The sequence below is a fragment of the Streptomyces sp. NRRL WC-3742 genome (genome assembly GCF_000720635.1).
Taxonomy (GTDB): Bacteria; Actinomycetota; Actinomycetes; order Streptomycetales; family Streptomycetaceae; genus Kitasatospora.
Window position 1 is genome coordinate 1 of record NZ_JOCF01000037.1, and the last position, 113,610, is coordinate 113,610.

Annotated in this window: 106 protein-coding genes and 3 pseudogenes (1 of these 109 only partly in view); 29 read left to right on the forward strand and 80 right to left on the reverse strand. The window is 72.4% G+C overall.

The genetic code is table 11. The features are described from left to right. Positions 1-240 precede the first annotated feature (240 nt). The 9 genes from IH61_RS0120890 to IH61_RS0120930 form a co-directional block, all read right to left on the reverse strand. A complete protein-coding gene (locus IH61_RS0120890; RefSeq protein WP_031071994.1) occupies positions 241-1,764 on the reverse strand; it encodes a CoA-acylating methylmalonate-semialdehyde dehydrogenase in 1,524 nt (507 codons plus the stop codon). Between the two features lie 216 nt (positions 1,765-1,980). Then, positions 1,981-2,763 (reverse strand): nucleotidyl transferase AbiEii/AbiGii toxin family protein, encoded by a 783-nt coding sequence (locus IH61_RS0120895; RefSeq protein ID WP_051837580.1) that lies wholly within the window; start codon positions 2,761-2,763, stop codon positions 1,981-1,983. Positions 2,764-2,837: 74 nt separating this feature from the next. Then, complete coding sequence (locus IH61_RS0120900; protein ID WP_031071997.1) at positions 2,838-3,323, reverse strand: hypothetical protein; 486 nt, start codon at positions 3,321-3,323, stop codon at positions 2,838-2,840. Between the two features lie 110 nt (positions 3,324-3,433). Continuing rightward, entirely contained in the window at positions 3,434-4,828 is a 1,395-nt protein-coding gene (locus IH61_RS0120905; RefSeq protein WP_031071999.1) for an NAD(P)/FAD-dependent oxidoreductase, read from the reverse strand. 103 nt (positions 4,829-4,931) lie between these two features. Further along, entirely contained in the window at positions 4,932-5,735 is an 804-nt protein-coding gene (locus IH61_RS0120910; RefSeq protein ID WP_031072000.1) for an ABC transporter permease, read from the reverse strand. Continuing rightward, a complete protein-coding gene (locus IH61_RS0120915; protein ID WP_031072002.1) occupies positions 5,735-6,664 on the reverse strand; it encodes an ABC transporter permease in 930 nt (309 codons plus the stop codon). The genes IH61_RS0120910 and IH61_RS0120915 overlap by 1 nt, the downstream gene beginning before the upstream one ends. Continuing rightward, positions 6,661-7,800: an ABC transporter ATP-binding protein gene (locus IH61_RS0120920; RefSeq protein ID WP_031072004.1), complete on the reverse strand. Its 1,140-nt coding sequence runs from the start codon at positions 7,798-7,800 to the stop codon at positions 6,661-6,663. Before IH61_RS0120920 ends, IH61_RS0120915 begins: the two co-directional genes overlap by 4 nt. Before the next feature lie 38 nt (positions 7,801-7,838). Continuing rightward, positions 7,839-9,089, reverse strand: coding sequence for a polyamine ABC transporter substrate-binding protein (locus tag IH61_RS0120925; protein ID WP_051837581.1), 1,251 nt, complete (start codon positions 9,087-9,089; stop codon positions 7,839-7,841). Positions 9,090-9,140: 51 nt separating this feature from the next. After that, entirely contained in the window at positions 9,141-10,652 is a 1,512-nt protein-coding gene (locus IH61_RS0120930) for a gamma-aminobutyraldehyde dehydrogenase (protein ID WP_031072009.1), read from the reverse strand. A 232-nt stretch (positions 10,653-10,884) separates the two neighbouring features. Here IH61_RS0120930 and IH61_RS0120935 point away from each other — a divergent pair, with 232 nt between their 5' ends. Further along, a complete protein-coding gene (locus IH61_RS0120935) occupies positions 10,885-12,543 on the forward strand; it encodes a PucR family transcriptional regulator (RefSeq protein ID WP_031072011.1) in 1,659 nt (552 codons plus the stop codon). 48 nt (positions 12,544-12,591) lie between these two features. Here the strand turns inward: IH61_RS0120935 and IH61_RS0120940 are convergent, their stop codons facing one another. Continuing rightward, positions 12,592-13,950: an aspartate aminotransferase family protein gene (locus tag IH61_RS0120940; RefSeq protein WP_031072013.1), complete on the reverse strand. Its 1,359-nt coding sequence runs from the start codon at positions 13,948-13,950 to the stop codon at positions 12,592-12,594. Between the two features lie 155 nt (positions 13,951-14,105). After that, positions 14,106-15,551, reverse strand: a complete 1,446-nt coding sequence (locus IH61_RS0120945) for a gamma-aminobutyraldehyde dehydrogenase (protein ID WP_031072015.1) — start codon at positions 15,549-15,551, stop codon at positions 14,106-14,108. Between the two features lie 299 nt (positions 15,552-15,850). Between IH61_RS0120945 and IH61_RS0120950 the strand changes: the two genes are divergently transcribed. The 4 genes from IH61_RS0120950 (at position 15,851) to IH61_RS0120965 (ending at position 19,850) form a co-directional block, all read left to right on the forward strand. Then, entirely contained in the window at positions 15,851-16,324 is a 474-nt protein-coding gene (locus tag IH61_RS0120950) for an Lrp/AsnC family transcriptional regulator (RefSeq protein ID WP_030243538.1), read from the forward strand. Next, positions 16,321-17,715, forward strand: coding sequence for an aspartate aminotransferase family protein (locus tag IH61_RS0120955; protein ID WP_031072017.1), 1,395 nt, complete (start codon positions 16,321-16,323; stop codon positions 17,713-17,715). Before IH61_RS0120950 ends, IH61_RS0120955 begins: the two co-directional genes overlap by 4 nt. A gap of 241 nt (positions 17,716-17,956) precedes the next feature. After that, positions 17,957-18,688 (forward strand): ABC transporter ATP-binding protein, encoded by a 732-nt coding sequence (locus IH61_RS0120960; protein WP_037973167.1) that lies wholly within the window; start codon positions 17,957-17,959, stop codon positions 18,686-18,688. 10 nt (positions 18,689-18,698) lie between these two features. After that, positions 18,699-19,850 carry a hypothetical protein gene (locus IH61_RS0120965; RefSeq protein WP_031072022.1) on the forward strand — a complete coding sequence of 384 codons (1,152 nt, stop codon included), beginning with the start codon at positions 18,699-18,701 and terminating at the stop codon, positions 19,848-19,850. Positions 19,851-19,874: 24 nt separating this feature from the next. Here IH61_RS0120965 and rlmN read toward each other — a convergent pair whose 3' ends face one another. The 6 genes from rlmN to rpsB all read right to left on the reverse strand — a co-directional run bounded on the left by rlmN (position 19,875) and on the right by rpsB (position 26,024). Next, positions 19,875-20,975, reverse strand: coding sequence for a 23S rRNA (adenine(2503)-C(2))-methyltransferase RlmN (gene rlmN, locus IH61_RS0120970; protein WP_031072023.1), 1,101 nt, complete (start codon positions 20,973-20,975; stop codon positions 19,875-19,877). A gap of 90 nt (positions 20,976-21,065) precedes the next feature. Further along, positions 21,066-22,493 (reverse strand): phosphatidate cytidylyltransferase, encoded by a 1,428-nt coding sequence (locus IH61_RS41170; RefSeq protein WP_037973168.1) that lies wholly within the window; start codon positions 22,491-22,493, stop codon positions 21,066-21,068. Continuing rightward, positions 22,493-23,050, reverse strand: a complete 558-nt coding sequence (gene frr / locus IH61_RS46090) for a ribosome recycling factor (protein ID WP_031072027.1) — start codon at positions 23,048-23,050, stop codon at positions 22,493-22,495. Before frr ends, IH61_RS41170 begins: the two co-directional genes overlap by 1 nt. Before the next feature lie 81 nt (positions 23,051-23,131). Beyond that, positions 23,132-23,896: a UMP kinase gene (gene pyrH / locus IH61_RS46095; RefSeq protein WP_031072029.1), complete on the reverse strand. Its 765-nt coding sequence runs from the start codon at positions 23,894-23,896 to the stop codon at positions 23,132-23,134. Positions 23,897-24,158: 262 nt separating this feature from the next. Then, positions 24,159-24,998, reverse strand: a complete 840-nt coding sequence (gene tsf, locus IH61_RS0120990) for a translation elongation factor Ts (protein WP_031072030.1) — start codon at positions 24,996-24,998, stop codon at positions 24,159-24,161. Positions 24,999-25,127: 129 nt separating this feature from the next. Beyond that, the gene (gene rpsB / locus IH61_RS0120995; RefSeq protein ID WP_031072031.1) at positions 25,128-26,024 is read right to left on the reverse strand and encodes a 30S ribosomal protein S2; all 897 of its coding nucleotides are present in this window, start codon (positions 26,022-26,024) and stop codon (positions 25,128-25,130) included. Positions 26,025-26,579: 555 nt separating this feature from the next. Here rpsB and IH61_RS49615 point away from each other — a divergent pair. Continuing rightward, positions 26,580-27,086 (forward strand): annotated as a pseudogene (locus IH61_RS49615) (M23 family metallopeptidase); the annotation flags it as partial. A gap of 57 nt (positions 27,087-27,143) precedes the next feature. On the opposite strand, the gene IH61_RS0121000 reads toward IH61_RS49615, so the two are convergent. The 4 genes and pseudogenes from IH61_RS0121000 to IH61_RS0121015 form a co-directional block, all read right to left on the reverse strand. Further along, positions 27,144-27,728 (reverse strand): TetR/AcrR family transcriptional regulator, encoded by a 585-nt coding sequence (locus IH61_RS0121000; RefSeq protein WP_031072034.1) that lies wholly within the window; start codon positions 27,726-27,728, stop codon positions 27,144-27,146. A 109-nt stretch (positions 27,729-27,837) separates the two neighbouring features. Beyond that, complete coding sequence (gene whiG / locus IH61_RS0121005; protein WP_234327273.1) at positions 27,838-28,842, reverse strand: RNA polymerase sigma factor WhiG; 1,005 nt, start codon at positions 28,840-28,842, stop codon at positions 27,838-27,840. 294 nt (positions 28,843-29,136) lie between these two features. Continuing rightward, positions 29,137-30,315, reverse strand: a complete 1,179-nt coding sequence (gene dprA, locus IH61_RS0121010; protein ID WP_051837584.1) for a DNA-processing protein DprA — start codon at positions 30,313-30,315, stop codon at positions 29,137-29,139. Beyond that, positions 30,312-30,881 (reverse strand): annotated as a pseudogene (locus IH61_RS0121015) (ATP-binding protein); the annotation flags it as partial. The gene dprA and the pseudogene IH61_RS0121015, both read right to left, overlap by 4 nt. Before the next feature lie 284 nt (positions 30,882-31,165). On the opposite strand from IH61_RS0121015, the gene IH61_RS0121020 reads away from it, so the two are divergent. Further along, a complete protein-coding gene (locus IH61_RS0121020; RefSeq protein ID WP_031072042.1) occupies positions 31,166-31,897 on the forward strand; it encodes a hypothetical protein in 732 nt (243 codons plus the stop codon). 107 nt (positions 31,898-32,004) lie between these two features. On the opposite strand, the gene IH61_RS47055 is transcribed toward IH61_RS0121020, so the two are convergent. The 4 genes from IH61_RS47055 to IH61_RS0121040 form a co-directional block, all read right to left on the reverse strand. Then, on the reverse strand, positions 32,005-32,295 hold the full coding sequence (locus IH61_RS47055; protein ID WP_158845127.1) for a hypothetical protein: 291 nt from the start codon (positions 32,293-32,295) through the stop codon (positions 32,005-32,007). Positions 32,296-32,545: 250 nt separating this feature from the next. Further along, positions 32,546-32,977, reverse strand: coding sequence for a hypothetical protein (locus IH61_RS0121030; RefSeq protein WP_158845130.1), 432 nt, complete (start codon positions 32,975-32,977; stop codon positions 32,546-32,548). A gap of 355 nt (positions 32,978-33,332) precedes the next feature. After that, positions 33,333-33,563, reverse strand: a complete 231-nt coding sequence (locus IH61_RS0121035; protein ID WP_031072049.1) for a DUF397 domain-containing protein — start codon at positions 33,561-33,563, stop codon at positions 33,333-33,335. 32 nt (positions 33,564-33,595) lie between these two features. After that, positions 33,596-34,492: a helix-turn-helix domain-containing protein gene (locus IH61_RS0121040; protein WP_078911282.1), complete on the reverse strand. Its 897-nt coding sequence runs from the start codon at positions 34,490-34,492 to the stop codon at positions 33,596-33,598. Positions 34,493-34,661: 169 nt separating this feature from the next. Here IH61_RS0121040 and IH61_RS46100 point away from each other — a divergent pair, with 169 nt between their 5' ends. From IH61_RS46100 to IH61_RS0121075, 7 genes are all read left to right on the forward strand, one after another. After that, a complete protein-coding gene (locus IH61_RS46100) occupies positions 34,662-35,147 on the forward strand; it encodes an ATP-binding protein (protein ID WP_158845133.1) in 486 nt (161 codons plus the stop codon). Beyond that, positions 35,141-35,530: a hypothetical protein gene (locus tag IH61_RS0121050; RefSeq protein ID WP_031072055.1), complete on the forward strand. Its 390-nt coding sequence runs from the start codon at positions 35,141-35,143 to the stop codon at positions 35,528-35,530. Before IH61_RS46100 ends, IH61_RS0121050 begins: the two co-directional genes overlap by 7 nt. Continuing rightward, positions 35,527-35,934: a hypothetical protein gene (locus tag IH61_RS0121055; RefSeq protein ID WP_031072057.1), complete on the forward strand. Its 408-nt coding sequence runs from the start codon at positions 35,527-35,529 to the stop codon at positions 35,932-35,934. Before IH61_RS0121050 ends, IH61_RS0121055 begins: the two co-directional genes overlap by 4 nt. A 97-nt stretch (positions 35,935-36,031) precedes the next feature. Then, entirely contained in the window at positions 36,032-36,670 is a 639-nt protein-coding gene (locus tag IH61_RS0121060) for a hypothetical protein (RefSeq protein WP_031072060.1), read from the forward strand. Then, complete coding sequence (locus IH61_RS0121065) at positions 36,667-38,163, forward strand: hypothetical protein (RefSeq protein ID WP_031072062.1); 1,497 nt, start codon at positions 36,667-36,669, stop codon at positions 38,161-38,163. The genes IH61_RS0121060 and IH61_RS0121065 overlap by 4 nt, the downstream gene beginning before the upstream one ends. Further along, the gene (locus IH61_RS0121070) at positions 38,160-39,824 is read left to right on the forward strand and encodes a hypothetical protein (RefSeq protein ID WP_031072064.1); all 1,665 of its coding nucleotides are present in this window, start codon (positions 38,160-38,162) and stop codon (positions 39,822-39,824) included. Before IH61_RS0121065 ends, IH61_RS0121070 begins: the two co-directional genes overlap by 4 nt. Before the next feature lie 95 nt (positions 39,825-39,919). Then, complete coding sequence (locus IH61_RS0121075) at positions 39,920-40,456, forward strand: NUDIX hydrolase (protein WP_031072066.1); 537 nt, start codon at positions 39,920-39,922, stop codon at positions 40,454-40,456. A 68-nt stretch (positions 40,457-40,524) separates the two neighbouring features. On the opposite strand, the gene IH61_RS44720 is transcribed toward IH61_RS0121075, so the two are convergent. From IH61_RS44720 to IH61_RS0121130, 11 genes are all read right to left on the reverse strand, one after another. Further along, positions 40,525-41,295: a hypothetical protein gene (locus IH61_RS44720; protein WP_051837591.1), complete on the reverse strand. Its 771-nt coding sequence runs from the start codon at positions 41,293-41,295 to the stop codon at positions 40,525-40,527. Between the two features lie 351 nt (positions 41,296-41,646). Continuing rightward, positions 41,647-41,958, reverse strand: a complete 312-nt coding sequence (locus IH61_RS0121085; RefSeq protein WP_031072070.1) for a hypothetical protein — start codon at positions 41,956-41,958, stop codon at positions 41,647-41,649. Between the two features lie 142 nt (positions 41,959-42,100). Next, the gene (locus IH61_RS0121090; RefSeq protein ID WP_031072071.1) at positions 42,101-42,535 is read right to left on the reverse strand and encodes a MarR family transcriptional regulator; all 435 of its coding nucleotides are present in this window, start codon (positions 42,533-42,535) and stop codon (positions 42,101-42,103) included. A 138-nt stretch (positions 42,536-42,673) separates the two neighbouring features. Continuing rightward, on the reverse strand, positions 42,674-44,974 hold the full coding sequence (locus IH61_RS0121095; RefSeq protein ID WP_031072073.1) for a DUF3631 domain-containing protein: 2,301 nt from the start codon (positions 44,972-44,974) through the stop codon (positions 42,674-42,676). Between the two features lie 92 nt (positions 44,975-45,066). Further along, on the reverse strand, positions 45,067-45,573 hold the full coding sequence (locus IH61_RS0121100) for a hypothetical protein (RefSeq protein ID WP_031072074.1): 507 nt from the start codon (positions 45,571-45,573) through the stop codon (positions 45,067-45,069). A 2-nt stretch (positions 45,574-45,575) separates the two neighbouring features. After that, entirely contained in the window at positions 45,576-46,298 is a 723-nt protein-coding gene (locus IH61_RS0121105) for a hypothetical protein (protein WP_031072076.1), read from the reverse strand. Then, complete coding sequence (locus IH61_RS0121110) at positions 46,295-46,519, reverse strand: hypothetical protein (RefSeq protein WP_158845136.1); 225 nt, start codon at positions 46,517-46,519, stop codon at positions 46,295-46,297. The genes IH61_RS0121105 and IH61_RS0121110 overlap by 4 nt, the downstream gene beginning before the upstream one ends. A gap of 122 nt (positions 46,520-46,641) precedes the next feature. Next, entirely contained in the window at positions 46,642-48,399 is a 1,758-nt protein-coding gene (locus tag IH61_RS0121115; protein WP_031072081.1) for a hypothetical protein, read from the reverse strand. Beyond that, a complete protein-coding gene (locus tag IH61_RS47060) occupies positions 48,396-48,569 on the reverse strand; it encodes a hypothetical protein (protein WP_158845138.1) in 174 nt (57 codons plus the stop codon). The genes IH61_RS0121115 and IH61_RS47060 overlap by 4 nt, the downstream gene beginning before the upstream one ends. 5 nt (positions 48,570-48,574) lie before the next feature. Then, positions 48,575-48,775, reverse strand: coding sequence for a hypothetical protein (locus IH61_RS0121125; protein WP_031072082.1), 201 nt, complete (start codon positions 48,773-48,775; stop codon positions 48,575-48,577). Further along, a complete protein-coding gene (locus IH61_RS0121130) occupies positions 48,775-49,338 on the reverse strand; it encodes a hypothetical protein (RefSeq protein ID WP_031072084.1) in 564 nt (187 codons plus the stop codon). Before IH61_RS0121130 ends, IH61_RS0121125 begins: the two co-directional genes overlap by 1 nt. Before the next feature lie 224 nt (positions 49,339-49,562). Between IH61_RS0121130 and IH61_RS0121135 the strand changes: the two genes are divergently transcribed. From IH61_RS0121135 to IH61_RS46105, 9 genes are all read left to right on the forward strand, one after another. Further along, complete coding sequence (locus tag IH61_RS0121135) at positions 49,563-50,387, forward strand: GntR family transcriptional regulator (protein ID WP_031072086.1); 825 nt, start codon at positions 49,563-49,565, stop codon at positions 50,385-50,387. 141 nt (positions 50,388-50,528) lie between these two features. Continuing rightward, positions 50,529-51,080, forward strand: coding sequence for a UTRA domain-containing protein (locus IH61_RS0121140; RefSeq protein ID WP_031072087.1), 552 nt, complete (start codon positions 50,529-50,531; stop codon positions 51,078-51,080). A gap of 358 nt (positions 51,081-51,438) precedes the next feature. Then, positions 51,439-52,401: a hypothetical protein gene (locus IH61_RS43075; RefSeq protein WP_051837593.1), complete on the forward strand. Its 963-nt coding sequence runs from the start codon at positions 51,439-51,441 to the stop codon at positions 52,399-52,401. Positions 52,402-52,434: 33 nt separating this feature from the next. Continuing rightward, positions 52,435-53,832: a replicative DNA helicase gene (gene dnaB / locus IH61_RS0121150; RefSeq protein ID WP_420713991.1), complete on the forward strand. Its 1,398-nt coding sequence runs from the start codon at positions 52,435-52,437 to the stop codon at positions 53,830-53,832. A 208-nt stretch (positions 53,833-54,040) separates the two neighbouring features. Beyond that, the gene (locus tag IH61_RS0121155) at positions 54,041-55,030 is read left to right on the forward strand and encodes a hypothetical protein (protein ID WP_031072093.1); all 990 of its coding nucleotides are present in this window, start codon (positions 54,041-54,043) and stop codon (positions 55,028-55,030) included. A 64-nt stretch (positions 55,031-55,094) separates the two neighbouring features. Next, complete coding sequence (locus IH61_RS0121160) at positions 55,095-56,480, forward strand: site-specific integrase (RefSeq protein ID WP_051837598.1); 1,386 nt, start codon at positions 55,095-55,097, stop codon at positions 56,478-56,480. Next, positions 56,477-59,299 (forward strand): hypothetical protein, encoded by a 2,823-nt coding sequence (locus IH61_RS0121165; RefSeq protein ID WP_031072096.1) that lies wholly within the window; start codon positions 56,477-56,479, stop codon positions 59,297-59,299. Before IH61_RS0121160 ends, IH61_RS0121165 begins: the two co-directional genes overlap by 4 nt. After that, entirely contained in the window at positions 59,296-61,419 is a 2,124-nt protein-coding gene (locus IH61_RS0121170; RefSeq protein ID WP_031072098.1) for a hypothetical protein, read from the forward strand. Before IH61_RS0121165 ends, IH61_RS0121170 begins: the two co-directional genes overlap by 4 nt. Next, positions 61,416-61,826 carry a hypothetical protein gene (locus IH61_RS46105; protein ID WP_107057196.1) on the forward strand — a complete coding sequence of 137 codons (411 nt, stop codon included), beginning with the start codon at positions 61,416-61,418 and terminating at the stop codon, positions 61,824-61,826. Before IH61_RS0121170 ends, IH61_RS46105 begins: the two co-directional genes overlap by 4 nt. 30 nt (positions 61,827-61,856) lie before the next feature. Here the strand turns inward: IH61_RS46105 and IH61_RS41175 are convergent. The 15 genes and pseudogenes from IH61_RS41175 to proS form a co-directional block, all read right to left on the reverse strand. After that, positions 61,857-62,957, reverse strand: a pseudogene (locus IH61_RS41175) (YifB family Mg chelatase-like AAA ATPase); the annotation flags it as partial. Between the two features lies 1 nt (position 62,958). Further along, positions 62,959-63,456 carry a YraN family protein gene (locus IH61_RS0121185; RefSeq protein WP_420713989.1) on the reverse strand — a complete coding sequence of 166 codons (498 nt, stop codon included), beginning with the start codon at positions 63,454-63,456 and terminating at the stop codon, positions 62,959-62,961. 177 nt (positions 63,457-63,633) lie between these two features. Then, the gene (locus tag IH61_RS0121190; protein ID WP_030056781.1) at positions 63,634-63,960 is read right to left on the reverse strand and encodes a DUF2469 domain-containing protein; all 327 of its coding nucleotides are present in this window, start codon (positions 63,958-63,960) and stop codon (positions 63,634-63,636) included. Between the two features lie 56 nt (positions 63,961-64,016). Continuing rightward, positions 64,017-64,490 (reverse strand): NUDIX hydrolase, encoded by a 474-nt coding sequence (locus IH61_RS0121195; protein ID WP_031072103.1) that lies wholly within the window; start codon positions 64,488-64,490, stop codon positions 64,017-64,019. A 154-nt stretch (positions 64,491-64,644) separates the two neighbouring features. Next, positions 64,645-65,397: a signal peptidase I gene (gene lepB / locus IH61_RS0121200; RefSeq protein ID WP_234327274.1), complete on the reverse strand. Its 753-nt coding sequence runs from the start codon at positions 65,395-65,397 to the stop codon at positions 64,645-64,647. Positions 65,398-65,551: 154 nt separating this feature from the next. Further along, entirely contained in the window at positions 65,552-66,595 is a 1,044-nt protein-coding gene (gene lepB / locus IH61_RS0121205) for a signal peptidase I (protein WP_031072107.1), read from the reverse strand. A gap of 239 nt (positions 66,596-66,834) precedes the next feature. After that, a complete protein-coding gene (lepB, locus tag IH61_RS0121210; RefSeq protein WP_078911284.1) occupies positions 66,835-67,785 on the reverse strand; it encodes a signal peptidase I in 951 nt (316 codons plus the stop codon). Then, complete coding sequence (lepB, locus tag IH61_RS0121215; RefSeq protein WP_234327275.1) at positions 67,769-68,485, reverse strand: signal peptidase I; 717 nt, start codon at positions 68,483-68,485, stop codon at positions 67,769-67,771. The genes lepB (IH61_RS0121210) and lepB (IH61_RS0121215) overlap by 17 nt, the downstream gene beginning before the upstream one ends. Before the next feature lie 266 nt (positions 68,486-68,751). Further along, the gene (gene rplS, locus IH61_RS0121220) at positions 68,752-69,102 is read right to left on the reverse strand and encodes a 50S ribosomal protein L19 (RefSeq protein WP_031072113.1); all 351 of its coding nucleotides are present in this window, start codon (positions 69,100-69,102) and stop codon (positions 68,752-68,754) included. Positions 69,103-69,256: 154 nt separating this feature from the next. Further along, positions 69,257-70,075: a tRNA (guanosine(37)-N1)-methyltransferase TrmD gene (gene trmD, locus IH61_RS0121225; protein ID WP_031072116.1), complete on the reverse strand. Its 819-nt coding sequence runs from the start codon at positions 70,073-70,075 to the stop codon at positions 69,257-69,259. A gap of 50 nt (positions 70,076-70,125) precedes the next feature. Continuing rightward, positions 70,126-70,728 carry a ribosome maturation factor RimM gene (rimM, locus tag IH61_RS0121230; protein ID WP_031072117.1) on the reverse strand — a complete coding sequence of 201 codons (603 nt, stop codon included), beginning with the start codon at positions 70,726-70,728 and terminating at the stop codon, positions 70,126-70,128. Between the two features lie 162 nt (positions 70,729-70,890). After that, positions 70,891-71,130 (reverse strand): RNA-binding protein, encoded by a 240-nt coding sequence (locus IH61_RS0121235; protein WP_031072120.1) that lies wholly within the window; start codon positions 71,128-71,130, stop codon positions 70,891-70,893. 2 nt (positions 71,131-71,132) lie between these two features. Then, a complete protein-coding gene (rpsP, locus tag IH61_RS0121240) occupies positions 71,133-71,561 on the reverse strand; it encodes a 30S ribosomal protein S16 (RefSeq protein ID WP_031072123.1) in 429 nt (142 codons plus the stop codon). A 338-nt stretch (positions 71,562-71,899) separates the two neighbouring features. Further along, positions 71,900-72,478, reverse strand: a complete 579-nt coding sequence (locus tag IH61_RS0121245; RefSeq protein WP_031072125.1) for a hypothetical protein — start codon at positions 72,476-72,478, stop codon at positions 71,900-71,902. 397 nt (positions 72,479-72,875) lie between these two features. Further along, positions 72,876-74,288 carry a proline--tRNA ligase gene (proS, locus tag IH61_RS0121250; RefSeq protein ID WP_031072127.1) on the reverse strand — a complete coding sequence of 471 codons (1,413 nt, stop codon included), beginning with the start codon at positions 74,286-74,288 and terminating at the stop codon, positions 72,876-72,878. Between the two features lie 187 nt (positions 74,289-74,475). Between proS and IH61_RS0121255 the strand changes: the two genes are divergently transcribed. After that, complete coding sequence (locus tag IH61_RS0121255) at positions 74,476-75,336, forward strand: class I SAM-dependent methyltransferase (protein WP_078911285.1); 861 nt, start codon at positions 74,476-74,478, stop codon at positions 75,334-75,336. 70 nt (positions 75,337-75,406) lie between these two features. On the opposite strand, the gene ftsH is transcribed toward IH61_RS0121255, so the two are convergent. The 7 genes from ftsH to IH61_RS0121290 form a co-directional block, all read right to left on the reverse strand. Beyond that, positions 75,407-77,338: an ATP-dependent zinc metalloprotease FtsH gene (gene ftsH, locus IH61_RS0121260; RefSeq protein WP_031072131.1), complete on the reverse strand. Its 1,932-nt coding sequence runs from the start codon at positions 77,336-77,338 to the stop codon at positions 75,407-75,409. Between the two features lie 104 nt (positions 77,339-77,442). After that, a complete protein-coding gene (locus IH61_RS0121265) occupies positions 77,443-77,985 on the reverse strand; it encodes a GNAT family N-acetyltransferase (RefSeq protein WP_031072133.1) in 543 nt (180 codons plus the stop codon). An 83-nt stretch (positions 77,986-78,068) separates the two neighbouring features. Then, positions 78,069-79,628, reverse strand: coding sequence for a signal recognition particle protein (ffh, locus tag IH61_RS0121270; RefSeq protein WP_031072135.1), 1,560 nt, complete (start codon positions 79,626-79,628; stop codon positions 78,069-78,071). Between the two features lie 102 nt (positions 79,629-79,730). Beyond that, positions 79,731-82,148, reverse strand: coding sequence for a [protein-PII] uridylyltransferase (locus tag IH61_RS0121275; protein ID WP_031072138.1), 2,418 nt, complete (start codon positions 82,146-82,148; stop codon positions 79,731-79,733). Between the two features lie 82 nt (positions 82,149-82,230). Continuing rightward, the gene (locus IH61_RS0121280) at positions 82,231-82,569 is read right to left on the reverse strand and encodes a P-II family nitrogen regulator (protein ID WP_031072140.1); all 339 of its coding nucleotides are present in this window, start codon (positions 82,567-82,569) and stop codon (positions 82,231-82,233) included. Further along, the gene (locus IH61_RS0121285; protein ID WP_031072142.1) at positions 82,569-83,933 is read right to left on the reverse strand and encodes an ammonium transporter; all 1,365 of its coding nucleotides are present in this window, start codon (positions 83,931-83,933) and stop codon (positions 82,569-82,571) included. The genes IH61_RS0121280 and IH61_RS0121285 overlap by 1 nt, the downstream gene beginning before the upstream one ends. 240 nt (positions 83,934-84,173) lie before the next feature. Further along, positions 84,174-85,628 (reverse strand): hypothetical protein, encoded by a 1,455-nt coding sequence (locus tag IH61_RS0121290; protein ID WP_031072145.1) that lies wholly within the window; start codon positions 85,626-85,628, stop codon positions 84,174-84,176. A 641-nt stretch (positions 85,629-86,269) separates the two neighbouring features. Between IH61_RS0121290 and IH61_RS0121295 the strand changes: the two genes are divergently transcribed. Continuing rightward, positions 86,270-86,941, forward strand: a complete 672-nt coding sequence (locus IH61_RS0121295; RefSeq protein ID WP_031072147.1) for a bifunctional DNA primase/polymerase — start codon at positions 86,270-86,272, stop codon at positions 86,939-86,941. 103 nt (positions 86,942-87,044) lie between these two features. On the opposite strand, the gene ftsY is transcribed toward IH61_RS0121295, so the two are convergent. The 6 genes from ftsY to IH61_RS0121325 all read right to left on the reverse strand — a co-directional run bounded on the left by ftsY (position 87,045) and on the right by IH61_RS0121325 (position 94,991). Further along, positions 87,045-88,268, reverse strand: coding sequence for a signal recognition particle-docking protein FtsY (gene ftsY, locus IH61_RS0121300; protein ID WP_031072148.1), 1,224 nt, complete (start codon positions 88,266-88,268; stop codon positions 87,045-87,047). A 66-nt stretch (positions 88,269-88,334) separates the two neighbouring features. After that, positions 88,335-91,904: a chromosome segregation protein SMC gene (gene smc / locus IH61_RS0121305; RefSeq protein ID WP_031072150.1), complete on the reverse strand. Its 3,570-nt coding sequence runs from the start codon at positions 91,902-91,904 to the stop codon at positions 88,335-88,337. Between the two features lie 182 nt (positions 91,905-92,086). Continuing rightward, positions 92,087-92,290 (reverse strand): hypothetical protein, encoded by a 204-nt coding sequence (locus tag IH61_RS0121310; protein ID WP_031072152.1) that lies wholly within the window; start codon positions 92,288-92,290, stop codon positions 92,087-92,089. 417 nt (positions 92,291-92,707) lie between these two features. Further along, positions 92,708-93,007, reverse strand: coding sequence for an acylphosphatase (locus IH61_RS0121315; RefSeq protein ID WP_031072154.1), 300 nt, complete (start codon positions 93,005-93,007; stop codon positions 92,708-92,710). Positions 93,008-93,025: 18 nt separating this feature from the next. Beyond that, the gene (locus tag IH61_RS0121320) at positions 93,026-93,523 is read right to left on the reverse strand and encodes a winged helix-turn-helix transcriptional regulator (RefSeq protein WP_031072156.1); all 498 of its coding nucleotides are present in this window, start codon (positions 93,521-93,523) and stop codon (positions 93,026-93,028) included. 112 nt (positions 93,524-93,635) lie between these two features. Beyond that, entirely contained in the window at positions 93,636-94,991 is a 1,356-nt protein-coding gene (locus IH61_RS0121325; RefSeq protein WP_031072158.1) for a hypothetical protein, read from the reverse strand. 304 nt (positions 94,992-95,295) lie between these two features. Here IH61_RS0121325 and IH61_RS0121330 point away from each other — a divergent pair, with 304 nt between their 5' ends. Next, entirely contained in the window at positions 95,296-96,216 is a 921-nt protein-coding gene (locus IH61_RS0121330) for a hypothetical protein (protein ID WP_031072160.1), read from the forward strand. Positions 96,217-96,235: 19 nt separating this feature from the next. Here IH61_RS0121330 and mutM read toward each other — a convergent pair whose 3' ends face one another. The 10 genes from mutM to IH61_RS0121380 all read right to left on the reverse strand — a co-directional run bounded on the left by mutM (position 96,236) and on the right by IH61_RS0121380 (position 106,323). Continuing rightward, the gene (gene mutM / locus IH61_RS0121335) at positions 96,236-97,105 is read right to left on the reverse strand and encodes a bifunctional DNA-formamidopyrimidine glycosylase/DNA-(apurinic or apyrimidinic site) lyase (RefSeq protein ID WP_031072162.1); all 870 of its coding nucleotides are present in this window, start codon (positions 97,103-97,105) and stop codon (positions 96,236-96,238) included. 58 nt (positions 97,106-97,163) lie between these two features. Continuing rightward, positions 97,164-97,952, reverse strand: coding sequence for a ribonuclease III (rnc, locus tag IH61_RS0121340; protein WP_078911286.1), 789 nt, complete (start codon positions 97,950-97,952; stop codon positions 97,164-97,166). A 19-nt stretch (positions 97,953-97,971) separates the two neighbouring features. After that, entirely contained in the window at positions 97,972-98,145 is a 174-nt protein-coding gene (rpmF, locus tag IH61_RS0121345; RefSeq protein ID WP_030056747.1) for a 50S ribosomal protein L32, read from the reverse strand. A 2-nt stretch (positions 98,146-98,147) separates the two neighbouring features. After that, a complete protein-coding gene (locus tag IH61_RS0121350) occupies positions 98,148-98,789 on the reverse strand; it encodes a YceD family protein (protein ID WP_031072166.1) in 642 nt (213 codons plus the stop codon). A gap of 160 nt (positions 98,790-98,949) precedes the next feature. Then, entirely contained in the window at positions 98,950-100,155 is a 1,206-nt protein-coding gene (locus tag IH61_RS0121355; RefSeq protein ID WP_031072168.1) for a hypothetical protein, read from the reverse strand. A 217-nt stretch (positions 100,156-100,372) separates the two neighbouring features. Then, positions 100,373-100,864 carry a pantetheine-phosphate adenylyltransferase gene (gene coaD / locus IH61_RS0121360; RefSeq protein WP_031072170.1) on the reverse strand — a complete coding sequence of 164 codons (492 nt, stop codon included), beginning with the start codon at positions 100,862-100,864 and terminating at the stop codon, positions 100,373-100,375. A 49-nt stretch (positions 100,865-100,913) separates the two neighbouring features. Further along, on the reverse strand, positions 100,914-101,498 hold the full coding sequence (rsmD, locus tag IH61_RS0121365; protein WP_031072172.1) for a 16S rRNA (guanine(966)-N(2))-methyltransferase RsmD: 585 nt from the start codon (positions 101,496-101,498) through the stop codon (positions 100,914-100,916). A gap of 225 nt (positions 101,499-101,723) precedes the next feature. Then, entirely contained in the window at positions 101,724-102,257 is a 534-nt protein-coding gene (locus tag IH61_RS0121370) for a hypothetical protein (protein ID WP_031072174.1), read from the reverse strand. Positions 102,258-102,362: 105 nt separating this feature from the next. Then, entirely contained in the window at positions 102,363-104,612 is a 2,250-nt protein-coding gene (gene recG, locus IH61_RS0121375; RefSeq protein WP_031072177.1) for an ATP-dependent DNA helicase RecG, read from the reverse strand. Between the two features lie 76 nt (positions 104,613-104,688). Further along, a complete protein-coding gene (locus IH61_RS0121380; protein ID WP_031072179.1) occupies positions 104,689-106,323 on the reverse strand; it encodes a DAK2 domain-containing protein in 1,635 nt (544 codons plus the stop codon). A gap of 301 nt (positions 106,324-106,624) precedes the next feature. Between IH61_RS0121380 and rpmB the strand changes: the two genes are divergently transcribed. Next, positions 106,625-106,810 (forward strand): 50S ribosomal protein L28, encoded by a 186-nt coding sequence (gene rpmB / locus IH61_RS44730; RefSeq protein WP_014138233.1) that lies wholly within the window; start codon positions 106,625-106,627, stop codon positions 106,808-106,810. Between the two features lie 184 nt (positions 106,811-106,994). Here the strand turns inward: rpmB and thiD are convergent, their stop codons facing one another. The 3 genes from thiD to IH61_RS0121395 all read right to left on the reverse strand — a co-directional run bounded on the left by thiD (position 106,995) and on the right by IH61_RS0121395 (position 109,930). Next, positions 106,995-107,789 (reverse strand): bifunctional hydroxymethylpyrimidine kinase/phosphomethylpyrimidine kinase, encoded by a 795-nt coding sequence (gene thiD, locus IH61_RS0121385; protein WP_031072181.1) that lies wholly within the window; start codon positions 107,787-107,789, stop codon positions 106,995-106,997. 29 nt (positions 107,790-107,818) lie between these two features. Beyond that, on the reverse strand, positions 107,819-108,844 hold the full coding sequence (locus IH61_RS0121390; RefSeq protein WP_031072184.1) for a 6-phosphofructokinase: 1,026 nt from the start codon (positions 108,842-108,844) through the stop codon (positions 107,819-107,821). A 120-nt stretch (positions 108,845-108,964) separates the two neighbouring features. Then, on the reverse strand, positions 108,965-109,930 hold the full coding sequence (locus tag IH61_RS0121395; protein WP_031072186.1) for a thiamine-phosphate kinase: 966 nt from the start codon (positions 109,928-109,930) through the stop codon (positions 108,965-108,967). A gap of 237 nt (positions 109,931-110,167) precedes the next feature. Between IH61_RS0121395 and IH61_RS0121400 the strand changes: the two genes are divergently transcribed. Then, positions 110,168-110,401, forward strand: a complete 234-nt coding sequence (locus tag IH61_RS0121400; protein ID WP_031072188.1) for an Lrp/AsnC family transcriptional regulator — start codon at positions 110,168-110,170, stop codon at positions 110,399-110,401. 40 nt (positions 110,402-110,441) lie between these two features. After that, positions 110,442-110,960 carry a DUF3515 domain-containing protein gene (locus IH61_RS41180; RefSeq protein WP_051837604.1) on the forward strand — a complete coding sequence of 173 codons (519 nt, stop codon included), beginning with the start codon at positions 110,442-110,444 and terminating at the stop codon, positions 110,958-110,960. 61 nt (positions 110,961-111,021) lie between these two features. Here the strand turns inward: IH61_RS41180 and IH61_RS0121410 are convergent, their stop codons facing one another. The 3 genes in view from IH61_RS0121410 to IH61_RS0121420 are tightly spaced (at most 39 nt apart) and all read right to left on the reverse strand, a layout consistent with a single transcriptional unit that may run on beyond the window. Continuing rightward, positions 111,022-112,167, reverse strand: coding sequence for a D-alanine--D-alanine ligase family protein (locus IH61_RS0121410; RefSeq protein WP_031072192.1), 1,146 nt, complete (start codon positions 112,165-112,167; stop codon positions 111,022-111,024). 39 nt (positions 112,168-112,206) lie between these two features. Next, positions 112,207-113,208: an NAD(P)H-dependent glycerol-3-phosphate dehydrogenase gene (locus IH61_RS0121415; protein WP_031072194.1), complete on the reverse strand. Its 1,002-nt coding sequence runs from the start codon at positions 113,206-113,208 to the stop codon at positions 112,207-112,209. Beyond that, positions 113,205-113,610: the end of a lysophospholipid acyltransferase family protein gene (locus IH61_RS0121420; protein ID WP_051837606.1), read on the reverse strand. The gene runs 452 nt beyond the window's last position; the window shows 406 of its 858 coding nt (coding positions 453-858); its start codon lies off the right edge, out of view; the stop codon is at positions 113,205-113,207. The genes IH61_RS0121415 and IH61_RS0121420 overlap by 4 nt, the downstream gene beginning before the upstream one ends.

A 113,610-nucleotide genomic window follows, 5' to 3' on the forward strand; every position in this document is an offset into this window, starting at 1 on the left:
AATAAGGCCCAAGCCGCGACCCGAAAAAACGAAGACGCGACCCAGCCCGAACTGGGAAGTGGTGTTTCGAAGGATTGGCCGCCCCGGGACCGTCCGCGCAGACGCGTGTCCGGTGCTCCCTGCCAGGCAGCTCGAAGAACTCTACGCGCCTCCACCCCCGGATGCAAACGCGGTGCAAAGAGCCGGCCGGGCCCCTGGCGATCCAGGGGCCCGGCCGGCTGCGACTCCGTGTGTACGGACTCAGCTGTTGGTCGGGAAGCCGAGGTTGATGCCGCCGTGCGACGGGTCCAGCCAGCGCTGGGTCACGGCCTTGCCCCGGGTGAAGAACTGCACGCCGTCCTGGCCGTACGCGTGGGCGTCGCCGAACAGGGACGCCTTCCAGCCGCCGAAGGAGTAGTAGGCGACGGGCACCGGGATCGGCACGTTGATGCCGACCATGCCGACCTCGACCTCGACCTGGAAGCGCCGGGCCGCGCCGCCGTCGTTGGTGAAGAGGGCGGTGCCGTTGCCGTACGGGTTGGCGTTGATCAGCGCCACGCCCTCCTCGTAGGAGGCGACGCGCACCACGGAGAGGACCGGCCCGAAGATCTCGTCGTTGTAGACGGACATGCCGGGCTTCACGTGGTCGAACAGGGTGGGGCCGAGCCAGAAGCCGTCGCCGGTCGGCGCGCCGTTGGCGTCCTCGGCGGTGACCGGGTGCTTCCGGCCGTCCACGGCCAGCTCGGCGCCGTCCGCGACACCGGACTCCACGTACGAGGTGACCTTGTCGCGGTGCTGGCCGGTGACCAGCGGGCCCATCTCGGAGTCGCCGTTGCAGCCGGGGCCGACCTTGAGGGTGGCGATGCGCTGCTTGATCTTCTCGACGAGCTCGTCGCCGATCGGGTCGACCGCGACCAGGACGGAGACGGCCATGCAGCGCTCCCCGGCCGCGCCGAAGCCCGCGTTGACGGCGGCGTCGGCGGCGAGGTCGAGGTCGGCGTCGGGCAGGACCAGCATGTGGTTCTTGGCGCCGCCGAGGGCCTGCACGCGCTTGCCGTAGCGGGTGCCGGTCTCGTAGACGTAGCGGGCGATCGGGGTGGAGCCGACGAAGCTGACGGACTTGACGTCCGGGTGCTCCAGCAGGCGGTCGACGGCGACCTTGTCGCCGTGCACGACGTTGAAGACGCCGTCCGGCAGGCCCGCCTCCTTCCACAGCTCGGCGAGGAAGTTGGCCGCGGACGGGTCCTTCTCCGAGGGCTTCACCACGACGGTGTTGCCGGCCGCGATGGCGATCGGGAAGAACCACATCGGCACCATGGCCGGGAAGTTGAACGGCGAGATGATCGCCACGGGGCCGAGCGGCTGGCGGATCGAGTAGACGTCGATGCCGGTGGACGCCTGCTCGGTGTAGCCGCCCTTGATCAGCTGCGGGATGCCGCAGGCGTACTCGACGACCTCCAGGCCGCGGGCGATCTCGCCGAGGGCGTCGGCGTGCACCTTGCCGTGCTCGGAGACGATGATCGACGCCAGCTCCTCGCGGCGGGCGTTCAGCAGCTCGCGGAAGGCGAAGAGCACCGTGGTCCGCCGGGCGATCGACGCGGTGCGCCAGTCGGCGAAGGCCGAGGCGGCGGCGGCCACGGCCTGGTCGACCTCCGCGATCCCGGCGAAGTCGACCTGTCCGGCGACCTGGCCGGTGGCCGGGTCGAAGACGTCGCCGCGGCGGGGCGCGGCACCGGCGGTGGCGACGGGCTTGCCGCCGATCCAGTGAATGATGTGCTTGCTCAAGGTCCGTCTGCCTCCGAAGTCCCGGGCGGCGTGCTGCCGCCGGTACGGTCCGGCGCCGCCGGACCGAGGGGCCGGGCGACGGGTTTCACGGGGCTACCGCGTTCGTCTCCCAGTCTGGTGGCCGCCAGGCCCCCGGCTCAACGAACAGGCTGACGGGTATCGCAGATTCAGCCTTACAGGTCGTTCAGCGCGGTCCTTCCCGGACGCGAGCCGCCCTCAGGCGTTCCCGCCCTCGTCCTCGTCCTCATCCTCCAGATACGGGTCGTGCAGCCCGTCCGGCGCCTCCTGCGTCTCCAGCAGGTCGAGCCGCAGATCCTGCGCCCAGGCGAGCGCCCACCGCTTGAGCCCGTCCACGTCCTCCGCCGGAAGGCCCCGGGCACGGAACCGTCCGTCGGCGGCCTCGGCCAGGGTCTCCAGCCGGTCGGCGAGTGCGGAGGGCTGGAAGTCGGCGTCCAACTCCCCTGCCAGCGCGATCAGTTCACCCTCGCGGTAGCCGCCGATGAGGGCGTGCACGTCGATCAGGTCCCGCGGCATGCCCCGGTCGACGAGCAGCGCGGTGGTGAGCGCCGCCGCGTCTTCCAGGGCGACGACGGGCAGGGTCACCGGGGGCTCCTCCGGCCCGGGGGCGCCGAGCTCGAGCCGGACGGGCCGGTGGCCGAGCGGCTCCTTGCGCAGCTCCACCGAGTGCGAGCGCCCGCCGAGCGCGAGGCGCACCGTGAGCTGTTCCAGCCGCGGCGTGCCGGGCCGCTCGAGGGCCTCGCCGCCCTCCGCCCGGTAGGCCCCGGCGAGGGCGGCGGCCACGGCGGCCAGGTCGGCGCCGCCGGTGGCCAGGGTGAGCCCGTCCTGCGCGCAGGCCGTCACGCCGTGGGCGCGCAGCGCGTGCCCGCCGGCCAGCGCCAGCCCGTACCGCTCGCAGACGGGCGCGGCCACGGCGGCGAGGCGCAGCTGGGCGGGGCCCGGGCGCAGGGAGGGGTCGACGGTGTGCGGGGCGGTGGTCACGCCTCCAGTCTGACCCGCCGCCCGTACGCCCGCCGCCCCGCGAGCCGGCGCCGTGCAGGAGCCGACGGCGTCCCTCACCAGTCGGTGAGCCCCGCCGCCGCCTCGTGGAGGGCCAGCTCCAGCAACACCGGGTCGTTGAGCCGCCCGGAGCCGTCGGGTGGCACCAGCCACCGCACCCCCCGGCTGCGGCGCCCGGGGTGCGGGACCGCGATCCAGGTGCCCTCGCCCGCACTGCGCACCCCGGTGCCGATCCACCGCGCGGCGGTGCCCACCGGCACGAGGAAGCCGACGTACCCGCCCCTGACGTCCCCGGAACCCCGGGAGCCTCGGGAATCCCTGGAACCCCTGGAACCCCCGGAGTCCGCGAGCACGGGCCCGCACGTCCCGGCGGCCAGGACGTCGAGGGCCGGGCGCCCGAGGCGGCCGGGGACGGAGAGGACGTCCCAGCGGCGCCCGGCGGGCAGCAGCATCACTCCCAGCCCGGTGCGTTCCCAGTGGGCCCGGAACGCCTCCGGGTTCGGCATCACCTGGGCGAGCCAGTGCAGTCCGGTGCTCTCCATGTCGTCTGTCCCCGCTTCTCGCACGCGTTCGTTCGCTGCGGCGGGTGCTGCGGGACCCGCCGTCACCAAGGAGAGGCGGACGGCGGGTCCCTCTTACACAGGTAGCGGGCTCAGCTGTCGAAGCCGAGCCCCAGCCGGTCGAGCGTGCGGAGCCACAGGTTGCGGTGGCCGCCGTTGCGGTCGGCCGCCTCCAGGGAGCGGGTGGTGATCCCGATGCCCGCCCAGCGCACCGGTTCGGGCGGGAACGGCATCGGCTTGCTGCGGACCATATCCAGTTCGGTCCGCTCGGTGCGCTCCCCGGCGAGCAGGTCGAGCATCACCTCGGCGCCGAAGCGGGTCGCGCCGACGCCGAGCCCGGTGTAGCCGACCGCGTAGGCGACCTTTCCCCGGTACGCGGTGTCGAAGAAGGCCGAGAAGCGGCTGCAGGTGTCGATGGCGCCGCCCCAGGCGTTGGTGAAGCGCAGCCCCTCCAGCTGGGGGAAGCAGCGGAAGAAGTGGCGGGCGAGGGTGCGGAAGGTCTCCGGCCGCTGGTCGTACTCGTGCCGGACGTGGCCGCCGTAGTGGTAGACCGCGTCGTAGCCGCCCCAGAGGATGCGGTCGTCGGCGGTGAGCCGGAAGTAGTGGAACTTGTTGGCGCTGTCGCCGAGCCCCTGCCGCCCGCGCCAGCCGATCGCGGCGCGCTGCTCCTCGCTGAGTGGCTCGGTCATCAGCGCGTAGTCGTACACCGGAACGACGTACGGACGCACGCGCCTGAGCAGGGACGGGAACACGTTGGTGCCGAGCGCGACGCGGCGGGCGAGGACCCGGCCGTACGGGGTGCGGGCGGCCATGCCGGCGCCGTGCTCGCGCAGCTCGGTGGCCCGGGTGCGCTCGTGGATCCGAACGCCCTGGGCGAGGCACGCCTCCTTGAGGCCCCAGGCGAGCTTGGCGGGATGGACCATGGCCACGCCCTCCTTGTCCCAGAGGCCGCCGAGGAAGGTCGGCGAGTCGACCTCGGCGCGCAGCTGGTCGGCGTCGAGGACGGTGAGGTCGAAGCCGTACCGCTGGACGGCCTCGGCGATCTCGTGGAGCTCCTCGAGCTGGTGGGGCTGGGTGGCGACGTCGATCTCGCCGGTGCGCTCCCATTCGGCGTCGATGCCGTAGCGCTTGATCGCGGCCTCGATGCCGTCGAGGTTGGCGGCGCCGAGGCGTTCGAGCCGTGCGAGTTCGGAGGGCCAGCGCTGGAGGCCGTTGCCGAAGCCGTGGGTGAGGCTGGCCGCGCAGAATCCGCCGTTACGCCCGGAGGCGGCCCACCCGACCTCGTTGCCCTCGAGGAGGACGACGTCCAGGGAGGGGTCGCGCTCCTTGGCGATGAGGGCGGTCCAGAGCCCGGAGTAGCCGCCGCCGACGACCAGCAGGTCGCAGCTGGTCTCGCCGACCAGGGCGGGCAGCGCCTCGGGCCGGCCGGGGTCCTCCAGCCAGAAGGGGGTGGGCCTGGCGTCACTGAGCGCGCGGGCGGAGTCCATACATGATCAGCCACTTTCCATGGAGAGGTGAGAACACGAACCACCGCCGCCGACCGTACGTCGGACCGTGGCCTCGGGCGGTGTCACGCGGTATCAGGCCGTGTCAGGCCGTGGCCTTGCGCCGGTTGCCGATCCACTGGCCGACGACGGTCAGCGCGACGGCGGCGAGGAACATCGCGGTGCCGATGACGTTCACCTGCACCGGGATGCCGCGCTGCGAGGCGCCCCAGACGAACATCGGGAAGGTGACCGTGGCCGGGCCCGAGTTGAACTGGGTGATGATGAAGTCGTCGAAGGAGAGCGCGAAGCTGAGCAGCGCGCCCGCCGCGATACCGGGGGCGGCCAGCGGGAGGGTCACGCGCAGGAAGGTCTGGACGGGCGTCGCGTAGAGGTCCTGGGCGGCCTGTTCGAGCCTCGGGTCCATGCTCATCACGCGGGCCTTGACGGCCGTCACCACGAAGCTGAGGCAGAACATGATGTGCGCGATGAGGATGGTGGTGAAGCCGAACGGGATGCGCATGTTGAGGAACAGCGTCCCGAGGGAGGCGGCCATGACCACCTCGGGCATGGCCATCGGCAGGAAGATCATCGCCGTGGTGGCCGAGCGGCCGCGGAAGCGGTACCGGGCCAGCGCGAAGGCGACCATGGTGCCGAGGACGGTGGCGCCGATCGTGGCGAGCACCGCGACCTGGAGGCTGAGCGAGAGCGACTGGCACATGTCGGCCACACCGCAGGGGTCGGTCCAGGCGTCGGTGGAGAACTCGTTCCACTCGTAGTTGAACTTGCCGGCCGGCCTGTTGAAGGAGAAGGCCAGCACGACCAGGTTGGGCAGCACGAGGTAGGCGAGGGCCAGCAGGCCGGCCAGCACCACCAGGTGGGCGCGGATCCAGGTGAGGATGCGGGACATCAGACGAGTTCCTCCGTCCCGGCCTTGCGCATGTAGACCGTCACCATGCCCAGGATCAGGGCCATCAGGATGAAGCTCAGCGCGGCCGCCGTGGGGTAGTCGAGCACGTTCAGGAACTGCTTCTGGATGCCGTTGCCGACCATCTGCTCGCTGGGCGAGCCCAGCAGCTGGGCGTTGATGTAGTCGCCGGAGGCCGGGATGAAGGTCAGCAGGGTGCCGGCGACGACGCCGGGCAGCGAGATCGGGAAGGTGACCTTGCGGAAGGTGGTGAACGGCCGGGCGTACAGGTCCGAGGCCGCCTCGTGCAGCCGGGGGTCGATCCGCTCCAGCGAGGTGTACAGCGGCAGGATCATGAACGGCAGGAAGTTGTAGGTGAGGCCGCAGACCACGGCCAGCGGGGTGGCGAGCACCCGGTCGCCGGAGGTGAGGCCCACCGCCTCGGTGACGTCCAGGAGGTGCAGCGCGTTGAGGGCGCCGACCACCGGGCCGCCGTCGGAGAGGATCGTCTTCCAGGCCAGGGTGCGGATCAGGAAGCTGGTGAAGAACGGCGCGATGACCAGGATCAGGATGACGTTGCGCCAGCGCCGGCTCGCCTTGAAGGCGATGGTGTACGCGAGCGGGTAGCCGATGGCCAGGCAGAGCACGGTGGCGGTGGCCGCGTAGGAGAACGAGCGGACGAAGTGCCACCTGTACTCGACGAAGGCGTCCCAGTACGTCGAGAAGTGCCAGGTGACCTGGAAGCCCTCCTCTAGGGAGCCGGTCTGCAGCGAGGTCGACGCCTGGTAGACCATCGGGACGGCGAAGAAGACGACCAGCCAGGCGATGCCGGGCAGCAGCAGCCAGTACGGGGTGAGCCTGCGCCTCGGCTTCCGGGTTCCCTCGGTGAGCGGTACGACCTGCGGCGGCGCGGCCGGGGCGGTGGCGGTCACGAAGCCTCCTCGGCGGTGCCCGCGTCGATCGCCTGCGCGGCGTCGAGGGCGAAGGAGTGCGCCGGGTTCCAGTGCAGCAGCACGGGGGCGCCGGGGACGATCCGGGCGTCGCGCTCCATGTTCTGCTCGAAGACGGTGACCTCCTGGCCGCCGTCGGTGCGCACCACGTACTGGGTGGAGACGCCGATGAAGCTGGAGTCGACGACCGTGCCGCCGAGCCGGTTGCGGCCCTCGGCGACCTCCCCGGTGGCGTGGGCGATGGTGATCTTCTCGGGCCGCACGCCCAGGTGGACGCGCTTGGCCCCGGTGGCGCAGCGGGCCCGGGGCACGGCGAGGCGAGCGCCGTCGACGGTGAGCAGCAGGTCCTCGCCCGCGCCGCCGGAGACCTCGGCGGGCAGCAGGTTGGACTGGCCGAGGAAGTTGGCGACGAAGGTGGTGCCGGGGTTCTCGTACAGGTCGGCGGGGGCGCCCAGTTGCTCGACCCGGCCGCCGTTCATCACCGCGATGGTGTCGGCCATGGTCATGGCCTCCTCCTGGTCGTGGGTGACGTGGACGAAGGTGATGCCGACCTCGGTCTGGATGCGCTTGAGCTCCAGCTGCATCTGGCGGCGCAGTTTGAGGTCGAGGGCGCCGAGCGGCTCGTCGAGGAGCAGCACCTGGGGCTGGTTGATCAGGGCGCGGGCGACGGCGACGCGCTGTTGCTGGCCGCCGGAGAGCTGGTGCGGCTTGCGCCGGGCGTACGGGCCGAGCTCGACGAGTTCGAGCATCTCCTCGACCTGCCGGCGGACGTCCTTCCTGCCGCGGCGGCGCAGGCCGAAGGCGACGTTCTCGAATATGTCGAGGTGGGGGAAGAGGGCGTAGCTCTGGAAGACGGTGTTGACCGGGCGCTTGTACGGGGGCAGGGCGGTGACGTCCTGGCCGCCGATCAGGACGGTGCCGCTGGTGGGCTCCTCGAGGCCGGCGATCATGCGCAGGGTGGTGGTCTTGCCGCAGCCGGAGGCGCCGAGGAGGGCGAAGAAGGAGCCCTGGGGGACGGTGAGGTCGAGCGGGTGGACGGCGGTGAAGGCGCCGTAGGTCTTGCCGATGCCGGTGAGTCGGACGTCGCCGCCGGCCGCGTCGCGCTGCTGGTCTGTCATGGGGGTGTCTTCCTGGTGGTCTGGGCCGTGGGCGGAGGTCACGCGCCGATGAGCTTGGAGAACTTCTGCTCGAAGTCGCTCTCCTCGCTCTCGGTGAGGGTGCGGAAGACGTGGGCCTTGGTCGCCATCTCGGGGGTGGGGACGACCAGCGGGTTGGCGGCGCTGTCGGGGGCGAGGGTGGCGAGTTCGTCCTTCATGCCGGTGACGGCGGAGACGAAGCCGATGCCCGCGACGAGCTGCGCCGCGATCTTCGGCCGGTAGTAGAAGTCGATCAGCTTCTCGGCGTTGGTCTTGTGCCGGGCCTTGGCCGGGACGAGCAGGTTGTCGGTCGAGACGATGTAGCCCTTCTCGGGGACGGCGAACTCGATGTCCGGGTTGTCGGCGCGCAGTTGGATGAGGTCCCCGCCCCAGGCGATGCAGGCGGCGATGTCGCCGGAGGACAGCTCCTGGCCGTAGTCGTTGCCGGTGAAGCGGCGGATCTGCTTGTTGTCGACGGCCTTCTGGAGCCTCGCGACGGCGGCCGCGTAGTCGTCGGCGGTGAACTTGGCCGGGTCCTTGCCCATGTCCAGCAGGACCATCCCGATGCTGTCGCGCATCTCGGACAGGAAGGTGACCCGGCCCTTCAGCTCGGGGTCGTCCAGCAGTTGGGAGACGCTGGTGACCTCCCGGCCCTTGGTGGCCTTCTTGTTGTAGGCGACGACGGCCTGGATGCCGGCCCACGGATAGGAGTAGAGCCGCCCCGGGTCCCAGTCGGGGGCGCGGAAGCGGGCCTCGACGTTGGTGATGGCGGTGGTGACGTTGGCCGGGTTGAGCTTCTGCGCCCAGCCGAGGCGGATCAGCCGGGCGGCCATCCAGTCGGTGAGGACCATCAGGTCGCGGCCGGTGTCCTGCCCGGCGGCGAGCTGCGGCTTGACCTTGCCGAAGAACTCGACGTTGTCGTTGACGTCCTCGGTGTACTTGACCTTGATGCCGGTGTCGGAGGTGAAGGCGTCCAGGGTGCCGTGCTTCTGCTTGTCCTTCTCGTCGGTGTCCACGTACAGCGGCCAGTTGGAGAACACGACCTCCTTCTCGCTCTCCGAGAGGTCCTTGGCAGCGCCCGCCGTCGAGTCGCCGCTGACGCGGGGTGCGGCGGGGATGCCGCAGGCGGTCAGGGCGCCCGCCCCGGCGGCCAGCGCCCCGGCCCGCAGCAGGGCGCGCCGGCCGACCGCGGCCCGGCCGCTGGTCAGGCTGCGTTCCCAGGCCCTGCGGACCGGTTCGGGCAGACCGTCGGCGAGCTCGTTGAACACCATGGAACGGGCCTCCTGGAGGGGATGGGGGGTTGTGGGGGCACCCCGGCGGGGTCATCTGTCGCCGAAGACGGTGCGGTGCCAGTCCTTGCGGGCCACCGCCGTGGTGTCGAACATGACGTGCTTGACCTGGGTGTACTCGTCCAGCGAGTACTGGGACATGTCCTTGCCGTAGCCGGACGCCTTGTAACCGCCGTGCGGCATCTCGCTGATGATCGGGATGTGGTCGTTGACCCAGACGCACCCGGCGGCGATCTCCCGGGTGGCGCGCAGCGAGCGGTGCACGTTCGTCGTCCAGGCGGAGGCGGCCAGGCCGTACGGGGTGTCGTTGGCCAGCCGCAGGCCCTCGTCGTCGCCGTCGAAGGGCAGCACGACCAGGACCGGGCCGAAGATCTCGCCCTGGACGACCTCGCTGTCCTGCGCCGCGCCGGTGATCAGGGTGGGGGCGTAGTAGGCGCCGCGGGTGAGGTCGGTGCCGTCGTGGCCCTTCTCGGGTGCGGAGCCGCCGGTGAGGACGGTGGCGTACGAGCGGGCGCGCTCGACGAAGCCGGCCACCCGGTCGCGGTGGGTGTACGAGACCAGCGGGCCGAGGTCGGTGTGCGGGTCGAGCGGGTCGCCGAGGCGGATCGCCGCGAACAGTTCGGCCACCCCGGCCACGAAGGCGTCGTACAGCGGGCGTTCGACGTAGGCGCGGGTGGCGGCGGTGCAGTCCTGGCCGCCGTTGATCAGCGAGGCGGCGACGGCTCCGTGCACGGCGGCGTCGAGGTCGGCGTCGTCGAAGACCACGAAGGGGGCCTTGCCGCCGAGTTCGAGGTGGGTGCGCTTGACGGTGGCGGTGGCGAGTTCGGCGACGCGGCGGCCGACGGCGGTGGAGCCGGTGAAGGAGACCATCGCGACGTCGGGGTGGGAGACCAGTTGCTCGCCGGCGGTGCATCCGGCGCCGGTGACCACGTTGACGACGCCGTCGGGGATGCCCGCCTCGGTGCAGGCCCGGGCGAACATCAGGGAGGTCAGCGGGGTCAGCTCGGCGGGCTTGAGGACGATGGTGTTGCCGGCCGCGATCGCCGGGAGGATCTTCCAGGCGGCCATCTGCAACGGGTAGTTCCACGGGGAGATCGAGCCGACCACGCCGATCGCCTCGCGCCGGACGTAGGAGGTGTGGTCGCCGGAGTACTCGCCTGCGGCCCTGCCCTCCAGGTTGCGGGCGGCGCCGGCGAAGAAGGCGGCGTTGTCGACCGTGCCGGGCACGTCGAACTCGGTGGCCAGCTTGATCGGTTTGCCGGTCTGGGAGGTCTCCACCCGGGCCAGGTCGTCGGCGGCGTCGGCGAGGACGGCGGCGAGCCGGGTGAGCGCCTCGGCCCGGGTGCCCGGGGTGGCCCGGGACCAGCCGGGCAGGGCGGCCTTCGCCGCGCGGACGGCGGCGTCGACGTCCTCGGCGCCGGCCAGGGTGATCTCCTCGACCACCGTGCCGTCCGCCGGGTTGACGACCTGGAAGGGCTCGCCGCTCCCCCGGGCCTGACGGCCCGCGAGGTACTGCGCGCCCGCGCCGAAGTCGGTCAGGTCCATCCGAATGCCTCCTGGTGCCGTGGTTCGACCGCTGCGGGATCACGTGTCCGCGGTGGGGGTCTGCGGTCCCGCCGACCTTGCCCGGTGCGGGCCGAGGGTGACAAGGGTCACTCCGACAGTCTCGCCACGAAGGGCCTTACAGTGTGCAAGGCGCCTCACGGGGTGACAGGTCGTCGCCGCGGTGGATGATTCACCTGACACCCTGCATCCCCCACTTCCGCAGGAGGCCGCGATGCTCCCCACCGTCGCCCGTGTGCTCGACCTGGACGTGATGCGGCGCGGCCTGCCCCAGGTGGTGGCCGGCGCCGACCGCCTGGAACGGCCCGTCCGCTGGGTCCACGTCAGCGAGCTGCCCGACGTGGCCGGGATGCTCCGGGGCGGCGAGCTGGTGCTGACCACCGGCATCGCGCTGCCCGAGGACCGCGAGGGCCTGGCCCGCTACGTCCGCGAGCTGGACGAGGTCGGGGTGGCCGGGCTGGTCGTCGAGTTCGGCCGGCGCTACTTCGACACGCTCCCCCGCGCCCTGGTGCACGCCGCCGAGCAGCGCGGACTGCCGCTGGTCGCACTGCGCCGCGAGGTGCGCTTCGTCGCCGTCACCGAGGCCGTGCACGCCCTGGTGGTCAACGCCCAGCTGGAGCAGCTGCGCATCTCGGAGTCCGTGCACCAGGTGTTCAACGAGCTGGTGGTGGAGGGCGCCGAGCCGCCCGAGGTGATCCGCCAGGTCGCCCGGATGGCGGGCGCGCCGGTCGTCCTGGAGAACCTCGCCCACCAGGTGCTCGCCCACGACACCGCGGGGCGTCCGGAGGCCGAGGTGCTGGAGGACTGGGAGCGCCGCTCGCGCGGGGTCCGCCCGCCCGGGCGCACCGGCCACGACCCGCGCAGCGGCTGGCTGGTGACCACGGTCGGCGCCCGCGGCCAGGACTGGGGCCGCCTCGTCCTCGTCCAGGAGCCGGGCCCGGCGCTGCCGGAGGGCGAGGGCCACCCGCACACCATGCTGCTGGAGCGCGGCGCCTCCGCGCTGGCGCTCAACCGGCTGGTGGTGCGCGACCGGGAGAGCCTGGAGCGGCAGACCCACCGCACCCTGCTCTCCGGCATCCTCACCCATGCGCTGACCGTCTCCGAGGTCTCCCTGCGCGCCCAGGCGCTCGGCGTCCCGCTGGAGGGGCGGCGCCTGGTCGGCGTGGTGCTGCGGCGCCGGCGCGGGCCGATCCCGGCCGCGCTGGAGGCGCAGGCGAGGCTGCGCGACTTCACCGAGCTGGCCGCCGGCGCCGTCCGCGCCTGCCGCCTGTCCGCCCTGGTCGGCGCGCTGGACGACGAGGGCGTGGGCCTGCTGATCGCGCTCGGCGCCCAGCAGGACGAGCACGCCGCCCTCGACTCCTTCTCCGCGACCCTGCGCCGGATGTCCGCCGAGGCCGGGCAGGGCGGCACCGACCCCGCGGGGCCGGTGGTCGCGGTGGGCTCCTCGGTCGGCGCGGTCCGCGACGCCCGGCGCACCCTGCTGGAGGCCACCCAGGTCGCCGACGCCGCCCTGCACGACGCCCCCGGCGGAGCCAGGGCCGCCTCCTACTACCGACTGCCGGACGTGCGGCTGCGGGGCCTGCTCCACCTGCTGCGCGACGACGCCCGCCTCCAGACGTACGTGGAGCGGGAGTTGGGCCCGCTGCTGGCCCACGACGCCGAGCACAACGGCCAGTTGGTGCAGATGCTGCGGATCTACCTGGAGCAGGGCCGCAACAAGTCGGCGGCGGCCGACGCGGCGCACCTGTCCCGGCCGTCCTTCTACGACCGCCTGCACAAGGTCGAGCGCATCCTCGGCGTCGACCTCGACCAGGTCGAGTCCTGCCTGTCCCTGCACGTGGCGCTGCTCGCCCTGGACGCCGTGCGCCGATGACGACGGCCCCGGCCAATTCTCTTGACCGGGGCCATGGGTGACGGACCGTCAGGCGGTGTGCGCGTCCGCGACCGAGAGCGCCTCGTCGAGCACCGCGAGGCCGGCCTTGGCCTCCTCCTCGGTGACGGTGCACGGCGGGACGACGTGGAAGCGGTTCATGTTGACGAACGGCCACAGCCCGCGCCGCTTGCAGGCGGCGGCCAGCTCGGCCATCGGCGCGTTGTCGGCGCCGGCCGCGTTGTACGGCACCAGCGGCTCGCGGGTGGCCCGGTCCTTGACCAGGTCCAGCGCCCAGAACACGCCGAGGCCCCGCACCTCGCCGATCGAGGGGTGCCGCTCGGCCAGCTCGCGCAGGCCCGGGCCGAGGACGTTCTCGCCGATGTCCCTGGCGTTCTCGACGATGCCCTCCTCCGCCATGGCGTTGATGGTGGCCACGGCCGAGGCACAGGCCAGCGGGTGCCCGGAGTAGGTGAGCCCGCCCGGGAAGGGCCGCTCGGCGAAGGTCGCGGCGATCTCGGCGCTGATGGCGACGCCGCCCAGCGGCACGTAGCCGGAGTTGACGCCCTTGGCGAAGGTCAGCAGGTCCGGGGTGATCCCCCAGTGGTCGGCGGCGAACCACTCGCCGGTGCGCCCGAAGCCGGCCATCACCTCGTCGAGGATGAACACGATCCCGTACCTGTCGCAGATCTCGCGCACCCCGGCCAGGTAGCCGGGCGGCGGGACGAGGACGCCGGCGGTGCCGACCACCGTCTCCAGGATGATCGCCGCGACGGTGCCCGGGCCCTCGAAGGCGATGACCTGCTCGAGGTGCTCCAGCGCGCGCTCGCACTCCTGGGCCTCGTTCTCGGCGTGGAAGTTGGTGCGGTAGGCGTAGGGGCCCCAGAAGTGCACCACCCCGGAGACGCCGGTCTCGTTGGCCCAGCGGCGCGGGTCCCCGGTCAGGGCGATCGCGTTGGCGGTGGCGCCGTGGTACGAGCGGTAGGTGGAGAGCACCTTCTGCCGGCCGGTGTGCAGCCGGGCCATGCGGATGGCGTTCTCGTTGGCCTCGGCGCCGCCGTTGGTGAAGAAGATCTTGTCCAGGTCGCCGGGGGTGCGCTCGGCGATCAGCCGGGCGGCCTCGCTGCGCGGCTCGACGGCGAAGCCGGGGGCGAGGGTGCAGAGCTTCGCCGCCTGCTCCTGGATCGCGGCGACGACCCTGGGGTGCTGGTGGCCGATGTTGGTGTTGACCAGTTGGGAGGAGAAGTCGAGGTAGCGGTTGCCCTCGTAGTCCCAGAAGTACGAGCCCTCGGCGCCGGCCACCGCGAGGGGGTCGATCAGTGCCTGGGCGGACCACGAGTGGAAGACGTGCGCGCGGTCGGAAGCCTTGACGGCCTGGCCGGCGGCCGAGTCGGCGGTGGGGATGCTCATGCGGCAAGGCTAGGGAGTCCGGCCCGCGAAGGGCAGTTCCATCCTGTCAGCCTGTCGGGCGGTCCGCCGACAGGCTGCAAGGATGATGGGCCCGGGTCTGCGCGACCCGGGCCCATCATCACTTCCTCGTCACGTCCTATGACCAGATCGCGTGACTAGATCGCGGTCATCACGTGCTTCACACGGGTGTAGTCCTCGAAGCCGTAGGAGGAGAGGTCCTTGCCGTAGCCGGACTTCTTGAAGCCGCCGTGCGGCATCTCCGCGACCAGCGGGATGTGGGTGTTGATCCAGACGCAGCCGAAGTCCAGGCGGCGCGACATCCGCATGGCGCGCGCGTGGTCCTTGGTCCACACCGAGGAGGCCAGCGCGTACTCGACGCCGTTGGCGTAGTCGACGGCCTGGTCCTCGTCGGAGAACTTCTGCACGGTGATGACCGGGCCGAAGACCTCGTTCTGGATGATCTCGTCGTCCTGGTTCAGGCCGGAGACGACGGTCGGGGCGTAGAAGTAGCCCTGGTCGCCGACCCGGTGGCCACCGGCCTCGACCTTGGCGTGGGCGGGCAGGCGCTCGATGAAGCCGGAGACCTGCTTGAGCTGGTTGGCGTTGTTCAGCGGGCCGTACAGCACGTCCTCGTCGTCCACGCCGCCGGTCTTGGTCTCGGCCGCGGCCTTGGCCAGCGCCTCGACGAAGGCGTCGTGGATCGACTCGTGCACCAGCACGCGGGTGGCGGCCGTACAGTCCTGGCCGGCGTTGAAGAAGCCCGCCACCGAGATGCCCTCGACGGCCTCGGCGATGTCGGCGTCCTCGAAGACCACGACCGGGGCCTTGCCGCCCAGCTCCAGGTGGACGCGCTTGACGTCCTTGGAGGCGGACTCGGCGACCTGGATGCCGGCGCGGACGGAGCCGGTGATGGAGGCCATCGCCGGGGTCTTGTGCTCGACCATCAGCTTGCCGGTCTCGCGGTCGCCGCAGATCACGTTGAAGACGCCGGCCGGCAGGTCCAGCTCCTTGAGGATGCCGCCGATGATCTCGGCCAGCAGCACGGTGGAGGCCGGGGTGGTGTCCGAGGGCTTGAGCACGACGGCGTTGCCGGCGGCGATGGCCGGGGCGAACTTCCAGACCGCCATCATCATCGGGTAGTTCCACGGCGCGACCTGGGCGCAGACGCCGACCGGCTCGCGGCGGATGATCGAGGTCATGCCGTCCATGTACTCACCGGCGGCCTTGCCCTCCAGCAGGCGGGCGGCACCGGCGAAGAAGCGGATCTGGTCCACCATCGGGCCGATCTCCTCGGAGAGGGTCAGCGCGCGCGGCTTGCCGGTGTTGCGCACCTCGGCGTCGACGATCTCGTCGGCCCGGGCCTCGACCGCGTCGGCGATCTTCAGCAGCAGCTTCTGCCGGGTGCTCGGGGTGGCGTCGCGCCAGATCGGGAACGCGGCGGCGGCGGAGGCCATGGCGGCGTCCACGTCCGCGGCACCCGACAGCGGCGACGTCGCGTACACCTCGCCGGTGGTCGGGTCCACGATGTCGAGGGTGCGGCCGTCGGCCGCGTCGACGAACTCACCGTTGATGTAGTTGCGCAGCGTGCGAAGGTCGCTCACGGGGTCTCTCCTCGGTCTGGGCCTGCGGCATTGCAGAATCCGGCGCCATGGTACGTCGGCGGATCAGGCGGGCGAAGGGTGCCGAGTGGCCGTGCCCGGTGCGGCGCGATCCACTGGTGGCGGAATGCGCGCCTCCCTGCGGGGGCGCGCGCGTACGGTGCCAGGGTAGCCGCAAGACTGCCGTGATCGACAGGGCAATGGCGCGTCAGCGATGAAATCCGCATGCGTTGTCCGAGATCTCGACGAAATCAGCAGTTTCCACGCTTGCGAACAGAGGAACGATCAGGCACAGTGGCGGCGTGGCCAACCGCGACCGGAACGCGAGCGTTCCCCTCGATGCCGCCTCCAAGGCGATCATCGAGCAGCTGCAGGAGGACGGGCGCCGCCCGTACGCCGCCATCGGCAAGGCCGTCGGCCTGTCGGAGGCGGCCGTGCGACAGCGCGTCCAGAAGCTGCTCGACCAGGGCGTGATGCAGATCGTCGCCGTCACGGACCCGCTCACCGTCGGCTTCACCCGCCAGGCGATGGTCGGCATCCGCGTCGAGGGCGACATCGAACCCGTCGCCGACGCGCTGGCCGCCCTCGACGAGGTCGACTACGTCGTCTGCACCGCAGGCTCGTTCGACCTCCTGGCCGAACTGGTCTGCGAGGACGACGAGCACCTGCTCGAACTGATCAACAAGCGCATCCGCGCGCTTCCCGGCGTGCGGAGTACCGAGAGCTTCGTTTACCTGAAGCTCCGGAAACAGACCTACACCTGGGGCACCCGATGACAGCCGACCCGGCCCAGAAGGACCTTTCCAAGACCGCCTACGACCACCTGTGGATGCACTTCACCCGCATGTCGTCGTACGAGAACTCCCCCGTGCCCACCATCGTCAAGGGTGAGGGCACGTACATCTGGGACGACAAGGGCCGGAAGTACATCGACGGCCTCGCCGGCCTGTTCGTCGTGCAGGCCGGTCACGGCCGCACCGAGCTCGCCGAGGTCGCCGCCAAGCAGGCCAAGGAACTCGCGTTCTTCCCGATCTGGAGCTACGCGCACCCCAAGGCCGTCGAGCTGGCCGAGCGCCTGGCCAACTACGCCCCGGGCGACCTGAACAAGGTCTTCTTCTCCACCGGCGGCGGCGAGGCCGTCGAGACCGCCTGGAAGCTGGCCAAGCAGTACTTCAAGCTGACCGGCAAGCCGACCAAGTACAAGGTCATCTCCCGCGCCGTCGCCTACCACGGCACCCCCCAGGGCGCGCTGTCCATCACGGGCCTGCCGGGCCTGAAGGCCCCGTTCGAGCCGCTGGTGCCGGGCACCCACAAGGCCCCGAACACCAACATCTACCGCGCCCCGGCCTTCCTCGAGGGCCCGGACGGCACGGTCGACCCCGAGGCGTACGGCCGCTGGTGCGCCGACGAGATCGAGGTCGCCATCCTCAACGAGGGCGCCGACACCGTCGCCGCCGTCTTCGTGGAGCCGGTGCAGAACGCCGGCGGCTGCTTCCCGCCGCCGCCCGGCTACTTCCAGCGCCTGCGCGAGATCTGCGACCGCCACGACGTGCTGCTGGTCTCGGACGAGGTCATCTGCGCCTTCGGCCGCCTCGGCACCATGTTCGGCGCCGACAAGTTCGGCTACCAGCCCGACATGATCACCTGCGCCAAGGGCATGACCTCGGGCTACTCCCCGATCGGCGCCACGATCATCTCCGACCGCCTGGCCGAGCCGTTCTACAAGGGTGACAACACCTTCCTGCACGGCTACACCTTCGCCGGTCACCCGGTCTCCTCGGCCGTGGCACTCGCCAACCTCGACATCTTCGAGCGCGAGGGCCTCAACCAGAAGGTCCTCGACAACGAGGCCGCCTTCCTGGGCACCCTGAACAAGCTGCGCGACCTGCCGATCGTCGGCGACGTCCGCGGCAACGGGTACTTCTACGGCATCGAGCTCGTCAAGGACAAGGTCACCAAGGAGTCCTTCAACGACGACGAGGTCGAGCGCGTGCTCTACGGCTTCCTCTCGAAGGCCCTCTTCGACAACGGCCTGTACTGCCGCGCCGACGACCGTGGCGACCCGGTCATCCAGCTGGCCCCGCCGCTGATCTCCGACCAGTCGACCTTCGACGAGATCGAGCAGATCCTGCGGACCAGCCTCACCGACGCGTGGGCGAAGCTCTGATCCCCTGAGCCCTCCTCCCCACCCTCCGCCGAAGGGCGGCCCCGACTGCCTGGACTCCGGGCGCCGGGGCCGCCCTTCGGCGTTCACGCCATGATCACGTCCGCATCACGGTCGTACGACCAAACATGCCTGAATGCGGGTGATTTGCCCGTGATGGACCAGTGCGCCGCAACCGCGACCGTCCCCGGTCGTTCTAATCTGACGACTGTCATATCCCTGCGGCCACCCAGGATGGAACCCCATGCCAGCGGCACCGCCTGACAACGACGTGCTGTGGGCCCGAGGGATCGTCAAGTCCCACAACGGCACCCCCGCCCTGCGCGGCATCTCGATCGGCGTCCGCGAGGGCGAGGTGCTCGCCGTCACCGGCCCGCGCGGCTCCGGAAAGAGCACCCTGCTCGGCTGCCTCTCCGCCCAACTCCCCGTCGACGAGGGCGAGGTGTGGTTCAACAGCTCCCCCGTCCACACCCTCGGCCGGGCCGGCCGCGAACGGCTGCGCCGCGACCGCTTCGGCTTCGTCGGCTCCGAGCCGCACCTGGTGCCCGAGCTGACCGCCCGCGAGAACGTCGCCCTGCCGCTGCTGCTCGCCGGCGCCGGCAACAAGGCCGCCTACACCGCCGCCTCCGAATGGCTGGAGCGCCTCGACGTCGGCGACATCGCCAAGCAGCGCCCCGACCGGCTCCTCCAGAGCCAGCGCCAGCGCATCGCCGTCGCCCGCGCCCTCGCGCCGCTGCCGCCCGTCGTCTTCGCCGACGACCCCACCGCACCGCTGCACCGCGAAGCCGCCGACCAGGTCCTGCGGATACTGACCAGCGCGGCCCGCTCGCACCAGCTCACCCTCGTCCTGGCCACCCACGACCCCGAGCTCGTCCGGTTCGCGGACCGCGCCGTCGCCCTCGTCGACGGACGGCTCACCGCCCCCGCCGCCCCCGTCCCGCGCGGCGCCGCCGTCACGGCCACCCCGAGCCGCTGAAAGAGTCGCCGTGTTCTACCTCCGCCTGGCCCGGGGCTACCGGGTGCCCGACCTCGGCCGCTGGCTGCTCACCGCCCTGGCCGCCGCCGTCGTCGCCGCCTTCCTGCTGCGCTCCCTCGGCCGGGCCATGAGCGAGCCGCACGGCGCCGAGGACGCGCTCGTGCGCCTGCTCTGGTGCCTGCCCCCGCTGGCCGCCGTCGCCTGGTTCGCCGCCGTCGCCGCCCGCTCGGTGCCCGCCCGGCGGCCCGAACGCATCGCGGGCCTTACCGCCGCCGGGGCCGGCACCGGCCGCATCCGGGCCCTGATCGCCGGCGAGGTCGCGCTCGCCTGCGTCCTCGGCAGCCTGCTCGCCCTGCTGCTCTTCCTCGTCCTGCGCAACGACATCGCCGGGCCCTCGCTCGCCCCCGACCTCGGCATGGGCGTGCCGCTGCCCGCCGCCGCCCCGGTCACCCTGCTCGCCCTGGTGCCGCTCACCGCCGGGATCGCCGCCGCCTGCTCCGTCCCCGCCGCCGACGCCCTGCCCGGCGGCCGCACCTCGGCCCGTACGGGCTTCGGCCCCTGGCGCATCGCCCTGCCGACCGGGCTGGTGATCATCGGCGCCGCACTCGAACTCATCGCCCTGCGCCCCGGCGCCGCCGTGGACGGCCGCCCGATCCACCTGCCCGCCGGGCTCGGCTCCACCAGCACCGCCGCCCTCGGCGGCTGGGCCGCCGGCGCGATCGGCCTCGCCCTGCTCACCGGCCCCCTGCTCGGCTGGACCGGCCGCCTGCTCGCCCTCGGCCGGCCCACCCCGCTGCGACTGCTCGCCGGCCGCGGGCTCACCGCCCAGGCCCGCCGGCTCGGCCCGCCGCTGGCCGTACTCACCCTGGTCCTCGCGGTGGTGCTCACCACGATCCGCTACTGGATCGGCACCCCCGACCGGGCCGACGGCCTGCCCGCCGTCGAGGCCGGGCTCGTCCTCGGCTGCGCGATCGCCGCCGTCGTCGCCCGCCTCGCCGAGGTCCGCACCGACCGCCGGGGCGTCACCGAGGCGCTGCTGCGCCTGGGCACCTCGCCCCGGCTGCTCTTCGGCGCCATCGCCCTGCGCACCCTGGCGGTCGGCACCACCCTGCTGCTCACCGGCGGGGCGACCGCCGCACTGGCGGCCGCCGGGCTCCGGTAGCTGTCTTTTCCGCTGCCGCGGTGACTAGCCCGCCGCGGCGAGCTGGCCGCAGGCGCCGTCGATCTCCTGGCCGCGGGTGTCGCGGACGGTCGTCGGCACGCCGTGGGACTGGAGCCGGCGGACGAACTCGCGCTCGTCCTCGGGCCGCGAGGCCGTCCACTTGGAGCCGGGCGTCGGGTTCAGCGGGATCAGGTTCACGTGCACCCGCTTGCCCCGGATCAGGCGGCCGAGCAGGTCCGCGCGCCACGCCTGGTCGTTGATGTCCTTGATCAGCGCGTACTCGATGGAGATCCGGCGGCCGGACTTCTCCGCGTAGTTCCACGCGGCGTCCAGCACCTCGGCGACCTTCCACCGGGTGTTCACCGGCACCAGCTCGTCGCGCAGTTCGTCGTCCGGGGCGTGCAGCGACAGCGCCAGGCGGCAGCTGAGGCCCTCGTCGGCGAAGCGGTGCATCGCCGGGACGAGGCCGACGGTGGAGACGGTGATGCCGCGCTGGGACAGGCCGAAGCCGTCCGGTGCCGGGTCGGTGAGCCGGCGGATCGAGGCCAGCACCCGGTTGTAGTTGGCCAGCGGCTCGCCCATGCCCATGAAGACCACGTTCGACAGCCGCGTCTCACCGCCGGGGACCTCCCCGGTCTTGAGGGCGCGCATCCCGGCGGCGATCTGCTCGACGATCTCCGCCGTCGACAGGTTGCGGGTCAGCCCCGCCTGGCCGGTCGCGCAGAACGGGCAGTTCATGCCGCAGCCGGCCTGCGAGCTGATGCACATGGTGACGCGGTCCGGGTAGCGCATCAGCACCGACTCGACCAGCGTGCCGTCGAAGAGCCTCCACAGCGTCTTGCGGGTGGCGTCGTCGTCGCAGGAGACGTGCCGCACGACCTTCATCAGGTCCGGCAGCAGCGCCTCGGTCAGCTTCGCCCGGCTGGCGGCGGGGATGTCCGTCCAGCTCTCCGGGTCGTCCGACATCCGGCCGAAGTAGTGGTTGGAGAGCTGCTTGGCGCGGAAGCCCTGCTCGCCCAGCTCGGCGACGGCCTCCTTGCGCTCGGCGGGGCTCAGGTCGGCGAGGTGTCGCGGGGGCTTGGCGCCGCGCGGCGCGACAAACGTGAGTTCTCCGGGCTTAGGCATGGTTCATCCAGTGTCGCAGACGCGCGGAGGCCCCGGACGCGACAGGCGTCCGGGGCCCCTTCACCGCTTCACCGCGCCACCGCGGGCGGCTCAACTGCCGACGAAGGCCGCCAGCAGCAGCCAGACCACCGGGGCGGTCGGCAGGAGGGAGTCCAGGCGGTCCATGATGCCGCCGTGGCCGGGCAGCAGGGTGCCCATGTCCTTGATCCCGAGGTCGCGCTTGATCATCGACTCGCCCAGGTCGCCCAGGGTGGCGGTGACGGCCGCGCAGCCGCCCAGGATCAGGCCCTGCCACCAGCTGCCGTCGTCGATGATCAGCTGCATCAGCACGGCGCCCGCCAGCATCGACAGCGCGATGCCGCCGGCCAGGCCCTCCCGGGTCTTGCCGGGGCTGATCGTCGGGGCGAGCTTGGTCTTCCCGAACTTGTAGCCCACCGCGTAGGCGCCGGTGTCGCTGCAGATCGTGACGATCAGGAACAGCACGATCCGCTGCGGGCCGTCGTCGGCCGCCAGCATCATCGCGACGAAGGTGGCCAGGAACGGCACGTAGAACGCGGTGAACACGCCCGCCGTTATGTCGCGCAGGTAGTTCTCCGGCGGTTCGGCCATCCTCCAGACCATCACCGCCAGGCCCGTCAGCGCGAGCGAGGCCGCGGCCCACTGGATGCCGGCCCAGTAGCCGGTGGCGACCATGGCGACGCCGCCCACGACCAGCGGGACCAGCGGCGCCTTGATCTCCTTGCGCTCGGCGAGCCGACTGGTCAGCTCCCAGACGCCGACCGCGACGGCGGCCATGACGACGAACAGGAACAGCGCCTTCACCACGAACAGCGAGGCGATGATCACCGCGCCGAGGCCGACCCCCACGCCTATGGCGGCCTGGAGGTTGCGGCCACCGCGCTGCTTGCGCGGCTGCGGCTGCGGGGCGGGCTGGGCGGCCACGGGTGTCTCCTGCCCTGGATGGGACGACGGCGTGAACGGGGGCTGCCCGGCCGCCGGGTGGCTCGGCGGCGGCGCGGGAAGCACCGGAGCCCCCGGGAACGGCTGGGCGCCGGCTCCGGGGGTGGCGTCGTCGGCTATCACGCGCAGCACCACCGTCTCGCTGCCGCCGGGAGCCGCCGGCGGCTGCTCGTCGCGGAACAGCGGGCCGCCGCTCAGTCGGCCGGCCTCCCGGGCCTGGCCGGGGTCGGGCGCACCGTGGTACGGACCGGGGTCGGCCGGCACGGGAGGCATGACCTGAGTCTCCTCCGCGTCGCCGTGCCAGTACACCGGAGGCTGCTGCGGCTGATCCGGACCGGGGCGGCCGCCCGGCGCCGCCGGTCCCGGGGCGGCCCCGTGGCCGGGGTGTCCCTGGAACGGCGCGGGCGCCGGGTGCTCGCCGCTGTACCCGGGAGCCGGGTGGGCCGACGCCGGGTAGGCCGGCGGCACGGGTTCCTGCGGCTGCGGCGCCGGGCGGTACGGCTGGAACTGCTGGTCGGACGGGCCCCAGTAGCCAGGGGCGTCAGGGGCGTCGTTCATCAGACCTCGAGCAGCTCGGCTTCCTTGTGCTTCAGCAGCTCGTCGACCTGGGCCACGTACTTGGCCGTGGTGTCGTCGAGCTCCTTCTCGGCGCGGCGGCCGTCGTCCTCGCCGACCTCGCCGTCCTTCACCAGCTTGTCGATGGCGTCCTTGGCCTTGCGGCGCACGGCGCGGATCGAGACCTTGGCGTCCTCGCCCTTGGTGCGCGCGATCTTGATGAACTCGCGGCGGCGCTCCTCGGTCAGCTCGGGCAGGACCACCCGGATGATGGAGCCGTCGTTGGACGGGTTGACGCCGAGGTCGGAGTCGCGGATCGCCTGCTCGATGGCCTTGAGCGCGGTCTTGTCGAACGGCGAGACGACCGCCATCCGGGGCTCCGGAACCGAGAACGAGGCCAGCTGGTTGATCGGGGTGATGGCGCCGTAGTACTCGGCGACGATCTTGGCGAACATCGCCGGGTGGGCACGGCCGGTGCGGATGGCCGCGAGGTCGTCCTTGGCGACGACGACGGCCTTCTCCATCTTCTCCTCGGCCTCGAGGAGGGTCTCTTCGATCACTGTGGTCTCCCTGTCCGGTTCATCTGCTGTGGGTTCCGACCGGTCACGCCTCGGCGGCCGTCCGGTGCGGCTGGTTGCTGCTCAGGCCCGGACGGAATCCTGGCTGATGAGTGTGCCGATCTTCTCACTCTTCACCGCGCGCGCGATATTGCCCTCCGCCAGCAGTTCGAAGACCAGCATCGGAAGGTTGTTGTCCTTGCACAGCGTGATCGCGGTGAGGTCGGCGACCTTGAGGTCGCGGGCGATGACCTCGGAGTAGTCCAGGGCGTCGAACTTGACCGCGTCCGGGTTGGTCCGGGGGTCGGAGTCGTAGACGCCGTCCACGCCGTTCTTGCCCATCAGCAGGACGTCGGCGTGGATCTCCAGGGCCCGCTGGACGGCCGTGGTGTCGGTCGAGAAGTACGGCATGCCCATACCGGCACCGAAGATCACCACGCGGCCCTTCTCCAGGTGCCGGACGGCCCGCAGCGGCAGGTACGGCTCGGCGACCTGGCCCATGGTGATCGCGGTCTGGACGCGGGTCTCGATGCCCTCCTTGACCAGGAAGTCCTGCAGCGCGAGGCAGTTCATGACCGTGCCGAGCATGCCCATGTAGTCGGAGCGCGCCCGGTCCATGCCGCGGACCTGGAGCTCGGCGCCCCGGAAGAAGTTGCCGCCGCCGATGACCACCGCGACCTCGGTGCCGGCGCGGACGACCGTGGCGATCTCCCGGGCGATCGCGTGCACGACGTCCGGGTCGACGCCGAGCCCGCCGCCACCGGCGAAGGCTTCACCGGACAGCTTGAGCAGCACCCGGCGGCGCGAACCGGCCTTGGGGTCCTGCGCGGTCTCCTGCGTCTCCTGCATGGAAAGCTCCTTTATTGCACCTGCTGGCTCACGGACGCGGGCTATGCGGGCCCATGTCTGCGCGTACACGCGAGGAGGCCACTGCCGCGGGAACCGGTTCGGTGTCCTGCACGGCAATGGCCTCCTCGTCGTTCATGGTGCCGACGCGGGCCGCCCGTTGACGGTTGGCGCTGGGTGAGCCCGCTCGGCGTTCCTCCCGCCCTGGTCAGCGGGCGGGGGCGGTTCCCAGCCTAGAGGGGCCGGGGACCAGGGGGAACGTGGCTCAGGCGCCGACGCGGAAGCGGGCGAAGCGCTTGAGGGAGACGCCGGCCTCCTCGAGGACCTTGGCGACGGTCTTCTTGTTGTCCTTCGCGAAAGCCTGCTCCAGGACGGAGTTCTCCTTCACGAAGCCGGTGACGCGACCCTCGACGATCTTCGGCAGGGCGGCCTCGGGCTTGCCCTCCTCGCGGGCGGTGGCCTCGGCGACGCGGCGCTCGTTCTCGAGGGCCTCGGCCGGGATCTCCTCGCGGGAGAGGTACTTCGGGGCGAAGGCGGCGATGTGCTGCGCGACGTCCTTGGCGACCTCGGCGTTCTCCTTGTCCAGCTCGACCAGGACGCCGACGGCCGGCGGAAGGTCGGGGCTGGTCTTGTGCAGGTAGACCGCGACGAAGCCGTCGCCACCGAACTGGGCGAAGCGACGGAAGACGATCTTCTCGCCCAGGGTCGCGTTGGCCTCGTCCACGAACTGCTGGACGGTCTTGCCGGCCTCGATCTCGGAGGCCAGGGCGGCGTCCAGGTCGGCCGGGGCGGACTCGGCGACGTGGGCGGCGATCGCGTCGGCGACCTTGACGAAGTTGTCACCCTTGGCGACGAAGTCGGTCTCGCAGTTCAGCTCGACCAGAACGCCGGACTTCTTGTCCTCGGCGATCAGCGCGGCGACGGCGCCGTTGGAGGCGTCACGGCCCTCGCGCTTGGCGACGCCCTTCTGGCCCTTGATGCGCAGGAGCTCGACGGCCTTCTCGACGTTGCCCTCGGCCTCGTCCAGGGCCTTCTTGCAGTCCATCATGCCGGCGCCGGTGAGCTCACGGAGCTTCTTGACGTCCGCGGCGGTGAAGTTCGCCATGGTGTGAATCTCTTCTCGCGTCTCGCGTGTCTGCGTGGGGATGCGCCGGGACCGGTGGTTCGGTCCCGGCGCGGGAGAGAGGGGCACCCGCCGGTTTCGTACCGGCGGCTGCCCCTCACCCGTGGTACGTCAGCCCTGCTCGGCCGGCGCCTCGGTGGCGGCAGCCTCGGTGACCTCGGCGACCTCGGTGACCTCAGCGGCCGGGGCCTCGGTGGCGTCGGCGTCGGCGGCCGGGGCCTCCTCGGCCTTCTTCTCGCCCTCGATCAGGTCCTTCTCCCAGTCGGCCAGCGGCTGGTCGGCACCCGGCTCGGCCTTGGCGTCGCCCTTGGCGACACCGGCGCGGGACTTGAGGCCCTCGGCGACGGCGTCGGCGATCACGCGGGTCAGCAGCGTGACGGAGCGGATCGCGTCGTCGTTGCCCGGGATCTTGTAGTCGACCTCGTCGGGGTCACAGTTGGTGTCGAGGATGGCGACGACCGGGATGTTGAGCTTCCGGGCCTCGCCGACCGCGATGTGCTCCTTCTTGGTGTCCACGATCCACACGGCGCTGGGAACGCGCTGCATGTCGCGAATACCGCCGAGGGTCTTCTCCAGCTTGTCGTGCTCGCGCTGGAGGACCAGGAGCTCCTTCTTGGTGAGGCCGGAACCGGCCACGTCCGAGAAGTCCAGCTCGCCGAGCTCCTTGAGGCGCTGCAGACGCTTGTAGACGGTCGAGAAGTTGGTCAGCATGCCGCCGAGCCAGCGCTGGTTCACGTAGGGCATGCCCACGCGGGTGGCCTGCTCGGCGATGGCCTCCTGGGCCTGCTTCTTCGTGCCGACGAAGAGGACGCTGCCGCCGTGGGCAACGGTCTCCTTGATGAACTCGAAGGCGCGGTCGATGTAGTTCAGCGACTGCAGGAGGTCGATGATGTAGATGCCATTGCGCTCGGTGATGATGAAGCGCTTCATCTTCGGGTTCCAACGACGGGTCTGGTGACCGAAGTGGACGCCGCTCTCAAGCAGCTCCCGCATCGTGACGACGGCCATGTGCCGTGCTCCTCAGGTGTTACGGCCCGGGCCTCGGGGCTCCCGCGAGGGGAGGCCGCCAAGGGCGCGGGTCAGTCTCGGTTGGTCCGTGGCAGTCAGGATGAAAGCCACGCCTGACGCCCCGATCGTGCCGAGCCGCTGCCACCCTCACGGTCCGGGGACCGGTCGGGCTCGGCGGACCGAGCGGCACTCGCACCTGGCGGGGGCTGCGGTCGAACCATGTCCGTCCACGTCCGTCCACCGGTGGCGGGGCGTGCGAAGTCGACCCGGCGGACCGGGTCGCGTGTGAAGTGTACGGGAAGCGCCGAGGGGCGGGCGACTCCGCGACCGGCCGACGCCCGGGACGGGCGGGGCTTACGGGGGCCGAGGGGCCTCGCCGGTGCGCTTCGATCCGCGGGCGGTATGCCGCCGGGCGGGCTCGCGCATGCCGTTTCTACACCGGACGGCGGTACGCGTACACCCGTCGGGGGGACGCGATGCGGACGGGTGGGCGGTTTATCCACAGGATTCCGGAACCGGGTGGTGCGGCGCCCCGGGTGCGGCCAGCCTCCGGGCATGGCTGCTCGCGGGGTGACGGTGCTGGTTCTGGCGGTGGTGCTCGCGCTGGCGGGCCCGGAGGTGGCACCGGCCGCCCCGGGCCCGGCCGACGCTGCGGCTCGCGCTGCGGCTGGAACCGCGTCTGGAACCGCGGCCGGCGCGGCGGCGCGGGCCTGGCCCGTGGGTGGGGGCGGCGGGGTGCTCGGGCGGTTCGATCCGCCGGTGAAGCCGTGGGCGGCCGGGCACCGCGGGGTGGACCTCGCCGCCGGGGCCGGAGCGGAGGTGCGGACGGCGGCGGCCGGGGTGGTCACGTTCTCCGGGCTGGTCGCCGGGCGGCCGGTGGTGAGCGTCACCCACCCCGGCTCCGGGGCTCCCCCGCTGCGGACCACCTATCTGCCGGTCCTGGGCTCGGTGGCCGTCGGGTCCACGGTGGACGCCGGGCAGGTGATCGGGCACCTGGCCCCGGAGGGGCGGCACTGCGGCGGACGCGACTGCCTGCACTGGGGGCTGCTGCGGGGCGGGCGCTACCTCGACCCGCTGGCCCTCTTCGGATCGGGCTCGGCGCGGCTGCTGCCGCTCGCCTCAGAAACGGTCGAGCCCGTGCAGGGCCATGGCCACGGCCGCGTCGGCGATCGCCTCCGGGCCCTCGGCCGGACAGCCCGCGCGGGGCCCCGCGGCCGACTGCTCGGCCTGGCGGACCGCCGCCTCCACGATCCCCTGCAGCAGCGCGGCGGCGAGCCGGGGCCGCTCGTGGCCCAGGTCCTCCAGCGCCCGGACGACCAGCCCGACCAGGTTCCCGTGCGCGGCGCGGATGCGCTCGCGCGCCGCCTCGTCGAGCTCCAGGGCCGAGATCGCCACGACCGCCCGGTGCCGGGGGTCGCCCGCCAGCGCCAGCTGGCCCCGGACGTACGCCTCGATCCGCTCGGCCGCGCTGTCGCAGCTCTCCATCCCGGCCTCGATCTCGGCCGCCCAGAGCGGGAAGTCCACCTCGCACAGCGCCTCGACCACGACGGCGCGGGAGCGGAAGTACTCGTAGACCGAGGAGCGGGCCAGCCCGGTGCGCGCCGCGAGCGCGGGGAAGGTCAGCGCCTCCATGCCGCCCTCGGTGAGCAGGGTGCGGGCAGCGTCGAGGAGGGCTGCCCGCTGCAGCTGGCGATGCTCGGCCACCGAGGCCGCTCGGATCTTCGGCACAGTGACACTGTACGGAGCCCTACCTCCGGCCGGTACGGCGCCGCGCATTCGAGGGACCGCGCAGGGCGCCGGTGGGCGGGCGCGGCTACCGGACGTCCGAGAGCTTGGCGCGCAGTTGGAGGACGGACTTGGTGTGGATCTGGCTCACCCGGCTCTCCGTCACGCCCAGCACCTGTCCGATCTCGGCGAGGGTGAGGCCCTCGTAGTAATAGAGCGTCACCACGGTCTTCTCGCGCTCGGGGAGGGTGTTGACGGCCTGGGCCAGCAGCCGGCGCAGCTCGCGGTCCTCGGCGACCTCGACGGGGTTGTCCGCGCCGTGGTCCTCCAGGGTGTCCATCAGGCTGAGCCGGTCGCCGCTCTCCCCCACCGGGTGCAGCAGCTCGTCCAGGGCGACGACGTTGGCGAGCGAGAGCTGGCTGAAGATGGCGTGCAGGTCCTCCAGCGCGATGCCCATCTCCGCCGCGACCTCGGGGTCGTGCGGCGTCCGGCGCAGCCGGGCCTCCAGCGTCGCGTACGTGCGCTCGACGGCCTTGGCCTTCTGGCGCACCGATCGCGGGATCCAGTCGAGGGCGCGCAGCTCGTCGATGATGGCGCCGCGGATGCGGCTGATCGCGTAGGTCTCGAACTTGATGGCGCGGCCGATGTCGAACTTCTCGATGGCGTCGATCAGCCCGAAGACGCCGGAGGAGACGAAGTCGGCCTGCTCGACGTTGGCGGGCAGGCCGACCCCGACCCGGCCGGCCACGTACTTGACGAGTGGTGAGTAGTGCAGGATCAGCTGCTCGCGCAGCCTGGCGTCACCGGTGTCCTTGTAGGAGCGCCAGAGTTCCTCGAGCGCGGTGCGGACCTGGGCCGCGGGCTCGTCGGGGCCGGCCTCGCGCCGGCCCCCCTCATGCCGGCCCGCCCGCTGGGGGCCCGGCGCCCGGGTCGCGTCGGGCTCGGGTGCTCCGGGGGGCGTGTCGGGCTCGGGCGCGGCGGCGTGCGCGCCGGCGGGCGCGTCCGCGGGCCGGCCCGGCAGCGCCGCCGGCCTGCCGCCCTGGCGCGACAAGCCTCCCATCGCTCCCGCCTGCTTGGACGGGAGCTCGGTCACGGTCCGCCGCTCGGTCCTCGGCCCGCCCGAGGACCGGGCGCCACCGGTCACTCTGTGTCCGGGAATGTGTGTGGGCATGCGTGGGTCTGCGCCGTTCTGCCGAGTCATGTGCTGATAGGGAAGGCATGTGGAGCGTAGCGTGACCGACTCACTGCAAAGCGCTACCGCCACTCGGTCGTCCCTCGATCCGGTGGCGTTCGCCGGCCGGAACCGGGCACACGAACGACGGAACAGGATCAGCAGGTCAGCCCGGTGCCCCGACTCGCACCACCTCCTCGCGCGCCGCTCCCGCGATCACCTCCTCCGCACCGCGCGCCAGTGCGCGCCGTGCCGTTCGACGAAGCCGAGTGATCCCAACTCGTAGAGTTTCTGGAGCACTTCGTCCGGCGGCAGCCCGGACTGCCGGGCCAGTCGTTCGATCGGCGCCCCTTCGGCCGTCGCCGGTACGGCCTCCAGCACCCGGGCGACCGCCGGCTCCAGCAGGTCCCGGGGCAGCACCGGGCCGGTGCGCTGCGGCGCGAGGTCCTCCCCGATCGCCCCGATCAGCTCGGTGATCTCGTCCGCGTCGGTGACGAGGGTGGCCGCGCCGCTGCGGATCAGGGCGTGCACCCCGGCGGAGAGCTCCGAGGTGACGGGCCCGGCGACGCCCATGGTGTGCCGGTTGAGGTCCCGCGCCCGTCTGGCGGTGCTCAGGGCGCCGCTGCGCACGGCCGCCTCGACGACGACGGTGCCCCGGGTGAGCGCCGCGATGACGCGGTTGCGCAGGACGAACCGGAACCGGTTGGGGTGTTCGCCGGGCGGGAGTTCGCTGACCAGCAGGCCCTGGACGCCGATCCGCCGGATCAGCGCGGCGTTGCCCTTCGGGTAGGCCACGTCCACGCCGCAGGCCAGCACCGCGATGGTCATCCCGCCGACGGCGAGCGCGCCCCGGTGGGCGGCCGCGTCGATGCCGTAGGCGGCTCCGGAGACCACCACCCAGCCGCGCTCGGCCAGTTGGGCCGAGAGCTCGCCGGCGACGTGGGCGCCGTAGGCCGTGCAGGCCCGGGAGCCCACCACCGAGACCGAGCGGAGGGCGAGCAGCCGCAGCGATCCGGTGCCCGTCGCCCAGAGCCCGATCGGGCGTCCGTCGCCCAGGTCGTCCAGTTGACTGGGCCATTCCGTGTCCCCCGGAATGATGAAGCGCCCACCGGCGTCCTGTACCCGTTTCAGGTCCCCCGCCGGGTCGAGGCCGGGCAGCCTCGCCTGGTATCCGGCGAGCCGGGTGGCGTCGAGCCCGGGGTGGTCGGGCACGGTGCCGTCGCGGATCGCGCGGACGAGTTCGGCGGCGGGGAGCCTGCCGAGCCAGCGGCCGACCATGGCGTCCCCGGGTTCGCTGACCCGGTTGAGCAGGACGCGGGCGAGCCTCTCCTCCTCCGGCCCGGTCACCGCCGGTGCCGTGTCCGGCGCTTGAAGATCCCCCAGCAGTCGGGTCATGCCTCGTCCCCTTTCCTGTCCTCCTGGACGGCCGGTGGGCCTTCCCGTCGGCCGAGGGCCCGTTCGGTCAGCGGGAGCCCCTGCTCGATTCCGGTGCGCAGGACCAGGGCGGTGCGCACGTCCCGCTGGTCCGGACGGTCACGGCCGGCCAGGTCGGCGACCGTCCAGGCGACCCGGAGCACCCGGTCCAGCCCCCGGGCCGTCAGCAGCCCGCGCTCCAGCTGCCGGGCCACGTCGTTGAGGGCGCCGGAGTCCAGCTGCCAGCGGGTGCGCAACTCGTGGCCCGGCACCTCGGCGTTGGTCCGCCACGGCGTCCCGGCCAGCCGGGCTGCGGCCCTCTCCCGGGCGGCCAGCACCCGGGCCGCGACGGTCTCGGTGGTCTCGGCCGTCACGTCCCGCTCCATGAGTTCGATCCTGGTGACCGGGGCGACCTGGACCTGGAGGTCGACCCGGTCCAGCAGCGGCCCGGAGAGCCGCCCCTGGTACCGGCTGACCATGGCGGGGGTGCACTCGCAGCCCTCGCCCCGCCGTGAGTACCGCCCGCACGGGCACGGGTTGGCGGCCAGGTTATGGGAGCCGTTCAATCTGTCCGTTGTCCACGGTGAAGTGCCCCACCGCCCTCCACAGGCAGCGGCTCGCACCAGCAGTGTGTGGGGGCCTATCTGTTCTCTCTTCCTGACCGCCGTCACCTAGCGTGACTCTCGCTAGGTGACCGGTCGAGAGCTCGACTCATGCCCGTGATCGCGTGGCGAACGCACTTGGCTGGGAAGAAGCTTTAGCCGTCTGGCTCCGGGGCAGTGTCAGGAGCGGCGATCGCCGCGAGCGCCCGAGCATTCAGGGAGTACCACAGTTGAGCTACAAGCAGCCCGATCTGCAGGTGACCTACGAGCCCAGCAAGGGATGGGCCCACTTCGTCCTCTATACCGAGCCCCAGCACGGCCTGACCAGCGCCGGCCTCAATGGCACGGTGTCCATCGAGAGGCAGACCCGTTACGTCAAGGAGTGGCTGGGCCGGCTCCAGAGGTGTGACCCGAACCCTTTGCACACCACGCTCGTCGGGAACAGTGATATCCCTGCCCTGTTCCACCCGTGCGTGTACGACGACAAGGACAGCCCGTCTGCGGTGGGCGGCGACGGTTGTGTGTGCTACCAGACTTCGTACGACCCTGAGTTCGGGCTCCCAGTGGTGGCGCACCACTACCGCACGGTCACGGGGAACATCGAGAAGTGGACCTACTCGACCTACGCGCCGGTCGACCTCCGGCCCAATGACACCTTCGCCTCGCTGATCATCGACCAGGGTGCGTACTTCTGGGTCCGGACGGCCAGCGGCCTCTTGTCGCTCCTCCCGGAGAGCCGGAAGGCAGGCGGGTACTCCATCGGGTACGGAGGCGGCGGTCCCACCAACCTTGCCTGGTACATCCAGCAGCTCATCGAGTCGAACGGGGGGAACACCGCCGCTGGCGCCCTTCGCGGGACCGGCATGCCGGACGCCAGGCTCCGCGAGTGGGTGTCGAGTGAGGAGTCTATGCAGACTCGGGAACTGACGCTGGATGACCTCCGGAGGATCCAGCGAGGCTGAGGCATCTCAGCTCACGTGCAACTCGCCGGCCCCGAACCACGGTTCGGGGCCGGGATGCGTTCGAGAAACCGCGGCATACCTGTCGGCAGTGGCGTGATCAGCTCCGACTAGAGGACGTCCTGACCGATGGCTTCGGCTCGGAGAACACCGTTGCGGTCGATGAAGTAGAGACCCATGTCGTGCATGTCGTGGAGCCAGTGCACCATCCCGGCCGCGTCCGGGATGAGATCCGCGTCCGGGTATTCCTGCTGTTTGCGGTTGTACCGCTGCCGGTACTCCTCCACCGTCCATCGCTTGCCGTCGGGGCAGGACTCGGTGATGACCGTGAACTCACCGGACTGGAGGACCTGTTCCAGCGCGATATCGGCCTTGCGCAGGGTCTCGCTCGGGTACCTCACCCCTGTGTTGTAGTGACGGAGCAGTTCAGCCGCGCGGGCTGGTCCGAGCTCGGTCTCTGCGTCGCCCGGCTGGGCCGGCACGTACAACGGGTAGGTCACGTGACCGCTGCGGGCGCGGGCAGCGGCAGCCCGGCGGGCGTGCTTCTTCCGCGTGGAGCTACTGGCCATCTTGGTGTCCCTGACTGTGGTGTTCGATGGGAATGTTCGACAGCGCCTCGGGCGTACGGCATGAGGCGGTTTCCGTCGGTCACTAGAAGAGGCCCGCCCCCTCCGGGTTCTCGTGGATGTATCCGTCCTCGCACACGAAACAGAACCCGATGCGGTGCCACCCGTGGATCTGCTCGATGAGGCCCGCCTCGTCCGCGACCTGGTCGATGGGATAGCCGTCTGAGGTCAGCTCGGCAACGATGTGGAGCCGGTGCTCCTCCAAGCTCCACGTCTTCGTGCTTCGGTCGTCCCACCGGAGCACGGAGAAGTGGTTGAGCCGGAGGATGCGCTCAAGTTCGATGTCGGCCCTTCTCAGGGTTGACTTGGGCTGATAGAGCCGGAGGAGTTGGGCGGTCCGCTCAGTGCCGAGCTGTTCCTCGGCTTCTCCCGGCAGCGAGGCCCCGTAGAGCGGGTGGTCGGAGTGGTCGGGATGTCCGACTGGGGCGTCTACGGAGAACGCCTGGTCTTCTGCCACATGCACGACTGTTATCCCCTTCGGCGAGTTTGCCCCGGAAGGTACCGCAGCGCCCGGTTGCGGGTGGATGTGGCGCGCGCTGCATTCGACCAGGCGAGTGTCAGCTCAACGGCGGCGGCCGTGTGGTGATCCCCTCCAGATCAATGCCCCATGGATGCGCGGACGGCTCGGAGCGGCGTCGGCTACAGCCGGTGCGGAGCCGACGGACGGCAGGCGAGCCGAGCCGGTGGCGTGTCCGTCGGCAATTTCCGCGCTGCAAACCGGCGTGGAGAGCGATCGGACTGGTATCCAGGAACATGTGTGGCTCCCGGCGGCTGGTACGCCGGGAGCCACACTTGCGTTCGAAACCGGTGGGCTACAGCGTGCCGCCGGTGAAGCGGTCGCTGGTCTTGAGCTCGGCGATGAATGCGGTCCAGTCCTCGGCGGTGAAGCCGAGGACCGGGCCGGTGCCGCCAGCCTTGGTGTCGCGGACCGCGACGGTGCGAAGGGAGCCGGCCGGGAAGAGGCCGGTCTCGACGCATTCGGCTTCGTTGCCGCTGTAGCTGGACTTGTGCCAGCCATGTGCGCCCTGATCGAGATTGTGCACTGCGAGCTGCCTTTCGGACGGAGGGAGCCAACTCACTTGGCTGAGAGGGCTTCCAGCAAGTATGTCCGGGTGTCCACTATCGACAGCGCTTGTGCCTGGAGGTGGGTGAACCGGTCAGCGGTCAGGCGGACCTCGGCCGGATCGTCGCTGAAGGAGTTGATGTTGGTTCCCTCGACGTACGTGATGCTGCCGTCGGCCGTGTCGTCGAAGCTCAACAGCATGAACGAGCCCGACATGCCGACGTGCTCGCCGGCGCTGAAGGGCAGTATCTGGATCGAGATGTTGTGCCGCTGGCTCAGGTTGAGCAGGTGTTGGATCTGGTCGCGCATGACAGCCGGCCCGCCGACCACGGTGCGGATGGCGGCTTCTCCGATGATCGCCCAGACCTGGGGCGGGTTGTCGCGCTCCAGGATTTCCTTGCGCCGCTGACGCAGGTCGAGCAGTTCGTCGAGTGGCAGTGGCTGGCCGCCTCGCCGCAGGGTTTTGCCCACTTCGATGATCGCCGAGCTGTACTCCCGGGTCTGGAAGATGCCCGGAATGGCCAGGATCTGGAAGGTGCGGATGTCGGTGGCCAGGTCCTCGACGTCGGCGACGTCCACGATGGTGGGGCCGACCTTGGAGCTGTAGCCGGACCACCAGCCGCGTACGCGGCCGTGCTTGGCGAGCTGGACGAGCCGCTCCAGCAGTTTCTCGTCCTCGACGCCGTAGATCTCGGCGTACGCCTTGGCATCGGCGACGCTGACCGCGGTGTGGCCGGACTCCTGGCGCCGCACCGCGGAGACACCGACGCCGAGCTTGATCGCCACCGATTCCACGGTGATGTCGCGCTCCTCGCGCAGACGCCGCAGCTGCCCGCCGAGCAGGCGCTTGCGGATCGTGGGGACTCCCTTGTAGCTCATGTCTCCCCCTGGGATGAGGACGGTGTGCATCAGTGTGGCGTTTCCCGCGCCACATACGCCAGTTCGGAAAACTGAAAACGTGTCACCTGACACTCTTGCAGTTCTGCGCACAGTACGGGATGGTGTTTGCCACGCTCTCACCGTGGGTGTCTCTAGACGCACGGGGAGTGATCATCTCCGTGCCTTCTGGGGGTCCCCCATGCCTGAGATCTCGCAGCTTTCACTTCATCCGCGTTCCACTTCGTTGCTCGTGCTGTGTCCGCCCTTGCCGGTGGTGCTGCTCGTGGCACCGACCGCCAAGGACGCTTCCGCCGCCCGCCGGTCCGCCGTGAGCGCCGTCAGCGCCTGGCAGCCGCTGGTAGGGAGGGCGGTCCTGAGGGACCTGGAACTCTGCACGGCTGAGCTGTTGAGCAACGCCGTGCTGCACGCCCGGACCACGAGCACGCTGCTGGTGTGCTGGACCGGCGAGCGCCTGCGCGTCGAGGTGTCCGACGCCAGCGGCCGGATGCCCACCACCGAGTGCCCTCTGGGCAACGCCGAGCACGGGCGCGGACTGCAGCTGGTCAACGCGCTGGCCACCGCTTGGGGGACAGTGCGGTGCGGCGACGGCAAGACGATCTGGGCCGAGTTCGGCGCCGACGGGCCGTGCGAAGCCGCCGGCGGTCGCTTGGAAACCGCGTGCTGACCGCCGTGAGAGCAAGTGCCGACGGTTTCGACTGTGAGGCGCTGGCCATCTCGGACCACCGCGCGGACGGTCAGGCGTACACGCAGCCGATGTTCTGGCTGTGCCGCTACCGGGCCGACGACATCCAGGCGGCCACGGCCTGGCTGGTCGACCGCATGGAGATGTTCTCCCTGCTGCTGGACGGTCCGGCCGCGAACACTGCGGCCCGCTGGCTGGGCGACCAGCGTCTGTGGGCCGGCGCTCTGGCCGCCCTGCGCGCCGGACGGCGGGTGAATGTCGGTGACGTCGATTCCTTTGGCGTGCGCTACGAGCTCGCCGTCAACCCTCTGGCCCGGACCTCACCCGCCGACTTCGGCATCTTCCCGAAGGGTGCTGCCGCATGAGCGCGCCGAAGCTTCAACCCGGCGTGTGGTGCGAGTGCTTCGTCCACTCGCCGCAGCAGGACGAAGGCCCTCGGCTCCTGGCCTCCTTCGAGGCGTCCACCCCGGCGGGAGCCGTGCGCTGGATGCGCGTCGCGGTGCGGCTGACGGTGTCCGCGCTGGAGGGACCGGAGGCCGAGGCCGTCGAGGACTGGCTGTTCACCGGCCAGGCCGCCGCGGTGGACGCGCTGAACGGCGGCGAGCCCTATGCGTTCGCCGTGCGCCACCGGCACACGCGCGTCGAGTGGACGGCTCGCCCGGTGCTGTTCGCCCCGCTCGCTGACCGCCAGGCCGCAGTGCTTCCGCCGTGTGCATATCGCTTCACGCCCCCCAGTCCGGCCGCGCTCCCGCCGGCGGCCACCCCGTAGACCCCTTCCCAGCCCGGCCCCGGACCGCTGGCCCGGTCGGCCTGGGAAGGACGCTCCGCCCACCTGTCGTGCAAGGCGAAGGGCAAGGAGAACGACGTTGCGCATCCTGGTCGACGGATTAGACCTCTCTGGCAAGACCACCCTGACTCACGCGCTGGTCGGCGAGTTCGCCGACCGCGGTGTCCCGGCCGTGCGCCACCGGGGCATGCTCGCTCACCACCACCCGATCGAGCCGATCCTCAAGCGCCTGCCGCTGTTCCGCCAGCCGGACAGCAGCTTGATCACGACAGCCTTCCTCGGCGCCGGATACGCGCTGGACGCGCTGCTGGTGAAGGCCGACCCGCCCCAGCCGCGGGGCACCGTCCTCGTCCAGGACGGCTACGCGGACCGGACCGTCGCCTTCGGCATCGCGGGCGGCCCCTACCTTGCGGCCGTGCTGGGCCTGCGCTGGCCGGCTCTGTTCGCCCCCTTCGACCTGGCCGTCTACGTCCACGCGCCGATCGCCGTGCGCCGCAAGCGCGTCGCCGGACGCGAGGACATCGACGCGAACGATCGCCGCAGCGTCGAGGACCGCCCCTTCGCCGACCTGTTCAATGCCGTCCTGCTGCACGGCATGGGCCGACGCCACCGGCGCCTGCTCGTCTTCGACACCGCCGAGCACTCCCCGCAGCAGATGGCCCGTCAGATAGCGGACGCAGCTCTCGCGACCGCGTCCACCGAACGGAGGACCGCATGACCGCACCACCCACCGCCCTGGCCGTCCCGACCGAGTTGGCCGGCGCCGCCGCCCGGGGCCTGAGCCAGGCCCTGGGCGGGCGCCCGCTCGTCATCGCCGAGCGGTTCACCTCCGCCGCCCGCACCGCCTACACCGGCCCGGCCGCCATCGAGGCCGCCCGCCCGGTGCTCGCCATCGGCTGCTACCGGCCGTGGCAGGCCGCGTTACCCCTGGCGGTGGTGGCCGCCGAGACGCGCACCGGAATCCGCGGTGAGCACGAGCGGCACACCTGGCCCGAGCAGGTCGACCGCACGGCCCGCCGCGTCCTGGCCGGGCTGGACAAGCCCGTGATCGCCGCCTGGTACGCGACCAACCGTCTCATCGGGTGGGCCGGGCCCGGTGGGCAGGTCGCCGCCATCGACGTGGTCCTTCGGCGGCAGCTGGAGGACAAGGCGTTCTTCGCCCACCTGCTGGCCGAAGCCGGCGTTCCGGCCGCCTTGCGCATCCCCTCGGTGCGGGTCGAGACCCGCCTTCCGTCGCTGGCCGACCTACAAAGAAGCGTCGGCACCCAGCGCCTGGTGGTCCAGTGCGGAGCCGACTCCGGCGGACGCGGGACCGTGTTCGTCCACGACGAGAACGACCTCGACCACGCCTCCCGCATGAGGGGGCCGTACCGGGTGTCGGCGTTCGTGGCGGGCTGGTCGTCCAACACCACCGTGCTGACCGTCCCCGACGGGAACGGCTCGGTGAGCGTCTATGTCGACCGGCCCTCCCACAAGGCGGTCGGCGTCCCGGAGGCGGGGATCGGACCGGGCAAGAGCGCCGGGAACATGTGGAACCGTCCCTGGCCCCGTGCGGCGGCCGAAGCCCTGGTGGACGCCGCGGTGCGGGTGGGCCGGTGGGCCTGGCACACCCACCGCATGGCCGGCCTGTTCGGACTGGACGCCATGCTCACCCCGGACGGCCGCGTGCAGCTGAACGAAATCAACTGCCGCAACCAGGGCACCACCGAGGTCTCCGCCGTCAACCAGCAGCTGCGGGGCCTGCCGCCGTTCCTCCTGGCCCACCTCACCGTCCTGCTGGACGGGCGGGTGGACTGGCTGCCCGACTCGGAGGCGTTCAACGCGGCCACCGTCGAATCCGCCGTCAACCCGACTCCGGGTCCGTTCTACCTGAAGATCCGCAACCGGTACCCGCACCCGGTCGTCCTCAACGACTCGTTGCCCGGCTCCGGCCTCTACAGCGTGCGGGCTGGCCACCTGCTGCATCTCGGCGAAGGCTCCCACCCCGCCCAAGCGAACGCGGACGCCGGGCAGGTGCTGCTGGCCAACCTGCCCGTGCCCGGCGTGGTGTGCCCGCCCGGCGCGGAGATCGGCACCGCCGAAGGCATCGCCACCGCCACCGGCGGCCCCTTCAGCGGCCCCCACGACCTCTCGCCGTACGGCCAGTTCGTCCTCGACGCCCTCGACCACCACCTGATCACCCTCGACCGCCCGGAGGCGACCTCGCGATGACCACCGTCACCACCGCCCCGTCCCTGCGCGACCAGCTGCGGGAACTGCCCGACGAGGCGTTCACCCGCCTGCAGTACCTCGCCCCGGCCGTGGGCTGCCTGAACGCCTGCGCGATGTGCTCCCAGGGCGCCGGTCACGACGTCTGGCAGCTGACCGAACGCGGCCTGACCGACCTGGTCGGCGCGCTGGCCGACGTCGCCGCCGAGCGCGGCCTGCGGCTGGCCGGCGGGCGCGACCACCGCCCCGGCGTGCTGTTCCCCTACCTCGACAACGACATCGCCTCCTATCCCTACCTGGACACCTACGCGGCCCTGGCCCGCGACGTCCTCGGGGTCAAGCTGCGGGTCTCGACCATCGGGTACTCGTCGAACTCGCCGCAGCTGGTGGCCATGCACCAGCGGATCGTCTCCGGCTACGGCGACGTCTTCTCCGGCATCCGCTTCTCGCTGACCCCGTACGCCATCGGCTACCAGGGCAAGGCGCCCGGCACCTCCCGCACCGCCTACACCCACGACCTCGCGTCCGCGCTGGCGACCTACCGGCCGCTGCTGGACCGCCTCGGCCACGGGGCACCAACCGCCGCCGTCGAACTGCGGTTCTCCCCGCTGCTGGGCACCGACCCCCTCACCGACACCCACGTCGGCGGCCGGCACGTCCTGGCCTGCGGCCCGCACCTGCTGATCGCCGAGAACGAGGACGAGATGCCGCTGCCGTACACCGAGATCGAGCGCCTGGACGAGAACAACCAGCCCGTGTACTCCCGCCCCGGCGCCCCCTACCTGCACGTGGTCACCAGCAGCGGCCTGCCGATCCCTGTCCTGGTCGACGACATCCTCACCGGCGCCCTGGACGAGCCGCACCTGGTCACCGAGGTCCGCGTCCACCGGTTCGCCAACGCCGACGGCGACCACTTCGCCGCCGACTGCGACTTCCACCCCGACGGGCGCTTCACCGCCCTGCACCTGTACACGCGCACCGACAAGCGCCGCACCTCGGGCTACACCGACGCCACCCGACACTTCCTCAACGAACTCCTCGCCCACAAGGCGACCAAGGGCCTGGGCCGCCGCGAGGAGTTCCTCGCCGCCACCTGGGCCGACACCGACGCCGTCCTCGCCGCCCTCGCCGCGAAGGCCGAGCGGCTCACCGCCGTGGACCCCAAGGCCGCCGACCACCTGCGCAACGTCGTCGTCCCGCTGGTCACCACCTACGCCACCGCGCTGATCCAGGCCGGCTACCCGGCGAGCCTGTTCTTCTCCCGCGCCTTCACCATCGACACCGGGCAGATCGTCAACCAGGGACGCGCCCAGGGCCTGTTCCGGGGCCTGGCCGCCACCAACGGCGAGCCGATGACCCCCCGCGAGGAACGCGGCTTCGGCCAGGTGAGCGTGTCCAGCTCGCGGGGCCCGATCTGGCGGATCACCCCGCTGCCCACCCACCCCACGACGCTGCCGATCGCGCGCTCCGGCCGCAAGAACCCCACCACCGGCCAACCCGCGCTGCTGGTCGAGGAGATGGACCCCTGCCACCTGTCCCCCGTCATGCGCGCCACCGGCTGCCGCCTGCGGCGCTTCACCCTCACCGGGATCGACATTGAGCACACCGGCCGCACCCAGGGCACCGCCGCGTTCGGCATGCCCGGGTTGACGCCCACCTCCTGACACCCCAACCACCACCGGCCCCACCCGCACCGCCTTCAGGTGAACCCGGCGCGCAACACCCACGCCGGGCACCAGCGGTGGCGATACTGAGGCCCATGACCGAGCAAGGGACCATGACCCCTTTCAGCAGGATCAAAATCCGTACCGGAGCGCTCGTCTTCTGCGGCGACCAGGTCGCCCTCATCCGCCGCGAGCGCCCCGACTCCGTCCACTACACCCCGCCCGGCGGCAACGTCGAGGCCGGCGAGGACCTGGAGGCCGCCCTCGCCCGCGAGCTCGAAGAGGAGCTGGGCCTCAAGCCCGGCCAGGCCACGACCCCCGAACTGCTGTGGGTGGTCGACCAGCGGGTCAGCCGCCCCGGATCCACCCCGCCGCCGCGCAAGCTCCACCTGATCTACCGGCTGCACATCGCCGAGGACGTCCGCGACCAGCTCGCCGCCGAGGAGTACGACGAGCTGCCCGACGGCAGCCACGAGGTCGGGTTCATCGACTGGATCGACTACCGCAAGACCGCCGACCTGCCGATCTTCCCGCCGATCGGCCCCGCCCTGGCCGCGCTGCCCACCGCAGACGCCCCGGTTGGCAGCGCGGCCCTGCCCGCGGTGACCGACGAGAACTACACCTGGGTGTAAAGCCCGCACGACAAGCCTGTGCCCCGGCCCTTCGTGGCCGGGGCACAGGTGTTCAACTCGACGGGGTTCTACGCGCCGCCGCGGAACAGGCCGAGGACCTGCTGCAGAGTCTCCAGAGCCCGGCGGCCGAACAGGGTGAGGGCGACGACCAGCATCCCGGTGAGCACGCTGCCCGCCTGCACGCTTCCGGCGAGCCCAGCGGCGAGCGTCGCCCACGTCAGGGCGGGGAACGCCACCGCCAGCGCGGCCAGCCGCAGGCTCTCGAAATCCCGTACGGGCTCGATGTCCTTCAGGTCTTCTTCCGGCAGAAGCGCCCCGAGGCGTCCCTCGGCATACTGCTCGGCGATGGTGTGCAGCTTCGCCGCCAAGTCGCATCGCGCGAGCTCCGGATAGGTGTCCATCCTGGCCTCTGCCGCCCGAAGCGCGTTCACCACGCGCCCGGCATGCTCTTTGAGCGCACGCTGGCGGTGTGAGAAGCGCGGTACCGTCGCGTGCCATAAACGCGCCCGTCGTATCGCCCGCTCCGCATCACGCAACAGCCGTGGCAGGGGGAACCGGCTGTCGCTGTCTTCCGAACACGCCTCAAGCGCACACAGGATGGGTCTGAGCGTCCTCAACGACCCCCATCTGCCACGGGTGATGTCCCACGCTATCGAGTTGGCTGCCCGCCACGAGACGGCCATGCCCAGGCTCATCAACTGCACCTGGAACGCGGCCGTGCTCAGTGCCCACTGCCAGCTGGGCACGGCCATGTGAAAGGCGCGAGCTGGATTGAACGCTCGCACCATGCCGTACTCCATCGCCACCGCAACGAACCCGAAGGCCAGGCCACCGACCATGGCAACGGCGAATCGTCCGATCGACGCGTACCCAGCCCTTACCTCAGCTCTGAGTACCGGCGAGATCCGTCGGCCCGCCGCGGTGACGCGGAGTGTTGCCTCCACCTTCCGCAGAAGCCGCCGGGCAGCCGGGCCAGCCGGCGCCGCGATCCCCAGTCGTCTCCACCTTCGTAAGCGTCGGACCGCTCGCGCGATACCGTCCACACCCACCCCTCCTGTGCGCTGGTACCTGGGCTCGTTGCTGACCGGATGCCAGAACGCCCCTGGTCGTTACCGCTAACGCTTCACTCGCCGGAACTCGCGCCGTCCAGGCACCTCCTCGCGTGCAAGCACCCGGGCGTCGCGGAGCGCTCAGCGAACGCCGTCGGTTGCGTCCTGGGCCCTGCGGAGCTGGTTGCTGAGCTGGGCAGCGGTCGCCGCTGCCTCGGCTATCTGCTGGCCAGCCTTCGGCGCATCGGAGTCGCGGGTCATGCGGGGCAAAAGGCCGGCCTGCTGGATGAGGACCCGGGACAGGTCGTCCATCAGCTGCTGCAGTGATTCCAGGGCCCTGGCCAGGTCTCGCGGCCGGTCCCATTCGGCCCGGCCGGTGACCAGGTCCTCGGCCACCGTGTGCACGGACTTGGCGGCGTCGCGGATCAGGTAGGTGGGATCGTAGGCACCCACTGGCGTCCCCCTCGGTCGTGATCGTCGCCCCCAGGTTGCCTGAAGAGACGCCGCCAGGGGCGAGAATGCCCAGAACAGCAAGGAGGGCCGCACCCGGTGCGGGTGCGGCCCAACCAGTCAGTACGGTGCGGAAGCCGAGGGGTCAGGCCGTGCAGCGGCCGTCGTGCCCGCTGCGGCGGGCGGGCAGGTAGCGGCCGTGCCTGGCCCGGCGGGCCAGGTCTCGTTCGAGCAGGACACCGACGGCCTTGTAGACGGCGCTCTGTCCGAGGCCAGTGACCTCGCAGATCCGGGCGGGCGTGATGCCCTGGGCCGGTGCGTCGGCCAGCGCGGCTAAAACGGCCTGGTGGGTGGAGGGTGCCACCTGGGGGCGAGACGGACTCCATTGGATCCGGGCCGAGCAGACGGTGTTCAGCGGGCAGCTTCCGCAGATGCCGGCGGCCTGCGCGAGGTGCTTGCTCGACGGAGCGCCCTTGGCCATCACCAGGGCGTCGAACGGGCCGGGGGCGCCCGCGCAGGCTGCCTTCGCCCAGTCGGTGGTGGGAAGGTTCGGGGCCTGGTCCAGGCCGTAGGTGGACATGGGTGTTCGACTCCTTCGGCAACGGGAAACGGGGTGGGCAAGATCGACCTGCGCGGCCTGTCGTCGCAGGTCAGGACCTGTACGGCCGCCTGCCGCCGGCCTGCCGCAGCGTGCCGGCGGCGGCAGGCCGGCGGCAGGTCACGCGAACGCCTCCAGGGCCTGGAGGACGTCGGCCAAGCGGAAGGCGCTGGGCTCGCCGGGCTGGTCCCGCAGCCGGACGGAGGACAGCTCGACGCCGGCGTCCTTGAGGGCCTTGCTGAGGTTGCGCCCGACCATGGCGAGGCGGTCCGCGCGCTCGTCCCACTTCCCCCAGCGGGCCGGGTCCTCGGAGCGGAGGTGGTCCAGGAGCTGGGCGACAGTCAGGGCCTCCGGGTCGCCCTCGGCGCGGAATGCCTCCCGGACGGTGGCCAGGATGGCGGGCACCTGGGTGGGGCCGGTGTCGGCCTGGCAGAGCTGGACGAGGTCCAGGTACTGCTGCAGCATCCCGGCCTCGGTGAGGCTGCGGGTCAGGTCGGGCAGGCCGGCCGCGAAGCGCTCGGCGCCGACCTTGGCGGCGTACTCGTCGGCGACCTCGCGGACCTGGTAGCGGATCGGGCGGTTGGCCATGCCGGGCAGGCCCTGGGCGTAGATCTGTCCGGCGTCGTTGACCTGGGTGTGGGTGGCGGCCTGGATGAGGTCGGCGCGGTAGCCCTCGGCGATCGCGCCGCCGCCCAGGAGCTCGGTGACGTCCACTCGGCGGCAGGCGCCGAGCAGGCGGGCGGACAGCTTGGGGCCGATCGCCTGGCCGAGGAAGTCCTTGGTGCCGAACTGGCTGCCGCCGTAGAACCAGATGGCCTCCTTGCGGCACAGCAGCAACAGCCGGATCAGTAGGGCCTTGTTGGCGTCGCTGAGCTGGGGCCACTCGTCGACGAACACGCAGATCGCCGGGTGCTCGGGCGACACGCGCCACTTGTTGCCCCAGCCGTAGCGGGCGCGCTGGCGGGCCCGGGCCGAGCACAGCGCGAGCAAGAACATCAGCACGGCGGTGATCTTCTTCTCGTCCATGCACGCGCTGAGCGTGATGGCCGGCCCCAGGGCGCCGACGCCGGTGCCCACCGGGTCGAGGTTGAAGACCACCGCGTCGCGGCAGGCGGTGGCGGCCTCGGCCATGGCGAGCATGACGCCGGACTTGCCGCCGCCGGAGTCGGCGACCATCAGCAGCATCAGCCCGGCGAGGCTGAAGACCAACTGGTCGCCGTCCATGGCCACCCCGAAGTCGGCCGCGTCCACGATGGACGCCGACAGCGGCCCCCGGTACGGCAGTTCGCCGACGACCTCCGGGGAGAAAGGGTTGCGAAGGAGCGCGCGGACGAACGCGCCATCACCGGCCTCGGGGTCGCCCTCCACGAGCAGGCCGTTGCGCCGCAGCTTCAGCCGGGTGATCAGCGCCTTGTAGGTCTCCTCCTTGTTCAGCTCGTCCGGGGTGCCGGTGTTGAACCGCACGTAGAACGACCAGCCCCACGCTTCCTGAGTGGTGGTGACAACCTCGTCCAGGTCCCCGCCCTCGGCGCGGATCGCCTCCGCCAGTACTGCGGCGGCCTGCCCGGTCGTGGTCGACTCCCGCAGCGACTTGGCGGACGGCTCCTCCTGGACCTGGCCGTCCTCCGCCCCCGGCTCGGCGGCCTGGGTGGCCGCCTGGGCCGGCTCTTCCAGGGTGTGATCAGCGGGCGGGTCGAGTTCGGGGATCAGCAGGTCGGCGGGCACCTGCCGGGGCACCAGCGGCACGGGGTGGCGGGTGAGCCACCAGCCGGCGCCCGCGAGGGCCGGGCCGGTGACGGCCAGGGTGACCGGCGCGGCGACGGTGACGGCGGCGAAGGCACCGAGCGCCGGGAGGACGACGAAGGTGAAGCGGACGGCGCCGCGGCCCGCGCGCCAGCGGTCGATCTGCTCGGTAGTGGGCTGGGTGGGGTTGAACGGCATGGCGTTCAGGACCGTCAGGCCGTTGCGGCGGCGGTCCGCCTCGGCGCCCAGGTCGCGCAGGCGCTTCTTCTGCGGGTCGGTCAGGCCCTCGTCGGCGGCCTTCTTCACCAGCTTGTTGATCTGCTTCAGGGTGGTGTCGCGGGCGGTGCGGGCCTCGTCGCGCCGGTCGGTGTGGTGTTCGAGCTGCCGGTGCACGATGCGGCGGCGGATCTCCTCGCGGGTCATGTAGCGCACGCCGGCCCAGTGGACGGTCAGGGCCCAGACGTGCCGCAGGCCCGGCAGGGTGTGGCCGGCCAGGAGCCGGGCGAGGGTGGTGGCGGCGTGGGCGGCCAGCCGTACGGCCCGGCGGGTGGGGCCGGGTCCGCCGGGGACAGTCTTGTCGGTCGGGGGTGCCTGGTGGCCGAGGGCCTCGTCGTCGATGAACTCGCCCTCGTAGACGATGACCTCGGGCAGCAGTTCGCCGTCGTGGCGGGTGGTCATGGGCTTGACGCTCCAAGTGGTCCAGCAGGGGCGGGCGATGAGAGGGAGGGGCGGCCCCCGCGACCGGCGGGCGGTCGCGGGGGCCGAGGTGGTCAGCCGCCGAAGACGTACAGGCCGATGTTGTTGCCGGTGACGGTGGTGATGCCGACGATCACGCCCATGAAGCCGAGGGTGGTGCCGTAGCAGACGGCGATCAGGGTGCCGCCGGCCATTTCCTTCCAGTCCTTGGAACGGCCGCGGGCGGCGATGAGCTTGACGATGTACCAGGTCAGGCCGCACAGGCCGATGGCGGCGCCGCCGGCGCTGACCGGTGTGACGGTGGAGTGCGGCGGGTTCGGGGTGGCCTTGGCGCCGGCGACGTTGGAGGCCACCGCGTCCCCGGCGACGTTCATGCCGTGGCGGAGGGCACCGGCGATGTCGCCGAGGATGCCGGCGGAGTTGACGGTGACCAGCAGCATGAAGAAGAAGACCAGGATGAACGTCTTCTTCTGGCGAAGGAGCTTGTACTTGAAGCCAGCGACGATGGCGACGGTGGCGATCGCCCCGAACAGCAGGGCGCCGAAGCCCGCGTTGGCGGTGGTGTTGTGGAAGAGGTTCATGGTCAGGCTCCGGTGAGGGTGTGGACGATGACGCGCCAGGAGACGATGAGGACCCCGCTCGCGGCGGCCCAGATCAGGGGACGGGTGAGGAGCCAGCCGCGCGGTGAGCGGACGAAGGACCACAGGCCCCGGGCGGCGGCGGACATGAGCGACCAGCCGATGCCGCAGACGGCGCCGAGCAGGCCGGGGACGTGGCGGCCGAGCCAGGTGGAGCCGGCCGCGCAGAGCACGGCGCCGGCCGGTCCGAAGACCGGGGCGGTGATGCCGCCGGTGCTGACGGCGTGCGCGACCCACCCGGCGCCGGTGTAGTGGCCGAGCGGCAGCAGCACGGCCACCGCGAGGGATGCGATGTTGCGGCCGACCTGCAGGCGGCTCCAGTCGGTGCCGTCGCCGCCGTGGGTGGCCTCGCTCCGTTCGATGACGGCGTCGGCGATGTCCGCCCAGCCGGGCTGCAGCAGAGCGGCAACGGTGTCCTGCATGCCGTAGCCGGTGGCCTCGGCCACCAGGTCGATCCCGGCCGGGTAGGCGGGCGGCGGCGGGGGTGGCTGGTTGCCGGTGACCGCGCAGACGGTGGCCATGTCGTCCGCCCGGCCGCAGCCGGACCGGACGGGGCAGGCGGTGCAGATCCCGGCGGCCCAGGTGCCGGCCTGGGCCGGGCGGGGGTTCAGCCACCACATGTCGACGGGCTCGGCGGCGGGGCCGCCGGCGTGGTTGAGGTCGGTCATCGAAGGTCACCTCCCGGTGCGGGGTGTTCGCCAAGAGCGGTCAGAAGGACGGCGCGGGCACGCTGTTCGTCCGGGCCGGGCCGGTCGCGGGGCTGTCCGGCGGCGGGGTGGCCGACGGTGGGGCCGGGCGGGTGGGGCAGCAGGATCACGACCACGGCGGCGTCGGCGGTGGTGCGGTGGCTGCGGCGGCGGTGCCACCACCGGCGTATGCGGGAGATCATCAGGTCCTCTTCCGGGCGGGTGCAGTCGGGGCTGGGGGCCGGTCGGCCGTGGCCGCCCTGGGGCCGGTGCACTTCCCGCGTGGGGTGGCTCGCCGGGCTCCAGGGCGGGCATGATCGGCCGGTCATCCGGCGGTCTTCTTCACCGCTCGGATCTGGTTGCGGACCCACTCGGCGTCGGCGCCGAACTCGCGGCCGAGCGCGGTCGGGGACGGGGTTTCACCGGCGGCGAGAAGGGCGGTGATCCGGTCGCGGACCGCGTCGCGCAACTCGTCCCGGTCACCGGTGGAGCCGCTGCGGGTACCGGTCTTCTTCTCCGCCCGGCGCTTGCGCCGGGCCCGGTTGTCGGCGCCGGTGTCACCGGTGCCGGGTGCCGGGTTACCGGTCGGGTTACCGCTGTGAGTCAGGGCGGGGTTACCGCTGCTGTTACCGGTTGCGGTACCGGCCGGGTTACCGCCCGCGTTACCGGTTCCGGTACCGGTCGGGTTACCGGGTGCGGTAGCGGCGGGCAGGGCCGGGATGCCGGTGGGGCCACCGGCGGTGAGGGCCGGGGCGTCACCGGTGCCGGCGGCGTCCAGGGCGACGGCTTCCACTACCGGCTGCCCGGCGTCCTCGGCGTCCGGTTCACCGGTGGGGTGGTCGATCAGGTTGTGCACCCGCCAGACCACGGTGACGAAGACGAGGACGACGCCGATGATCAGCGGCCTGGGGCCGGTGGCGGTCGGGGCGGCCAGGTGGGCGGCGATGTTGGCGGCGGCCATGATGCCGAGAGCCCACGGCACGTCCTTCTTGCGGCGGAAGGCGGTGACCGCGTACACGTCGATGGCGACCGGCAGCAGCGGGGCCGCGTGGTGGTCGATGCCGACCAGCATGGCCAGCTCGTACTCGCCCTGGGCCGCGAGGCCGACCGCCGCACCGAGGCCGACCCAGGGCAGCGTGCCCCAGAACCGGCGGCTGACCGCGCGGCTCCTGGCCGACCACGAGGTGCGGCGGGCCTGGGCGGCGCGGGCCTTGGCCAGCATCGCCTCGGCGGCGTGCTGCATCTGCTGGGCCCGACCGGTGGCCTCGGCCGCGTCGTCCAGCAGCCGCTGCCTGTCCTGGCCGGCCTGGGTGAGGATCGCGTCCGCGGCCGTGCGGGCCTCGGCCTCGGCCGCCTCGCGCATCTGGGCGAGTTCGCCGGTGTGCTTGTCGCGCTGCTGCTGGCGCTCGGCGTCGGCGGCCTGCCTGGCCTGGGCCAGTTCGGTCTCGATCTCGGCACTGCGGGCGGCGAGTTCCTCGTCCAGGTCGAGCTTGGCCCGCCGGGCTGCGAGTTCGGCCTGGGCCTTGGCCTCGGTGCGGATCGACTCCGCCTCCAGGGCCTTGGCCTTGGCCGCTTCCAGGAGCTCGTTGGCCCGGTCGGTGGCGGCGGTGCGGATCTGTTCGGCCTGGGCTTCGGCCTGCTCGCGCAGCTGCTGGGCGGCCTCGTCGGCGGCCGACCGCACCTCGGCGGCCTTGGCCGACTCGCCCTCGGCCGCCTGCCGCAGACCGGCGGCGGCGGTGCGGGCGGCGGACAGGATCTCCTCGGCGGCCTCACGGGCCCGGGCCAGGACGGCTTGGGCCGCCTCGACCTGGTCCTGGGCGACCTGGTGGGCCTGCTGGGCGTGGAGGTCGGCGATGAGCTTGCGCTGGTCGGCGCCGTCGGCGTCGGCCTCCGACTGGGCGGCGGCGGTGGCCGCCTCCCGCCGCAGGGTCTGGGCCTCGCGGCGGGCGCCGGACAGCAGGTCGGCGGCCTCGGCGTGGGCGGCCTCCAGGATGTCGGCGGCGGTGGGTTCGGGTCGAAGCGGCTCGAAGAGGTGGGCCCGGTGGGCGCCGGGGATGTCGGGGAGGCGGTGGGGCGAGGTCACCGGGGCGGTTCCTTAGTCCAGGTGGAGGCGAGGCGGGCCGCGGCGTCGGCGGCGTCGCCGCGGTCCAGGGCCTCGTTGATGCGGTCTGCGGTGGTGCGGGCGGCGGTGGCGCCGGTGCGGGCGGTGTCGGCCGGGTCGGCGGGGGCCGGGCCGGCGTGGACAGCGGCCACGGCGATCAGCCCTGGCGGCGGCGCTCGGCGTCCGCCCAGGCCCATCCGGCCCGGTCGGCGGCCGTGGCGGCCTTGCTGCGGCGGATGCGGTCGCGGCGTTCGCGCTCGACCTGCTTGCGCTGCTTGCGGTCGGTGGCCGATTCGCGGCCCGCGTAGGTGCCGCCGGCCATCTGGCGGTCGTTGCCGAAGAGTCCGAAGAAGGCCATCACGCCGCCTGCGATCGCGTGGCGGTCACCCGGATGGCCGAGCTGCCGCAGCTGCCCACGGCCTCGACGTACGCGCCGCTGGTCCGCACACTGGGGGCGCCGATCGCGCGGACGAGGGTGTCGATGAGGTGGGCGGGCAGGGGCTGGGCGACGTCGATGGCCACCCCGGCGTTCAGGCCGGCGCATCCGGCGATCACGTCGAGCAGGTCGGAGACCAGGTCGTCGGTGTCCTGGTGCTCGCCGAGGCCGGCGGGGCGGACACCGGTGTGGTGGTCGATCACGGCCAGCAGCTGGGCCAGGGAGGCCCGCAGGTGCAGGATCGCCAGCGCCAGGTCGTCGACGCTCATGGTCTTCAGCGGCAGGCGGACCGCCTCGGCCAGGTAAGCCCTGCCCAACGCGATCGCCGCCTCGCGTCGGGCGGCCGGCGTGTCGGCCGGAAGGCAGTCCCAGGCCATGGCCGTGAACACGTCGGGGTCGGGGGCGAGGAACACCGGCTCGGCGGCGGGGCCGGACGGGTGCGGGACGGGCCCGCTGGGGGTCTTGGTCTGGATACGCTTGCGCACAGCTCGTTCTCCTCGGTACATGAGGGACGGGTCAGGCCCCTGACCAGCGGTTGCGTCGCTCGGTCGGGGGCCGCTGCCGTTTGCGGGCATGGCGGGCAGGGCCCGCCGGGAGGAAATCCCCTCGGGGGATTGGTGCGGCTCCAGTAAAGCGCGACCCCCTCGCGGGGTCAATAGATCCCCTCGGGGGATTGCTTGGGTTGCGGTGGGGGCCTAATGTCTCCCTCATGAAGAAGCCGGATCCCCCCGCCTCCGCCGAGTTCCGGCGGGTGGCGCAGGCCATCCGCGACCGCGTTCGCGATGGCACCTACAAGCCGGGGCAACGCCTGCCGGCGGCCCCGGCCATGGCCGAGGAGCTCGGCAGCAACCGCAGCGCGGTCGAACGCGCGGTGCGGGTCGTGGCAGCCGAGGGCCTGCTGACGACCCGGCAGGGGTCGGGCGCCTACGTGTCGCGGATCATCCACTCGATCACGCGCGACGGCACCGGCCGGTACCGTAAGGCCCGGCGCGAGGAGGCCGGCCCCGAGGGCGTCCAGGCCCGCGGCGCGTTCGAGGCCGAGCTACGGCGGATGAACCTGGTGCCGCGCAACCATCCCAGCGTGCGCCGCGAGGTCCCGCCGCCGCAGGTCGCCGAGATCCTGGGCGTCGATCCGAACCAGGTGAGCGTCGTGGTGCGCGACCGGCGGATGTACGCCGCCCCGGCCGACGCGCCACCTGGCGACCTGGGCACCCCGGTGCAGATCGCCACCACCTACATCCCGCTGGACATCGCCGGCGGCACGGTGCTGGAGGACCTCGACACCGGCGCGGGCGGCATGATCAGCCGTCTGGCGGAGATGGGGCATACCCAGGTCCGGATCGGCGAGAAGATCAAGGTGCGTACGCCAACCCCGGAGGAGGCGGAGTTCCTGAGCCTGGACCTGGACAACCGCGTCTGCCAGATCACCCACACCGCCTGGACCGCCGAGGACCGGGCCGTGGAGGTGACCGTCCACATCCTTCCGGCCAGCCTCTGGGAGCTCAGCTACAGCTGGGACATCGAGAACGGCTGACCGGACGCCGGCGGCGAGATGCCGAAGGCGGGCCGGGGCTTTCCCGGCCGAGCGCCCGACTTGACGGGCGCGAAGGGACCGGGGAGGCAAGCTCCGGCCCCGCACCACGAATCCCATCCGCGAGCTCAAGGAGAACGGCACATGCCGAGCACCACCACCAGCGGCGGCACGATCCTGCGTGACGCCAGCGCCCGCTACCGCAAGGCCAGCCGCGAAGAGGGCGGCGCCCGCGGCGCGTTCGACGCCGAGACCAAGCGGTCCGGCGGTGCCCCGCGCGCCGAGGTCACCGTCCGCCGCGACTCCGTGCCGGCCGACGTCGCCGAGCTCCTGGGCGCCGAGACCGCCGTCGTGCGTGCGCGCAAGATGTACGACGGCGACACGCTCGTGCAGCTGGCCGACACCTACATCCCGGTGGACGTCGCCGAGGCAGCCGGGGTCGAGCAGGTGGACACCGGCGTCGGCGGCATCATCAGCCGTTTCGCCGAGGCCGGGTTCGCCCAGGCCGAGGTGACCGAGGACGTCACGCAGATCGAGGCCGACGCCGACCAGGCCGCCGCCCTCGGCGTCCAGGCGGGCGACAAGCTGCTGCAGATCCTGCACGTCGGCCGCACCGAGTCCGGCCGCGTCGTCGAGGTCACCCAGCACGTGCTGGGCGCCGGCTGGACCCTGCGCTTCTCGGTGCCCCTGGCCTGACGAAGCCCCCGGTCACAGGCTCCGCGGCTGCAACCGCACAGCCCGACCGGCTGCGTAACTCTATGAGTTCGCGCATGGTGCCCGCCCCATCGGCCGGCGCCGACAACCGAACATGCACTGAACACGAAGAAGCGGACCCATCCGTGAGACAGATGCGGGTCCGCTTCTCCTGACTGCGGCGCCGACTCCCCACCGCCCGCGCAAGCGCGGGACGCCGGTGCAGGCTGCAACCTGCCCTGATCCGGTGGGATTTCGTGCGCCCGGAGAGCGCCATGCCAGTGACACGACCACATCTCCGCCACCACGGTAGCAACCCGCAGGGCCGGCTGGACACCGCCGCGGGCCGGGAGGGGGCCCGGTGAGCTACGGCTACATCGCCCGCGGCCCGATGGCCGCCGACCAGTTCGAGGCACGCTTCACCCGGATCGCCAACCAGCTCTTCCGCGACCCGCGCATCTCCTTCAAGGCCAAGGGCATCTTCGGCCTGATCTCCACCCACAAGGACGGCTTCGGCCTGTCGCTGGAATCCATCGCCGCCAGCTCCACCGACGGCATCTCCGCCGTCCGCACCGGCCTGAAGGAGCTCGAGCGCTACCGCTACCTGGTCCGCGAGCGCGAGCGCAACGACGCCGGCCATCTGCAGCAGACCCGCTACTGGATCACCGACATGCCCGACGGCCTGGTGATCACCCTGAGCCCGGACCCCGGGCACGGGCAAGACCCCAGCTCAGCACCAGCATGCGAAAACTGCACCCTGGACACCGGGGCGCAAACGCCCAGCTCGGACCCTGAATGCGGATTTCCACAGGTGGACGACCCACCTGTGGACGATCACCCGCATAAGAAGACCAACATCAAGAAGACCATCTCTCTCCCCCGCCCCACCGGCCCCGCCCAGGCCCCGGACGGCCCCGTGGTCGAGAGAGAGAATCCGGCTCCGCCGACCGGCACCGACCCAGCCACCGAGGTGGCCGCCGCGTGGATCACGGTGCGCGAACGGCTCGGGCGGCCGGTGCCACCGCTGGCCGGTGCGAAGATCGCCGCCGCTGCTGCCGCTCTGCTGGCCCAGGGCCTGGAGGCGGCCGTGCTGACGGCCGCCGCCGCTGACATGGCCACCCGGGACGGCTGGAGCGACCTCGCCCGCCACCTGGAGCACTTCACCCCGGCGCCCGCCGTGCCCGCCCAACGGACGACCGCTGCCTGGTGCGGCAGCTGCAACAACGGCCACCCGCCGGCCAGCGCGGCCGAGCGGATGCGCGAGACGCCGGACGGCCGCGTCGTCCGCTGCCCTGCCTGCCACCCGGCCGCCGCCTCCTCCTGACCAGCCTCCGCCCCGGCCGGCAGGCGGTCCGCGCTGCCCGGCCCGGGCCCCGCACACCCTCGGAGCCCTTCCATGACCCAGACCATCCTCGACACCGGCGACACGCTCGACACCTTCGGCCGGATCCCGCCGCAGGACATCGAGGCCGAGCAGTCCGTCCTCGGCGGCATGCTGCTGTCCCAGGACGCCATCGGCGAGGTGATCGCCCACCTCAAGCCGCGCGACTTCTATCGCCCGGCCCACGCGGTCGTGTTCACGGTGATCCTGGACCTGTACGGCCGCGGCGAGCCGGCCGACCCGATCACGGTGGCCGCCGAGCTCACCAAGCGCGGCGACCTGGTCCGCGTCGGCGGACCCTCCTACCTGCACCACCTGGTGAACGTGGTGCCCACCGCCGCGAACGCCGGCTACTACGCGGAGATCGTCGCCGAGCGGGCCCAGCTGCGGCGCCTGACCGAGGCCGGCACCCGCATCGCCAACATGGGCTACGCGGCAGACGGCGACGCCGCCCAGATCGCGGACGCCGCCCAGGCCGAGCTGTACGCGGCCGTGGACGTCCGCGCCGAGGACGAGCCGAAGTCCCCGGCCGACACGCTGGAGGCCACATTCGACGAGCTCGACCGCATCGCCCGGCACCAGGGCGCGATCACCGGAGTACCGACCGGCTTCGCCGACCTGGACAACCTGCTGCAGGGCCTGCACCCCGGCCAGCTCATCGTCGTGGCGGGCAGGCCGGGGCTCGGGAAATCCACGCTGTCCATGGATTTCGCCCGCGCGTGCGCGATCCGCCACGGCCGCACCGCCCTGGTCTTCTCCCTGGAGATGAGCCGCGACGAGATCAACATGCGGCTGCTGTCCGCCGAGGCCCGCGTCGGCCTGCACCGCATGCGGGCCGGAACGCTGACCGAGGACGACTGGGCCCGCCTGGCCCGCCACCGCGAGGCTGTCGCCGCCGCCCCGCTGTTCGTCGACGACTCCCCGAACCTGACGCTGCTTGAGATCCGCTCCAAGGCCCGCCGCATCAAGCAGCAGCGCGGCCTGGACCTGGTGGTCGTGGACTACCTGCAGCTGCTGACCCACGGAGGCCGCCGGCCCGAGTCCCGCCAGCAGGAGGTCGCCGACATGTCCCGCTCCCTCAAGCTGCTGGCCAAGGAGCTCGGCGTGCCCGTCGTCGCGCTCTCCCAGCTCAACCGCGGCCCCGAACAGCGCACCGACAAGAAGCCGATGCTGTCCGACCTGCGCGAGTCCGGCGCGGTCGAGCAGGACTCCGACGTGGTGATCCTGCTGCACCGCGAGGACGCCTACGACAAGGAGTCCCCGCGCGCCGGCGAAGCCGACCTCCTGGTGGCCAAGCACCGCAACGGCCCCACGGCGGTCGTGACCGTGGCCGCACAGCTCCACACGTCGCGGTTCGTCGACATGGCCGCCTAGCAATCCCCCGAGGGGATCTATTGACTCCGCGAGGGAACTGCCGCTTTACTGGGGGTCGCCAGGGAAATCCCCCGAGGGGATTTCCCTTCGGTCGAGTGCGTCCGGCGCCCGCATGCGGCGTCACGCCCGACGGCCTCCTCCCCCTTCCTCGCGTCGCCGCGTCGGTGACGCGCATCCAGCAGCGGCGATGCCGCACGAAAGGGAGCCCATGTCCGCCGACACCGAGCCCGACCCGCGCACGGTCACCTTCCGCAGCGCGGACGGCCGCGAACGCGCCTACGTCTTCGCCGAGTTGCCCTGCCCGGGCCTGCACGACGATGTCCAGCACGCGTTCACCGCGACCCTGGGCCAGGCGAGTGCCCTGGCCACCTCGGACCAGTACTTCTCCTCGCTGCGGCGCTTCCTGTCGTTCCTCGACACGCTCGGCGAGCCGTTCGCGGCGCTGTCCGAGCTGCGGGTGCGGCACTTCGAGCAGTACCGGGCCAGCCGGGCCGTGACGGTCAGCCAGGACGCCTGGGGCCGGGAGGTGTCGGTGCTGTTCCGGCTGCTGAAGAACGCGCCCTACGGGAGCCTGTCCCCGGAGCTCGGCGACCAGGTCATCCGGCCCGGCCATCTGCGCGAGGTCGGCGTGCGCGTGGTGCGGCCCCGCTCGCAGCCGGTGCCGCTCTACTCCCGGCGCGAGCTCGACCGGCTGCTGGCGGCGGCCCGCACGGATGCGGCCCGCACCGCGGCGCCCGGCGGTCCGGGCCTGGAAGAGGGGGGCCTGGCGCCGATGCTCGTGCTGGCCACCGCCCTGAGCGCGCTTCGGGCGAGCGAGATCCACGACCTGTCGGCCGAGCACACGATGGCCGACAGCGGCGGGCGGGCGGTTCTGGTCCGCGCCCACCTGGCCCGGCAGCCCGGCAGCCGCACGCTCACCTGGGCGGTCGGCGGCGGCGAGGGCGACTGGCTGCGGCAGGCCGGCGACTTCTACCTGATGGTGCACCGGCTCACCGCCCACGCCCGCCGGGCGTCCGGGTCGGACCGCCTGTGGTGCGTCTGGACGCCGAGCGGGCCCCGCGTCCCCGCGGGGCCCTCCCTGGCCCGGTTCCTGTCCGGGTGGGCGGCGGACCGCCGGCTGAGCGGCGACGACGGCAGGCCGCTAGCGCTCACGCTGCCCAGGCTGCGGTCCACCGTCCGAGTCGCTGCGGCCGGCTGACTCCTCCTCATCGTGCCGGGTGACCAGCCCGGAGACCCTGACCATCCCAGCAGTGACGGGAAGCATGACCACCGATCTCACCTGGCGGGTGTTCCACACCCGCCATGACCTGCCCCGGCCCCAGACCCCGGACCGCTACGACATCGAGCTGAACTCCTACTTCACCAACAAGCTGGTCGGCTCGCCCGAGGACACCCAGCGGGCGGTCGCCTCCGACCTGAAGTTGTGGCTGACCTTCCTGTGGGTCAGCCGGAACCGGAAGGACTGGCGGGAAGCGACACCGGAGGACCGGGCCGCCTACAAGCAGTGGCGCACGGCGGACCCGCGCGGCCCGCACGTGGACTGGACCACTTGGGACCGAGAAGTGGCCACCGTCAACGCCTTCTACAACTGGGCCGTCCACCCCAGGCGGGCGTACGCGACCGAGAACCCGATCCTTCAGCGCGAGGCCCGCGCCCATCCCTCGCAGGGACACCGCGCCACGGTCATGACCCCGGCGGAGTCCTCCCACACCGGGCCGCGCAACGAAGTCGTCTGGCTCCCCCCGGAGATGTACCGCACCTGGCGGGACGTGGGGCTTCGCGGCTACACGCCCGCCGGCCTGCCGGACCGCTCCTTCCGGGGCCGGTTCGCCACCCGCAACGCGACCTACTCCGACCTGATGATCCGCACCGGAAATCGGCTGTGCGAGCAGACCTCGCTGTCGCTGTTCGAGCTGCCGCACCAGGTGCCGGGCAAGGCCAACATCCGCACCTGGCTGCCCGCGGCGATCGCCAAGTACGGCTCCGCCCGGTGGATCTACATGCCGTCGTCCTCGCTGAAGGCGACGTGGGACTACGTGGAGGAGGAGCGGGCCGAGGCGGTCGAGGCCGCCCAGGACGCCGGGCTGTACGACCGCATCCGCGACCCGTTGATCGTCACCGACCGCTCCGACCCGTTCGTCGTGATCGACGGCAAGCGCGTCGGTGTGGACCGGCTCGGCCACGCCGAACGGCTGCGGCTGCTGGTCGAGACCCGCGACGGCCTGGAGCCCGCCGCGCTGTGGCTCAACGAGCAGGGGCTGCCCAGTGCCCGCTCGTGCTGGCAAGGGGTGTTCAAGGCCGCGAACCGGCGATGCGAAGTCCATCGCCTGAACCTTCGATGCCACCCCCATGCGCTGCGGCACAGCTTCGCGGTCATCACGCTCGAACAGCTCTGGCGCGGTCACATCCAGGACATGGCCGCCCTGAACCCCGGCCAGCGCCGCACCCACCAGATGGTCTTCGGCGACCCGCTCAACTGGGTCCGTCTCAGGCTCGGTCACCGAAGCGTCGTCACCACGCTCCGGTACCTGCACGCGCTGCAGGAGCTGGAGATGGAGACCCGCCTGGCGCTCATCCCCCAGGACTGGGAGCCCGTCGCCGACCCCTCCGACCTCGACGATCCCGCCATGGAGGCGACGCCCGCATGACCGAGACCACCACCGTCCGCCGGGCCGGCGCGTTCGCCGAGCTCACCGGACCCGCCTCGCTCGACGTGCGTTTCGTCGGAGCCGACGGCACCGAGGCAACTTTCTCGTTCGCCGACCTCCCGTGCCCCGGCCTCCGCTCGGACGTGGCGGCGGCCTTCCAGACCCGGCTGGCCACCGGAGAAGTCACCGCGGTGAAGACAGCGACCTTCTTCTACGGCTCCGTCCGGCTGTTCCTGACCTTCCTGTCCGAGCTCACCCCCGAGCCGGTGGGCGTCGCGGACCTCACCCCCCAGCACATGCGGGCCTTTCACGGCTTCCGCGCCGACAGCACCACGGTGAAGACCCGCAACGGCAGGCTGTGGGACGCCTGCCGGCTGCTGCGGCACGTCAGCCCGGTCGACAAGCTCACCCACGCCATGCGGACCTACCTGTCCTACTCGCGGACCGCGGCCAGGTGGGAAGGCATCCCCGGAGACTTCGACCCGATCGGCGAGGACGCCGGCGATCCGCTGCGGGTCCTCTTCACCGCACCCGACGGCCGGCGGCGGCTGTTCGACTTCCGCGAACTGCCGCTGCCCGCCCTGCACGCCGACCTCGCCCCGTCGTTCACCACGCTGCTGTACCGCAACGGCCAGCCGCTGGCGATGGGCACCGCCCAGCACCTGTGGGCCATCGTGCGGCGCTTCCTGGTCCACCTCACGACCCTGGAGGAGCCGCCGGCCTCCATCGCCGACGTGCTGCCCGCCCACCTGGAGCCGCTGTGGCTCGCATGGCGGCAGCAGCGGATCGAGCGCCACGCGGACTTCGACTCCCACACCCTGCGCAACGTGCTGGGCAACGTGCGGCCCTACGGGCGGCTGTCGGAAGAGCTGCGGCTCGACCTGGAGCAGGCGCTGTGCGCCCCCGGCGCTGAGACACCCGAGCCCGAGGCTCCCCTGCCCCAGGTGATGCTCCCGGCGCCGCGTCCGGGCCGGGGTCGCACCTCCGCCATGCCCACCGGCCCCTACCAGGCCGATGCCCCCGCGCGGGAAGGCACCGGTGGTCTGACGGTGCCTTTCACCGGCGAGGACGGCCGCCGCAAGGTGTTCGACTTCACCGGCATGGCCTTGCCCGCCTTCCACGCGGAGATCGTCTCGGCGTTCGCGGCCCGCACCGGGCCAACCGGCGCGTTGCGCACCGTCGCCAGCGCCGACAACTCGTTCGGCGCCACCAAGCGGTTCCTCGCCTTCCTGGACACCCTTCCGCAGCGGCCCGCGACCCTCGGCGACCTGACCGTCCGCCACCTGGACCGGTTCCGCATGCACCGGCTCCAGACCACCGGCAACCGGGGCGCCATGAACGACCAGATGGCGATCCGTCTCCTGCTGCGGCACATCACCCCCTTCGATGTGCTGTCGCAGGATCTGCGCGACTACCTCGGGCACCCCGACCTGGGCCGCGGGTTCCGGGACAAGAAGACGATGGTCCCCGGTTACTCCGACCGCGAGTTCCGGGAGCTCATGGCAGCCGCTCGCACCGAGGTGGTGGCCATCCGCGACCGCATCCGCAAGGGCGAGCGTCTGCTGGACGCCTTCCGTACCCGGCCCGACACGCTCACCCCGGAGGAGTACACCCTCGCCTCGCACCTGGACACCATGGACCGCACCGGCCACGTCCCGCTGGTCCGCACCGATCTGAACCGGCCGGTCCTGGAGGGCCGTCTGCGGCTCGCGCGGCACCTGTTCCTCACCCAGGCCGACCTCGCCCCGCTGGTCGTCCTGGCGGCGGGCCTGTCCGGCCGGAACGCCGAGACCATCAAGGACCTGCCCGCCGAACACCGGCTGCTGGACGGCCAGGCGGTCGCGGTGAACCTCGTCAAGCGCCGGCGGGGCAAGACCAACAGCCGCGAGACCGTGCACTGGGAGACCGGCGGCAGCGCGTCCCGCCAGTTGCACACCCCGGGCGGCTTCTACCTCCTGCTGCACCAGCTCACCGAACGCAGTCGCCGCTTCTCCGGCTCCACCCGGCTCTGGTCGATCTGGGCCGGGACCAGCGGCCGGCGGGGCGCCAACTGGGACACCAAGCTGGCCGCTGTCGGGCATATCGACGCCTTCGCCCAGCGGCTCTCCCGGACTATGAACCTCAAGGGCCTCGCCGAGCGGCACGGCCTCACCGACGACAGCGGCAACCCGCTGCCGATCTCCCTCAACCGGGTCAAGACCACCGTGGAGGTGCGGCACACCAAGGCGATGGGCGGCCACCTGCCCTCCGCGTCCAGGACCAACACCCTTGACGTCTCCTTCGCCCACTACCTGCAGGGCGACCCCGTCGTGCGGGAGTGGGCCGACGAAATCCTCACCACCGCCATCGACGAGGCCGAGCAACAGGCCCGCAGTCACCGCCCCGCCGTCATCACCCCGGCCCATCAGCTCGCCCAGGCCCCGCAGCAGATCGCCGCCAGCCTGGGCACCAGCCCTGAGACCCTTCACCGGGCCCTGGGCGGCGAGCTCAACACCGTCGTCAGCTCGTGCCTGGACATCCTGAACAGCCCGTTCAGCGACGGCGTGTGCGACGTGTCGTTCCTGACCTGCCTGCGCTGCCCGAACGCGCTGATCACCCATCAGCACCTGCCCGCGCTGCTGGCGCTCGTCGACGAGCTCGACCGTGCCCGCCAGACCATGCCCATCGACGCCTGGGTCACCCGGCACGGTCGCACCTGGCTGTCCCTGACCCGCCTGATCCTCCCGCAGTTCACCGACGCCGAACGGGCCGAGGCCGCCAAGGCCAAGCCCGCCACCCTCGGTCTGGACCTCCTCGACGGCCCCAAGGAACTTGGATGACCACCGCCACCGCCCACGCCCTTGCCGGACACCACCTGGACGACGAGCTCGTCCTGGCGGTCCGCCCCCTGACCGCCGACGCCGACCTGGGCGCCACCTCCCGCTTCCGTGACGACATCTGGGACCTGAGCCCGGCCCTGCACATGGCCCACCAGCGGCTGCTGAAGCTGAACTTCACCTCGCTGCCGCCGCGCTTCCGTATCACGGCCAAGGAGCTGTTCTTCGCACTGCTTCGCAACGACCACCCCTACGGCGAACGCGAACAGCGCATCCAGACCGTCCACAGCCTCTTCAGCCGGGTCAAGGCGTTCCTGCTGTGGGTCGACGAACGCGGCGTGCGGACGCTGAGCGAGCTCGGCCAGGACGACTTCGAGGCGTACGACCAGCACGTCACCACCCTCGGCGTGTCCGCCAGCGTCATGTCCACCAAGCGGGCCGCCGCCCGCTCGCTGTGGCTGTACCGGAGCAAGCTCAGCGGTGACACGCTCTCCAGCGACCCGCAGATCATCTGGGAGGACTCCCCAGCCGGCGGCACCCGCCCCTCTCAGAACCGCAGCGGCGAGAACCGCACCGCACGCATCCCCGAGGAGGTCCTGTCACCGCTGCTGACGTGGGCCCTGCGCTGGGTCGAGGACTTCTCCGACGACATTCTCCGGGCCCAGCGCGAATGGCTGGACGCCCACACGCAGACCAACACGCCCGACGGGATCATCGACGGGACCACGCCGTTCGAACGGCTCACCTCGGTCCTGGACCGCTACCGCGCGGCACGGCGCCCGTTGCCCCGCCTCACCCAGCAGGTGCTGCAGATGATCCCCAAGGCGTTGGACCTCCACGCCAACGTCTCGCACCTGGCCCGCGAGGCGAACATGCACGTCAGCAGCGTCAAGAAGCAGGGCGTCTACCGGGATCTCGTCCGTGACGTCGCTGCAGAGCTCGGCGTGGACGACGCCTACTGCTGGGCTGAGGTCCAGGGCCTGCTTGATGGCAAGCCCTGGCTGCCGGCAGTGCGCTGGGACGACATCACCGAGTACGTCCGGCTCCTCCAGGCGGCCTGCTACATCGTGATCGCCTACCTCTCCGGCATGCGCGACAGCGAGGTCAAGCACATGAGGCGGGGCTGCCTGACCATCTGGTGTGACGACGAGGGCCGCCCCGTCCGCCACAAGATCACCAGCCGGGCGTTCAAGGACGAGGTCAGCCCCGAAGGCGTCGAAGCCACCTGGGTCGTCAACGCCGCCGCCGCCAAGGCGGTCCACGTGCTGGAGGCGCTCCAAGCCCCGGACATCGACCTCCTTTTTGCCCTGCCGCCGACCTCCCGTTTCCACCGCCGGACCCGGGCAGGCTCAGTCCAGACCAGCTCCACCACGGTCAAGGCCATGACCAGCTTCATGAAGTGGATCAACGGCTACTGCCAGGAGCACGGCCGCACCGATGGCATCCCGCAGGTCAACGGTCGCACCTGGCAGCTGGAGAACCGCCAGTTCCGCCGCACCCTCGCCTGGTCAATCGCCCGGCAGCCGGGCGGCTCGATCGCCGGCGCCATCCAGTACCGCCACCACTCCATCCAGATGTTCGAGGGATACGCCGGCACCTCCGCCTCCGGGTTCCGGCCCGAGGTCGAAGCCGAGGCGGCCATCGCCCGCGGCGAGAAACTCGGCGACATGATCCTCAACCCGGCCCCGCAACGGCTCACCGGCCCTGCGGCCGAGGAGGCCGAGTCCCGTCTCGCCGCCATGGAGGGCGAAGTGGAGTTCCTCGGCAAGGTCATCACCGACCGCAAGCGCCTGGACAGGTTCATGCGCCGCAACGACCCGCACGTCTACCCCGGCGAGTTCGTCACCTGCGTCTACAACCCCGACCGTGCGCTGTGCCGCCGCGAGGCCGCCGGCTCCGGCCCCTCCCTATCCGACTGCCAGCCGCTGAAGTGCCGCAACGTTGCCCTCACCAATGACAACAGGGCCGCCTTCACCACCTGGCTCGGGCACCTGGAGACCACCCTGGCCAACGCCACGGCGCTCGCCCCGTACCCACGCGCCCGCCTCACACAGCAGCGGGACGACATCGCGCAGTTCCTCGCCGACAACGACACCCCCAGCGCCAAGGAGGAGACCCAGTGACCCAGCCGACGCTCACCGAAGACGCAGTCCGCACCGCCATGAACATCGTGCTCAGGGAGGCCCGGGAAGCCGGACGCCGCCCGACCGTCTCAGCGGTCGAGCGGCGCCTGGGCGTCAAACACGCCACGTTCTACCGGAACTTCCCCCACCTCATCGACTGGTTCAAGCAGGAGCTCCACGACCAGGCCCCTGCGACCGAGCCGGACCGCGAACCGCGCAAGACCCCGAACGAGATCATCACCGACCTCCGCCGGGAGAACACCCAGCTTCGCCGGACCGTCGCTGTGTACGCCGAGGCGCTCCGCCAGCTGACCCTCGACTACGAAGAGTCACGCAGTCAGGCGCACCAGAAAGCCGGCGTGACCACGCTCGCCAGCCGCCGTACGCGGCGGCCAACGACCACCTGAAAGGGTGATGGACTTGTCCGCACTCGCATAAGCCAGGCAGAGCAGGAAGCGGGCCGGGAGCCTGAGCGATCCGGCCGAACGGGCGATCACCACCTCGCCCGACTCCAGCGGCTGGCGCAGGGCGTCGAGCACTCGGACGGGGAACTCGGGCGCCTCGTCCAGGAAGAGGACGCCCCGGTGGGCCAGCGAGACCGCGCCCGGTCTCGGCAGGCCGCTGCCGCCGCCGACGATCGCGGGCATCGTCGTGGAGTGGTGCGGGGCGCAGTAGGGCGCGGTGTCGATCAGCGGGCGCCCGACCGGGAGCAGTCCGGCCACCGAGTGCACGGCGGTGACCTCCAGGGCCTCCTTCTGGGTCAGCGGCGGGAGCAGCGCGGGCAGCCGCTCCGCCAGCATGGTCTTGCCCGCGCCCGGCGGGCCCTTGAGGTAGAGGTGGTGACCGCCGGCGGCGGCGATCTCCAGCGCGCGTCTGGCCTCGTACTGGCCCGCCACGTCGGCCATGTCGAGGCGGGCGCGTTCCTCGCGCAGGCCCCGCACGCCGGCGCTGGGCAGCATCAGGCCGGCCATCAGCGGGTCCGGCCGGCCCCGGCCGACCGGGTCGGGCGGCTCCTCCGGTACGGGCGTGCCGCTGAGCACGGCCACCAGTTCGCGCAGGCTGCGGACGCCGACGACGGTGATCCCGGGGACGAGCGAGGCTTCGGGCGCGGTCTGCTCGGCGACCACGACCCGCTCGTATCCGGCCTCGGCGGCGGCCAGCACCGAGGGCAGCACTCCTCGGACGGGCCGGACCCGGCCGTCCAGCCCCAGCTCGCCGATGAGCAGCAGTTCGGCGATCGCGGACGGGTCGAGCCGCTCGGCGGCGGCCAGCACGGCGCAGGCCACCGCGAGGTCGAAGCCGCTGCCGCTCTTGGGCACCGAGGCGGGGCTGAGGCCGACCGTCAGCTTGCGCTGCGGCCAGGCTTCGCCGCTGTTGCAGATCGCCGCCCGAACCCTGTCCCGGGCCTCGGTCAGCGCCTTGTCGGGCAGGCCGACCAGGGTGAACGCGGCCACCCCGGGCTCCAGATCGGCCTGGACCTCGACGATCACCCCGTCGACGCCGACGAGCGCGACGGAACACGTGCGGGCGAAGGCCATCTCAGACCACCCCCCGCAGGTGGTCGACCAGGGCGGCACCCCGCGCCCTGTTGACGACCGCCACCAGGTCGATCCGCACGCCCCCGGGCGGGGCGGGCGGCCACCGCGGGTCGGCCGGCCCGGGGTCGTACCCGGGCCCGGCCAGCCGGGCGAAGTGCCCAGGCCAGCGTTCGGCGAGCCAGCGCTCGGCCAGGCGGCGCAGCCGGGCGGCCTTGGCCCGGTCGATGGCCTCGCCCGGCTGTTGGAAGCCCCGCTCGGAGCGGGTCTTCACCTCGCAGACCGCGACGGTGTCGCCGTCGAGGGCGACGATGTCCAGCTCGCCCTCGGCGCAGCGCCAGTTGCGGTCCAGGATGCGCAGCCCGTCCTCGGTGAGGCGGCGGGCTGCGACCCGCTCCCCGTAGCGGCCGAGCGCGAGGGTGTTGGAGACGCCGGTCCGGACGGCGTCTGTGGTGTCCGCGGTGTCTGCGGTGTCTGCGGTCTTCTCGATGGTGTTCTGCACGGTGACCACCTCCGCGGAGGAGGCTGCACCGTGGTGCGCGCCGGAGCAGGGAATTACCGCTTCCCTGTGGATAACTCGGGCGCGTTGATATTGCTATTCACCCTCAGGGGTGACAGGCCCTCCAGAGGCCGAATTCCGCTGGACAACGCGGCCGGATGTGGTTCAACGTCGGCGGCGTCAGTTCCCGAAGCCGGACTCGTCCGAGGGCAGCTCCAGGTCGCTCTTCGCGAGTTCCTCGATGTTCACGTCCTTGAAGGTCAGCACCCGGACCTTGCGGACGAACCGGGCAGGCCGGTACATGTCCCAGACCCACGCATCCGCCATCGACACCTCGAAGAACACCTCGCCCTGGACCGAGTGCACCTGCAGCTCGTAGTCGTTGGTGAGGTAGAACCGTCGCTCGGTCTCGATCACGTACTTGAACAGGCCGACGACGTCCCGGTACTCCCGGTAAAGCTTGAGCTCCATCTCGGTCTCGTACTTCTCGAGATCTTCGGCACTCATCCAGGCGTCCCCTCAACTCGTCAACGTCCACCCATTGTGGACCAACGCACCCACGCTCAGAGCCGTACCGGATCGACCGGCGGGCCCTCGGCCAGCAGCCGGGCCAGGAAGTCCGCCAGTCCGGCCGGATAGACCGTCTCGGCGGTCGCCCTGAGCTCGTCGACCGTCCACCAGCGCGCGCCGAGCAGAACGGCGTGCTCGTCCTCGGTCATGCCCGAGTGGTCCAGCTCCGTCCGCGCCGTCCGGGCCAGGTGGAACCACTGTTCCTGTTCGTACCGCTGCCCCTGATAGGAGAACGACACCGTGCCGTACGCCACCAAGGGCCCGAAGGCCACTCCCCGCAAGCCCGTCTCCTCGACGAGCTCCCGCTCGGCGGCCTCCCGGAAGCCCTCCCCGGGCTCCAAGCCGCCGCCGGGCGTGAACCACCACGTCTCGTCGGGCTCCGCCGGGTCCTGCCCCAGGAAGAGCAGGATGCGGTCCTGCCCGTCGAGCAGCAAGATCCGCGCGGCCTTCCGCCGTCGTGCCGTCATGGCGTCCCTGCACGCTCCTTCCGTCCGCGTGGGCGGCGCTCACGATCCTGCCACCCGGCGGGTGCCCGCGGGGCGATGTTCGCCACAGCGGCCGGAGCGGCGGGCCCGATCGGGGGCGCCGCCGTCAGGGGTGCCCCGGTCAGGAGCACCGTGGTCAGGAGCGCCGCAGCCGGCGGGCCAGGCCCGCCACCCCGCCCGCCGCGCAGGTCAGGACGATCAGCGCCGCTCCGCCGACGGTCGCGTACGCGGCGGGCTCCAGCGGCCCGGGCGCGCCGGCGCTCGGGCCCGCGAGGCCGTCGAAGGCGGTGGTGCGGCGCAGCAGCGCCGTGCGGCCGAAGGGCATCACGGTGGCCTCGACCCTGGCCTCCACCCCGTCGGCCGGGACGGTCCCGCCGTCCACGTCCATGTGGGTGCGGGAGTCGAGCGAGCCCTCCCGGTTGTCACCGAGCAGGAACAGCCGCCCCTGGGGCACCGTGACGCTGAAGGAGTCGCCCTTGGGAGCCTGCTCGGCCAGGTAGGGCTCGTCCACCGGCTTGCCGTTGACGGTCAGCCGGTTGTCCTCCCTGGTGACGGCCACGGTGTCGCCGCCGACGGCGACGACGCGCTTGACCATGAGCTGGCCGCCGGCCCACGCCTGGTCCCGGAAGACCACCACGTCACCCCGGCCGACCTCGCCGCCGCCGACCTTGCGGCCGAGCACGGTGTCCCCGATCCGCAGGGTCGGGTGCATCGAGGCGGTGGGGATGTCGTACGGCCGGTAGTCCACCGCGATCAGGGCGAAGCCGCCGATCATCAGCACCAGCCCGAGCGCGATCGCCACGCCCTGGAGCACCGCCCACGCCCGGCGGGGCGAACGGGCGGGCGCCTCGGGGCGGTCGTCGGCCGTCTGGTCCACGACACTGCTCATCGACACCCACCTCTGACCGACCGGAGAACCCCACTGGCGCGCCGGGGGCACGGACGGAGAAGCCGGCGGGCCGTGGCACGTCCGAGCAGATTACTCGTCGGTACCACGGCCCGCGCAAGAGCCGGGGAGAACCCATTCGACCCCGGGTCCGGCCTCAGGACTCCTTGCGGCGCTGCGCCCGCGCCCGGGTCCGACGCACCAGCGGGACCAGCGCGATCGCGCCCACCGTGGCGAGAGCCGGGGGCGCGGCCGGGCCGGTCGCCGCCGCCAGGCCCTTCTGGTCGAAGGTGTCCGGCACCGGGAGCGTCGACCAGTGGGAGACGGGCCAGGCCACCACGAAGGCGCGCCCGATCACGTTGTCCACGGGAACGGTCCCGCCGCCGGGCTGGTCCTGGTGGTAGCGGGAGTCGAGCGAGTTGGAGCGGTGGTCGCCCATCACCCAGATCCGACCCTTGGGCACCTTCACCGGCGGGAACGGCATCGTCCCGCAGGCGGGGTTGCCCTGGAAGACGTACGGCTCGTCGAGCGCCACTCCGTTGACCTTCAGCGGCCCGTTGCCGTCGCACTCCACGGTGTCCCCGCCGACGGCGACGACGCGCTTGATGAGGTCCTTCTCGTTGGCGGACGGCATCAGGCCGACGAAGCTCAGCACGTCCTGGACGCCCCGGACGAAGGAGTTGTCGCTCTGCTGGGCCGGCTCGTCGCCCAGCCAGCCGCCCGGGTCGTGGAACACCACGACCTCTCCGCGCTCGGGCTCGGCCCCGAACCAGGGGGTGAGCTTGTCCACCAGGACGCGGTCCCCGACCTGGAGCGTGTTCTGCATCGACTCTGACGGAATGGAGAACGCCTGGACGAAGAAGGTCTTGATCACCAGTGCGAGGACCAGTGCGATGCCGACCAGGATCGGCAGTTCCTTCCAGAAGGAACGCGGCTTGCGCGGCTTGGCCGCCTCCTCCGGTTCCGGGTCGGAGCCGGATCCCGAGTCACCCGCGGGCGCGGCCGCCGGTTCGGGGTGCTCCCGGGAGCCCTCCGCGCCGTCACCGTGCTCGCCGTGCTCGCCGTGCTCGTCCGCGGTCTGGGCCGCCTGGTCCTCGGCCGCGGCCGAGGGCGCAGCGGACTCGGCGGACCGGGCCGCCCGGCGGCCGGAGCCCTCCGGCTCGCCGGCGCCTGATCGGGCGCCGATCACCACATCCCCCACAACGTCTCCTCCCAGCTGTGCGGACGCCCGCGCGCCCGCTCTCACAGTGCCGCACAGCGGGCACCACGCTCGCCATGGCCATGAACGCCTCAGGGCTGCCCACGACAGGCTCCCCCGACACCAACACGGCCCGGTCGTACGGCCGGTACCTCCGGCCGCACCTGCACTTCTCTATCACTCCGAGGCAACCGACTCGCGTTCCCACACGCGCCGTCCGGACGCCCCGCCGCCGGCGCGGCTCACTCCGGGGGCCTGCGCGGCCGCCGTACGACGAGCGGAAGGATGCCCAACACCCCCATAACGAGCGGAGGTTCCATCGGAAGCGGTCCAACGGCCATCGATTCCGGCCCAGTTCCGCGGGCCTGCGAAGTCCGCGCAAGAGAGGAGAGTGAACCCGGTTCATCGAGTTGATGCAACCGATCCAGCGGCCAGGTGATCGCGAACGCGCGTCCGACCACGCCGCTCAGCGGGATGGTCCCCTGGCCCGGATTGCCCATGTGGAAACGGGAGTCGGCGGAGACGTCCCGGTGGTCGCCCATGACCCAGAGCCGCCCCTGCGGCACCTTCACCTTGAACGGCTGCCGGGAGGGCGGGTTCCCGGCGGCGAGGTACGTCTCGTGCACCGGCGTGCCGTTGACGCTCAGCCGCCCCTGCGCGTCGCAGCACTCCACGGTGTCCCCGCCGACGCCGATCACACGCTTGATCAGGTCCTGCTCGCCGGCGGAGGGCATCAGCCCGACGTAGGCGAGGGCCTCCTTGGTGCCCGCCATCAGCGCGCCGTCGTGGGAGGGCCTGCGGTCCTCCTCCAGCCAGCCGCCCGGGTCCTTGAACACCACCACGTCGCCGCGCTGCGGCTCGGCCCCGAACCAGGGGGTGAACTTGTCCACCAGCACCCGGTCCCCGACCTGGATGGTCTGCTCCATCGAGCCGGAGGGGATCACGAACACCTGGATCATGAAGGTCTTCATCACCAGCGCCACCACCAGGGCCACCAGGATGATCAGCGGGAACTCGCGCACCAGCGAGCGCCTGCGGCGCCGTGCGGCCCGGCGGGCGCTGCGACGGCGCTCGGCCCTGCCCCGTACGGGCGCGGCCTGGTCCTCGGCGCTGCGCCCGCGCCGTTCGTCACCCTGCTCACCCCGGCCCCCTGCGGGCCGGTCGGCCAGGCGTCCTCTACCTCTGCTCCCCATGACCACCCGTCCCCGCGATCGCGGCGAAGGCGGCGGGGCGGTCCAGGCTCGTCCAGCGGGAGAACGGGTAGACGACCCAGTCGGCCCGGCCGACCACCTTGTCCTCGGGCACGAAGCCGCCGCCGGGCTGGCCGAGGTGGTCGCGCGAGTCGCGGGAGGCGCTGCGGTGGTCCCCCATCACCCACAGCTCCCCGCTCGGTACCAGCACGTCGAAGGCGACGGCGGACGGGGCGTCGCCGGGGGTCAGGTACGAGGACTCGTCCAGCGGCACGCCGTTGACGGTGATCGGCAGGCCCGGGCCCTTGCACGTCACCCGGTCCCCGCCGACGCCGATCACGCGCTTGACGTAGACCGTGTTCCCGGCCGGGACGATCCCCAGGTCCCGCCCCAGCGAGCGGAGTTCGTCCATGGCGCCGGGCGGCTCCTCGGGCTCCCGGATGAAGGAGCCGGTGCCGTCGAAGACGACGACGTCCCCCCGCTCGGGGTGGTCGCCGAAGGCGTAGGCGAGCTGGTTGGCGACGATCCGGTCGCCGGGGCGCAGGCCCTCCTCCATGGAACCGGAGGGCACCGAGTACGGGCGCGCGACGAAGGCGTTGACGAGCAGCAGGGCCAGCAGGCAGATCCCGGCCAGCATCAGCAGGTCCCACCCGCGCGAGCGGCCGGGAGCCTCCTCGGGCTCCTCCTCGGAAGCCCCGGCCACCTCAGCAGCCTCGGCAACCTCAGCGCTCTCCGGGCTCTCCGGGCTCTCCGAGATCCCGGAGCCTTCGGCACTCCCAGCGCTCCCAACGCCCCCGGCCTCCGGAGGCGAAACGACCGCGGACCGCGACAGCGGCTCCGCACCGGTGGGTGCTGGAGTGCCGTCGCGGTCCGCGGGTGGCTCGTGCGTGCTCATCGGGGGCTGAGCTTACCTTGCGGTGGCCCCGCCGCCCGATCGCTCCGATCCCCGGACGAACCGGGGCCGGGAGATCACGCGTCGCGCTTCTCCTTGATCTTCGCGGCCTTGCCGCGCAGGTCACGCAGGTAGTACAGCTTGGCGCGGCGAACCGCACCGCGGGTCACGACCTCGATCTTCTCGACGACCGGGGTGTGCACCGGGAAGGTGCGCTCCACGCCGACGTTGAAGCTGACCTTGCGAACGGTGAAGGTCTCACCGATGCCGGCGCCGTGGCGGCGGATGACGACGCCCTGGAAGACCTGGACACGGGAGCGGTTGCCCTCGATGACCCGGACGTGGACCTTCAGGGTGTCACCGGCGCGGAAGGCCGGAATGTCGGTGCGCAGCGAGGCCGCGTCGACAGCAGCGAGCTTGTTGCTCATGGTGCTCTCCATCGCAGGCGCCACGGGCCGCCCACGGAAGTTCGTCGCAATGGGGTCTGCTGCGGGTCGCATCGGCTGGCGGCGATCCCCCCGTGGCGGGGGCGCCGGTCCACGTAGCCCCTACGCGAGGGGCCCAGCGACAGACAGCAGCTGCCTATTGTTCCACAGCACCGGCCGCGGACCGAAATCGGCCCAGCTCCTCGTCCCAGGCCAGTCCGAGCACGCTGAGCGCCTCGCGCTCCTTCTTGTCGAAGGAGCCGTACTGCCAGCGCTCGACCAGGTCGGGGCGGTTGGCCAGGGTGCGGGCGAACGCCTGCTCGCGCCGCCAGCGGGCGATCCGGCCGTGGTTGCCGCTGAGCAGCACGTCCGGCACCGTCCGCCCGCGCCACTCGGCGGGCTTGGTGTAGACCGGGCCCTCCAGCAGGTCGGCCATCGCGCCGGGCGCGAAGGAGTCGTCGCGGTGGGACTCGGCGTTGCCGAGCACGCCGGGCAGCAGCCGGGCGATCGCCTCGACCATCACCAGCACGGCGACCTCGCCGCCGGCCAGCACGTAGTCGCCGATCGACGCCTCGACCACCGGCATCCGGGTGGCCGCCTCCTCGATGACCCGCCGGTCGATGCCCTCGTACCGGGCCGGGGTGAACGCCAGCCAGGGGCGACCGGCCAGCTCCTGGGCCAGCTCCTGGGTGAACGGCCGCCCGCTCGGGGTGGGCACGACCAGGGTGGGCACCTCGCCCTCGGGGCCGCCGGCGAGCACCGCGTCCAGGGCCTCGCCCCACGGCTCGGGCTTCATCACCATGCCGGGGCCGCCGCCGTACGGGCTGTCGTCGACGGTGCGGTGCACGTCGTGGGTCCACTCGCGCAGGTCGTGGACGTGCACGTCCAGCTGGCCGCGGGCGCGGGCCTTGCCGACCAGCGAGACGTCCAGCGGCTCCAGGTACTCGGGGAAGATCGTGACGACGTCGATCCGCATGCCCGACTGGACGGCGGACTGCGGCTGCTCCCCCACGGTCTCCTCGACGCTCACTCGGACTCCTCCGAAGCGTCCTGCGAGACAGCGTCCTCCGAGGCGCCGTCCTGCCCGTCGGCGTCCCGCGAGCCGGCGACCTCGGCCGACTCCGGATCGATCAGCCCGGCCGGCGGTGTGATCACGGCGCGCTGGTTCTCCAGGTCGATGATCGGCACGATCTGGGTGACGAAGGGCACCAGCACCTCCGTCCCGTCCGCCTTCTCCACGGTGAGCAGGTCCTGGTAGGGCAGGTGGACGACCTCGGTCAGCTCGCCCACGAGGGTGCCGTCCTGCAGCACCACGTCCAGGCCGATGAGCTGATGGTCGTAGTACTCCTCCGGGTCGTCCGGGCGCTCCTCCGGGTCGACCTCGGAGATGAGCAGGGTGCCCCGCAGCGCCTCCGCCGCGTTGCGGTCCTTGACGCCGGCGAAGCGCAGCAGCAGCCGCCCGCTGTGCACCCGGCCGGACTCGACGGTCAGCGGCCCGACCGACGCCGGGTCGGTCATGACGACGGCACCGGGGCCGAGCCGGAGCTCCGGCTCGTCGGTGCGGACCTCGACGCTGACGTCCCCCCTGATGCCGTGGGCACGGCCGATCTTGCCGACGACGAGCTGCACGGTGATCGTTCTCCTGGAGTTCCTGGTGCCTGTACTGGCCGCACTACCTGCGTTACCTGCACTACCTGCACGTACTACCTGTACGAATGCCGAAAAAGGCCGACCGGGACGACATGCGTCCCGGCCGGCCTCAAGCCCCTGACGGCTGCACGAGCGGCAGCGTCAGCGAATGTTGTCCGCGTCGACCAGGTCGACCCGGACGTTGCGACCGCCGAGGGCGCCGACCACGGTGCGCAGAGCGCGCGCCGTGCGGCCGCCCCGGCCGATCACCTTGCCGAGGTCATCGGGGTGCACTCGCACCTCGATGGTGTTGCCCCGACGCAGGTTGCGCGAGCGCACCTGCACCTCGTCGGGGTGCTCGACGATGCCCTTCACCAGGTGGTCGAGGGCGTCCTCGATCACGCTCAGACCTCGGCGGTGGCGTCGGCCTCGGCCTCGGCCTTGTCCGACTTCTTGGCCTTCGGGGTGATGGCGACACCGGTGGTGGCGTCCTCGAAGCCGGCGACGGCCTTCGCGAACAGGTGCGAGAAGTCCTCGACCTTGGGCTCGGCGACGAGCAGCGGGGCCGGGGCCGGCAGGCCCTTGTACTTCTGCCAGTCGCCGGTCAGCTTGAGGATGGCGAGCACCGGCTCGGTCGGCTGGGCGCCGACGGACAGCCAGTACTGGGCGCGGTCGCTGTCGACCTCGATCTTCGAGGGGTTGTAGGTCGGCTGGTAGATGCCGATCTCCTCGATCGCGCGACCGTCACGCTTGGTGCGCGAGTCGGCGACGACGATGCGGTAGTGCGGGGAGCGAATCTTGCCGAGACGCTTCAGCTTGATCTTGACTGCCACGGGAGTGGATTCTCCAGGTGTTGACGTGGGTGAGCGGCCTCGCCGTCCGCGTGGGGTTGCGGGGCAGACCGTTCAAGGGACACGCCAGCCGTAGGAGAGAGGGGTCCTGCTCGGCTGCCGAGTACTCAGCTGTCCATTGTGCCACAGCGCCGGGGGCCGACTTCACCCGGCTGCTCACGGGCCTGGCCAGGCTCGACCGGGAGCCCCCGCTCCCGGTCCGCCCGCAGACTCACCGTTGTCGTTGCACTGCTCGCGCCGGACGCCTCACGCGCCGGACGTTTCGGGGCACCGCTCGACCGAGGCCGCCCGCACGGCCGCCGACCGGTTCCGCCCCGGGGTCACGCGATCTTGAACGGCTGCTGGCACGCGCCGCAGACGATGGACGCCTGCGCGAGCACCGACGGCACGACGCGCACGTTGCGCCCGCACCCGCACACCGCCTTGACCCGGACGCCGCCCCCGGAGGAGCCGTGCCGGGCGGCCGGTCCGCGGAAGGCCCGCGTCCCGCCCTCGCCGGCCACCGCTTCCTGGTGCGCGCCGAGGGCGCGGTCCAGACGCTCGATGGTGCCGGCGTAGCGTTCCTGGGTCTCCTTGAGCATGGTCACCTGGGAGAAGCCGCTGCTGGCGTGCGGTTCGACCGGGTGCGCCAGGCCCAGCTCGGAAGCGAGCATCAGGAAGCGCCGGTTGTGGTAGCGGCCGGCCCGCGAGGTGTCCCGGATGTCCCGGGCCGCGGCCAGACCGTGGGCAGCCTCGTGGAGCAGGCGCTCGAAACCGAGCCGTGTTCCACAGGCCGAGGAGGATTCGCCGATCAGGGCCTCGGGAGAGGCCAGGTCGGGGAGATCCCGGTGATGGGCCTGGATGTCGCTCCAGGCGGCGGCCAGTTCGGCCGCGAGAACGAGGGGCTGTGTCGTGCTCACGCTAGACCAACGATGGAGTGCGAGCCGATGTTCCGCATGTTCCCGTCCTTCGGGAATTCCCAGGGAACTCCCAGGAATGCAAGGCCGCGCGCGAATTGCGCGTTCCGGATCTGACGCAAGACCAACCCCCTGCCGGTTTCGGCCCGCACTGGACGCCGGGCCTGGTGAATTCCGTCCGGGAACGGGCTGTCGCCCCCAGGACGTACGGCCCGCGGCCTCTGTCGAGTTGACAGGGCCACGGGCCGTACACCGTACCGCTATTCCGTTAATGCCGGGAGTTGACCGGCCAGTAGGTATGTCCGCGGTCAACGCGATCGGGAAGAGTTACCGGATTCTTACCCGACCGCATTCCGGGCGAATATCGCCGTAATCGGTCGTCGGAAGCGGCGCGCCGTCATCAGTACGCACGCGCGACGATCGCGATGTTGCCCTCCTGGTCGTCCGTGGCCGGCACGGAACCGTCCGCGGCGACGATGCAGCGCACCGTGACGCCCTGCTCGGAGAGCTTGGCCTCGCCCTCCGCGCCGAGGTCGGCCCAGGAGATGCGGCCCCAGCCGGTGGCGGCGGCCTCCACGGCCTCGTCGAGGGTCTTGACGTCGACCGTACGGGCCTCGCGGCGCTCGCGCGACTGGCGCAGCAGCAGCGCCTGGTCCTCCTCCAGGATGCCCGGCAGCAGCTCGGCCAGCCCGTCGATGGAGACGGGCTCCTTGCCGCCGGGGATGCGGCGCGCCAGCATCGCGGTGCCGTTCTCGAGGTCGCGCGGGCCGACCTCGATGCGCACCGGAACGCCCTTGAGCTCCCAGTCCACGGCCCGGCGGCCGAACGGGGTGTCGGTGCGGTCGTCGACCACCACGCGGACGCCGGCGGCCTCCAGCTTCGCGCCGATCTCGCGGACCTTGGCGATCACCGCGTCGTCGCCCTTGATGGCGAGCACCACGGCCTGGACGGCGGCCAGGCGCGGGGGCACCCGCAGGCCGTTGTCGTCGCCGTGGGACATGATCAGGCCGCCGACCATGCGGGTCGAGACGCCCCAGGAGGTCTGCCAGACGTACTCGCGCTCGGCACCCTGCAGCTGGTAGGTGGTGTTGAACGCCTTGGCGAAGTTCTGGCCCAGCTCGTGGCTGGTGCCCATCTGCAGCGCCTTGCCGTCGCCCATCATGCCCTCGAGGGTGAGGGTGTTGATGGCGCCGGCGAAGCGCTCCTTGGCGGTCTTGCGGCCAAGCACGACGTCGATGCCGAGCACGTTGGTCATGAAGTCGCCGTAGACCTGGGTGTGGATCATCGAGGCGTAGTCGCGGGCGTCCTCGTACGTGGCGTGGGCCGTGTGGCCCTCCTGCCAGAGGAACTCGGTGGTGCGCAGGAAGACGCGCGGGCGCAGCTCCCAGCGGACCACGTTGGCCCACTGGTTGATCAGCAGGGGCAGGTCCCGGTGGCTCTGCACCCACTTGGAGAAGTACTCGTTGATGATCGTCTCGGAGGTGGGCCGGACGACGACCGGCTCCTCGAGCTGCTTGCCGCCGCCGTGGGTGACCACCGCGAGCTCGGGCGCGAAGCCCTCGACGTGCTCGGCCTCCCTGGTCAGGTAGGACTGCGGGATGAACATCGGGAAGTAGGCGTTCTGCGCGCCGGCCTTCTTGATGCGGGCGTCCATCTCCTGCTGCATCCGCTCCCACAGGCCGTAGCCGTACGGTCGGATGACCATGGTGCCGCGCACCGGACCGTTGTCGGCCAGCTCGGCCTTGTTGATGAGGTCCTGGTACCAGCGCGGGAAGTCTTCCGCCTGGGGGGTGAGAACGGGTGCCTTAGCCATGGGCGGAATGGTACGGGGGGCGGCGCCCCGACTTCGAATCCGTTTCACCGAGGGGGCGCACGACCGCGACACGCGCGCACCACCCCGCACCCCTCTGGACGCCGGGCCCAACCCGCTGTTCGCTGGAGTGGGGCGGGACTTTGGGGGAGCCGTAGCAGCACACCGAAGGACCGGATGGGAGGCCGCGATGGCTTCAGCTCGCACGACCGGCACGACCGTACGACCCGCAGGCGCACGGGCGCACCACCCGCAGCCTGCGGCCGCCGGACCCGCGCGGGCGCGCGACTGGGCGGAGATCCAGGAACGCATGCTGGTGCCGCTCTACGAGGCGGTCCACGACCGGCTGGAGGTCGGCCCGGCGAGCAGCGTGCTGGGCCTGGGGTGCCGGTCCGGGCTGGCCCTGCTGCTCGCGGCCGGGCGCGGCGCCCAGGTGGCCGGGCAGGAGCCCGGGGACGACCTGCGCGCCCTGGCCCACGGCCGCCGGCTGCGGGTCTGCGCCGGGGCCCGTACGACCGCCGCCGCCACCCGGTCGGCCCATTCGGTGGTGACGGTCTTCGAGCAGCTGCCGGGCTGCGCCGATCCGGGCCCGGTGGTGGCCGAGGCGGCCCGGCTGACGCTGCCGGGCGGGCACGTGGTGCTGGCCGTCTGGGGACCGCCGGAGCGCTGCGAGAGCGCCCCCGTGCTGGACGTGGCGCGCCGGATGGCGGGGCGCACGGGCGCACGCGACCCCTTCGAGACGAGCGCTCCCGGCGTGCTGGAGGACCTGCTCGCCCCGGCGGGCCTGCGCCCGGCGGGCAGCGGCCGGGTGTCCTGCCCGTTCGCCTATCCGGACCTGGACAGCGCGGTGCGGGGGCTGCTCTCCACGGGCCTGTTCGAGGCGGCGGAGGAGTTCTCGGGCGCCTCGCTGGTGGCCAAGGAGCTGGAGGTGGCGCTGCAGCCGTTCCTGCGGCCGGACGGCTCGGTGCGGATGGAGAACGTCTTCCGCTACGTGATCGCCGAGCGTCCCCGCCGAACCGCAGGGGATCGCCGAGCCGCAGGGGACCGCTGAGCCGACGAAAGCCTCCGAACGGAAAACCGGGGGCGCCCGCCACCATGGCGAGCGCCCCCGGCCGTACGGTTCACGCCTGCGGCCGGTCCTCGTCCTCCGTCTCGCGCGGCACCCCGGCCGCCCGGTACGCCTCCGCCTCGCCCAGCGTCTCCGCCTCCAGCAGCGCCGCCGCCAGCGCGTCCAGCCGGGGCCGCTCCTCGGTCAGCAGCCGCACCGCCTCGTCGTAGCACTCGGCGACGATCCGCCGGGCCTCCTCGTCCACCGCGTCCAGGGTGGTCGGCGCGGCCGAGAGCCCGTACGCGCCCTGCGGGTCGCTGGGCACCGCCGTGAGCCGCCCGACGCGCTCGCTCATGCCCCAGCGCCCGGCCATGCCCCGGGCGATGTTGGTGACCTGCTCCAGGTCGCTCTCGGCGCCCGTGGTGATCACCCCGTAGACCACCTGCTCGGCCGCCATGCCGCCGAGCGCGCCGATGATCCGGCCGCGCAGGTAGGGCTCGGTGTACGAGTAGCGGTCGTTCTCCGGGGTGGAGAGGGTCACGCCGAGGGCGCGGCCGCGCGGCACGATGGTGATCTTGCGGACGGGGTCGGCGCCGGGCTGGAGCATGCCCAGCAGGGCGTGCCCGCTCTCGTGGTAGGCCGTGCGCTCGCGCTCCTCCTGCGGCATCACCAGCGGCCGTACGGCGCCCAGTTGGACCTTCTCCAGGGCGTCCGAGAGGTCCCGCTCGTTGACGGCGTCCTGGTCCCGCTTGACGGCCAGCAGGGCGGCCTCGTTGACGAGGTTGGCGAGCTCGGCGCCGGTCATCCCGGGGGTGACCTTGGCCAGCTGGGTGAGGTCGGCGCTCCCGGCCAGCGGGACGGACCTGGTGTGGATGCGCAGGATCGCGGCGCGGCCCTCGCGGTCGGGCGGGCTGACGGTGATCCGCCGGTCGAAGCGGCCGGGGCGCAGCAGCGCCGGGTCGAGCACGTCGGCCCGGTTGGTGGCGGCGATGACGATGACGCCCTCGGAGCCGCTGAAGCCGTCCATCTCGGTGAGGATCTGGTTGAGCGTCTGCTCGCGCTCGTCGTGCCCGCCCATGCCGCCGCCGGCGCCGCGCTGGCGGCCGATGGTGTCGATCTCGTCGATGAAGATGATCGCCGGGGCGACCTTGCGGGCCTCGGCGAAGAGCTCGCGCACCCGGCTGGCGCCGACGCCGACGATCATCTCGATGAACTCGGAGGCGGAGGCGGAGAAGAACGGCACGTTCGCCTCCCCGGCCACGGCCCGGGCGAGCAGGGTCTTGCCCGTTCCGGGCGGGCCGCTGAGCAGCACGCCGCGCGGCATCTTGGCGCCGAGCCTGCGGTAGCGCTCGGGGTTCTTCAAGTAGTCGACGACCTCGGTGAGTTCGGCCTCGACCTCGTCGATGCCGGCGACGTCGGCGAAGGTGGTGCGCCTGCCCTGGTCGGCGGTGACGGGCTTGGGCGGGGCCTTGCGGCCCAGGGGCCCGCCGCCGAGCCCCCCGGCCATCCGGCGGGCGAGCAGCACCCAGATGAAGATCAGCAGCAGCATCGGGGCGAGTGAGAGCAGCAGGTTCGTCAGGAAGCTGCGCTGCTGCACCGGCGAGGTGGCGGTGACCTCGACGCCCTTCTCCTGGAGGGTGGTCCAGAGGTTGTCGCCCGCGAAGGAGGGGCGCTGGGTGTCGAACTCGGTGTAGTTGCCCTTGCCGCCGTCAGGTTTGGGCTGGGCGGACTTGAGGGTGCCCTCGATCGCGTCGCCCTTGGCGTAGATCTTGGTGATGTTGCCCTTGTTCAGCTGGTTGTTGAACTCGGTGTAGCTGATCGTGGTCGCGCCCTGGTTGCCGAAGAAGGACAGCAGCAGGTCGGAGATCAGGAAGACCACGAGGGCGGTGAGGACGAGACCCGCCCAGCCGCCGGGCATCCGGCGGCGGGGCGGCGGCGGGGGCGGGGCGCCCTCGGACCGCCAGGGCTGGTCCGGGGTCTGACGGGGCGGCACGGGTTCGGTCACCCCCCGGACGATACGGACAGGCGCTCGGGCGGGCCAATCGCAACGCCGCGCCCGAGCGGCCGTACGGGCCGGTGGCGCCCCCTCCGACCAGCGGCGACGCGGCCTCAGGCGACGGCGCCGGGCCACTCCTCGGCGGTGAGCGCGTACCGCTCGTGGTCGCGCCAGTCGCCCTGGAGGAAGAGCATCCGCGGGGTGAAGCCCTCGTGCCGGAAGCCCAGCCGCCTGGCCATGGCGATGGAGCGCTCGTTCTCCGGCTGCACGTTGATCTCCAGCCGGTGCAGGCCCAGCCCGCCGGCGGAGTCGGGGGCGAAGCAGCGGTCGACGACCAGGCGCAGGCCCTCGGTCATCCGCCCGGTGCCGGCGAAGGGCAGGTACGCGTCGTAGCCGAGCGTGGCGTTGCAGAACCGGCCCATCACGATGTTGGCGACGTTCACCTTGCCGACCAGTCCGCCGGTGTCCCGGTCGATGATCAGGTAGGTGCGCAGGCCCGACCCCTGGCGCTTCATCAGGTCGGGCAGCCCGTCCGGCTCGACGGGGTTCCACCGCCCGATGTGGTCGGCGGACCTGCGGACCGCCTCGGCGTACACGACCTCGTCCTCGGCCCTGGGGGCCCTGATCATCACTCGCACGCCCCCATCATGGGACATGCCGGTGGCCCGTCGCCCCCAGTACCGATCGACTGGCGCCCGGACGACGGGCCACACGGGTCACGCGGGGACCAGGCCGTGGCCTACAGCAGGTCCTTGAACTCCTTGGGCAGCTCGAAGTCGGCCGGGCCCTTGCCCGCACCGAGCCCGAACGCGCCGCCGTCGGCCTCCTGGCCGCCGGGGCCGAGCGCCCGGCGCTGCGCGGCCGCGGCCTCCTCCTGCGCCCGCTTGAGCGGGTTGCCGCTCTTGCGCTTGCCCTTGGCCTGCGGCGCCTTCTTGCCGGACTTCTTCCCCCCGCCGCCCATGCCGGGGATGCCCGGCATGCCGGGCACGCCCTTGCCGGAGGCCATCGCGGACATCATCTTGCGGGCGTCGAAGAACCGCTCGACCAGGTTCTTCACCTCGCCGACCTGGACGCCTGAACCCTTGGCGATGCGGGCCCGGCGGGAGCCGTTGATCAGCTCCGGCTCGGCGCGCTCGGTCGGGGTCATCGACTTGATGATCGCGCCGACGCGGTTGACGTCCTTGTCGTCGATGTTGTTGATCTGGTCCCGGATCTGGCCCATGCCGGGCAGCATGCCGAGCAGCTTGGAGATCGAGCCCATCTTCTGGACCTGCTCGAGCTGCGACAGGAAGTCGTCCAGGGTGAACTGCTTCGGGCCGCCGCGCAGCTTGGCCGCGATCTTCTCGGCCTCGGCCTGGGAGAAGGTCTGCTCGGCCTTCTCGATCAGCGAGAGGACGTCACCCATGCCGAGGATGCGCGAGGCCATCCGGTCGGGGTGGAAGGCGTCGAAGTCGTCGACCTTCTCGCCGTTGGAGGCGAACATGATCTGCCGGCCGGTGACGTGCGCGACCGACAGGGCGGCACCGCCGCGGGCGTCGCCGTCGAGCTTGGAGAGCACGACACCGGTGAAGTCGACGCCGTCGAGGAACGCCTGCGCGGTGGTGACCGCGTCCTGGCCGACCATCGCGTCGACGACGAACAGGACCTCGTCCGGGTTCACCGCGGCGCGGATGTCGGCGGCCTGCTGCATCAGCTCGGCGTCGATGCCGAGGCGGCCGGCGGTGTCGACGACGACGACGTCGTACTGCTTCTGCTTGGCGTACTCGATCGAGTCCTTCGCCACCTGCACCGGGTCGCCGACGCCGTTGCCCGGCTGCGGGCCGTAGAAGGCCACGCCGGCGCGCTCGGCGACCACCTGGAGCTGGTTGACGGCGTTGGGGCGCTGGAGGTCGCAGGCGACCAGCAGCGGGGTGTGCTTCTGGGACTTGAGCCAGTGGCCGAGCTTGCCCGCGAGGGTGGTCTTACCGGCACCCTGCAGACCGGCCAGCATGATGACCGTCGGGCCGTTCTTCGCGAACCGCACCCGGCGGGTCTCGCCGCCGAGGATCGCGATGAGCTCCTCGTTGACGATCTTGATGATCTGCTGCGCCGGGTTCAGCGCGCCCGAGACCTCGACACCGAGCGCCCGGTCCTTGACCTGCTTGATGAAGGCCCGGACGACCGGCAGCGCGACGTCCGCCTCCAGCAGCGCGATGCGGATCTCGCGGGCGGTGGCATCGATGTCCGCCTCGCTGAGGCGGCCCTTGCCACGGAGGTTCTTGAACGTCGCTGCGAGGCGATCGGAAAGGGTGTCGAACACGTCGTCGCGGGTCCTCTGCGGCATCGGTATCGGTACGGTCGTCGCCCCCAAGGGTATCCGGCCGCCCCGGGTACGGTCTCCACCCCTACCCGGACGGGCTTTTCAGCCGAGCGCCGCCCGTACGGCGGCCGCCACCTCCCCGGCCCGCTGGGGGGTGAGCGGCAGGCCCTTCTCGTCGGTCAGGTAGAAGGAGTCGACGGCCTCCGCGCCGAGCGTGGAGACGTGCGCGGTGCGCACCCGCACCCCGGCGCCGTCCAGCGCCCGGCCGATGCGGTGCAGCAGCCCGGGGGCGTCGTGGGCGCGGACCTCCAGGACGGTCGCCGTGGCCGAGGCCACCGCCGGGGCCACCGCGACCAGCGGCGGCGGGGTCGGGATGCCCTTGCGGCGCGGGGCGGCGGCGTCCCGCTCGGCCAGGCGGCGGGCGACGTCCAGTGAGCCGTCCAGGGCGCGGCGCAGGTCGGCGCGCAGCCGGGACGCCTCCGGCAGCTCCCCGTACTCGGCGGCCACCCGCCAGGCGAGCAGCAGCACCGGCCCGGCGCCGATCGGGTCCAGCTCGCGCAGGCCCGCCGACCGGACGGTCAGGCGGTGCAGGGCCAGCACCCCGGCGGCGGTGCCGAGCAGCCCGGGGCGGTCGGGGACGGCCAGGTTCAGCTCCACGCCCATCGGTTCGGTGCCCGGCCGCGTTCCCTCGGCCTGGGCGCGCAGCGACAGCGCCGGCTCCCCGGTGCGGGCCGCCTCGACGGCCAGGCGCTCCTGCTCGGCGGTCGGCGGGGCCTGGGCCGTCTCCCCCGCTCCCCCGGCCAGCTGGGCGGCGACCCTCGCGACCAGTCCGTCCACCAGGGAGGCCCGCCAGGCGCTCCACGCGGCCGGTCCGGTGGCCAGGGCGTCGGCCTCGGTGAGCGCGTGCAGCAGTTCCAGTTCGGGCAGGGTGCCGATCACCTTGGTGACGGCCTCCACGGTGGCCGGGTCGTCCGGGTCGCGCCGGGTCGCGGTGTCGACCAGGGTCAGGTGCCGGCGCACGAGGACGGCCAGGACCGCCACGTCCTCGGGCGGGAAGCCCATCCGGGTGGCGACGTCGCGGACGATCACCTCGCCGGCCTCGCTGTGGTCGCCGGGCCAGCCCTTGCCGAGGTCGTGCAGCAGCGCGGCCACCAGCAGCAGGTCGGGCCGGGCCACCCGGCGGGTCATCGCGGCGGCCCGCACGGCCGTCTCCACCAGGTGCCGGTCGACCGTCCAGCGGTGCACCGCGTTGCGCTGCGGGCGGCAGCGCACCCGCTCCCAGTCCGGCAGCAGCCGGGTGACCAGCCCCTCCGCCTCCAGCGCCTCCCACACCGGCACGGCCGCCTCCCCCGCGCCGAGCAGGGTGACGAGCTGCTCGCGCGCCTCGTCCGGCCAGGGCACCGGCAGCGGGCGGCACTCGGCGGCGAGCCTGCGCACCGTCGCGTACGAGACGGTCAGGCCGTTCTGGGCGGCGGCGGCCGCGGCGCGCAGCGGCAGCACCGGGTCGGCGGCCGGGCGGGCGCCCTGGGCGAGGACCGCCTCGCCGTCCTGCTCGACCACGCCCTCCGCGAGCGGGCGGCGCTCCACCGCGCCCCGGGTCGCCGCGCCCCCGCCGCGCCGTGCGAACGCGAACCCGCGCCGGACGGTGGAGCGGGTTCGGGCGGCGAGCACCCGCTCCACCGCCCGCCAGGTGACGTCCCCCGCGTAGGCGATCGTGCGGGCGGCCTCGTAGACCTGGCGCAGCAGGGCGTCGGCGTCCAGCACGCCGAGCCGCTCGGCGACCTGGTCCTGGTCCTGGAGGCTGAGGCGCTCGGTGGCCCGGCCGGTGGTCAGGTGCAGGGCGTCACGGACGTCGGCCAGGCGCAGCGCGGCGGCGTCCAGTCCGTCGCGGGGGGCGTCGGCGAGCCAGCTGGCGGCGATCGCGTCGAGGACGACCAGGTCGCGCAGGCCCCCGCGGGCCTCCTTGAGGTCGGGCTCCAGGAGGAAGGAGAGCTCCCCGTGCCGTTCGGCCCGCTCCCGGCTCAGCTCGTGCAGTTCGGGCAGCCGGGCGGGGGCGCTCGCGCGCCAGTCGGTGAGCACGGCGGAGCGCAGGGCGGCGGTGAGCGCCGGGTCGCCGGCGAGGTGGCGGGCGTCCAGGAGGCCGAGCTGGGCCTTGAGGTCGGCGGCGGCGACGGCCCTGGCCTCGGCGGGGGTGCGTACGGCGTGGTCGAGCCGGGCGCCCGCGTCCCAGACGGGGTACCAGATCCGCTCGGGCAGGTCGGGGGCGATCGGGCCGTCGTGCAGCAGCAGGACGTCCAGGTCGCTGCGCGGGGAGAGCTCACCGCGCCCGTAGCCGCCGACGGCGACCAGCGCGACGCCGGCCGCGGGGGCCCCGGAGCCGGCGAGCAGGGCGGCCAGCCAGTCGTCGGTGAGCCGGGCGAGCGCCCGGCGACGGGGGCGGCCGAGCGGGCCGGGGCCGTCGAGCAGGGCGGCCCGGGCGGCGGCGTGGGCGGCGTGGTCCAGGGGAGCGGAGCTGGTCATGCGCGTGGGTCCCGTCCGTGCTGCGGGGTGGGGAACGCCGACGGGCCCGCCTCCTCCTTTCGGGGGGTGCGGGCCCTCGGGCTTACAGGGCGTCGGGGCCGCGTTCGCCGGTGCGGACGCGGACCGCGGTGTCGACGGGGATGCTCCAGACCTTGCCGTCCCCGATCTTCCCGGTCCGGGCGGCCTTGACCAGGACCTCGATCAGCTCGTCGGCGTCCTCGTCCTCGACGAGGACCTCGATGCGGACCTTCGGGACCAGGTCGACGGTGTACTCGGCTCCCCGGTAGACCTCGGTGTGGCCTCTTTGCCGGCCGTAGCCGCTGGCCTCGGTGACGGTCAGGCCGTGGACCCCGAAGGCTTGTAGGGCGGCCTTCACCTCGTCCAGGCGGTACGGCTTGATCACGGCGGTGATGAGCTTCATCAGGCGTCGACCTCGGTCTTCTGAGCGGCCTTCTCAGGGGTCGTCTCGGTGGGCTTCTCGGTGGGCTTGGGGGTGGCCGCCGCCAGGCCGGGCAGGGCCCGGGCGAGGCCGGCCCCCACGGCGCTGAAATCGTAGGCGGACTCGGCGTGTTCGGCCTGGTCGATGCCGGCGACCTCGACCTCCTCGGAGACCCGGAAGCCGACCGTGATGTCCACGGCCTTGGCCAGCAGCCAGGACATGACGAAGGAGTACGCACCGACCGCGGCCACGCCCAGCGCCTGCTTGCCGAGCTGGTCCCAGCCCCCGCCGTAGAACAGGCCCTTGGCGGTCTGGCCGACCCCGCCGGTGGCGAAGAGGCCGATCAGCAGCGAGCCGATCGCACCGCCGACCGCGTGCACACCGACCACGTCGAGGGAGTCGTCGAAGCCCCAGCGGTACTTGAGCGAGACGGCGGCGGCGCAGGCCGCGCCCGCGACCAGGCCGATGGCCACCGCGCCGAGCGGGCTGACCGAGCCGCAGGCCGGGGTGATCGCGACCAGTCCGGCCACCGCGCCGGAGGCGGCGCCGAGGGTGGTGAAGGCGCCGTGCTTGAGCTTCTCGTAGACCAGCCAGCCCACCAGGGCCGCGCCGGTGGCGACCTGGGTGTTGACCGCGGCCATCGCGGCCACGCCGTTGGCGGCCAGCGCCGAGCCCGCGTTGAAGCCGAACCAGCCGAACCAGAGCAGCCCGGAGCCGAGCATCACCAGCGGCAGGCTGTGCGGGCGCATCGGGTCCTTCTTGAAGCCGACCCGCTTGCCCAGCACCAGGCACAGCGCCAGGCCCGCGACACCGGCGTTGATGTGCACGGCCGTGCCGCCGGCGAAGTCGATGACGCCGTTGCGGTCGCCCAGCCAGCCGCCGTTGCCGCCGTCGACGAAGAACACCCAGTGCGCGACCGGGAAGTAGACGACGCTCACCCAGAGAGCGATGAACAGGCCCCAGGCGGCGAACTTGGCTCTGTCCGCGATGGCGCCGCTGATCAGCGCCGGGGTGATGATCGCGAACATCAGCTGGAAGAGCGCGAAGGCGGTGATCGGGATGGTGCCGGTGAGCTCGTTGAGCCCGATGCCGCGCATCCCGAGGAAGTCCAGGTTGCCGATCAGCCCGCCGAAGGCGTCGGGGCCGAAGCTGAGGGAGTAGCCGTACAGGACCCACAGCACACTGACGATGCCGAGCGAGAGGAAGCTCATCGCCAGCATGTTCAGGGTGCTCTTGGCCCGGACCATGCCCCCGTAGAAGAAGGCCAGGCCCGGGGTCATCACCATGACCAGGGCCGCACTGATGAGCACGAAGGCGGTGTCGCCCGCGCTGAAGCCGTCCGGCATCGGCGTCTCCTCTGCTTTCGACGCCGATCCGCACCCGGAGCTGTCCCTTGGCTCCGGGGCGTCGGCGATGAGGAGGAGAGTGCCGAAGGCTGGTTTCGGCTGGTGCGGCCGGTTGTTTCGCGGCCGTGACGCGTGCGACGCCCGGGTTACGGCTGCGTGAACCGTACCCCCGTACGGGTGAAGAAACACCGACCGCGCCGGCGGCGGCCGACGCGGTCGACGGAGTGGCGGACCGGCCGGTCAGACCACCGAGACGTACTCGGGGATGTCCTGGACGACCCGCTCCTTGAGCCGGGTGACGGCGTCCACGCCCTTGTAGCGGGCGGCCGCCGCCTCGGTGGTCTTGCGCACCCGGGAGTTCAGCCGCTCCGAGCGCACCTTGGTCGCGATGTCCACCGCCTTCTCGGCCATGACCACCGCCTGCTCGGCCTCCTTCTGCAGGATGTGCACGCTGGCCATCCCGATCAGGTTGAAGGCGTAGCTGCGCACGTGGTCGTCGTCCTGGCGGAACAGGTCGACGGCGCGCTCCATCACCGGCGCGGACATCGAGGCGTACAGCTCCGCGTTGTCCGAGTGGTAGGCCAGGTCGCGGTAGGAGTGCGCGTTCTCCGCGTTGAGCTCGGCCGGCGAGAAGAACTTCAGCCAGTTCGGGTCCTGGTCGCCGTCCCGGATGTCGGTGAAGGTGTCCTCGGCGAGGCGGATCGCCCGGGCGCAGCGGTTCACCTCGCCGATGGTGGCGTAGGCGCGCGCCTCCATCGCGTACAGCAGGGACTGCTGGCGGGCGGTGGCGGTGTCCCGGCTGCCGTACTGGGCGAGGTGGATCAGCTCCAGCGCGTCCTCGCCGCGGTTGAGGTGGATCATCTGGCGGCTCATGTCGGTGAGGATCAGCGCGCCGAACGGGCGGTCGCCGGCCTCCTTGGCCGCGTGCAGCGCGAGCACGTAGGACTTCTGCGCGCTCGGGTGCATGCCGACGTCGTAGGACATGAACCCGGCCAGGTGGGCGAGTTGGGCGGTGAGCCGGAACAGCCGCTTGGTGGTGGCCTCCGGGTACGTCTCCTGGAGCAGGTCGGTGACCTCGTGGAGCTGGCCGACGACGGCCTTGCGGCGCAGCCCGCCGCCGTTCTGCGCATCCCACTGCCGGAACATGACCGTGGTCTGCTCCAGCAGTTCCAGCTCGGGCTCGGAGATCCGGCCGGTGAACGGCTCGCCGCCGTTGGCCGCGGCCAGGATCGGGGTGGCGGCGCCGGAGGGGCCGGGGGCGAGCCAGCGCTGCATGGGCTCGATCAGGGCGGCGCCCGCGGTCAGGGCGAGCGAGGTGCCGAGGAAGCCCCGGCGGTTGAGCATCAGGTCGCTGCGGGAGTACTCACTGATCAGCTGGACGGTCTGCGGGGCGCTCCAGGGCAGGTCCACGCCGCCGCCCACGGTGGAGACGGGGATCGCGGCGCGCAGGCCGAGGTCCTCGATCGAGACGACGGAACCGAAGCGCTCCGAGAACAGCTCCGACATGATCTTGGGGATCGGCTCCCGAGGCTGCTCGCCGTCGAGCCAGCGGCGCACCCGGGAGGTGTCGGTGGAGACGTGGTGGGCGCCGATCTGGCGGGCCCGGCGGTTGACCTGACGGGCCAGCTCGCCCTTGGACCAGCCGCTGCGGGCGAACCAGGTGGTCAGCTTCTCGTTGGGTTGCTTCTCTGCCATGGGTCCGTCCCATCCCGCCCGGCCCCTGCGCGGGGCCCCGATCGTGACCGCCCGACGGTTGCGGGCTCTTGCCAGACGTGCCGTGCCTGCGGTGCTGCTCGGCGGCGCCCGGGCACCGCCCCGTCGTACTGGTGTGCCATCCTCGCGGACGGTCCGTCAGGTGCCCAACTCCCGTGCCCGGAAGGCCCGGAGTGGACGCTGAGGCATCGTCCGCACGCTGAACGTAACGCCCCGCGAGGTGCCCGCGGGAGCGGCCCTGGCGAAACGCCACCTTTCGCCACCCCCAGGAGTGAACCGAAGCCAGGGGGCACACGCTTCACTGAGGAGGTCTGTCGGTCCGGCATATGCGGGCCGCCAAGTCCTCCACCGCCCCACCCCGGAGGACCCCGCAGGACCGGCAATCCCGCTCAGCCGCAGGCGAGTTCACCGCCCACCCGGGTCGGCGACCGCCCCGCGCACCCGAACTCACCCGACGATCCGGCATCGCCGCCACCCCCACAAGGCGGCGCCCGAGGCACACCGGAGCAACAGGCGCACGCCACGCGCCGCGCGCCGCCGGTGCACCACGCGCAACGCACCAGAGCTGCAACACAAAGTCACCGTCCCGTAACCATCGGCAACGAGAACCTGTTGGGGGAGGCATGGACAACCTGTTCGGCGAACTTCGGCTGGGGCACCTGCGGCTGGCACCGCTGGGCGTACGCCGCCGCACCAAGGTCACCGCGTCCCGGGCCGCCGCGGAGTACACCGGCCGCTGGGGCTGGACGGTCGCCGCCGGCGACCAGCCCTCGGCCGCCACCGCCCCGACCGCCTGCCCCTGCGGCTCCGCCCGCTGCGGCGCGCCGGGGCTGCACCCCGTCCCGGGCCGCGAGAGCTCCGCCGACGGCGGCGAGGGATCGGTCCTCTTCCCCACCGGCCGCGCCTTCGACGTCCTGGACGTCCCCGAGCAGGCCGGTCTCCAGGCGCTGGTGCGGCTGGAGCGGATGGGCACCCAGGTCGGCCCGGTGCTGGCCTCCCCCACCGGCCGCCTCCAGTTCCTGGTCGCCGCCGGTACCGCTCGCCGCCTGCCCGACCTGCTGTACCGGATGGGCTGGGACGACGCCGCGCTCGACCTGACCTGCCACGGCGAGGGCGGCTACGTCGCCGCCCCGCCCACCGTCCTCGGCGACCTCGGCCCCGTCCGCTGGCTGCGCCGCCCCACCCGCGACAACGCCGGCTGCCCGCCCGAGGCCCGCCTCCTGCTCGGCACCCTCGCCTACGCCTGCCACCGCCGCCGCGAGCGCTCCACCGAAGCCGTCTGGATCGCCTCGTGATTCGCCCGCTCGCCTCCGGGGCGCTCTGACCCGGCGGCGACCGACGCCAGAGGGTCCGCCCCCGATGGGAGCGGACCCTCTCTGTTCCGGCGCGGACCGGGGATCAGTCCCCGATCAGCGCGTCCACGAACGCGGCCGGGTCGAACGGCGCCAGGTCGTCGGCGCCCTCGCCCAGGCCGATCAGCTTGACCGGGACGCCGAGCTCGCGCTGGACGGCCACCACGATGCCGCCCTTGGCGGTGCCGTCCAGCTTGGTCAGCACGATGCCGGTGATGTCGACCACCTCGGCGAACACCCGGGCCTGGATCAGCCCGTTCTGACCGGTGGTGGCGTCCAGCACCAGCAGCACCTCGTCCACCGGGCCGTGCTTCTCCACGACCCGCTTGACCTTGCCCAGCTCGTCCATCAGGCCGGTCTTGGTGTGCAGCCGGCCGGCGGTGTCGACGAGCACGGTGTCCGCGCCCTCGGCGATGCCCTCCTTGACCGCGTCGAAGGCGATCGACGCCGGGTCCCCGCCCTCCGGGCCCCGGACGGTACGGGCGCCGACCCGCTCGCCCCAGGTCTGCAGCTGGTCGGCGGCGGCGGCACGGAAGGTGTCGGCCGCGCCGAGCACCACCGTGCGGCCGTCGGCGACCAGGACGCGGGCCAGCTTGCCGGTGGTGGTGGTCTTGCCGACGCCGTTGACGCCGACGACCAGCACCACGGCCGGGCCCTCGGCGTGCTTGGTGGAGTGGACGGTGCGGTCGGCCTCGGTGCCGATCAGCTGGAGCAGCTCCTCGCGCAGCAGGCCGCGCAGCTCGTCCGGCGTGCGGGTGCCGAGCACCTTCACCCGGGTGCGCAGCCGCTCGACCAGCTCCTGGGTGGGAGCCACGCCGACGTCGGCGGTGAGCAGGGTCTCCTCGATCTCCTCCCAGGTGTCCTCGTCGAGGTGCTCGCGGGAGAGCAGCGAGAGCAGGCCCTTGCCGATCGAGTTCTGCGACCGGGAGAGCCGGGAGCGCAGCCGGACGAGCCGGCCCGCGGTGGGCTCGGGGACCTCGATCGCCGGGGCGGTCCCGGCCTCGGCGGCCTCCTCGACCTCGACAGGCTCGGCGGCCTCGACGGTCTCGGCCGGGAGCTGGACCTCCTCGACGGTGCGGCGCGGCTCCTCGCGGGGAGGCGCGGCCTCCTCGCCGACCTGCGGCTCCTGCGGAGTGGGCTTGGGCGCCGTGATGACCGGCGCCTGCGACTTCGGGGGCAGTTGCTGGCGTCGTCTGCCGGAAACGACGAGGCCCGCGACCGCACCGACGGCGATCACGGCGATGACTACGGCAAGAATCACGTATTCCATAACCCGTCCAGTATCCGCGACGAACGCCGGGATGAACCGCCGCCGCTCGAGGCCGTGTCTTTCGGCTCAGACGGACGCCTTCGGGCGCTCGTGCTCCCGCAGTCGCTGGCTGATCACCTGCGAGATCCCGTCGCCCTTCATCGTCACGCCGTACAGCGCGTCGGCGGACTCCATCGTCAGCTTCTGGTGCGTGATCACGATCAGCTGGGAGCTCTCCCGCAGCTCCTCCATGATCCCGATCAGCCGCCGCAGGTTGGTCTCGTCCAGCGCCGCCTCCACCTCGTCCATCACGTAGAACGGGCTGGGCCGGGCCTTGAAGATCGCCACCAGCATGGCCACGGCCGTCAGCGAGCGCTCGCCGCCGGAGAGCAGCGACAGCCGCTTGACCTTCTTGCCCGGCGGGCGGGCCTCCACCTCGACGCCGGTGGTGAGCATGTTCTCCGGGTCCGTGAGCACCAGCCGCCCCTCCCCGCCGGGGAAGAGCCGGGAGAAGACGCCCTCGAACTGGGCGGCGGTGTCGTGGTACGCCGAGGTGAACAGCTCCTCGACCCGCTGGTCCACGTCCCGGACGATCTCCATCAGGTCCCGCCGGCCGCGCTTGAGGTCGTCCAGCTGCTCGCCGAGGAACTGGTGGCGCTCCTCCAGGGCGGCGAACTCCTCCAGCGCCAGCGGGTTGACCTTGCCGAGCTGCTGGTACGCCTTCTCGGCGGCCCTGAGCCGCTTCTCCTGCTCGGCCCGGACGTACGGGTACGGCTCCCCTGCCTCCTCCCCCTCGGCCGCGGTCGAGGGCGGCACGAGCTGGTCCGGCCCGTACGAGGCCAGCAGCTCGCCGCCGTCGATGCCGAACTCCTCCAGGGCCCGGGCCTCCAGCTGCTCGATCCGCATCCGCTTCTCGGCCCGCAGCACCTCGTCCCGGTGCCCGGCGTCGACCAGCTTGTCCAGCTCCTCCTTGAGGCCCCGCCCGCGCTCGCGGTGCTCCCGCAGTTCGCGCTCGCGCTCGGCGCGCGCCTGTTCGACGGCCGCGCGCCCGGCGTCCGCACGGGCGAGCGAGACCTCCAGGCAGGCCAGCAGCTGCCGGGCGCCCGCCGCGACGGCGTTCGCCACCGCGGCGTCGTGCCGGGCGCGGCGCCGGCGCTCGGCGGCCCGGGCGCGCGCCTCGCGCTCGGTGCGGGCGGCGCGGTCCAGCTGGTCGGCCCGGCCGGCCAGGGCCCGCACCCGCTCCTCGTGGGTGCGGACGGTGAGCCTGGCCTCCAGCTCGGCCTGCCGGGCGGCGCTCGCCGCCTCCGCGAGGCGCTGCTGTTCGGCGCCGTCCGGCTCGTCCTCGCCCTCCTCGGCGCTCTCCTCGGCGGCGGCGAGCCGCTCGGCCAACTCCTCGGCTGCGAGCAGCAGTTCGGCCAGTCCGCCCTCGGCCCGGGCGGCGGAGGCGGTCAGCCGCTCGGCCTCACCCCCGGCCGCGCGGGCCTGCCCGCCGAGCCGCCCGAGGGCTCCGGCGACGGCGGCCCGCTCCTTCTCCACCTGCCGCCGCCGCTCGGTGAGAGCGTCCAGTTCGGCGGCCGACTCCCGCCTGAGCCCGGTGAGTTCGGCCAGTCGCTCGGCCGCCTCGGCGCAGCGGGCGGTGAGTTCCTCGATCGCCCGGGCGGCCTCGTCCACCGCCGCCTGGGTCTCCAGCAGGCTGGGTGCACCACCGGAGCCGCCGTGGGCGAAGCCGGCGCCGAGGCGGTCCCCTTCCGCGGTGACGGCGGCCAGGGCGGGGTGATCGGCGGCCAGCGCCAGGGCCTCGTCCAGGGTGCCGACCACGGCCACCCCGGCCAGCAGCGCCCGTACGGCGGGGATCAACTCGGCCGGGCCGTCCACCAGTTCGGCCGCCCACCGCACCCCGTCAGGCAGTTCCCCGGTGGCGTACGGCACCTCGGCGGCGCCCGCGATCAGCAGCGCGGCCCGCCCGGCGTCCTCGGCGCGGAGCAGCCGCAGCGCCTCGGCGGCCCGGGCCGGAGAGGCGACGGCCACCGCGTCCGCCGCAGCGCCGAGCGCCGCCGCGAGCGGCACCTCGTACCCGGGCTCGATCCGCAGCAGCGCGGCGGCGGGCCCGAGCAGCCCGGTCAGCCTCTCCCCCGCCTCCAGCAGCGCGCCGGTGCCGTCCTTGCGGCGCAGCCCGAGCGAGAGCGCCTCGTGCCGCGCGGTCAGGGCGGCCCGCTCGCGCTCGGCGGCGCCGGCCGCCTCCCGGGCGGCCGTCAGCTCCCGTTCCAGGGCGGCGAGGCGCTCGCGGGCCTCCTGGTGCTCGGCCTCCGCCCGCTCCTCGTCCCCATCCGGGCCGTCGACCTGCTCGCGCAGTTCCTCGTACTCGGCCCGGGCGGCCTCGGCGCGCAGCAGCGCCTCGTCCCTGGCCTCGGTGAGCCGGCCGATCTCGGCCTCGGCGGCGGCCGCCTTGGAACGGGCGGCCGACGCCTGCCCCTGGAGGCGCGCCAGCCCCTCCCGGCGGTCGGCGATGGCCCGGGCGGCGTCCCGCATCCGGCGCTCCTCGACGGCCAGTTCGCGCTCCAGCTCGCTCTTGCGCTCGACGGCCTCGGCCAGCGCGTACTGCGCCTCCTCCAGCGCCTCGGCGAGCGCGGCCTCCTCCTCACGGACGTGCTCGGCCTCGCGCTCCAGCTCCTCCGGGTCCCGCCCGCGGCGCTCCTCGGTCTGCTCCCCCGCGGCGGCGTGCCGGGCCCGGGCCTCGGCCAGGCCGACGGTGCCGCGGGTGCGTTCGGCGAGCGCGGAGAGCCGGTACCAGGTCTGACGGGCGCTCTCCAGGCTCGGCCCGAGCCGCTGGACCTGCGCCTCCAGCACCGATTCGCGCTGCACCGCCCGGGCCAGCTCCTGCTCGACGGTGGTGCGCCGCAGCCGCAGCGCCAGCTCGTCGGCGACCTCGGCCTCGACGGCCCGGCGCAGGGTGAGCAGGTCGTCGGCGAGCAGCCGGAGCCTGGCGTCGCGCAGGTCGGCCTGGATGCCGGCGGCCCGGCGGGCGATCCTGGCCTGCCGGCCGAGCGGGCCGAGCTGGCGGCGCAGTTCGGCCACCAGGTCCTGGACGCGGTTGAGGTTGACCTGCATCGCGTCCATCTTCCGCAGCGCCTTCTCCTTGCGCTTGCGGTGCTTGAGGACGCCGGCCGCCTCCTCGATGAAGGCGCGCCGGCCCATCGGGTCGGCGTGCAGGACGGAGTCCAGCTGCCCCTGGCCGACGATGACGTGCATCTCGCGGCCGATGCCGGAGTCGGAGAGCAGCTCCTGGATGTCCAGCAGGCGGCAGGTCTCGCCGTTGAGCGCGTACTCGCTGCCGCCGTTGCGGAACATCGTCCGGGTGATGGTCACCTCGGCGTAGTCGATCGGCAGGGCGCCGTCGGTGTTGTCGATGGTGAGGCTGACCTCGGCGCGGCCGAGCGGGGCGCGCCCGCTCGTCCCGGCGAAGATGACGTCCTCCATCTTGCCGCCGCGCAGCGACTTGGCCCCCTGCTCGCCCATCACCCAGGACAGGGCGTCCACCACGTTCGACTTGCCGGAGCCGTTGGGGCCGACCACGCAGGTGATGCCGGGCTCGAAGCGCAGGGTGGTGGCGGAGGCGAAGGACTTGAAACCGCGCAGGGTGAGGCTCTTCAGGTGCACGCGGCCGGTCTCCTCATCGCTCCAGACAGGCCACGACCCTAACCCCGCCGCAGGTCCACGGCCGTGCGCGCGGGCCCGGACACGACGAAGGGACGCCACGAGGCGTCCCTTGCAAGAAGCTGCGTCCCTTGCGGGGCGGCTCGGTGCACAGCGGCGTCGATCGGTGGACCGGGTGGGACGGCTCAGGTCAGAGCCGGCTCCCGCTGGTCCAGTTCGATGCCGTTGAGCAGCGAGTGCTCCGCAGCGACAGCGGTCAGCGCGTCGTTCTCAGTCTGCATCCGGAGGAGTTCCGCCTCCAGGTCCAGGACGCGCTGCTGAAGCCGTCGCATCTCGGAGAGCATTCGCGGGTCGGGGCCGCCGACGTACCCGAGAAGCGCCTTTGCCATGATGAATGGTCCTCCACGCTGAGTGACCGAACCGGAACGGTACAGGTCTAGGGGGAAGGGGGACGCACGCGCCGGCGACATCGGCAGTGCCGACTGGGCACTCCGGCACAACCACCGTGAGCTGGGCCCACGAGGGCATGCACCGGCCGGGATGACGCGGTCGTGTGCGCGGGCTTCCAGCGTCTCACCAAAGACGGAACGGGTCAACACGATCACCGCACGCTACCGCGCCCCTGTCACCTGCCTGGCGGTGTCGTCACGCCTGGGGGTCTCGGGCCGGTCCGGTCCACCTCGTGCTCGTGGATCATCGTCGATGCGGAGTCAACCACGAGTCTGCCCGGATGGCAACCGTATGACACCGCCGGTTGCCATCCGATCCAGCGGGGCTCGAGGGCGCGCCTTTCGGGGCACGTCGGATCAGCGGATCTCGAAGCCCGGGTAGCCGGGGCCGACGGCCATCCAGATCTCCGTCACCCCGATGACGTTCCCGGGGGTTCCGGGGCCGCGGAGCAGGGCGAGCAGTAGTTCGCAGTCGGCGGCCAGGCCCTCGGCGACCACCTGCACCCGGCCGTCGCCGAGGTTGCTCGCGTAGCCGGTCAGGCCGATCTCCAGCGCCCGCGCCCTGGTCCACCAGCGGAAGCCGACCTGCTGGACCTTCCCCCGGACCCAGGCGGTCACCCGGACCGGTTCGTCGTCATGGGCGTCGCGACCGTGCATGGCCCCGACCCTAACGGGTCACAGGTCGACGGGCCCCTCGACGGACCAGCCCCGGGCGTGCACCTCGGCGTGCAGCTCGCCCCGCCGCGCCTCCTGCCCGCAGGTGCGGCAGACGAAGGCGGGGTCGAAGGGGTGCTCCTCGTGCCCCTGCGGTGCGTGCGTGAAGGTCACCGGCGGCTCGGGCACCAGCCAGCGGTCGCCCCAGGCGCGCAGCGCGTGCGCCAGCGGCACGAGGTCCCGGCCGGCCTCGGTGAGGTGGTACTCGTAGCGCGGCGGCCGCTCGCTGTAGGGGCGGCGCTCCACCACGCCCGCCTCCTCCAGCGCCCGCAGCCGCGCGGTGAGCCGGTCGCGGGGGGCGCCGGTGTTGCGGGCGATCCGGTCGAAGCGGTGGTTGCCGTACAGCAGCTCGCGCACGGCCAGCAGCGCCCACTTCTCGCCGACCACCTGGAGGGTGGCGGCCATCGAGCAGGGCCGGCCGGGGACGTCGACGGCGGCGAGGGGGGTGTCGGGGGTCACACGCCCAGGCTCCCACACCGGGTTGCCTTCTCAAACCCTCGTGCGCCGCGGACGCGGGACGACCCCGCCGGAGAACCGGCGGGGCCGTCGGGATCACGGACGGATCAGCGGGTCACCAGTCCCCGCCACCGCCGCCGAAGTCGTCGCTGCCGCCGGTGAAGTCGCCACCGCTGAAGTCCGAGGCGTTGAAGTCGGCACCGGTGTAGTCGCCGCCCTCGTGCTGGTCCTGGTAGCCGCCGTGGCCGCCGCCCTCGTACATCGGCGCCGCGTAGGCCGGGCTGCTCATCATCGAGCCGAGCATGGTGCCGACCAGGAGGCCGGGCAGCAGACCGCCGCCGCCGAAGCCGCTGTAGTACCCGCCCGCGTACGGCGCATAGGCCGGGCCGGCGTTCCAGTACGGCTGCGGGCCGTGCTCGGTGTCGACGGTGCGCACCGCCGGGTCGAGGCCCGCCGCCACGCGGTCCGCGTCGGCCTGGCAGACCGGGACGGGGCGGGGGGAGCCGCCGGCCGGGGCCCAGTCGACGTCCTTGACGGACGGGCCGTGGCGCGGGTCCATGAAGCACGGGGGGCGCCGCTCGGGCAGCGGGCGCTTGTCGCGCCGGGCCGCCAGGGTGGCCAGCTGGAACCGGCCGTCCTCGATCGTCTCGGTGACCTGCTTGACGTCCTCGGGCTTCTTGGCCTCGTCCATCAGCCGCTTGGACTTCTCGTACGAGTCCAGGGCGCTGCTGTAGTCGGCGCGCTGGGCGTCGTCGGCGTCGCTCGCCCGCGGGTTGAAGTCGAGCCGCTCCAGCTCGGTGCCGAAGGCGGTGATGTCCTCGTCCACGACGCGGCGCAGCTGCTCCAGCTCGGCGCGGGCCTGCTCCTCCTTGCGCTTCTTGGCGCGGCGGAAGAGGAAGAAGACACCGGCCCCGGCCAGGGCGACCAGCACGACCGGGATGATCACCCAGGCGATGGAGGAGGAGCCGCTGTCGCCGACCCCGTGGCCCTTGGTCTGCGGGACGGCCTGGTCGACGAAGTCGTTCAGGGTGGCGTTGATGTCGCCCTTGTCGGCGCGGGAGACGGCCCCGGCGAGCCGCTCCGCGGAGCCGGCGCTCATCGCGCCCTTGTCGGCCTTGGCCAGGAAGCCGTCGGTACCGCGCCAGACGCCGTAGACGCCGTCGATGCCCACCAGGGTGCGCAGGTCCGTGAGGATGGTGGCCTTGTTGGCGGAGTCGGGGACGACCGCGATGAAGATCGGCTTGTCGGCCTTCTCGATCTTCTTGGTCAGGGCGTCGGCCTGAGCCTGGCTGAAGCGGTCCTGCATCGTCGGGGCGACGTAGACCTGCCCCTTCTTCAGAGTGGCCGCGGCGTCGCTCAGCCCGCCCGCGGCGGAGGCCGCGGGCGCCAGGGCGAGCAGCAGCAGCCCGAGCAGCGCCGCCACCAGGGCAAGTGGCCCGGCGCCCCGGGAACGTCGTGCAAGGGTTCTCATGTCCCCGACGCTACCGTGACCGGCGGAAAAGCACGCCATACCCTTCGCATACTGGTGATAGCAGGATTCCCCGCCGTTCGCCGGGTCGGCTCCCCTTCCCGAGGATGAGATCTCCCCCGGTCGCCCCTGAGACGGGTGGGGCGCAGGAACCACGGGAGGCGGCCGGACGTACGTCCGGGCGGGCCCGGCGAGATCCGGGGGTGGTTCGGGGAGCGTCCCGACCGTACCGCGCGAGCGGGCATAGTGGTTCCGGACATCTCGTCCCATTACCTGTTCTTGACTCTTCTTCCGATCGGAGCACCCGGTGATCATCGGCCTCGTCACCGCCGTGGCGGCATCCGCCTGCTACGGCACCGGCTCGGTCCTCCAGGCCGTCGGTTCCCGCCGTTCCGCGCGGGAGGAGGCCGCCAAGGGCGCTACCGCCTCGACGACCGAGCACGGCGGGCCCAGCCTCTCCTCCACCGCCAAGGCCGCGGTGACCTGGGAGTTCATCGTCGGCACGGTGCTCGACCTGATCGGCTTCGGGCTCGGCGCGATGGCCGCCCGCATGCTGCCGCTGTTCCTGTCGCAGACCATCATCAGCGCCAACCTGGTGATCACGGCGGTGCTGAGCATCAAGCTGCTGGGCATCCGCCTCAAGCAGCTCGAGTGGGCCTCGATCGGCGTGCTCTGCTCGGCGCTGGTGCTGCTGGCCGTCTCCGCCGGCCCCGAGGGCGGCCACCACGCGGAGATGTCCTTCCACTGGTGGCTGCTGATCGTCACCACCGTGCTGCTGGCCGGCGGCGGCGTGCTGGTGCGGCGGATGGGCTCCAAGGGCGCGATCGTCGCCGGTCTGCTCTCCGGCCTCGGCTTCGGCGCGCTGGGCGTCGGCGTGCGCATCCTCAACGGCGTCGAGCCCTTCGAGCTCGGCCCGCTGCTCTCCGACCCGGCGCTGTACGCCGTCCTGGTCGGCGGCCTCGGCGGCATGTACGTCCACACCGTGGCGCTGCAGATCGGCTCGGTCAACGGCGCGACGGCCGCGCTGGTCGTCGGCGAGACGGTGCTGCCCGGCGCCGTCGGCGTGCTCTGGCTCGGGGACTCCTCCAAGGCGGGCCTCGGCTGGCTCGGCGTGGCCGGCTTCCTGCTCGCGGTGGTCTCCGCGGTCGGCGTCGCCTACTTCGGCCAGGACACCCACGGCACCCCCGGCGACACCTCCGCCGAACAGCCCGAACTCGCCAAGCACTAGGCCAAGCACTGAGCCCTGCTCAGCGGCTGCGCGGCACCCTCTGGCAGCGCGGGCAGAAGTAGCTGGAGCGGTTCATCCAGGCCGCCCGCCTGATCGGGGTGCCGCAGCGGCGGCAGGGCTCGTGCTCGCGGCCGTAGGCGTCCAGGTCAAGGGAGAAGTAGCCGCTCTCGCCGTTGACGTTGACGTACAGGCTGTCGAAGCTGGTGCCGCCCACCGCCAGGGCCGCCGTCATCACCTCGCGGGCGTGGCCGAGCAGCAGGGCGGCCTGCGGGCGGGTGAGGGTGGCGGTCGGGCGGTCGTAGTGCAGCTTGGCGCGCCACAGGGCCTCGTCGGCGTAGATGTTGCCGACGCCGCTGATCAGCGTCTGGTCGAGCAGCGCCCGCTTGACGGTGGTGCGCCTGGCCCGCAGCGCGGCCGCGAAGGCGCCGTCGTCGAAGCGCGGGTCGAGGGGGTCGCGGGCGATGTGGGCGATGGAGACGGGTGTGCCCTCCGGGTCCCCGTCCTCGGCCTCCTCGACCGCGAGGCCCCCGAAGGTCCGCTGGTCGACGAAGCGCAGCTCCCGCCCGCCGTCCTCGAAGCGCAGCCGTACGCGCAGGTACGTCTCGTCGGGTACGGAGGCGTCCTGGACGAGGAGTTGGCCGCTCATGCCGAGGTGGCCGATCAGCGAGAACCCGGCCCCGGTCCCGTCGAGCGGCACCCAGAGGTACTTGCCGCGCCGCTGGGCGCTGCCGAGGGTGGTGCCCGTCAGCCGGGCGGCGAAGTCCTCGGCACCGGCGGGCTGTCGGCGTACGGCGCGCGGGTGGAGCACCTGGACGTCGGCGACGGTCCGCCCGGCGACCCAGTTCGCCAGACCTCGGCGGACGACCTCGACCTCGGGGAGTTCGGGCACGTGGAAAAGCCTCCTGCGGAAGAAGGATCAGCAGGAGGCCAGGGTACTTCGTCCGGGATCAGGCCCCGGCGGGCAGCCTGTCGGCGTACTTCTCCCTGATCGCCCGCCAGGCGCTCTCGGCGGCCTTCTGCTCGGCCTCCTTCTTCGAGCGGCCGACGCCGCTGCCGAAGTCCTCGCCGGCCACCCGGGCCGCCGCGGTGAAGGTCTTCTCGTGGTCCGGACCGGACTCCATGACCACGTACTCGGGCACGCCGATGCCCACGGAGGCGGTGAGCTCCTGCAGGCTGGTCTTCCAGTCCAGGCCGACGCCCAGCCGCGAGGACTCCTCGATCAGCGGGTCGAACAGCCGGTGGACGAACTCGGTGGCCGCCTCCAGCCCCTGGTCGAGGTAGATGGCCCCGATCACGGCCTCGACGGTGTCCGCGAGGATCGACGACTTGTCGCGGCCGCCGGTGCCCTCCTCGCCCTTGCCGAGCCGGATGAACGTGCCGAGGTCCAGGCCCCGGCCGACGTCCGCGAGCGCGCGGGAGTTGACCACCGCGGCGCGCAGCTTGGCGAGCGTACCCTCCGGGACGTCCGGGTGGACGCGGTAGAGGGTGTCGGTCACCACCAGGCCCAGCACCGAGTCGCCCAGGAACTCCAGGCGCTCGTTGGTGGGCAGCCCGCCGTTCTCGTACGCGTACGAGCGGTGGGTCAGGGCACGCACCAGAAGGGCGTCCTCGAGCGTGTACCCGAGGCGCCCTTCCAGAACGTCGTATTCGGTCGAAGCCGGCCCGCCGGCCTTTCCGTTGCCCGAAATACCCTTCGGGGCAGCGGGTGCCTTGCGGGTGGAGTTACCGTCCGACATCGATCCGTGCACCCGCCGATCAGACCGAGAGGACCTGGCGACGGTTGTACGTGCCGCAGCTCGGGCACGCGATGTGACCCAGCTTCGGCTCGTGGCAGCGGTCGCACGCCACGAGGGCCGGAACGACGGCCTTCCAGTTGGACCGGCGGTGGCGCGTGTTGCTGCGCGACATCTTCCGCTTCGGAACAGCCACGGCTACTTCTCCTGGTTCTCGGCGAGACCCTCACGGGTGTCGCTGTTCTTGATCCCGTCACCCTCGTCGCCGGGGGTGGCGGAGAGTCCCTGCAGAGCCGCCCACCGGGGGTCGGCGGCGTCGTGGTGGTGCGCCGGGTCGTCGCTCAGGCGCGCTCCGCACTCGGAGCACAGGCCCAGGCAGTCTTCCTGGCACACCGGCTGCAGCGGCAGTGCGAGCACCACCGCGTCACGCAGCACCGGCTGGAGGTCGAACAGGTCGCCCTCCAGACGGTAAGTCTCGTCTTCCGAGTCCTCGTCGAGGTCCTCGGCACCGGGGGTCCGGGCGAGGCGCTCGTCGGACTCCGGGTAGTAGTACAGCTCCTGGAAGTCGACGTCGATGTCGAACTCGACAGGCTCCAGGCACCGGACGCACTCGCCCTCGACCTGGGCCTCGGCGGTGCCGGTGACCAGCACGCCCTCGACCACGGACTCCAGGCGCAGCTCCAGCTCGATCGGGCTCTTCTCGGGAACCGCGATCACGTCGATGATCCCCAGGCCCTCGGGGGCCTCCAGGGTCCGGCTCACCTTGCGCATGGCACCCGGACGCCGTCCCAGCTCGTGCGTGTCGAACACGAGGGGGTTGCGGTGGTCGAGGCGGTTCAAGGTGTCCTGACTTCCATGGGATTCGATCGAGAGCCTCCCCGTTCGGCTCGGCGCCGCGAGGGCAAGCCGACAGCCGGACATGGGGATGCCGGAGTGGTCAGACTACCCGAGTCTCCCGCCAGGCCCAACTTCGGCCCTGGCGGGGGCCTCGCGGGGGCGCTCAGCGACCGCCCAGCTCCCGGAGCCGGGTCATGTCGATCATGCTGGTGTCGAAGAAGCTGGTCTCGTCCAGCCCCTGCTGCTGCTGGTGCGGCAGCGCCGGGGGCAGGGCCGGCGGCTGGGCGGGCTGCTGGGGGTAGGCGTAGCCGTCGTACGGCTGGGCGCCGTAGCCGCCCTGCTGCTGGGCGGGCTGCTGTTGGCCGTGCTGCTGGGGATAGGCGTAGCCGTCGTGCTGCTGCTGGCCCTGGTACTCCTGCTGCTGCGGGTAGCCCTGCTGCTGGCCCCACTGGGTGTGGTACGGGTCACCCTGGGCCGCCGGGTCGTAGCCGCCGCCGTACACCTCGGCGTACTGGCCCTGCTGCTGGGCGGTGGCCGCGTACTGGTCGGCCCCCTGGTTCTGCCAGCCGGCCGCGGCCGGGGTCTGTTCCGGCCAGGTCTGCTGCTGCGGGACGTCCTCGCGGTACCAGGCGATGTCCGCGCCGTCCCCGTCCTCGGCGAAGCCCGCCGCCACCGCCTCGGCCCGCTCCTTGGCCTGCTGCGCCTCGTCGGCGGCGGCCAGGTAGGCGCCCAGCTCGTCGATGGGCCGCTTGCCGAGCAGCTTGTCGCGGCCCTTGCCGACCGCCTCCAGGGTCGCGCTGAGCACGTTCTCCAGGGTGGCGAGCTTCACGTCGACGTACTCGTCGACCTCGGGGCTCGGGCTGATCCGCTGCGGCTGGAACTCCTCGCCGTCCGTCTCGCCCTCGTACTCGGTCTCGAAGACGCTGGAGTCGCCGCGCAGCTTCGTCCGGCCGCGGCCGACCGCGCCGAGGGTCTTGGTGAGCACGACCTCGAAGTTGGCCAGCTTGCTGTCGACGTAGTCGTCGGCCTCGGCGCGCTTGGCCTCCATCTCGGAACGGGCCTCGGCGAGGATCCGGTCGGACTCGGCCTGGGCCCGCCGCACCACCTCGGTGTCCGAGATCAGCGAGCCGCGCTCGGCGTGCGCGCCCTGGATGATCCGCTCCGCCTCGGCCTGGGCGCCGGCCACCACATGCTCGTGGTCGGCCATCACCGACTGCGCCTGGGCGAGTTCGGCGGGCAGCGCCGCCTTGAGGTCGTTGAGCAGGCCGATCAGCTCGGCCCGGTTCACCACGCAGGAGGCCGACATGGGCATCGAGCGGGCGTTCTCCACCGCCGCCACGATCTCGTCGACCTTGTTCTGCACGTCCACGGGTCTTCGTCTTTCCGTGTGCCGCCGACTCCGGCGGAGGCAGGCCCGGCGCGGTGAACCTCACCGCAGGGCAGGAATACAGACTGTACGGCCACCGCGCGGCGAGGTCACACCTCCCGGTCCCGCGCCCACCCGGTGGGCGCGGGACAAACCGTGACGAACCGGCAGGACCGGGACGGTCGGTGCGTACTGCGTACTGCGTGCCGAGGGCTGAGGGCTACTGGTCGGCCCGGCGCTGCGCGATCCGGTCCACCAGGCGGCGGTGGACCAGCTCCGGCAGCAGGTGCGAGACGTCCCCGCCGTACGAGGCGACCTCCTTGGCCAGCGTCGAGGAGAGGAAGCTGTACGTCGGCGAGGTCGGCAGGAACAGCGTCTCCACGCCGGTCAGGCCGTTGTTCATGTGCGCCATCTGCAGCTCGTAGTCGAAGTCGCTGACCGCGCGCAGGCCCTTGACGATCGCCGGGATGCCCCGCTCGCGGCAGAAGTCCACCAGCAGGCCCTGGTGCGACTCGACCACCACGTTGCCGAACTGCGCGGTGACCTCCTCGATCAGCGCGATCCGCTCGTCGATGGTGAACATGCCCTGCTTGCTCCGGTTCACCAGGACCGCGACATGCACCACGTCGTACAGCTTCGAGGCGCGCTCGATGATGTCGAGGTGGCCGTTGTGGATCGGGTCGAACGAACCGGGGCAGACGGCTCGGCGCATGGCGTGTGTGCTCCCTCGTGGGGTGACGGCTACTGCGGGCCGCGGACCGCTAGTCGTGATCGCCGGCCGCGGCGGCGGCGCGACCGTACCAGAGCGTGCCCTCGCCGTAGCGGCGGGAGCGCAGCCCCTCGAAACCCTCGGGCCAGCCGAACTCGCCGCCCCGGGTACTGCGCTCCACGGTGACGAGTACGTCCTCCGCGAGCCAGCCCCCGGCCGACAGTGTGGTCAACATCTCGCGCAGCTCCGCGTCCGTCACCGCGTACGGCGGGTCGAGGAACACCAGGTCGTACGGCGCCTCCGGGGCGGGCCCGGCGACCACCTTCTCCGCCTTGGCGGCCTTCACCAGCGCGCCCGGCAGGCCGATCTCCCGAACGTTCTCCCGGATCACCCGGGCCGCCTGGGCGTCGGCCTCGACCAGCAGCACATGCTCCGCGCCGCGCGAGAGCGCCTCCAGTCCCACCGCGCCAGATCCGCCGAACAGGTCCAGCATCCGGGCCCCGTGCAGGGTGCCGCGCAGCGCCTCCAGGGTGGAGAACATCGCCTCGCGGGCCTTGTCGGAGGTCGGCCGGGTGCTCCGGCCGGGCGGTACGGCCAGCCGGCGGCCACCGGCCGCCCCGGCGATCACGCGGGTCATGGTGGGGAAGGGTCCTTTCGTCGCTGCGCGACCACGCTATCCCGCCCCGAGCCGAAGGGGCGCGCCGGTGCCGAAAGGGAGAAGCGAGGGAGCGACGGAGGAGCGAGGGAGCGTCGACCGTCGGCACCGGGTCAGGAGCGCCCCGGAGGCGAGCGGGCGGGCCACAGGACCGAACGCCCGTGGCCCGGCGGGAACCCCCACCGGGCCACGGGCGCGCTCAGGTCGTCAGACGGCTTCGGAGCCCGCCGGCTGGTTGGGGACGGAGGCGCCGAGCAGGGCCGGCGAGGCGTAGCGGGACCAGGACAGGCAGCCGTCCGGCGGGCAGAACTCGGGGCGGCGCGGGTCGTGGCCGAGCTCGCGCAGCTTGGTGCGGACGGAGTCGGGCGTACGGCCGAAGCGGGCGGCGATCCTGGCGATGGTCTCGCCGTCGTGGAAGCGCCGGACCAGCTCCTCCTCGTGCTGCGGCACCCAGGGGGCACCGTGGCCGGGGTACAGCTCGCGCAGCACGTCGCGGTCGGGGATGGGCTCGGAGACGTCGGCGACGATCGCCAGCGCCCGCAGCGCGCGGTTGAGCGCGATGCGCAGCGAGGCGACGTCCTCGACCGGCAGCCGCAGCCGGCCCGAGGCGAGCGGGGACGAAGCCTCGCCCTCGCGCCAGCCGGTCAGGGTGAGGGTGACCTCGCGGTCGTCGTCGCTGGCCAGTTCGATCCGGAAGACCTTGTCGCCCAGCGGGAGCTCGTTGAGATGACGGAATGCCATGGCAGGACCCCCAAGTGTCGTGCCCGGTACGCACCTTGAAGGTGCGCCCTGAACACCTTCATTCTCTCCCGGAGGTCTGACAATCGGGCCTGCCCGGAAGGGCTGTCAGCCCTTCTCCATGTAGGCCGCGCGGTCCTCGTCGAGCAGGGCGTCCAGCGCGGTGCGCAGGTCCGGGTGGGCGGCGAGTTCCGGGTCCTCGGCGACGAGCCGGGCGGCCTCCGTACGGGCGGTCAGGATGACCTCCTCGTCCTCCAGGACGGAGAGCACCTTGAGGGAGGACTTCACCCCGGACTGCGCCTGTCCCAACACGTCGCCCTCGCGGCGCTGTTCGAGGTCGATGCGGGACAGCTCGAAGCCGTCCAGCGTGCCGGCCACCGCGTCCAGCCGGGCCCGGGCGGCGCCGGCGGCGGGCATGTCGCTGACCAGCAGGCACAGGCCCGGGGCGCTGCCTCGGCCCACCCGGCCGCGCAGCTGGTGGAGTTGGGAGACGCCGAAGCGGTCGGCGTCCATGATGACCATCGCGGTGGAGTTGGGGACGTTGACACCGACCTCGATGACGGTGGTGGCGACCAGCACGTCCACCTCCCCGGCGGAGAAGCGGCGCATCACCTCGTCCTTGGCCTCGGGGGCGAGCCGGCCGTGCAGGATCTCCACCCTCAGGCCGCTCAGCGGGCCCTTGGCCAGCATGTCGGCCGTCTCCACCACCGACAGCGGGGGCCGGCGTTCGTCACCGGCCGCGCCCGCGTCGGCGACCTCCTCGAAGGCGTCCTCGGGGGCCTTGCGCTTCTTCTTCGACGCGTTGGCGGCCTCGGGCTCCTCGTCCCCGATCCGGGGGCAGACCACGTACGCCTGGTGGCCCTTGCCGACCTCCTCGCGCACCCGCTCCCACGCCCGGGTGAGGAAGTTGGGCTTCTCCAGCGCCGGGACGACGTGGGTGGAGATCGGCGAGCGCCCGGCGGGCAGCTGGTCGAGGACGGAGGTCTCCAGGTCCCCGAAGACCGTCATCGCGACGGTGCGCGGGATCGGGGTGGCCGTCATGACCAGCAGGTGCGGCGGCTGCTCGCCCTTGGCGCGCAGCGCGTCCCGCTGCTCGACGCCGAAGCGGTGCTGCTCGTCGACGACGACCAGGCCGAGGTCCTGGAACTGGACCTTGTCCTCGATCAGGGCGTGGGTGCCGATCGCGATCCCGGCGTCCCCGCAGGCCATGTCCAGCATCGCCTGGCGGCGGGCGGGAACGCCCATCGAGCCGGTGAGAAGGACCACCCGGGTGCCGAGGTCGGAGCCTCCGAGCATCCCGCCCTCGGCGAGGTCGCCCATCATCTCCACGATCGAGCGGTGGTGCTGCTGTGCCAGCACCTCGGTGGGCGCGAGCAGCACGGCCTGCCCGCCCGCGTCCACCACGGCGAGCATGGCCCGCAGCGCCACGAGGGTCTTCCCGGAGCCGACCTCGCCCTGGAGGAGGCGGTGCATCGGGTGTTCGGTGGCGAGGTCGGCGGCGATCTCGGCGGAGACCTTCTGCTGGCCCTCGGTGAGGGTGAACGGCAACCGAGCGTCGAAGGCGTCCAGCAGGCCGCCCTCGCGGGCCCTGCGCGGCTTGGCGGGCAGGGCGGAGTCGGCGGCCCGGCGCTGCGCGAGGGCGACCTGGAGGACGAACGCCTCGTCCCAGCGCAGCCGGCTCTGGGCGCGCTCCCGGTCGGCCTGGCTGCGGGGGCGGTGGATCAGCTCCAGCGCCTCCGGCAGCGGGATCAGGTCGTGGCGCTCGCGCAGTTCGGCGGGCAGCGGTTCGCCGACGCCCTCCCAGCCGGTCTTCTCCAGCGAATCCAGCGCCATGTCGACGCAGAGCGAGATCTTCCAGCTGGGCATCTGGGCGCTGGCGCCGTACACCGGGATGAGGCGGCCGGCGAACTGCTTGGCGGCCTCCCCAGCCTCGGTCGACGCTGTCGCGTCCTCGTCGAGGAGCTGGTAGTCGGGCGAGACCAGCTGCCGGCTGCGGTTGAAGACGCCGACCTTGCCCGCGAACAGGCCCTGGGCGCCGGCCTTGAGGTCCTTCTGCCGCCAGCCCTGGTTGAAGAAGACCAGCGAGAGCCGGCTGCGGCCGTCGGTGACGACGACCTCCAGCCGGTCGCCCTTGCGGCCCCGGAAGGGGATCAGGGTGACCTTCTCGATCCGGGCCAGCACGGTGACGTGCTCGTCGATCTCCAGCTCCTCCAGGCTGGTGAGCTGCCCGCGCTCGACGTAGCGGCGCGGGTAGTGGTGCACCAGGTCCCCGACCGTGCGCAGCTTGAGGCTGTCGGCGAGCACCTTCGCGGTGCGGTCGCCGACGAGCTTGGTCAGTGGTTCATCGAGAGCGCCCATCAACGCCCCTGTTTACACCAAGCCGCCGACAATCCGACTGTCACCCGCCCGCTCGCCTCCGAGCCGAAGGGGCGGCTCACTCCACCCCGATGAGCAGCGGCGCCGACTCCTGCCCGCCGCGGAAGACCACCGCGTCGACCTCGGGCCGCTGCTGGCGCACGTGGGCGACCAGGCGGTCGGCGAGCGTCTCGTCGGCGCCCTCGCCGAGGATCAGGGTGACGAGTTCGCCGCCCGCGCCGAGCATCCGGTCCAGGACGCTCTCGCCGACCTCGGGCAGTCCGGCGCCGATCACGGCGACGTCCCCGTCGATCAGCCCGAGCACGTCCCCGGCCTGGCAGACCCCGGCCATCGTCCAGGACTCCCCCTCGGCGACGGCGAGTTCGGCGTAGCGGGTGGCGCCGGCGGCGGAGGTCATGGCGACCACGTCCTCGTCGAAGCGCCGCCCGCCCTCGTGCACGGCGAGCGCGGCGAGCCCCTGCACCGGCGAGCGGGTGGGCAGGACGGCGATGCGCACGCCCTCCTCGCGCAGCTGGTCGGCGGCGGCCCCGGCGGCGGCGCGCAGTTCGGGGTCGTTGAGGAGCAGCACGACCTCCCGGGCGGCCGAGCGGCGTACGGCGTCGGCGAGCTCGGCGCTGGCCGGGGCCCGGTCCGGGTCGGCGTGCAGGACGACGGCCCCGGCCTGTTCGCACAGCTCGGCCAGCCCCTCGCCGGAGACGACGGAGAGCACCGCGCGGGCCCTCTCCTCGCGCTCGCCGCGCTCGGCGTCGGCGGCCCCGGCCCGGGCGGCGGCCTCCGCGAAGTGGGTGATCCGGATCTGGTGCGGCCGTCCGGCCCCGACGCCGGCCTCCACGGCGGCGCCCGCGTCGTCCACGTGCACGTGGACGTTCCAGAGGCCGTCGCCGCCGCCGACCACCAGGGAGTCGCCGAGCGCGCCGAGCCGCTCGCGCAGCGCGGGCAGGGCGTCGTCGGGGGCGTCCAGCAGGTAGATGACCTCGAAGGCGGGGTGGCCGGGGCCCGGCGGGCGGACGTGGCCCTCGCAGCTCTCCACGGCCCGTACGTCCCCGCGCAGGGCGACGGGCCCCATCGGCTGCTGCCCGGCGACGGCGTCGGCGAGCGCGCCGAGGACGGCGACCAGTCCGCGCCCGCCGGCGTCCACGACGCCGTTCTCGGCGAGGACGGCCAGCTGCTCGGGGGTGTGCCGCAGCGCGTCCCTGGCGGCCCGGTAGGCGGTGTCGGCGACCTGACCGAGCCCGTCCCCGGCCCGTACGGCCTCGCGGGCGGCGACCCGGGCCACGGTCAGCAGGGTGCCCTCGACGGGCTCCGCGACGGCCTGGTAGGCGGAGTCGGCGGCCCGCTGCAGCGCGGCGCGCAGCTGCTCGGCGCCGCCGCCCTCGGCGAGCGTCTCGGCGGTGCCGCGCAGCCACTGGGCGAGGATCACCCCGGAGTTGCCGCGGGCGCCGACCAGCGCGCCGCGGGCCATCGCCCGGGCGGCGTCGGCAAGGCCGGGGGCCGGGCCGGCGGCGGGGTCGGCGAAGCGGCTCTCCACCTCGGCGGCGGCGGACTCGACGGTCAGGTAGAGGTTGGTGCCGGTGTCGCCGTCCGGGACGGGATAGACGTTGAGCGCGTCGATCTCCTCGCGTGCCTGGCCGAGCGCGCGCAGGGCGAGCTGGCACCAGGTGCGCACGGCCGGGGCGTCGAGCGTGTGCAGCACCGAGTCTCTCCTCCGGGTGGGACGCCGCGGCGGCCTGAGGGGCGCGGGCACCGTCAGGGCGGCGGCGAGGGGTGGTACCGGCAGGTTATCGGGGCCCGGGGAGGGCCGGCCCGACCGGCGGCCGGGGCGATCACCCGGCCGGTCATGGTAGTTTCGTGGGACGGAAGCAAGCGTTGTATGCTCTTCCGGTTGCCTGGAACCGTCCAGGCTCACCCCCTTGTCCGGTCTGGTTCACGTGAGTGCTCCGGTGGGTGGGCGGGGTTTTCGAAAGTAACTGATCTGAAGTCTTGGAGTGACTCCTGTGGCTGCCAACTGCGACGTCTGCGGCAAGGGGCCGGGCTTCGGCAACAGCATCTCCCACTCTCACCGCCGTACCCCCCGTCGTTGGAACCCCAACATTCAGACGGTGCGCGCTGTGATTGGGCGGACGCCGAAGCGGCTCAACGTCTGCACCTCGTGCATCAAGGCCGGTAAGGTCTCGCGCTGACGCGCAGACCGGCATGCCGGTCCTCCAGTGAGCCGGTTCATCCTCGGATGAGCCGGCTTCGCTGTTTCCGGCGACGCTGTCGACCGACCGTGACCGGTGACGGGCGGGCTTCCCCCGGGGAGCCCGCCCGTCATCGGTTTCAGGCCCGACGCTCTCAGGCCCGGCGCTCTCAGGCCCGGCCCTCTCAGCGCCAGCGCCAGGCGTGGTCGACGGGCCCGATCCCGCCGCCCAGCGCGAATCCGGCGGCGATCGCACCGGTGATGTACTCCTTGGCCGAGGCGACGGCCTGCGGCAGCGGCTCCCCCTTGGCCAGGCCCGCCGCGATCGAGGACGCCAGGGTGCAGCCGGTCCCGTGGGTGTGCCGGTTGTCGTGGCGCGGCGCCCGGTACCAGTGCTCCTCCCCCGGCCCGCCGTACAGCAGGTCCGCGGCCTCGCCCTCCAGGTGGCCGCCCTTGACCAGCACCCAGCGCGGCCCGAGGTCCAGCAGCGCCTTGGCGGCGTCCAGCATCTGCGACTCGTCCTCGACGGTGCGGCCGGTGAGCTGCGTCACCTCGTGCAGGTTGGGCGTGGCCAGGGTGGCGAGCGGCAGCAGCCTCTCCCGTACGGTGGCCACCGCCTCGGCGGCCAGCAGCGCGTCGCCGTGCTTGGAGACGCCGACGGGGTCGACCACGACCGGGGCGTCCAGCCCGGTGAGCAGCTCCGAGACGGTCTCGACGAGTTCGACCGAGGCGAGCATGCCGGTCTTCACGGCCTGCACCCCGATGTCGTCCACCACGCTGCGGAACTGCGCCCGGACGGCTTCGGCGGGCAGTTCCCAGTAGCCCTGGACGCCGAGCGAGTTCTGCGCGGTGACGGCGGTGATCACACTCATGCCGTGGACGCCGAGGGCGAGCATCGCCTTGAGGTCGGCCTGGATGCCGGCGCCGCCGCCGGAGTCGGAGCCGGCGACGGTGAGCACGCGGGGAGGAGCAGCAGTCATGCGCCCAACCTACCCGCGCCCGCGAGGGCTCAGAGGACGGCCTCGGACTCCGCCCAGCGCTCCTCGGGGACGGTCTTGAGCCTGGTCACCGCGTCGCCGATGGGCAGCAGCCGGATCTCGTTGCGGCGCAGCGCGGTGAAGTGGCCGAAGGCCCCCTGGTGGACGGCCTCCACGGCGTGCCAGCCGAAGCGGGTGGCGAGCACCCGGTCCCGGGCGGTGGGGGTGCCGCCGCGCTGGACGTGCCCGAGGATGACGGGCCTGGCCTCCTTGCCGAGCAGGTCCTCCAGCTCGTGGGCGAGCCGGTTGCCGATGCCGCCGAAGGTGCGGTGCCCGAACCGGTCGACCTCGCCGTGGTCGAAGCGCATGGTGCCGGGCACCGGGGCCGCGCCCTCGGCGACGGCGATGATGGCGAACTTCTTGCCGCGCGCGAAGCGGTCCTCGATTATCCGGGCCACCGCCTCGATGTCGAAGGGCTTCTCCGGGATGAGGATGCCGTGCGCGCCGCCGGCCATGCCCGCGGTGAGGGTGATCCAGCCGGTGTGACGGCCCATCAACTCCACGACCATGACGCGCTGGTGGGACTCGGCGGTGGTCTTGAGCCGGTCGATCGCCTCGGTGGCGACGTGCACCGCGGTGTCGAAGCCGAAGGTGACGTCGGTGGCGTCGATGTCGTTGTCGATGGTCTTGGGCACCCCGACCACCGGCAGCCCGGCGTCACTGAACCGCTTGGCGGCCGTCAGCGTGCCCTCGCCGCCGATGGCGATCAGCGCGTCGATGCCGATGTTCCGGGCCAGGGCCTCGGCGTTCTCCACCGCCTGGGCGATGCGCTCGCGCTGCACCCGGGCCGAGCCGAGGATGGTGCCGCCGAGGGTGAGCAGACCGGTGACGTCGTCGTGCGTGACGGGCCGGGTGCGGCCCTCGATCAGGCCGAGGAAGCCGTCCTCGATGCCCACGATCTCGTCGCCGTGGACGTCCGTGCCCCGGTGCACCACCGACCGGATGACGGCGTTGAGTCCGGGGCAGTCGCCGCCGCTGGTCAGGACACCGATGCGCATGTGTGGCGTGCTCCGCTCGCAGTGGTTCGGACCACCCGCACCGGGGGGGCGGGCTGGCTCGGATGGCCCAAGCCTACGCAAAACGCACCCCCGAAGCCCGCCCCTCGCCCGCCCTGGGCGTCACTCCGCGAAGTGGTCCCAGCCGCCGACCCGGTCCCAGGGCGCGCCGTCCACCGTCACCCGGCCGCTGCGCGAGCCCGCCGGACGGCCGGTCACCTCGCCCACCACCCGCCAGCGGGAGGGGAGTTGGACCCCGCGCGGGAAGGTCGCCACGATCGCGTGGTCCTCCCCGCCGGAGAGCACCCACACCAGTGGGTCCACCCCGACCGCCTGCCCGATGTCGGCCATCTGCGCCGGGACGTCGAAGTCGGCGGCCCTGAGGTCGATGTCCACCGCGCTGGCCCGGGCCACGTGGCCGAGGTCGGCGACCAGCCCGTCGCTCACGTCGATCATCGAGGTCGCGCCCAGCTCGGCCCCGGCCGGGCCCGCCTGGTAGGGCGGCTCGGGCCGGCGGTGCGCCTCGACGAAGGCGCGCGGGGAGCGGAACCCGCGCTGCAGCACGGTGAGTCCGGCCGCGGACCAGCCGAGCCAGCCGCACACCGCGACCACGTCGCCGACCTGCGCGCCGGAGCGCGTCACGGCCGCGCGCCCCTGGAGGTCGCCGAGCGCCGTGATGGCCAGCGTGACGGTGTCGCCGCGCACCACGTCGCCGCCGACCACGGTGGCCCCGGCGACCTGGCACTCGTCGCGCAGCCCGTCCATGAGCTCGGTGGCCCAGGTGGTCGGCAGGTCGGCGGGGGCCACCAGCCCGAGCAGGATCGCGGTGGGCACCGCGCCCATCGCGGCCACGTCGGCGAGGTTCTGCGCGGCGGCCTTGCGGCCCACGTCGTAGGCGGTGGACCAGTCCCGGCGGAAGTGCCGGTTCTCGATCAGGACGTCGGTGGTGGCCACCACTCGGCCGTCCGGGGCCTTCACCACCGCGGCGTCGTCACCGGGGCCGAGGTCGACCACGTCGGTGAGCGGTACCCGGGCGGTCAGCTCCCTGATGAGCCCGAACTCGCCCAGCTCGCCCACGGTCCCCTGCATCTGCCGTCCTCTCGCGTTCTCGTCCACACTGCCGATCCCCGTCGCGCTCCCCCGCGCGCAGCGTACGCCCTTCCCGGACCGCGGGTGCGCCGCGAAGACGGACCCCCGAGGTCTCCCCTCCCACGCCTGACGCGGGGTAGCGTGGTGATCGGACTGCCGGTGAGCCCGTTCCCACCCCGACGACAGGCCGGGCGAACACCGCGTCGATTCCCCGAAACCGGCCGCCGGGAGGCACCCGTGGTACAGGCATACATCCTGATCCAGACCGAGGTCGGCAAGGCCACCGCCGTGGCCGAGACGATCGCCAAGATCCCCGGTGTGATCACCGCCGAGGACGTCACCGGCCCCTACGACGTGATCGTCAAGGCCGAGGCCGACACCGTCGACGACCTGGGCCGCATGGTGGTCGCCAAGGTCCAGAAGGTGGAGGGCATCACCCGCACCCTCACCTGTCCGGTGGTGCACCTGTAGGGGCGTGAGGACAGGCCCCGGCCCCGGATACGATCGGCGGGTGGCCCGAGAACTCCGTATCCCCAAGGCGCTGCGGGCGCTGCCCGCCCCGGTGCGCTGGCTGGCCCTTCCGGTCGCCCTGACCTGCACGACCGTGGTGCTGGTCGGCAGTTGGAGCTCGGCCGCCTCGCGGGTCGAGGTGCCGAACCCCGGCCCCAGGGCGGCCGGGTACTGCAAAGCGCTGGCCGCCGCGCTGCCGCAGGAGCTGCTCGGTCACCCGCGACAGGAGAGCTCGCCGGCCTCGCCGTACGTCGCCGTCTGGGGCAGCTCGCCCCGGACGGTGATGCGCTGCGGCATCGAGCGCCCGGAGGAGCTGAACGGCCCGCACGCCCAGGACCTCTCGCCCACCGTGGACGACCTCACCTGGTGGTCGCAGAAGCGCGACGACGGGAGCTACCGCCTGGTGGCGACCATGCGCCGCGCCTATGTCGAGGTGATCTCCCCGCCCGGCGTCTACAGCAGCCCGCTGGACCCGGCCGCGGCGCTCACCCCGCTGGTCAAGGCCAACATCCCCGGCTGACACGGCCGACGCACGGAAGAGGGGCGGGCCCGACGGGCCCGCCCCTCCCGCGTCCGTACGACTACCGCAGCCCCGTCGAGCGCCGCAGCGCCGTCGAGAGCAGCCGGTCGATCAGCTCCGCGTACGCGACCCCGCTGGCCTCCCACATCTTCGGGTACGCCGAGATCGGGGTGAAGCCGGGCATCGTGTTGATCTCGTTGATCATCCAGGAGCCGTCCTCCAGCAGGAAGAAGTCCACCCGGGCCAGGCCCTCGCAGCCGAACGCCTCGAACGCGGCCACGGCCTGGCGCTGGATCTGCGCGGTCTCCTCGGCGGTGAGCGCCGCCGGGATCCTCACCTCGGAGGAGTCGATGTACTTGGCCTCGAAGTCGTAGAAGTCGAAGCCCTCGCCGACCAGCACCTCGGCCGGCACGCTGGCCCGCGGGCCGTCCTCGAACTCCAGGACGCCGCACTCGATCTCGCGGCCGGACACCCCGGCCTCGATGATCAGCTTGGGGTCGTGGCGGCGGGCCTCCTCGATCGCGGCGTCCAGGTCGGCCAGGTCCTTGACCTTGGTGATGCCGATGCTGGAACCGGCCCGACAGGGCTTGACGAACAGCGGCAGCCCCAGCGCGGCGGCCCGCTCGCGCACGTCCGCGCGGCCCGCCTCGGTCTCCCAGTCGCGCGGGCGCACGATCGTGTAGTGGCCGACGCCCAGGCCGTGCGAGGCCAGGATGCGCTTGGCGAACTCCTTGTCCATGCCGGCCGCGCTGGCCAGCACGCCGTTGCCGACGTACGGGACGCCGGAGAGCTCCAGCAGGCCCTGGAGGGTGCCGTCCTCGCCCCAGGGGCCGTGCAGCAGCGGGAACACCACGTCGACCTCGCCGAGCGCCTTGGGCGCGCTGCCCGGCTCGCTGAGGACCACTTCCCGGTTGCCCGGGGCCGCGGGCAGCAGGACCTGGCCGTCCACGGCCTCGGCCACGCCCTGGACGTCCGGCATGCGGCCCTCGGTGATGGCCATCCGGGCCGGCTCGTCGCTGACCAGCGCCCAGCGGCCCTCGGGGGTGATCCCGATCGGGAGCACCTCGTACTTGTCGCGGTCGATCGCCTTGAGCACGCTGCCGGCGGTGACCACCGAGACGCCGTGCTCGGAGCTGCGCCCCCCGAAGACCAGCGCGACGCGCGGCTTGCGGGCGGACGGGTTCGTGGGGGTCTGTTCGATGCTCATATCGGGTTTGAGACTACCGTGCGACGGGTTTGCCGAAAGTCAACGGCGCTCCGCCTTCGCCGAGCGCGACATCAGCGCCTGCAGCACCTCCTGGGTGGGCCGCCCGTTGTGCACGACGTCCACCACGGCCTCCACGATCGGCATGTCGACGCCGTTGCGCCGGGCCAGGTCCAGCACCGACTCGCAGGACTTGACGCCCTCCGCGGTCTGCCGGGTGGCCGCGATGGTCTCGGCCAGCGACATGCCCCGGCCGAGGTTCATGCCGAAGGTGTTGTTGCGCGACAGCGGCGAGGAGCAGGTGGCCACCAGGTCGCCCATCCCGGCGAGCCCGGCGAAGGTGTGCGGGTCGGCGCCCAGCACCTCGCCGAGGCGGGTGGTCTCGGCGAGCCCCCGGGTGATCAGCGTCGCCTTGGTGTTGTCGCCCAGCCCCATGCCGGCGGCCATGCCGACCGCCAGGCCGATCACGTTCTTGACGGCGCCGCCGAGTTCGCAGCCGACCACGTCGGTGTTGGTGTACGGCCGGAAGTACGGCGTGTGGCAGGCCGCCTGGAGCCGCTTGGCGACCGCCTCGTCCGCGCAGGCGACGACGCTGGCGGCGGGCTGCCGGTTGGCGATCTCCTTGGCCAGGTTCGGCCCGCTGACCACCGCGACCCGCTCCGGGCCGACCTTGGTGACCTCGTCGATCACCTCGCTCATCCGCTTGGCGGTGCCGAGTTCGATGCCCTTCATCAGGCTCACCAGCACGGTCTGCGGCTCGATCAGCGGCGTCCACGCGGCCAGGTTGTCGCGCAGCGTCTGCGAGGGCACCACCAGGACGGCGAAGTCGGCGCCGGCCAGCGCCTCGGCGGCGTCGGTGGTGGCCCGCACCGAGTCGGGCAGCCGGACGCCGGGCAGGTAGTCCGGGTTCTCGTGCGTGGTGTTGACGGCGTCGACCAGCTCCTGGCGGCGGGCCCACAGCGTCACCTCGCTGCCGGCGTCGGCGAGCACCATCGCGAAGGCGGTGCCCCAGGAGCCGGTCCCCATCACGGCGCAGCGGGTCATCGGCCGGCCTCCCCGTCGGTGCCGGTGGCCTTCTCGCTCTTGGCCTCGCTCTTGGCCTCGCCCTTGGCGCGGCGCCGTTCGGCGAGCGCGGCGGCGGCCCGTCGGCGGGCGGCCTTGCGCATGTCGAAGCGCTCGGCGGGCGGTTCCTCGCCGCGGACCTCGGCCAGGACGGCGGTGATGGCGGTCATGATGTCCTCGGTGGCGTCGTTCAGCACCTGGGCGGTGAGTTCCTGGCCCTGGTACCTGGCGAGGTCCACCGGCGGCCCGGCCGCGACGACGACCCGGTGCCGGGGGAAGAGGTTGAACCTGCCCTTGCCGAAGCCCGGGCGGCCGTACGGCGGGATGATCTCGTGCGCGCCCCAGTGGGCGACGGGGATGACGGGGGCGCCGGTCATCAGCGCG

What these genes read in the sequence shown, in the direction of transcription:
- IH61_RS0121125 (WP_031072082.1), bottom strand. Translation starts at nt 48,775, where the DNA reads ATGGCCTTCTTCGGACTCTTCGGCAACGACCGCCAGATGGCCGGCGGC.
- IH61_RS0120910 (WP_031072000.1), bottom strand. Translation starts at nt 5,735, where the DNA reads ATGTCCCGCATCCTCACCTGGATCCGCGCCCACCTGGTGGTGCTGGCC.
- IH61_RS0121195 (WP_031072103.1), bottom strand. Translation starts at nt 64,490, where the DNA reads ATGACGGCACGACGGCGGAAGGCCGCGCGGATCTTGCTGCTCGACGGG.
- IH61_RS0121105 (WP_031072076.1), bottom strand. Translation starts at nt 46,298, where the DNA reads ATGACCGACCTCAACCACGCCGGCGGCCCCGCCGCCGAGCCCGTCGAC.
- IH61_RS0121255 (WP_078911285.1), top strand. Translation starts at nt 74,476, where the DNA reads ATGGCTTCAGCTCGCACGACCGGCACGACCGTACGACCCGCAGGCGCA.
- IH61_RS0121040 (WP_078911282.1), bottom strand. Translation starts at nt 34,492, where the DNA reads ATGCACACCGTCCTCATCCCAGGGGGAGACATGAGCTACAAGGGAGTC.
- coaD (WP_031072170.1), bottom strand. Translation starts at nt 100,864, where the DNA reads ATGCGCCGAGCCGTCTGCCCCGGTTCGTTCGACCCGATCCACAACGGC.
- IH61_RS0120935 (WP_031072011.1), top strand. Translation starts at nt 10,885, where the DNA reads ATGCTCCCCACCGTCGCCCGTGTGCTCGACCTGGACGTGATGCGGCGC.
- IH61_RS0120900 (WP_031071997.1), bottom strand. Translation starts at nt 3,323, where the DNA reads ATGGAGAGCACCGGACTGCACTGGCTCGCCCAGGTGATGCCGAACCCG.
- IH61_RS0121310 (WP_031072152.1), bottom strand. Translation starts at nt 92,290, where the DNA reads ATGGCAAAGGCGCTTCTCGGGTACGTCGGCGGCCCCGACCCGCGAATG.
- IH61_RS0121140 (WP_031072087.1), top strand. Translation starts at nt 50,529, where the DNA reads ATGCCGAGCACCACCACCAGCGGCGGCACGATCCTGCGTGACGCCAGC.
- IH61_RS0121070 (WP_031072064.1), top strand. Translation starts at nt 38,160, where the DNA reads ATGACCACCGTCACCACCGCCCCGTCCCTGCGCGACCAGCTGCGGGAA.
- IH61_RS0121325 (WP_031072158.1), bottom strand. Translation starts at nt 94,991, where the DNA reads ATGAGAACCCTTGCACGACGTTCCCGGGGCGCCGGGCCACTTGCCCTG.
- IH61_RS0121410 (WP_031072192.1), bottom strand. Translation starts at nt 112,167, where the DNA reads ATGAGCATCGAACAGACCCCCACGAACCCGTCCGCCCGCAAGCCGCGC.
- IH61_RS0121155 (WP_031072093.1), top strand. Translation starts at nt 54,041, where the DNA reads ATGTCCGCCGACACCGAGCCCGACCCGCGCACGGTCACCTTCCGCAGC.
- proS (WP_031072127.1), bottom strand. Translation starts at nt 74,288, where the DNA reads ATGGCTAAGGCACCCGTTCTCACCCCCCAGGCGGAAGACTTCCCGCGC.
- tsf (WP_031072030.1), bottom strand. Translation starts at nt 24,998, where the DNA reads ATGGCGAACTTCACCGCCGCGGACGTCAAGAAGCTCCGTGAGCTCACC.
- IH61_RS0121165 (WP_031072096.1), top strand. Translation starts at nt 56,477, where the DNA reads ATGACCGAGACCACCACCGTCCGCCGGGCCGGCGCGTTCGCCGAGCTC.
- dprA (WP_051837584.1), bottom strand. Translation starts at nt 30,315, where the DNA reads ATGACCCGACTGCTGGGGGATCTTCAAGCGCCGGACACGGCACCGGCG.
- IH61_RS0121170 (WP_031072098.1), top strand. Translation starts at nt 59,296, where the DNA reads ATGACCACCGCCACCGCCCACGCCCTTGCCGGACACCACCTGGACGAC.
- rpsB (WP_031072031.1), bottom strand. Translation starts at nt 26,024, where the DNA reads ATGGCCGTCGTCACGATGCGGGAGCTGCTTGAGAGCGGCGTCCACTTC.
- IH61_RS0121065 (WP_031072062.1), top strand. Translation starts at nt 36,667, where the DNA reads ATGACCGCACCACCCACCGCCCTGGCCGTCCCGACCGAGTTGGCCGGC.
- IH61_RS44720 (WP_051837591.1), bottom strand. Translation starts at nt 41,295, where the DNA reads ATGGTCGGTGGCCTGGCCTTCGGGTTCGTTGCGGTGGCGATGGAGTAC.
- IH61_RS0121265 (WP_031072133.1), bottom strand. Translation starts at nt 77,985, where the DNA reads ATGTCCCATGATGGGGGCGTGCGAGTGATGATCAGGGCCCCCAGGGCC.
- IH61_RS0121100 (WP_031072074.1), bottom strand. Translation starts at nt 45,573, where the DNA reads ATGAACCTCTTCCACAACACCACCGCCAACGCGGGCTTCGGCGCCCTG.
- IH61_RS0121280 (WP_031072140.1), bottom strand. Translation starts at nt 82,569, where the DNA reads ATGAAGCTCATCACCGCCGTGATCAAGCCGTACCGCCTGGACGAGGTG.
- IH61_RS0120955 (WP_031072017.1), top strand. Translation starts at nt 16,321, where the DNA reads ATGACAGCCGACCCGGCCCAGAAGGACCTTTCCAAGACCGCCTACGAC.
- IH61_RS0120920 (WP_031072004.1), bottom strand. Translation starts at nt 7,800, where the DNA reads ATGACAGACCAGCAGCGCGACGCGGCCGGCGGCGACGTCCGACTCACC.
- IH61_RS0121395 (WP_031072186.1), bottom strand. Translation starts at nt 109,930, where the DNA reads ATGCAGGGGACCGTGGGCGAGCTGGGCGAGTTCGGGCTCATCAGGGAG.
- IH61_RS0121370 (WP_031072174.1), bottom strand. Translation starts at nt 102,257, where the DNA reads ATGGCATTCCGTCATCTCAACGAGCTCCCGCTGGGCGACAAGGTCTTC.
- IH61_RS0121090 (WP_031072071.1), bottom strand. Translation starts at nt 42,535, where the DNA reads ATGTCCACCTACGGCCTGGACCAGGCCCCGAACCTTCCCACCACCGAC.
- IH61_RS0121390 (WP_031072184.1), bottom strand. Translation starts at nt 108,844, where the DNA reads ATGCGCATCGGTGTCCTGACCAGCGGCGGCGACTGCCCCGGACTCAAC.
- trmD (WP_031072116.1), bottom strand. Translation starts at nt 70,075, where the DNA reads ATGCGGATCGACGTCGTCACGATCTTCCCCGAGTACCTGGAGCCGCTG.
- IH61_RS0120905 (WP_031071999.1), bottom strand. Translation starts at nt 4,828, where the DNA reads ATGGACTCCGCCCGCGCGCTCAGTGACGCCAGGCCCACCCCCTTCTGG.
- IH61_RS0121075 (WP_031072066.1), top strand. Translation starts at nt 39,920, where the DNA reads ATGACCGAGCAAGGGACCATGACCCCTTTCAGCAGGATCAAAATCCGT.
- IH61_RS0120930 (WP_031072009.1), bottom strand. Translation starts at nt 10,652, where the DNA reads ATGGACCTGACCGACTTCGGCGCGGGCGCGCAGTACCTCGCGGGCCGT.
- IH61_RS0121160 (WP_051837598.1), top strand. Translation starts at nt 55,095, where the DNA reads ATGACCACCGATCTCACCTGGCGGGTGTTCCACACCCGCCATGACCTG.
- lepB (WP_078911284.1), bottom strand. Translation starts at nt 67,785, where the DNA reads ATGGGGAGCAGAGGTAGAGGACGCCTGGCCGACCGGCCCGCAGGGGGC.
- IH61_RS0121135 (WP_031072086.1), top strand. Translation starts at nt 49,563, where the DNA reads ATGAAGAAGCCGGATCCCCCCGCCTCCGCCGAGTTCCGGCGGGTGGCG.
- IH61_RS0121285 (WP_031072142.1), bottom strand. Translation starts at nt 83,933, where the DNA reads ATGCCGGACGGCTTCAGCGCGGGCGACACCGCCTTCGTGCTCATCAGT.
- recG (WP_031072177.1), bottom strand. Translation starts at nt 104,612, where the DNA reads ATGGGCGCTCTCGATGAACCACTGACCAAGCTCGTCGGCGACCGCACC.
- pyrH (WP_031072029.1), bottom strand. Translation starts at nt 23,896, where the DNA reads ATGCAGGAGACGCAGGAGACCGCGCAGGACCCCAAGGCCGGTTCGCGC.
- IH61_RS41170 (WP_037973168.1), bottom strand. Translation starts at nt 22,493, where the DNA reads ATGAACGACGCCCCTGACGCCCCTGGCTACTGGGGCCCGTCCGACCAG.
- rplS (WP_031072113.1), bottom strand. Translation starts at nt 69,102, where the DNA reads ATGAGCAACAAGCTCGCTGCTGTCGACGCGGCCTCGCTGCGCACCGAC.
- IH61_RS0120940 (WP_031072013.1), bottom strand. Translation starts at nt 13,950, where the DNA reads ATGAGCATCCCCACCGCCGACTCGGCCGCCGGCCAGGCCGTCAAGGCT.
- rsmD (WP_031072172.1), bottom strand. Translation starts at nt 101,498, where the DNA reads ATGACCCGCGTGATCGCCGGGGCGGCCGGTGGCCGCCGGCTGGCCGTA.
- thiD (WP_031072181.1), bottom strand. Translation starts at nt 107,789, where the DNA reads ATGACTGCTGCTCCTCCCCGCGTGCTCACCGTCGCCGGCTCCGACTCC.
- IH61_RS0121315 (WP_031072154.1), bottom strand. Translation starts at nt 93,007, where the DNA reads ATGCACGGTCGCGACGCCCATGACGACGAACCGGTCCGGGTGACCGCC.
- rlmN (WP_031072023.1), bottom strand. Translation starts at nt 20,975, where the DNA reads ATGCCTAAGCCCGGAGAACTCACGTTTGTCGCGCCGCGCGGCGCCAAG.
- rnc (WP_078911286.1), bottom strand. Translation starts at nt 97,952, where the DNA reads ATGTCGGACGGTAACTCCACCCGCAAGGCACCCGCTGCCCCGAAGGGT.
- IH61_RS0121110 (WP_158845136.1), bottom strand. Translation starts at nt 46,519, where the DNA reads ATGATCTCCCGCATACGCCGGTGGTGGCACCGCCGCCGCAGCCACCGC.
- IH61_RS0121095 (WP_031072073.1), bottom strand. Translation starts at nt 44,974, where the DNA reads ATGACCACCCGCCACGACGGCGAACTGCTGCCCGAGGTCATCGTCTAC.
- IH61_RS0121055 (WP_031072057.1), top strand. Translation starts at nt 35,527, where the DNA reads ATGAGCGCGCCGAAGCTTCAACCCGGCGTGTGGTGCGAGTGCTTCGTC.
- IH61_RS46100 (WP_158845133.1), top strand. Translation starts at nt 34,662, where the DNA reads ATGCCTGAGATCTCGCAGCTTTCACTTCATCCGCGTTCCACTTCGTTG.
- IH61_RS0121415 (WP_031072194.1), bottom strand. Translation starts at nt 113,208, where the DNA reads ATGACCCGCTGCGCCGTGATGGGGACCGGCTCCTGGGGCACCGCCTTC.
- IH61_RS0121290 (WP_031072145.1), bottom strand. Translation starts at nt 85,628, where the DNA reads ATGGCAGAGAAGCAACCCAACGAGAAGCTGACCACCTGGTTCGCCCGC.
- IH61_RS0120960 (WP_037973167.1), top strand. Translation starts at nt 17,957, where the DNA reads ATGCCAGCGGCACCGCCTGACAACGACGTGCTGTGGGCCCGAGGGATC.
- ftsY (WP_031072148.1), bottom strand. Translation starts at nt 88,268, where the DNA reads ATGGAATACGTGATTCTTGCCGTAGTCATCGCCGTGATCGCCGTCGGT.
- IH61_RS0121275 (WP_031072138.1), bottom strand. Translation starts at nt 82,148, where the DNA reads ATGACCAGCTCCGCTCCCCTGGACCACGCCGCCCACGCCGCCGCCCGG.
- lepB (WP_234327274.1), bottom strand. Translation starts at nt 65,397, where the DNA reads ATGAGCAGTGTCGTGGACCAGACGGCCGACGACCGCCCCGAGGCGCCC.
- IH61_RS0121295 (WP_031072147.1), top strand. Translation starts at nt 86,270, where the DNA reads ATGGACAACCTGTTCGGCGAACTTCGGCTGGGGCACCTGCGGCTGGCA.
- IH61_RS0121190 (WP_030056781.1), bottom strand. Translation starts at nt 63,960, where the DNA reads ATGAGTGCCGAAGATCTCGAGAAGTACGAGACCGAGATGGAGCTCAAG.
- IH61_RS0120925 (WP_051837581.1), bottom strand. Translation starts at nt 9,089, where the DNA reads ATGGTGTTCAACGAGCTCGCCGACGGTCTGCCCGAACCGGTCCGCAGG.